Here is a 115,343-nt window from a genome sequence, read left to right as displayed (position 1 = left end):
ATCGGGCGTTGGCATGACGCAGAGGTGACCGATTCAAGACGAAAGATTTCGCCCTTACGTCCTCATGATCTCCGACATACCTTCGCCTTTCGTCTAGCCCAGGAGACCGGTGCAGATGCCTATGAACTGGAACGGCGTCTCGGCCATCGCTCCCAACGATACATCCAGCGTTACACTAACCCGCCGGAGGATATGGCTGCTCAGTATGTTGAGTTGTTTTAAAAGGTGGCTGGTATTACCCTTATTTATGTGGTAAAGTCTTAAATCAATCCAGGTGTGAGGGAGGGGTTTGCGTGTTACTAAGTAAAAAAGCGAAATTCAAGTCATTTTCTAACATAACAAGCCCTAGGCACATTGTCTTTTGCGATTTTGATGAAACGTACTATCCCCACTCCATGAATGGCGATCGACAGCATTACTTACATGAGCTTGAAGATTACATAGAGAAAAAAGCGAATAATGGTGAACTGATGATCGGTTGGGTTACAGGGAGTAGTGTGAAATCCGTATTAGATAAGATGGAAAGAGGGAACTTCCGTTTTTTCCCTCACTTTATCGCCAGTGATCTAGGAACTGAGATCACTTATTTTACCGAAGATCATTTTGGAAAACGAGATTCAGGATGGGATTCCCGCCTAAAAAACGGGAACTTTTCCAAAGGAAAAAGTGATGAGATCATTCAACTTTTACAGGAGAAATACCAGATCTATCTACGTGCCCAAACCCAACTGGGTAGTTCACGTTATAAACGTAACTATTACTATCAAGAGCAAAACGAATCGGTCGATGAAAAAAACTTTTTAGCCATTAAAACAGTCGCTCAACAGTACGGTGTTGCAGTAAATATTAACCGTTGTAATCCGCTTGCAGGAGATCCGGAAGACTGTTTTGATGTTGATTTTATCCCAACAGGTACAGGGAAAGACGAGATTGTACGGTTTATGTTGAATAAATACAAAGTGAAGCCAGAGAATGCTTTTGCATTTGGCGATAGCGGAAACGATTTACGGATGTTAAAAGTAGTAAAACACGGTTATTTGGTTGAGAATGCAACAGAGGAAGCAAAGAATGCTCATGCTAAAATTGCAACAGGCGAGTATTCAATCGGGATTATTAACACGCTAAAATCGATCATTGATAATTGCTTGATATAGAAAGGATGGGTTCTGCGCCAGTACAAGTGGCGCTTATTTATTTTGATTAACTTTACAGAATACGTGTTTTTCGTGGGTTTGTTTACTTTACAGAATTCGCATCACTTATCCGAAAACCAGTCCCTTACATAGGGGTTACCGGACCGAAAAAAGAAAATTGTACTAACGAAGGGAGGGCTTTGATGATCCAAATAAAAAATGACTTAGAGAACCTTGACTGGGATGAGCTTGAATCGGTTTTCCAAGCGGTTGGATGGAAAAAGCATACGAAGGATCGCTTAATCAAAGCTTTTCAAGCAAGTTATTACATTGCTATAGCTTATGATCAGAACAGAGTTGTTGGATGCGGTAGGGTACTGTCCGACGGAGAAATGTACGCTTGTATTTATGATGTTGTGATTCATCCCGAGTACCAAGGTAAAGGCGTTGGCAAAGCGATAATGAGCAACATTCTTTCCAAGTTAGAAAACATCTCTTTCGTCCATTTGACAGCGACTACTGGAAATGAATCTTTTTACGCCAAGCTAGGACTCAAAAAGCATAAAACCGCTATGGCAAGATCTTTAAATCCGCAATACGCCACGGAATACTTGGAAGAAGTGTAACACTCAAACCCGGCTCCTTAGCGTAAAGGGAGCCGGGTTTTTTGTAGACGTCGATCGCCTTAACGTACGATTTTCTTTTTTCGGTCCGGTGACCCCTTATACAACATTTATGCAAACGGGCGTGGACCCCTTCTTTTTCAAGGGTTGGAGGAGATTTTTACTTTTTATGGAATCTACTTTGCCCCTGGTGACAGCTTCGCTGGTATTACCCCTATAAGGCGTAGTGAGAAAACGGCGATTGTCTATGTGTACCCGCTTAGATGGGAAAAGAGGCTTTTGCACCAGTTACTCTGCGGATAGACGGACATACAATACCGTGGCAGGAAAATTATAGCGAGGTGATTATAAATGGAACATGGACCTGTAATGCCCTTTCCGTGGGAGGCACAGTACAGCCTGAACGCATGGCCAGAATACAATGTTTCAATGGAACCACCGAAGATGCCATATCCGCCCATGCAATATCCGAAGATGCCTTACCCGAAGCATAGACACTGCTGTATGGTTGATGCCCACAAGCTGCACAAAGCCTATCGTCGAAGCAAAAAAACCACCAGAACACTGAAAAAATTGTTGCGGCAATGCCATTGTGGCTACCATCCTCATCATGAATCCTCCCGATCGAGATGGGAAAGTTCCTCCTCTAGCAGTGTATATGGCACGGAGGAACAAGACTCATAACAAAAGCGGACGTCCCTTGGGCGTCCTTTTTACATAAAAACCCTCACCCTGCATGCCCAACAAGGTGAGGGAACGAGGTGAATATGGAACCGGCCCTGTGACACGTTATGCTTGTCAGTGATCACTTGACACGAGGCAAACGCACAGACCCATCCTGTCCCCATCCGTGGAAAAGGAGGTAGCGGCGTTTTTGTATGGGATCAATGCTGAATAAAGTGAACCCGTTCAAAATGAATGGGTTCCCGGCTTAGCGTAGGATTTTTTTAAAATGCTGGCGATACCCCTTATTGGTGGATGCTCCTTAAATCTGGACACAAAAACAAGCCCTGTTGCGCCTTCATTTCCTTACCTCCTAAAGCGAACAAATTAATCATCAGGCTTTGAATTACGACATCTTTCATATCTTTCATATCTGTAATATATTCTATAATTTTTTTGTTTTGGGGCTCGATTAATCAATAACCTTCTGAATTCAACTAGAAACCATATACCATATATAATAGCATTAGTAACAAATAACCAAAAGAAAAATTTTATAATTATCTGATTCCACCATTCCTCAGGAAAATCCTCAGGGAAAAAGCCTTTTGGAATCCAGGAGGGTGCATCGCTTCGATTCCCGTACAATGCATAACCGAAAATAAAAGAAATGGTAATAAAACCGATAGTACCCAATCCCGATTCTAAAACATACTGATATCTCTTTTTCTTCATAGTACCTCTCCATAATGATGACTGATTATTTGAACTGGATCTCTTTATGCACCAGTCAGTCCATATAGGGGCAATACGGACATCGCCATCAAGTTAAGAAAAAAGTACCCCCTAATTAGTTATTCGGAAGACAGTCATTATTTGGTGTTTTTCTAAGAGGATCGCTGCCCAGTCTGGCAGCGTAAAGAAGCCCCTAGTGCTATTGCAGTTGATCCCGCAGAAAAAAGAGAATCGTAAGCAATCCTCAGTCTTAAAAAAACCGCCCCTTTTGGGGCGGCAAGGCTGCTGACAAAGGTAGAAAGGAGTGTAAATCACGGTCCTTTTTTGATCGTTACAGTGTCTACGTTTCGGGAGGGGGTGAATTACCCCCTCCGATTTCCGATAAGCGTAACTGTTTCGGAAGCTAGAGAATAAGCTAGTTTGGGATTAAATATGATTTTAACGAATACATCGCCATTCTGCTGAAAGCCGTCCGAAATGGGCGGCTTTCTTCCGTTTGTTTCAACCCCCAGACTCTCTCAATATAAAAAACAAACCCCGTCATTGGCCTGATCTGGACCCATAAAAGTAGACAAGATAAAAAACCCACTAGGACTGTTATAATTGATAGTGGATAGAAATTTTTTTATTCTTACGAATAACAAAGCAGAATGGGAACCTACGTGAGCCCCTGATGGTCGTAATAAGGGAAGGGTGGAAACAGAATCCGCACGAAGGGATTGGTTCATTTGACAAAAGGTCGGGTTGTTTTTTTCGGTGTCACGGCGCTTTTAATTGGTACGTTGGCTTTTGTCGTTTGGACCTTTGCTCAGGGCTCAGGAAAACACGACAGTGCCCCCCTTCACGCAGGAAAATACAACCATGTCCCTCTCAACGAACGGTTAATTCATACCATACCGAAAGATAAACGCGATGACTTCAAAGGCGAGGACGCCAAAGATCTTCAGAAGCTGGATCAATTAACGTACCGAGACAGATTGCTCGTTCCTACCACCTTTTTTAATCCCGACTTTCTTAATGTGACACCGGGGCCAACACAACAGACAACCATTCCATGCGCATTCCCCCATGATCATAGTAGAGAAAAGACGGAAAGAGGTTCATTCCAACCGACCACTTTAATATGAGTTCCTTTCCGATTAGCCTGGACCCTTTTAGGGCTAACAATTTCTGTTGAATTACTCAGAGGGTGGTTAAATCCATAGAGAAAGTCAGAAAGGAGTTATAATAATGAAAAGGAGGATAAAGGCGAATGATCAAGCGCATGGGGATTCCGATGCTCCTTCTTCTGCTCATCACCGGTTGTTCACCGAAAATGGAGTTTTCCTTCGATTGTGAAGATCAAACCATGACGGTTGAGCTTACCAACACATGGACCGCCGACGGACACTGGGAGGTTCATACCTATCCATTGGATCCTCCTCCAAATGATGAAGGGGCATCGGATAAACTAGTATTCAAACAGAGGCACTCAGGGGATGACATCACGGTGGAGGGAATCAAACCGGGTTACACGGTGTCAGTGATATTTGCAGGGTTAACCAATCACGGCTATCAGAAGTTGATTGGAGCAACCCAGTACAAAGCCTGCGGATCGTATACACCAGTGAAATACTATAATCCATAATTCTTCAAAAGGTGGAGATGGAAAGGAAAGCTCCTCTGGCGTTGACCACGGATGAATAAGGGGGAAGATGATGAAATTTCGAGTCAAAGGTGAGTTGCATCGAAGAACATTTCTCATCGGCCAACACGCCCAATCCGGAGCCCAGGTTCAACCCGATTTCCGGCCGGACGACCGTTTGTTTTTCGATGTATTTTTTAGCTTCCTGGATTTTTATTTGTTGCAAACGGTTCGTCATCTCTGTTTCCCCTCTGCTTTCACATCCGGTTCAAAATCCCTTTTACCAGGCGAATGACCGTTTCTTTTATCCGTTACGCCGTTTCCATCACCTCTTCAAGGCTGAAAGATTGGTGTAAAATACCGACGGCCATGTTGAAAATGCACATGCCCAGCACCTCCAAAATTACCGGAAAAAGACCGGAAAAAATCCGGAAAAAGATCATGAAAAACGGGTAAAAAGAGGAATAAGAGGTTTTAAAACAACAAAATAAGCGAAAGGTTGAAAGCATTCGGCTAACGTCGGGTGCTTTTCTCTTTTGCGATAAAAGGAAATGGGGGGGATCGCAACGTTTTCTTAACCAAGTGATCGAAGGAGATTGCCTTGGAAGAATGCGAGCCTTGCCACCGGAAATCTTGGATGCTGTAATCACTGACCCACCTTATTGTAGTGGTGCGCATCAGGAATCGGGGAAAGGGCAAAGAAACCGCATGACGCCAAGTAAATCAAAAAGTCGGTGGTTCGGTGGAGATGTTCTGTCCACAAACGGATTCTTCTGGTTTATGCGGCAATGCGCCCTTGAATGGCACGGATGCTAAAACCAGGTGGTCACGTCATTATTTTCATTGACTGGAGGATGGTGCCTTATCTTTCGGCGGCGATAGAAAGTGCAGACTTTCGTTACAATCACCTGTTGGTATGGGATATAACCTATTTCACGATGGGGTCATGTTTTCGTAATCAACATAAGTTGGTTCTTCACTTTTCGAAGGGGGCAGGAAAGCCTCAACGAAAGGATACCGGGAATGTCCTTTCGTACAAACCGGTACAAGGAGGAAAACACCCCACAGAAAAGCCAGTGGACTAAAGGGTCAACAAAAAAATCCATGAAAGGATGATGAACATTTTTGGATGGAAAAAGCGTCGCAAACAACAAACGTACGCTTCAAGCCAAGATTGGCTAACCAACCCAGCACATCCCTTGTATGTCGCTAATAGCTTCACTTGGTTAGATATAAGCCGTTCCAGCAAGTCTCGATTCAGGGGGTTCTTTTGGCGGCGGTAGTGATTTTGGAGGTGGTGGAGATTGCGGAGGTTTCTAAGCATCCGAAAGGGTACTTTTTCTATTGCCACACAAAACAATGGGGGAAGGAAAGATTGAAACGTTGAAAAACAAATGGATTCCGGTAACAGCGACGGTGACCTTGGGGGTATTATCGGGAAGCTCTTTTGCTTTTGCTGATCCGGGGCTACCGCTGAATAATGACTTGCCTAAACAGGTAGAATCGGCGCCCGTAAAGGCGCAACCCGTTCAAAATGAATTGGAGGTTGGTCTTTCTGTTGGAAGCAAAACACCAAAACAGGAACAACCAAAGCCGGAGCCTCCGACCATGGAGCCACACGATGACCAACTGTCTCCTTCGATGGAAGAACCGGAGGTACAGAAACCTCCCGAAGAACAGAAGAAGAACCCAGCGGAACAACCCAAGCAGGATGTTTCTCAAAAGAAACCTGAACAGCCAACGCCTTTGATCCAAAATCCCGTGAATCAACCAAAAGTAACGCAGATAGTTTCTCATGAGTCAGATAAACAAATGAAGAAGCCGAAAAATGACCAGAAAGAAAAATCTTTACCCAAAAAGCTTCAAGTAAAACCTTCTACAGGAAAGGGTGATCAAAAACAAGAACGCGTACCGAAAACCATCGATGGAGGAAAGATGCCTAAGACAGGTAGCCCAGCACCCTTGGTGGCTCTCCTAGGTCTGGTGATTGCGGCGGCAGGATGGGGAGTGACACGATTGAAGCGCCATGAAAACTAAAACGTTGATTGGTGGCGGATTGATGGTGCTTGGATTGGTTATGACGGGCTGGGGTTGGCATGATTTGCACCAACAACAGTCTTTAGGAAGGGTATATCAGCCACAGGATAAGCCAGAGCGCCCTCTGGTTGTGAAGGTTCCTCCGCCAATGGAAGAGGCCGATGATGTCGTTTACAAGTCAATCCCCAAAAAAGGAGGGATACAATGGATCTGATCAAAGTGAAGTACGAATTTCCAACGCTGATCCGTTCCGGTAATATGATCGTCAACAAAGATGGTCAGGCGTTTGGCTACTACCATGTTCCACAGATCAACTATGACTTTCTCTCCGACGGGGAACGGATTCAACTGAGGGACAAATTAAAGAAGTTCCTTAACGAATGTCCCTATGACATTGGTTTCAAAGCAATTCCGGTTCCTTATTCCCCTTGGGAGTCGATGAATGACGATCCGAAAAAGGTGCCAGGTTGCATGCGGAAGACCTGGAAAACCACCCTGAAGAACGTGGAACGTATGCTGAGGAAGTTGGTTCCCAGTCGCGAAATGCTGGTACTCAAGGTCAATATGGAAAGTGTTAGCGGCAATTTGTTAGAGGAGATTCGGCGAGGGCTTTATGAAGTGGTGCGGGACCCTTCCGTCTTGGTAGATGAGTTTATGGGCGGCGACTATTATCGCTTGCCGTTTACGGAGTGGGAGCGGTTTGAACAGGCGGAGCAGGATGTCTACAACCACTTAACCACCTACTTTCTTGGTGGCATTACCCGGCTGGGAGAGTCGGAAGTGTTATATCTGACGGAGCGATGCGGATGTCGGGGAGTCAGCCCAGAGATTCAGGAAGAGCCGATGGATTTGCTGGTTCGCGATGGGTATGTCCATGTATCTAAAGCCGACGTTGAACGGGGCATGAACGATGTGGACCTTAGTTTCAAAAAGCCGCTGGGTATGGTCCGCTGGGAGAAAGATTTTCCCGAAGAAACCATAAGGGGCTATTTCCAACTTCTGACGGTTTCCTGGTTACCCCCAGGAATCGGCTTTCCCAATAAGGCAGAGGTGTTTCGAAAGGCCAAGGAGCTTCCCTTTCCGGTGGAGATTGACATGGATTTGGAACTGATGCCCAACAACAAAGCGCGTAAGGAACTCAAGAAAAAATGGGATCTGATTACAGGCCAGATCAATCATACTGTGAAGTCCAAAGGGGAAGAGACGGAAGAGCGGGATATTGGTAAAGATGCCGAGCGCAAAGCGGCCAATGAAGCCTTGGACGAGAAGTTGGAAGAGGAGAAAACGCCTCTGTTTAAGATGCGCCTGGTCTTTTGTGTCTGGGGCGATACCCCGAAAGAGGTGAAAAATCGTCGGGGGCAACTCATCTCCAAGATGAAGGAGATCGGATTGCGTTTGGAGATCCCGCGCAACGATCAAAAAAACTTGTATCACGATACCCTGCCCGGAGCAGGGAAGATGGATCGGCATTACATTGTCCGACCGACGGCGGAGTTTGTGGCGAGCTTCATGCCTTTGGCGACAACGGAGGTGGGGGACCCGGCAGGGATTTACCTGGGCACCACGATCATGTTGGGAACCAAGTCCGACAAGAGGAAAATCGAACAGTGGGCGAGAGGGAATACCCCTGTGTTCATGGATGAGTCGCGGGCTAGGGATCACCTTTCCAAAACCTCCTCGTCGCTGATCATGGGCTCCCTTGGGCGCGGAAAGACGATGCTTAAGTGTTATATCGTGTATCGACGGCTGCAACGGGGCGTTCACCAGCTTCTGTTTGAGCCGAAAAACGAACTGTGGTCCATTGCGTATGAGTTATCGGAGTTGGCGGAGATCACCAATATCGTCTCTGTTGGAAACACCATTCGGGATAAAGGGAAGTTTGATCCCTTGCTGGGGATCGAAAAGGCCTCTGCCGACGAGCGAATCCTAAAGGGGCAGTTGGCCGAAAGTATGCTGCTGTATCTTGCCGATGAAAAAGACTCTTCTTGGGCAGGAACAGCCATCGGGTATGCGGTGCATGAAACAATACATTCAGATCGTCACCCGTCGATGATACGGGTGTTGGAACACTTGCGGCGGATCGCCACAGGCGAGCAACAGTACCCGGATCTACTCTTAAATGATCAGGCGCGGGACGACGTAGCGCGCATCCATGCCAGTTTGAAACGAAAAGCCCGCCAGTCCCAAGCCCAGTTGCTGTTTGGGGATGGCGATGAAACCCCGATCGATATCTCCAATCCGCTTACCATTATTCAGATGCAGGACCTTCAAATGCCTAAACCGGGCAGGCCTGATTATCGATTAAATATGACCCTGTTGATTGCCATGACCGAGTTTGCCCGGCGGTTTGTGAACCAGCCGACTCCGTATGCCAAAGGGGTGGTGTTTGAGGAAAATCACCGACTGATGGAAGTGGATGAGGGGGAAATGGCTTACCGGGAGTTTATGCGAACCTGTCGCTCTAAGGATGCCGATGTGATGACCATTATCCACAACGCCAAAGACCTGCGGGGCAAACGGGAAGAGAAGTTGCGGGAAGGTGAAGACGGCGGGGAAGACATTCGCTCCAACTTGGGATACCGATTTTGTTTCTCGGTGGGCGATGAAACGGAGGCGGCTTCTGCTTGCGATATTCTGGGCATTGAACCGAATGAGGACAATATCTCGGAGATTATGAACCTGGATTCCGGTGAATGGATCATGCGCGATCTGGACGACCGGGTGGCGAAAGTAAAGATGGATTTGGAGCAATTGGACCCGCGTCTTTTTAATGCCTTTGACCACCGTCCGGAAGCCAATCGAAGGAGGGAGAAGGAATTTGGACATTTACGGGAGAAAAGAAATACGGTCAGTAAAGGAACACAGGAGGGGGTGATCTAATGAATATCCGATGGATCGGGCTGGCGGGCCTGTGCCTGTCGGTCTTTTTGGTAGCTGCCGCGTGCACTGAATCGGCTTCTGCCCCAGAGAAGCCCAAAGGACCGAAACTGACGCCGGGAGAACAAACGGCGATTGATTTTTATAAGGCAAGGTATGTTGAAGGAGACTCTAAAAAAGTTAAACGTCTTTTGGATAAGAAGGTTGATTGGTTGAAAGCTGTCGGTAAATCACCTAACAAACCTATATCAATTCAACCCTATAAAGGCAAAACACTAACTCACGATCATGGAACCTACATCATTTTAACGCCAAAACAAACGTATATAACAGTGGAAGTAAGTCAAGCAAGCGGTAAGTGGCAAGTCACAGATTTTGATTCAATTGACCAATTTGAAGTTAACCAGGTGACAGACGAAGGTAAATGGAAGAAGGTGAAGCAGCCATGAGGAGATGGTTGCCTCTCCTTCTTTTTTTGTTGGTGTTGGTGCCACATACGGCTTTTGCGGACAGTGCCTTAGACAATATGCTCCCGTCTCACTCTCCGGCAAACGATCCAGATAACGAGTTATACGAACAATTCGACCTGGAATCCTATCGATTTGACGGGTATTACGAAGGAGTAACCAGCCCCATTCAAGAAACCATTAACTTTTTCATCGGTTGGGGCATGGTGATCATTGCTCTGGGCGTCAAAATGGGGATCTACCTGTACCAATTGGCGTTTAAGATTCCGGGGTTTAATACCTTAGCCCGTGCCGTTTCCGATCTGGTGGAGTATCTTGGTGGGAACTTTTTTGAGGCGGTTATGCAAATCGCTTTCAACATCATGGGTGTTTACGTCCTGGTGGAGTTGATCCGCCGCCGATATGCCGATTCCATGAAAGAGGTAGGGAAAAGCATTTTGTTGCTTTCCATCACCTCGTTGTTGTTTACCAACATGTATTCTGTGCTCAAAGGCGTTAATGATTTTAGTTCCAAATCCAGTGACGTGATCGTTTCCGGGGTGAACTCGGTAAAAGGGCAAAAGCAAGAAAAGGACCAATTCTCCGCGGAACCAGGAACGGAGGCGCTAGTAGAGACTAGCAACCACATTTGGACCAACTTCGTCATCATCCCTTGGCAATTGGGGGAGTTTGGGAAAACCATGAAACCCGGCTCTGAAATTAGCCCGAAATCCAAAGACCCTAATGCTCGTATGACATATAAGATGTTGAGTGCGAAAAATGAAAAACAACGCGAAGACATAACAAAAGCCTTGGTGAAAGGGAAAGATTCCAATGATTTTGTGGATGTCTTAAAGGATGTCGCAAATTGGGCAGGATTCAAAATTAAACAAGAGGGTCCACAGTATCCTTCCATGACTGGATGGGGTGGGCTGATGGCTCGAGGAACGATTGCTTTCTTTGCGTTTATCAGCGTGGTTATTTTTACTCCCCTGTTACTGACGCTCTCGCTCTTTACAGCAGGGTATGGGATCGGATTCCTCCTGTTGGGCAGTCTTGCAGCGTTTATTTTCCTCTACGCCCTGTGGCCTCAAGGTGGTATCTGGAGCGTTATCAACTGGTTCAAGCAGTGGATCGGTGCTGGGCTGTACAAGATTGTCGCGGTCTTGCTGTTGTCCCTGTATCTTCTGTTGTCGACCAAGCTGTACACCCTTTTCAGCGGTTGGGGCTGGTTTGGCAGTGTATTGATCCAAATTGCTCTGCTAGCGGTGATCCTTTTGCACCACAAAAAGGTGTTTAAGCTCTTTAAACGCCCTGTTACTCAAGCACAAAACGTGATCCAAAGCTTCCGTCAAATGACACCGAAGCAGATCCAACACCGGATGGAGAAGTGGGGAAGGAAAGCGGAAGGTTACGTGGATCAAGGGGTAGATACCGCGATCCGAAAAGGAAGGGGAGCCTATCACGGAGGCAAAGCCTACATCCAAAAATTCCTCAGTGGTTCCTCGAAGCCAAATCGACCGCTCCGGTATGTAGAGCCGTTCCGCAATCCGGAGTACGATGCCTATCAAACAACGTATGGTGGCCAGATCGATTTCAACCTGCCTTCGACGGCCAGAAGAACTCTGGTAATTCTCGCGCTCTTTCCATCAGCAGCCCTGCCCAGTCGAATAACGGTGGTCAACCCACCTTCGTAGCGAGCCACCTAGTACCGACAGAGGGAACGATCCAAAATGGACGGATCATCAACGGTCAACGCTATAAGGAGAAACGACTTGGAATGACGAAACCAAAGCTGTCGCAAAAAAAGCAGGAAAAGCGGCCCTGCGCTATGGCATGAAGGCGGTGACGAAAATATGAGGCGAAGACAATCCGCTTCCCAGATGACGTTGATTCTGGGGGCGGTTTTTATTTGGTTGTGTTTCTCCGGCTCAATGATGTGGTGGAATTGGGGACAGGAGGAACCGAAAGCGGAGCCTCCTCCCTCCCCCAAGCCTTCCCATAAAGAGGCGAAAAAGCCCTTGCCGGAACCTAACCAACAACCGTTTTCGGGCGAAGCCAAATCATCCGGAGATAAGGCCCGTCAGGTGGCTGATCGCTTTATTCGGGCGTATCTTTCCTATGACGCAAAGCACCCGGAAAAGAAGCTGAAAGAGATGCGCCCTTATCTCTCTTCGTTTATGGCAGAAGGGTGGAAAGCACCGGACCAGCCGTTGGGGATAAAGGAAGCGAAGGTGATAGAGGTTCAAGTAAAAGAAACGACCGAAAACGAAGTGGCCCAAGAAACGGGCCGTTTTTACTGGGAGGTGAAAACGGAGACGGAGACGGTGTTTGACCATGGTGGTAAGGAGAAGAACTGGACTTTGTATGAGGTGGTCGTTGGTCAGGAAGGAGGGAAGTGGGTAGTAGAGGAGGTGACCCCGATTGGCGATGCCGGAGCGGAACCCCTCCAGCTTGGAGGAGCAGAAGCCGAAGAAGAGTAAGTGGAAAAAGGTCATCCTCGTGATGGGCTGTGGTGCCGTTGCGGGGATGTTTTTTATGGGGTTTATGAGTATGGTGTTGTTTCTATCGATGTTTGGGTCTCCAAACTTTCTGCAAAAGCATCAAAAGGCCGACCAGGGTAAAGGCGTCTACTGCCGCCCTGGCGGCAAGCCCATCACCGTAAAAGAGTTGGACCAAAACCTCAAAGGAAAAGGCGTGTTTGAGGGGAAGGCGCAACAGTTTATTGACGCCGGAGAACAAAACGGCGTAGATCCGGTGTTAGTAGCAGCTATCGCTTTACATGAGACAGGAAACGGAAAGTCCAAGGCAGTCAAGCAGAAAAACAACCCGGGCGGGTTGATGGGAAGTGGTGGTTTGATGTCCTTTTCTTCACTGGATGAAGGGATCAACAAAATGGCCTCCAATCTTTATCGCCTATACATCAAAGAAGGACTGACCACACCGGATAAGATCGGACCGAAATACGCACCTGTTGGAGCGGCCAATGATCCCAACGGACTCAATAAACACTGGGTGCCAACGGTGAAAAAATACATCAAGCAGTTAGGTGGCCTGTCTTACAAGTGTGAAACAGCAGGGAGGGCCGGGAAGGTTAACGGCTCTGCTTTTACGGCCTATCCATATAAAAATGCCAGTACCTCTGGGGTGGATGCCTGGGGCTTCTACAATCGGCAGTGTACCTCCTATGTTGCGTGGCGGCTCAATGATGTCGGGATTCCGTTTCACAACCGGATGAAGGGCGGCCATTTTAGCAACGCCACCAACTGGGATGACAACGCGAAAAGGTTGGGAATCCGTATGGACCAAACACCCGAGCCCGGAGCAGTGGCCCAATGGGATGCGGGGGAGTTTCGGCACAGTCGATTTGGACATGTGGCGTATGTTGCGGAGGTATTGAATGAAGGCAAGAAGATTCGGATTGAGGAGTATAACTTTAAGCCCTTTGCCTATTCGGAGCGTACGATTCCGGCAGATAAGGTAAGCCATTATATTCACTTCAAGTGAAGGGGAGATATGCGTGACACAAAAAGGACTGGAAAAGTACGATGAATGGACAATCCTAGGTTGGGTAGCTTTGTCTGGCTTCTTGGGATACTTCGTATGGGAGACTTATATCCAACCTGTGTTGATAGAGTTATCGGATGGCAGCGGAGCCATCGGCGCAAAGGTGTCTCAGGGATGGGACACCTTTCTTTATTGGTCTGAGGTACTCCTGATTCTTTTGGCAGTCGTTGGCGGTATTTTGGCGGTGGTGCTTCCAAGGTATTACCGCCGCCGAGCGAAACGAGAGGTACGATATTTGCGGATTGTCCCACACCGCCGGACTACAGGGTCGGTGAAGAAAATCCTTGCCTTTACGATGGATATGCATAGACGGTATCGCGTCTGGTACAAACGCCTGATCCAAGGCCGGGAGTGGTTCCGGTTGATCATCCATGGAAACATTCAGGCGGGAGAGATTGAGTTTTATTTTGGCTATCCCCAGGACAAGGAAAGCGGCGTGAAAAACTGTTTTCGAGATCACTTCCCCAACGCGGAGTGGTTTACCGTGTCACGGCCTTCAAAAAACAAAGCGGATAATGGTAAGACGGAAGAAACCCTTCCTTTGCCGGATCAAGAAGGGGGAGTAGGTGGCTACTTTCAGATTAATGAAAAGGGAGATCGTGCCGGATTGCCGCTTCGTCCTTCAAGTCCGCGAATGCTCACCAGTATTCTGAACCACTTTGGGCCGGGGACGTGGCTCGATCTACGGTTCAGTCCGACCAAAACCAAAAAGACGTGGAAATTTGGGCGGTTCAAGTGGGTGCGTGATCCCCTGAAGAAACGAGTACAAAAAGGGCTGGAGAATCTAGGCCTTACCGAAGAGGAATTGCTCAGTATCTTTCGCTTGGAAACCAACCATCCGGAGAAAAAACAATCGGATTTGGACCCGATGGAAAAAGCGCGGTATCAGTCGCTTTTCAAACAGCACACCGGAAGGGAGAAGGCTTTTGATGTAGCGCTGTATCTCTGGGTACAAGCACCGAATGACCCGGGAGATACGTTAAGTCAGGCGATCTACGAGGACGTGAAATCCCAAGTCGAAACGGCGATGGAGTTTGACAACTTCATTTATGCTCGGCGCTTACGGTGGCACTTGAAACGTCTTAACCCGGTTCGGGAAATAAATCCCATGCCTCATCCGCTTCTCCCCCGGATGGTGTGGACCCATTCAGAGTTAGGGAACCTGTTGCAATTGCCCAAAGGGCCGACCAAAGAACAGGAGGAACAAGGAGAGCAAAATATCTATGACCGGATTACTCACCTGGTCAAAGGGCAAAAGATGCCGGAGGAGAATGAGTTTCGGGAAGGTGCGGTCATTGGTTATGTGGATCACCCCATCAACAAGCAGCGCGTTATCCAAATCGGGCAAAATATCATTCGGAAAATGGGGTCCGTCGTAGGGGATATTGGGTCCGGAAAGTCGGCACTTCTCTTGATGTTGATGCAATCCCTGTTGGAAGACTGGTGCAAGGATAATACAGAAAACGAAAAAAGAGACAAGAAAAGATTCAAAGTAGGCGGCTTTACAACGTTCGATCCCAAGGGAACGTTGGCGAACACGCTGAAAACCCGTATCCTGAAAGCGAAGAAAGACGGCAAAAACGTGGATTTGAAACGGGTTCACGTGATTGACCTAGAGTCGAGGGATTTCTCCTTTGGGTTGAACCTGTTGCACCGACATCCGTGGCAAAGTCTGGACGAGGTGGTGGAAGACACCCTTACGGTGCTGAAAAGTGCCTACGGTGGCGGCACGGACTCTGTTTTGTTGGATAAATACGGGCGGATTGGGCTACGAGCCTTATTGTTGGATTCCAAACAGAAGCACACGATATTGGCTCTCGGAGAGTTTCTGGACAAGGAAAGCCCCTTGCGAAACCGTCTGGTCAAGCAGTTTAAGGAATCCGACGACACAACCAAGAAAGCCTTGGCGAAGGAGATTGAGCGGGAGAACTACGGTGGCAGGGACACCGAAGTTGTCCGCAACCGTCTGGTTCGTCTGAAGGACAATCAGCTTGCCCGCCGGATGTTCGGCCAGCAGAAAAACAGCTTGAAGGTGCTGGATTGGATCGATAACGGCCATATTGTCATATTCAACTGCCAGAACCTGCCGCCGGATGTCCTGAAAATCACCATGAACTACATTACCCATCAATACTGGCAGTTGGCTCAGCGGCGGCGATTCAAGCAGAAAAACCACCCGCTGATCATCGACGAGGCTCACTATATTCAATTGCCGGTCTTTGCCGACATGATTGAAGTATTACGGGACTTCGGCGTTCCGTTGTTTATGTGCACGCAGCATTACAACCAGTATGAAGATCCGATGATGCTGGCGGCACTCGGCTTGGTGGGAACCAAAGTGGCCTTTAAACAGGAGGACCAAGCCCATGCCCGGATCGCGGGTGAAAAGGCCGGAAACAGCTTTGAAACGCAAGATATCCAGCGGTTGAAGTCCTTCCAGGCTGCGCTGTATGTGGAGGACGGAAAGGGAGAAAAGCGTCCTCTCTTGATTCGGACCGATCCGCCGTACATTTACGGGAAAGACGGGAAACCGACGTACTTTGGCGAGGAAACCGACCGGATTGACCGGGAGAAGAACGAAGCCTTTGCCTGGGCGGATCGGGAATTGGCACGACCGCTACAGGAACGGGATTGTACAAAAGGGGAAGAGGCGGACCAAGAGATTGACCGATACCTGGAGAGCTTGTGGGAGGAAGAAGAGGCTTCCAAATGGGACGATGCGGATACGCAGAAAAGCAAGCCGGAAGACGAAGAGCGGAACGAATGGGAATAAGAGGGGGATCGAGAATGAACTTGATTGAGTGCTTAATGCATCCGTTTTTAAAACGATCCGAGGAGATGCTTGCAAACATCTACAAACTTCGTATGATTGCGGCGCATCAGTTAGCGGAAATCATGGATGTGAGCGAAAACTATATCTTCGAGTTGAAACGGGATCTCAACAAAAAAGGGGAGATGGTGATCTCGCATCAACCCGATCGTAGGCGTCGGGGTCGGCTCCCCTACCCCGACTACTACAAGGTGGGACCCAGGATGTATGAACTGGGGCCTGCCGGAAAAGCGGTCGTGGAGGATATACTGGGATACCCGATCCATTACAAACGGCTTACCGGGGTGCAACGGACGCATTACTATGGGGTGAATGATATCTTGGTACGGACCCTTCGGCGGTTGACCGCTGAGGAGGAGGTGCGCCTGCCCGAAGACAGAAAACAGATGGCACGAATGCAGGTGTTGGAACGCTTGGGCTGGTGGAATCAAGGGGAGACGGCACAGATTCTGTTGGCCTCCTGGCGGCCCAAGTTGGAGAAAAAGTACGGAAAAGGGAAAGAGAAGGAGCGGTTGGAACGCCAAAGTAAACTGGCATACCCTGATGCCCGGATCGAGATCGATGGAAAGGGATTCTGGCTGGAATACGACAATCAGACGGAAACCATCAAAAACAACAAGCGGAGGGATCCCTACAAGAAAATAACAACGATCGAAGACAAGATGGTCCGATACATTGAGACAATGGGACCCATTCAAAACAAAGAACCTATCATATGGGTCACTCCCAGCACCGTTCGCCGTGACAATATCCAAAAGTGCTGGGATAAAATCAAAAAATCAAGCAAAGTTCAGCAGATCCAACTGCAGGCGAAAGACCTGTTCTTTTATCCGGAGATGCACTTTTGTACTCTTGGTGAAGAGCAGCAAATGTTGTGTTAACGAGATGAGGGATGGAAGACAGATCTAGTGCCTTATCAACGTGCGTGCTGGGCGTGAACGATTACGCCTGCCCCCCATGATCGTCTTAGAAGGGCGCAGGGGCAAGGGTTAAACTGAAAAACGGGATATTGGTCCACCCCTAAAGCAATTGCGAAAGAGGCACCTGATTTAGTGATCCTAGCTACAGGAGCCCGCTACAGGTTCCCTCTAAATCTGCTTGCTCTTTGGCTTAGGCCTAGCCAGGGTGTGAACTATCAGTGATCTTGCTGCAAGCAATAGCCTTACTTCACCTTGGCGCCAACCAGAGCAGTCTATAAAGCCTGCGTTGAGGCGAAATGGGTGTTTAGTTAACGAGAACTAGTGACTGAATCACCCCGGGAAACACCCGTGAGGCAATCGCAGCTTTTACGATTTAGTTGTAATTAGGACGTTGGGGTCGGGTATCCCGCATGGGAGAGCTTTTATTTCTGTCCCCGTTTCGGAACCCCATCCTCTCTCAATTCGCCAGCTGGTAATGTATACCTGAGGAAACTTCAGTTCTTGTAGTAATTGATCTTCACTGGCTATATAGGGAGGAGGTCTAGTCGGGAAGACTACAAAATGGGCAGGATCATAAAATGTTTTCTAGGTAAAACCGAGGGGCCTTACCGCTGGTATTTACTGGTTAATAGTTGTGCCGGAACAACGGAAACGCTCTCCCGTAAGTTCAAATTATGATATGATGAAATCGTCTTTATATAGGACTAAGGGAGGGAAATCATGGCTAAACAACTCGATCCCGAAAGCGTTATTCCTCTCTACCATCAACTAAAGGAAATTCTAAAAGAACGAATTGAGTCTGGTGAGTGGAATCCCGGTGACCAGATCCCCTCGGAAAATGAACTTCGGAAACGATACCAGGTGAGCCGTAACACTGTGATCAAAGCATTGGATGACCTTGTTCGGGAAGGGTTGCTTCATCGCAAGCAAGGTCGGGGTACTTTCGTCTCCTTACCGAAAATTGAGCACTCCCTCACAGGGTTTTACAGTTTCAGCAAGGTTCTCAAAGCCCACGGCTTGCAACCAAAAGACGTTATCTTGGCTCTGGAAAAAACCTGTGCCAAACCGAGTATTGCCAAGCATCTGCAGTTAAAGGAACCTTTCGACGTTTGGGCTCTGCAACGTTTACGCTGTGCTCGGGAAGAGCCAATTATCCTAGAGACCTCGTTTATCCCCAGAGAATGGGTCCCGAAAATAGAGCAAAAGACCTTAGAACGATGTTCGTTGTACGATTATTTGGAACGGGAACACGGTATCTTCATCACGCGGGCTAAAGAAATTTTTGAGCCGGTTCTAATCCGAGATTACGAAAGCCAATACCTTCGAGTTCCTACAGGGTATCCTGCTTTGTTATTGGACCGAATTGCCTATGACGGGAAAGATCGACCCATTGAATTCTGCCGTTCCATAATCCGGGGGGATCGCTGCCGTTTTTATACGGAACTTCTGTAACTTCTAACCTTTTCATCAACTTGACCCATCAACCCATCTACGGTATATTTATATTGTAATAAATATTCAAAAAACGGGGGTTATTATGAATCGGCCTGCGACTTACAAGGAAATCCTACGGCAACCGACGACATGGGAAAATACGATCCGGTCTTTGGATGGCGAACGCGAACGCATCAAGGCCTTTTTCGGTGAAACCGCCTTCAGGGAAGTAATTTTTACAGGGTGTGGGACTTCCTATTACCTCTCTATTGTTGCGGCCTATCACTTTCAGGAGCAAACCGGGATTTCCGCCAAGGCAGTACCCGCCTCAGATATAATGCTCCATCCCCAATCTGTGATCACGAAATTACCTACCTTAGTAATCGGTGCATCCCGTTCAGGAGACACCTCGGAACTGGTAAAGGCTCTTCACGAAGTCCAGAAGCGAGGTTTAGCCCGGTGCCTTACCGTGACCGGCAACCCCGAAGGTCGATCGGCCCGACTGGCGGATTGTCCTGTTATCCTTCCACATATACGCGAAAAAAGCGTCGTCATGACTGGGAGTTTTACCAGCATGCTACTCACTCTGCAGATGATCGCTACTTGGATCTCCGAAGATAAAACACACTTGCAGGAATTACACCAGCTGCCCCGGTTAGGTGAAAAAGGACTTCTAGAAGCGGAAAGGCTGGCTCGAAATTTGGGAGAGGATCTCCGTTTTGACCACATAGTTTATCTCGGTTTGGGTGCTTATTTCGGCCTTGCCTGTGAAGGGATGCTAAAGATGAAAGAAATGACCCAAGTCTTTTGCGAAGCCTTTAACCCCCTCGAATTCCGGCACGGCCCTATCTCAGTAATTCGGGAACGGTGCCGGGTCTTTCTCCTAAGTCAGCTATCTACCCGGCTCTACGAGCGGGATTTAGTGAAGGACCTGTCCCGCTACGGAGCCGATGTGGTGGTACTTGGAGAAGAACTGGGTGATTTTTCTGTTGATCACAAACTGGAGTTTCCTCCTGGGTTGAGCGACCGAAGCCGGGCGCTACTCTACATGCCCTTTCTCCAGTTGACCGCTTATTACCGCACCCTTCGGATGGGACTTAACCCGGACCGCCCCCGAAACCTGAACCCGGTGGTCGTATTGAGGGACGACAAGGGGGAATAACCGTGCCACTAACCACGACAAAAGAAATGTTGCTTCAAGCGTACCGAGGCGGGTACGCTGTACCGGCCTTCCCCGCCCACCATCTGGAGATCGTCAAAGCAGTAGTAAATGCGGCGGAAGAGATGGGGTCCCCCGTCATCCTGCAAACAACACCCGCCACAATAGACCATGTAGGGGTGGAATACCTTGCCTCTATGGTTCGTGTCGCTGCGGAACAGGCGACAGTACCGGTCGCCCTCCATTTAGATCATGGTAACTCGTTCGATACCGTGGCCCGTTGCTTGGGTGCAGGATATACGTCGGTCATGATCGACGGATCTCGCCTCCCTTTTGAAGAAAATGTGGCTTTAACAGAAAAGGTAATGGAACTGGCCCACGCCGTGGGTGTTCCGGTGGAGGCGGAGTTGGGAACGATTGGTGGAACGGAAGAGGGAACCAACACCGGGGGGTATACCGATCCCGCTACCGCGGAAACCTTCGTCCGGCGAACCGGGGTGAACTTTTTGGCCCCTGCCTTCGGAACGGCGCACGGTGTGTACCGGGGAGAGATTCGATTGGATCTTAAGCGTCTGGCATCCATATCACAACGTACCGGGATCCCATTGGTCATGCACGGTGCTTCCGGAGTTCCCCAGGAGGATCTCCGCCGGTGTATCCGACGAGGCATTAGTAAAATCAACTTCTCCACGGAATTGAAGAAAGCTTTTGCCGAAGAGCTTCGATCTTTCTTAACCGAACATCCCGGTGAATCGGATCCTAGAAAAATCCTTCGCAGCGCAAGGGAAGCGGTCAAAAAGGTGGCAATGGAAAAAATAGCCTGGATCCGGGAAGATACCTCCCGGATATCGACACGGAATCGTGGAAAGGGGGATCTATCATGATCACCGTTATTACACTGAACCCTGCCGTGGACGTTACCTATTTTCTACCGGGGTTTTCTACCGGTGGAATCCACCGTCCGCGAAAGGTATTCCGTGAACCTGGGGGCAAGGGAAATAACGTAGCCAAAGTGTTGAATCAACTTGGAGCCCCGGTTCGTACTACAGGTTTTATTGGTGGAACCAATGGGGCATGGATCCGACGAAAGTTAGATACGCTTGGTATCGCCCATCACTTTATCCATGTAGCAGGGGAAACCCGGATGTGCCTCAACATAGTAGATGAAAGCACCGGACGACAAACCGAATTGTTAGAACCTGGACCCGCAGTTAACCCTGCAAGCATTAAAAGAAATCCTCGCCAAGTGGGCGTTAGAAAGCCGTTTGTTCATCTTTTCCGGAAGTTTGCCTCTTGGTCTATCTCCGGACACCTATCAGGAGTGTATTCGCATCGTTCAAAGTCGCGGAGCCCAAGCGATGTTGGATACCGGTGGCGAACCCCTGAAATCAGGGCTGAAAGCCCAACCCTTCGTGGTCAAACTTAATATTCAGGAATTTATTTCTGTTACCGGATGCCCTCCAAGGGATGACGAAATCCTTTCCGTTTTACGACAGTGGAACCAGAGAGGGATCAGATTGGCGATCATCACTATGGGAGAGCGGGGGACATGGGCTTCCTTGGAAGGGAAAGCTTACCGTATCAACCCTCCTTCCATCCGAGCGGTTAATCCCGTTGGTTCAGGAGATGCATTCCTAGCGGGACTCGGTGCCGCTATCTATGACGGAACGGATCTTTACGAAGCCTTAACTCAGGCTACCGCCATCGCCTCGTCCAATGCGTTACACGCCCGAGCGGGGGAAATCTCACCCAAACATATCGAACAATAAAAAAAGAGGTTCAATTAAAGGCCTGGGATTCTGGATAGATCAGAATTAACCAGGTTGAAAAAAACAAGAAATAAATTTTCTGTATATTATAAATTTTTAATTCTTATTCTGGATTAAACTCTAGTCATAACGATGAAATCTTCTTCCGTAACTTTTTAGCATGGAACATGAAATATAGTGTTATCAAAAAGGAGGATACGGGATGCTAAATATTTTACTAACTCGCATCGATAATCGGCTTATTCATGGTCAAGTTGCTGTCACTTGGTCTAACCATGTAGGAGCTAATCTGATCGTCGTTGCCAATGATAAAGTTGCAGGGGACGTAGTGCAGCAAAGTTTAATGGATATGGCTGTGTCAGGAGTAGAAACCCGTTATTTCACGATTCAAGAGACCATTGATAAAATTGGTCTGGCTTCCGACGATCAAAAAATCGCCTTAATCGTCAAAACACCGCAAGACATTTTAAAATTAGTAAAAGGAGGCGTTCCGATTCAAAAGGTCAACATTGGAAATATGCATTATTCAGAGGGGAAGGAGCAATTAACCAGTACCGTGTCGGTAGACGAGGATGATAGGGAGACATTTCGAGAATTAAATAAGCTGGGTGTCCACTTGGAAATTCAGCGTGTGCCGAGTGAAAAAGGAGAGAATATCATCGATTTAATATAGAAGGAGAGGGGACATCCGAATGTTAACCGAAGCGCTGTTAATCGCTTTGTGGGCGGGAATCGCAGGAATTGATCAGTTCAATGGCTTGACCCATCTTCACCGACCAATCGTGACAGGGATGGTTGTTGGGCTGATCCTAGGCGATTTTCAAACCGGATTGATTGCTGGGGCTACGTTGGAGTTGGTTTGGATGGGGATGGTACCGTTGGCGGGTGCTCAACCTCCCAATGTAGTGATCGGCGGAGTCATGGGTACTGCTTTCGCGATTTTGCTCGATCAAGATCCAAAAGTGGCTGTCAGCATCGCTGTTCCCTTCGCAGTGGCAGTTCAAGGGGCGATTACTTTGCTCTTTACGGTCTATTCTCCAGTTATGCATAAAATGGACCGATATGCAGAGAAAGCCAATGATCGGGCGACTGATTGGCTCAATTTGTCGGGCATGGGTGTGCTTTTTATTTTCAATATTATTATTGCATTCTTGCCGATTTATTTCGGTGTAGAAACCGCAAAATCTTTGGTGGATAGCTTGCCTTCCTGGCTAATGAACGGATTGTCGGTGGCCGGCGGAATTATGCCGGCAATCGGTTTCGCCATGTTGCTTACTGTAATGCTAAAAAAACAATATGTGGCCTTTTTATTGGCCGGTTTTGCTATCGTTACGTACTCGAACATCAGTTTGTTGGGGCTAGCCATCTTGGCACTAGCCTTTGCCCTGTACGATTACTACAAAGGAGAAACCTCATCGTTGAAGGAGGAGAAGGCAAGTGGCATCTGAAGAGAAATCCGTAAATCAGACTGTCGAAGGTAATCAACCGGACAAAAATATAACGAAAAAAGATCTAATGCGCATGGCCGTTCGCTCCTTCTTTTTGCAGTCGTCGTTCAATTATGAGCGCATGCAAGCCGGTGGTTGGTTGTACAGCCTGATGCCGGCGCTTAAGAAAATTTATCGAAAGCGGGAAGGGTTATCCGACGCGATGAAACGTCACCTGGACTTTTTTAATACACACCCCTTCCTCGTCACACCGATTCTCGGTATTGTCGCTGCGATGGAGGAGTCCAGGGAAAAACCGGATACGATTCGCGGAATTAAGGTCGGGATGATGGGACCGCTTGGAGGAGTCGGGGATGCGGTCGCGTGGCTGACGTTGTTGCCAATCACGGCAGGCATTGGTGCTTCGATTGCGATGGAAGGAAGCCTTGCCGGTCCAATTATCTTTCTGTTGACCTTTAATGCGATTCATTTGGCATTAAGGTTTGGAGGGATTTTTTACGGTTACAATACGGGCGTCAAAGCGCTACAAAAGTTGAAATCAGGAACTCAGGCGATTGCCCGGGCTGCATCCATTGTTGGACTTACAGTCGTGGGTGGAATGATCGCTTCGTATGTCAAATTAAGCACTTCGGCGAAGATACCAATAGGCAAGGATCAATTTGAGATTCAAAAAGAGCTGCTTGACAAGATTATGCCTAATCTCCTTCCTTTAACCTATACATTGCTTATGTACTTCCTATTAAAGAAAGGGTTTTCACCGTTGAAATTGATTGGAGCCACGGTCCTTATTGGTGTGGCCGGAAAGTACATCGGAATTTTGTAAGGTTCAAGGAACTCAAATAGGAGGGACCCCTGTGATTGGAATCGTGATTATCGGACATGGAGCATTCGCATCTGCCTTAAAAAGCTCGGTAGAACTGATTGCAGGGAAACAGCCGAAAATTGCGGATATTTCTTTTGAACCCCATGATTCTACCGAAGACCTGGAGAAAAAATTGAAGGATGTTGTCGCTGGGCTTGAACCGGTGACAGGCATTCTGTTTTTCACCGATCTAGTGGGAGGCACCCCTTTCAAAGTCAGCGCATTGCTTTCAAGGGAGATGGAGCAAACGGGCGTAGTTGCCGGGGCCAATCTACCGATGATCCTGGAGGCACTTTTCGAGCGGGAGCATCTGACAATATCCCGGGCAGTGGAGAAGGCGATTCAAGCAGGAAAAGAGGGGATCAAACCTTTCCCTGATCCGCCGTGTGTACCGATTGTTTAAACGGGTAGGTGAATCTCGATGAGAGTTGGAATGTCCACCCGAATATGGATGTCTCAGCCTGGGGCACCATTATCCGGTTATCGCCCTATTCGGCATGCTACCGCTGAACATCGACCGCTTTATTTTGGGGTTACGGTAATAGAAAACAAAACGGGGGAACTTTTTACCGCTGTATTGATTGACGGTCTTGCTATCGGGAAAAAATGGGCCGAGCGGATCAAAGAGAAGATTCAGGACATTGGTTTCGATTATTGCGATTACCTTACCATCGCCTCAACACATTCTCATTCTTCGACCATTGCCGCTTTTTGCGAGGAAGATGTAATGGCCCAAGTGTTCCCAGATGTAATTGCTGCATCGGATCCAGATGAGGAAACCTGCCGGGTCATCGTGGAATCGATTCAGGAAGCCCAGGAGTCGATGGATGATTTGGTATCGATTCGACTCTATAATCATGCGATTCCAAACGTTGGGGCCAGTCGTCGGGATCAGGGAGTTTTTCCCTGGGTCCCCCTTCAAGTCGCGCAATTTATCCGTGCTAAAAAGCAACCGATTCTTTGGGCGAATTATCCTTGTCATCCTACCGTCCTTAACCGTTACCACACATTGATTAGTCCGGATCTTCATGGAACGGCGGCACAACAATTGATGGAAAAGGGATATCTCGTCGGTGGAATATGGAATGGACCTGCAGCGGATATCAGCACTCGGTATACCCGTAGGGAATCGAGCGTTCGGGAACTAGAATTATTGGCTTCCCGATTAACTGATCAAATTGTGGATGTTTTGGATCATTCCCACTGGGATAGCGAAATCCAGCCTTCCAATATTGTTGCAAGTAAAATGTCTTATTCCCTTCGTCCAAAGGTCCGGCTTGAAGACTCCCCGGATTTGTCGTTGCCAGAGGACATTTCAGAAGGGATTGGATTTATTTCCAGTGTGACCCTTCCTCCCTATGCATTGGATGTGTCTACATGGAAGATTGGCCCGTGGTCAATCCGTTGGGTTCCTGGTGAGCTCCCACTATGCTCGTTCTTGGTGGATAATAGGGAGCGAACGCGTTTTCCTGCGAGCCGATGGATCATTGGATATGCGAATGATTATCCCGGTTATTTGATGCCGGAGGATGACGTTTCTTACGAGTCGGTCATGACATTATATGATACAAGGGATATTCGAAGGCTGATCGCCGATTTGAAAGGGATAAGTTAAGGAGAATTTAAGAAAAGACAATCAACCCCCCAGGCGGTTGACGGGGGATTTTCTATGAAGGGGAGACAAGGGTGCATCCGTATGTAAGTGGTGTGATCCAAAAAATTGAACGGGCAGTCGAAACACAAATGGATAAATTGGAGATAGCGGCACAGCGCTTGGTAAAAGGCGTGGAACAAGGTGGAGTGTTGCATGTATTAGGGTGCGGTCATTCCCATATGATTGCGGAAGAAATCTTCTTTCGAGCTGGCGGATCTTTTTTTGTCAACCCAATATTGGATCCGGGGTTAATGTTGCATAATGGTGTTATTAAAAGCACTCGCCTAGAACGGTTAACAGGATATGTGGAAGCAATATTAGAGGATGTGGATTTTAGGGAAAACGACCTATTTTTTATCGTATCCAATTCCGGGCGCAACGTTGTCCCAATAGATGCAGCCCTTTATGCAAAAGAGCGAAAAGTATATACCCTTTCTATTTCTTCCTTTGCCCATTCTAAATCCGTCTCCTCACGTCATCCAAGCGGTAAAAGGCTTTTTGAGATTACTGATTTGGCTTTAGACAATTGTGGGGAAATTGGCGATGCCCAATTAGAGATTCCAGGTTTAAACGAACGGTATGGCGCCACTTCTTCCGTAGTGGGGATTGTTTTAGTTCAAACGCTGATGAGTATGGCAATTGAAAATATGGTGGAGAAAGGGATCAAGCCTCCCCTCATTCGCAGTGCCAACTTGGACGGAACAGATGACCAAAATCGAAGAAATATGCAAAAGTATCAAAAGCGAATTCCGTTGCTTAGGTAAGGTCTGGTTAGTTCCGGTGAGTGGAAACATCCCAGACCGAACCCTTGCTTCACCTAACATTACATTACAATATAAATTGAGAGTCTGAAAACAGGATTTCGTATGCTATAGCATGCTGAACAAACATGGAAACGGCTTCCGTTTCCCGAGATTTGAGTCTCAACCCGTGAGGTGGGTTGTTGATAGGATCATACGATTTTTCGCGGTGGGTGAATTACTTTCAAGAGCGCGGAGTTTGACGCGGCGGGAGTTGAAAATAGGGTATGGCGTGGATATTAAGGCACTGTGAACCAAAGACACAGCTCCGGGCTGTCATCTTTTGGGGAGTATAAGGAAAAAAAGGCTGTGTCAATGTATATGTAAAGTATTTTAATTAATCCTAAATGATACCCCAAAAAAGGGGCCAAATGAGGCCCCAAGTTTCTTTTGATTCATATGGTACACGATCCTCTTCAATTCGTAACTAATATTACTACCTGTCGGTTCCCGACTTGATACTCCCGTTTCGGGACTCTTTTCTCTCCTTCCGTCGCTCGCTCCCCACGATCAGCTCGTATCAACCGCCGTGCGCGGAACCGTCGAGCCGTACCGAAGGGGTCACCGTACCGATCCGGGTAAATTGTACGGTAAGGTCAAAACACCGGCGAAACCCTTATTTCCGATGCCATTCCCGAACGGGACGAAACCTGTGCGACCCGGACCCGTGCGTTGTTTTTCGTTTAAAAAATGTTGAAGGATCTCCTCCCTTGTTGTCGAAATTTTGTGTCAACGAATGAAAAGGAGGACATCGCATGAAAATCTCCTCGCGTTGGGGTTGGATCGCTGTCACTGCCGTGGTCGCTTCGTCGCTGATTATAACAGGTGCTTATGGAGCCGATGAAGAAGAACCCGTCAAGCAGGAACAAGAGAAAGTCATCCTCGCCATTCATGGCGGTACTCACGGAAACACCTCGGCTCCCGAGAACGCCGACGAATACCGAAAGACGATGGAGAAAGCCCTGCAGTCCGGAAAAAAAGAACTGGATTCCGGGGGAAGCAGCCTGAACGCGGTGGAATCCGCCATCAAAGTGCTGGAGGACTCTCCCCTTTTTAATGCGGGGAAAGGGGCCGTCTTCAATACGGATGCTGGTCACGAACTGGATGCCTCTATCATGAACGGAAAAGACCTGAGTGCCGGATCCGTCGCTGGGGTGAAGAACACGAAGAACCCCATTACCTTGGCTCGTTTGGTCATGGAAAAGTCACCCCATGTCATGCTGGCCGGGGAAGCGGCGGACCGGTTCGGGATGGAACATGGTCTGAAACCGGTCACCCAAGATTATTTCTACACCGAACGCCGATGGAATGAACTCATGGAAGCCAAGAAAAAACAGCAAGTCCAAACCGATCAACACGGAACGGTGGGAGCCATTGCCTTGGACTCAGACGGGAACCTGGCCGCAGGAACCTCTACGGGGGGATTGACGAACAAAGCGGTAGGCCGGGTTGGAGACTCTCCGATTATCGGAGCAGGAACTTACGCGGATAACGAAAGTGTCGCCGTTTCTGCCACGGGCAAAGGTGAAGTCTTCATCCGGGGAACGGCGGCACACGACATCGCCGCGTTGGTCAAGTATCAGAAGACCTCCGTCAAAGAAGCGGCCGATGAAGTTGTCAAGAAGAAGCTGATGAGACTGGGCGGCACCGGTGGAGTTATTGCTATCGACCATCAAGGGAACTTCGCTTCTCCCCATACCTCACCGGGTATGTTCTACGGGTACATGACCAATAAAGGGAACATGGTAATCGTGCTGTCGGCGGAAGATGAGAAATAAGAAGCAAAGAGTGCGGAAGACCGGAGATAAGCGGTCAGTGTTCGGATAGAGTTCCGCTGGCCGCCGACGTGATAATCACCGGCTCCTTAGCTACAGGGGTCGGTGATTTTGTGTCTAAATTGTGTCTAAACGTACAGTTTACCCGAAATGGTACAGTGACCCCTTTGACATAAATTACTTCGCAAAAAAACCACACGATTTTTTCATTTTATTATGATATCTAAAAGGTGATATGAGTGGAAACAGGAACAGGGGAGGTTAAAGCATGAAGCGGTCCATTAATTTACTCGAAGCTGTCGCTTTATATGTTACGGCTATCCTTGGTTCAGGGACTTTGTTTTTATCAGCGAGTACAGCAACGGTTGCGGGTCCAGCCTCTATTTTATCGTGGGCGCTTATGATCCTGTTTAGCTTCCCTTTAGCCTACACATTTGCGGCTTTGTCACGCTCATACCCTGACGTCGGAGGAGCAGCCACTTTTGCTCGCCTTGCTTTTGGTAAACATATAGGTGATCTGGTGGGATGGTTTTATTTTTTGACCGCTGCGGTTGGGCAGATCATTGTTTCTTTTAACAGGTGCTAGTTATATCGGAACAACATTTAATTTGTCAGCAGTTGAAATTGCTAGTATTGCCTGTTTTATTTTGTTCATAGGAGGGCTATCCAACCATTTTGGAGTACAAATCAGTGGAAAATTGTCCTTGGTGCTGGGCACTCTTTTGCTTTTCCTCCTATGTATTGCAGTGTCAGTCACATTGCCATACGTCCGCTGGGATAATTTCAATCCCTTTTCTCCCAAAGGGTGGTATCCGGTAGGAACGGCTGTGATTATGATTTTTTGGTCCTTCTTTGGGTGGGAAGCAATTTGCAGCTTAGCGGACCGATTTAAACATCCGAGAACGGATTTAGTACTCAGTGCGCTTATTAGCGCCGTAGTGACCGGTACTGTATTTCTGCTTCTGAGTTTTATTACCGTTGGAAGCGGAACCTATGGAAATCTGGAAAGTGACTCTTCACCCGTGGGAATCATGATTCACCGTGCGTTAGGTTTCAAAGCACAATTCATTACCGCCATGTTGGCTCTCATTATCTGTACAGGTACAGTCAATGCTTTTGTCGCCAGTCTCGCCCAACTCGGTTATGCATTAAGTCGAGATCATGCGTTTCCTTCTCGGCTTTATTATTTAAATCCTCGTACGGATACACCAACCCGCGTCGTTTGGCTTGTCGTCTTATTTGCTGGTCTAGGGGTTAGCTTGACCACATTAGCAAAGGTTCACTTTACTCAATTACTCTTTATTCCCAATTCCTTGGGCATGGTGGTCTATATCCTCTCGATGGCTGCATCCCTTAAATTAAACAACACAAACTCCAAGCCTTGGATTTGCAGTCTCATTTCCCTCATGGTGCTGGTCCTTTTGATTCCATTTCTAGGCTTACATATGTTAGTTCCAGTAGTGGTGAGCGGTTTGTACTTCTTATATATCACAGCAATAAGACAACAAGAGATGAATCCAAGATGCAATATAAAAAAGGAGGCGGGTGATGAAGATTCAGCGTGAAGTGTTGTGGGAAGCTGTTGTTCAGTGTGACAGATCGTATGATGGATCGTTTTACTATGCAGTTAAGACAACAAAAATCTTCTGCCGTCCCTCATGTAAATCCAAAACGCCTAAGCAGGAAAATGTTGAGTTCTTTTTTGACATAGCGGAGCCCTTCCGAAAAGGGTATCGGCCTTGTAAACGATGCCGTCCTGATTTGAGCCCCACTTATGACCCTCAAAGAGAGTTGATTGCAAAAGTAAAGGAAGTTCTTGAAGATGAATACCATAAACCTTGGACCCTCCATACACTGTCCAAACAGTTTTGGAATCAGCTCCTACCACCTTCAACGGATGTTTAAGAAAACAACAGGGGTAAGTCCGAAACGCTATCTAAACCAAATTCGGATTGAGCAAGCCAAACGTTTATTGTTAAAAGGGGACAAAAACAATACGGAGATTTGTTTGATGGTAGGCTTTAATGACCCTTCCCATTATTACAGTGTTTTTCGCAACATGACAGGCTTTTCTCCATTAGCGTTTAAGCATCGCCATTCATAAAGGGGGGAATGGCTCCGAAAGGAGCCTGCCCTACCCGACCCCATAGATTATCCCGTTATCTCCTCATTAATGAATCGCATATAGCTTCGTTCGGCTGGTTCTCTTCGAACCATTTCGATATCTTGGCGAATTGGTATTTTCCCGCTCATATAAAATATGCGAAGGGCTGTTCCTAACCGAATTTCTTCTTCGGAAAGTTTTTTTCCATATCCCTGGGAGAAGAATGGCCACATTTTAGTTAAGTGATCCGCTGCACGCATATGTAACCGGACAGTACCAATATCGAAGCTTCTAGGTCCCCATCCACATTCGTCAAAATCTAAACAAACCCATCGATCATGAGTAACAAGGATATTACCAAAATGGAAATCCCCGTGTACAAATTGTCGTTTACCTAGACCAAGTTGTTCCAATTGGCCTTTGATATGTTTTGCAGTTTTTATACAACATGCCCGATCTTCTTCCGTTAAAAAGGAAGCACTTATTAACCGTTGAAGGGGCTTTTCTATCAGTGTAACTGTGTCGTATAAAGGTCTAGACCAACCTGGCCAATCTTCGGCTACTTTTTTCTGTACTTGATCGGCAACATCGTGAAGGCGGCGCATCAAAAAACCAAGCTTGCGATAATCTTTGGCTGTTGGGAGATGGAGGGTATTACCTTTAATAAATTGAAATACCGCATATATCTGTTCAACAGAACCTTGTACATCCAGTGTTAGTAGCTCTCCATCTTGATTTTTTAGAATTGATGGGGTTGGGAAATGGGGTCTTAAAGTACTAATCAATGCCAACTCAGCTTTAATTTGAGATGCATCAAAACGATTTCGGCGATACTTTCTTAAAACCCAATTTCCACTTGAAGAGCATACCTTGTAAGTTTTATTTTCTCCCTCCTGTATCAATGTAAAGGACGTTGAATTATCCCAACCGTAACTTTTTCGCAAAAAATGTTGCTCTTCAGCTTCCAAATGTTCTCACCACTTTTTCAGAAATATGGCCAATTATATTCTCGATTTTGACACTTGTTGACATTATTCCTGGTGACAGCTTCGCTGGTATGCCCCTAAAAAGGTTCGTGAAGTGCATAAACCCACCCGTTTTTATGCAACCGGTGAGAACCCATTCGAGATTGAACTCATCCCCTCTGAAACCGTCGTAACCTTAGTCAGGGCAAGGGTTTTTGCCGGTGTTGCATAAAAAATGAATCGGAAACGTAACAGAAAAGATGGTTTGTGAAATGACTAAAAAACCGCCCCAAACCCTTGGTATAGCAGGGGATAGGGCAGTTTTTGCATAATTAAATAGGGGTGCTTTCAAGGAAACAAGCATATTGCAATTGCAGTTTGCACTAATAGATACTTTCAAAGAAAGGACTACATACTTATGAAAAAAGCCGAAAAAATTCATCCTGGAATTGCTGTTATTATCTTTGATGAACAAAAAAGAGTCTTGTTACAAAAACGTGCTGATGTAGGACTTTGGGGAATTCCATCAGGACATGTAGAACCTGGGGAAACTGTTGAAGAAGCTGCTATAAGAGAAGTGAGTGAAGAAACAGGTTTAAATATTCGCATAACAAAATTAATCGGTGTTTACTCGGACCCGAATTCGCAAATTTTCACATACCCAGACGGGCGTGTTATTCACTTTATTACTACATGTTTTCAAGCAGAAATTATAGATGGTGTAATGACATGTGATTCCCCAGAAACTGTTGATTTAAGATTCTTTTCCCGTGAAAATTTACCTTCTAATCTTTTGCCAATGCACCCACGTTGGCTAGATGATGCCCTTACCAATAAAGAAGGAGCATTTATTCGCTGATTCATAGCTACTCGTTTTCCGAGAGGGAAAAACAGAGAGGTAAGGAAATGACAAAAAGTGAAGTTTATCCAACAAGTTAACTTCTCAAAAAAAAGCCCGAATAGTCCACCACAAGCCTTTCCCTTGCGCTTTTTGACGGCCTGCACCTCCATGATCATTCCTGAAACAGCCAAGCCCTCTCCAGAATAGGAGAGGGCTTGGCTGTTCACTGTAAGAAAGAACAGTTGCTATCATTCTTTGAAGGCCATTCATCGTCCTTTTAGAAGATATCCGTAGGGTATTCGTTCTAAGATTTTGGTAATGCCAATCGAAACACTGACTACCACGGCAAATACAAAGAAAAACTGAAGCCAAGATCCCCCCGGAATCCAGCGTTCAGAAAAAGAGCTTGAAAGGTGAAGTACCAAGGGATGAATCAGGTAAAGACCAAGAGAGCGTTTTCCCACGGCCTCTATCCAAGTAAAGTGAAACCGTTGAGCGAGCTGAATGCCAAGGACTAAAATACTCAAGGCATAAACCATGGTTGTCGGGGTGTAAAAACCTCCATGATTAAGATAGGCCATTTGGTAAACCAGAAGCACCCCCGCTGCTGAGGATACGGTGTGAAGTGCGATCAAGGGCAGCCGTCGGAGACGAGAAAACGCATGATGAAAGCGAAGGCCCAGCCATCCTCCTGCACAAAAGTAAAACAGCCAGGGTAATACAGTCCGACGAAGTATCTCTTCCTCCGGTTGAACCGAAAACAGGCCCTTTGTTTCCTCCCAAGTCAAGGCTTGCGTTCCTAAGGTACACCAAAAAGCTACTACAAGAATCACCCACCCTCCCCATTTTCGGAAGAACCACCGAAGGAAGGGGAATAGGAGGTAGAATTGGACCATGACAAAAAGAAAATAGAGATGATAATAGGCTTTTCCGATCAACAAGGCTGTAAACAATCCCGACAAGGAATCCGGTACAGTTTGAGGATCCGTCCATTGAGAATAAATTAAGTACAACAACGACCACAGAAAATACGGAACCATAATATAGACGAGCCGCTTTCGGTAAAAATCCTGTAAGGGAAAAGGGTTCTCTCCTCCGTATCGATAAAAGAGAATCAACCCCGAGATCAAGAAAAAAACGGGCACACAAAAACGACTCAGACCGTTAATGGCGAAAAAGGGAGCCTCATGAATAAAGGGGGCAGTAATATGTATGGCCAGGACAGCAAGGATGGAACATCCTTTAACAAAATCCAATTCCCTGATTCGTGACACAATTCTCACCTCCCCGAGTACGAAGCCCAGTGTATCATGAACTCCCAACCAGTAGATTGGGATTTAAGGAAAGTTAACAAGATCCCAATCGTTCCTTTATCGAATGGCCAGAGGTCTGATCCGCTTGTGTGTTCCTAGTCATGCGATAAACCAAGCACAACAGCGGTGGTAACATGATCATCACCGTGAGAAAACGCAAAATCTGAACAGTGACGACAAATGTAGTGTCCGAATGGAAGCTGACAGAAGCCATCGTTCTAGATTATCAGACATTAACCGCTGAAGTCGACTATTGCCTATTTTTTCTCTTTTAAAGCACCCAGCTCTACACCGGTTCTGACTAGAGGCGCTGCCATATGCCCGAATCCAAACACAAAAGTCAACAAAAGAGGACAGCTTGGCTGTCCTCTCTTCCTAATCCCATCACCTATCATTAAGTTGTGTTTATCTGAAGCCAATATAAAACTGATCCTTATGCAGGATCCGATCATAAGAATACCATGCATTGAGCCAACGTCCGTGGGCGTTGTTAGCATCTCCAGGAATGTAGCGAACTGAGAAGTTCCCATCGCCTTTTCCGGCCCCTTCATAGGTCGAGGCAAACGGGAACTCATCACATTGTTCGCCCTTTTGCCTGGGATCATAAGGAAGCGCTTTCTGTACTTCTATTGAGAGTCATACCGAACCGGATTATACTCCTTATACAATCGAGTGAGCGGGACGGATTGTCCCGGGATCGTTTTTCCTGGCCTGGGTGGAAAGGTGTTTGCGGGATCCGTCATCGCCTGCTTATGTTGCTCAAAAGCCGGATCCATGATGTCAAAGTACGAGTCGTTTTCTTGGTAGTAGAAAACGGGCTTGACGTCGGCGAAGATCGCCCCTGCTTTGGGCCAAAAACGAGGACTGTACACAATTAGGTAATCGGCGGAGTCTGCCCGTACCTTCTGTTTTTCACCATCCCCTGATCTTTCAGGGAATACACCAGGGGGATTCACCGTAATCCTGGGCCAAATGTCCATATAACTGACTTGATCTATATTTTCGACGGTTTTGGGTGGCGGATTGGAATTAAAGGCTTCGTCTCCCCGAGGATTTTCTCGCCATTCGGATACCGTTCGGGTATCGGGACCCTTATCCCCGATGCAATCGGGGTTGCCTGAGGTTCCCTTACATTGGAGATCGACGGAGATATCGGCGCCCTCCCACCAACCGGTGTTTGGAATGCCGTTATACCCATATTTGATATCATTGATCTGATACTCGTAGGATACCTGTCTCGATCCATTGGAACCATGGCCTATTATGGTTAACCGAAACATCAGAGGGCCTTAGAGCGGTAACAAAGGTGCCACGGTAAAATATTCAGTTTGACAGGAAGCATAGTGGTTTTTAATCCATATAAAGTCGTCTTTTCCTTGTGAACGTTCAATACACTCGTCGAACGTAATGTTTTCAAAAACCTTATCAAAGGGAGGTGGACTCCATTTCTCCCCTGGAGCTTGTGTTGATGGATTCATCTTGACGGGATAGGTTTGCTTACTCTGCGCAGCTTCCCTTTCCATCTCTTTCAAGTTTTTTTGCTGCGGCGTATGCTGTTGTGCTGATATGAGACCCAGCTCTTTCGGAGACTTCCCTTGTTGAAGTTGTTTCCACACTTCATCTGCTTTTTTCGAATCACTGGTCGGAAGAATGTACATGTTCACTTGATTCGACGGCTTTGTCGATGTGGCTTTCTCGGTTGGCTGAGAATTGTCTCCCAGTACAACACTGGGGCTAATCACGGCAGTTATCAATAGAACGATGGCTAGGACTACTTGTTGACAAGCCGACTTTTTCCTCACGATAAATACCTCCTTTTAGTAAATCAACTTGTATTTATAGATTAGAACCTAAAACTACTTTTAAATTTCTATATTTTTTAATAAAAATTGCTTGAACCTTACTAAATAACCCCAACCAAACTTCTGGAAACGTAACAGGGAAGTCCGCGGCCGCTCCCACTGCATCTCCTTGAAGTCCCGGGTGTTCTCCCCCAGAAAGACCCCATCCCGGCGGCTGGATCTCCAGCCCCCGGCTCCTACTTAAGCATCACCTTCAGTTGGCCTCCCGATCGGGGTAGATCCACGGGTCATCGCTGGTATTACCCCTAAATCTGTGTTGATTCATTTGGGCGTACTCTGTTGAGACGCTAGTGCATCATCAATTCCGCACGGTTTTGTCAACACCCCAAGTAAACTACTTTTTGGGAGAGCGCTTGGTTCATCATTCAAAAGAAGGCCATCAATTGATGGCCTCCTTTTTATCAGGATTATATCTCCTATGGGTTAACTCGTACGTTGAAAGGATCTTCATTCAAGATGCGATCATAGGCATACCATGCACCCAGCCAGGTACCACCAGCTTGGTTAGAATCCTTATTGATGTAACGAACAGAATACTTACCTTCGCCGCCCGTAGCTGAACCTTGCCACGTAGAGGCAAAGGGAAACTCGTCACACTCGCTGTTGGCTGGTTTCGGTATTACACCTTCGTTAGACAACTTCTTACACCAATATTGGGATTTTCTCCGGTTTTTGCGAATTGATGATTTATCCTTTAACCTTGTTAGGGGTAAGCTATATTTTCCTCCTGGGATGATCTTCCCTTCCCCAGGATATGGGTAGGTTTTCTCCGGGTGTTCTAGGGCATCTTTGATATGTTGTGCTTGTTCTTGCATAACGCTTGGATCACTAAGAGAGAAATGAATAATGGGTCGGACATTACTGAAAATGCCGGCATTGTAGAATGTTTGATTGGGGTCAATCACCTTCATGTAGTCAGCGGAATCCCAACGGACCTTCTGTTTTGGAGAATCCAGTGTTCGCGTAGGAAATTGGGGTGGATCCATGACTTGGTGGGTGAAAAACTCCATGTACCCAATCCGTTCGGGATTATCATCGGTCTTTGGTGGCGGTGTAGAATACAAGGTTTTTCTGCCAAAGTTGTTGATTCTCCACTGGGCGATCGTTCTTTCGATTTTTGAGGTTGATTCCGACTCTTTACAATCCTCGGGCTGAATCAAGGGATTGCAATCGATATCCACCGTCAGTTTTGATGCGTTGAGAAACGGGTGAGTGGTATAGATATCATCGATGTAGTAGTCAAAGTTCACTTCCCGCTCCTGTTTGTCTTTGTCTTGGGAGTTCGTCCCGTACCCAATCTCAGTCACCCGATACTGGACTCCGTAGGTAATTGGAAACGGATAAGGGAAGCGATACCTTTGCCATCCGTAGCTTACGATTTTGCTTCGGCACCAAGCAAAATGGTTCTTAATCCATCCTTCATCTTTACCGCTTGCCTCGATGTTATCTAAACATTCTTCCTTACTGATGTAGTCATATTGAAATCGTGGTGGTGTCCATTTTTTGTTGATTTTTATAGGTGGATCTAATTTTACATCATAGGTCTGTTGAGCTTTGGCATCTTCTTTTTGAACTTCACTAAGGGACCTTAATGGTGACGTGCCTGTCTTTCCTGAAGTTAAACCCAGTTCTACCGGGGTTTTCCCTTGCTCTAACTGTTTTTGCAGTGAAGCTGCTTTTTTCGCATCTCCAGGAAGCTCAACAAACCAGCTGTATCCCTCTTTTGCTGATCCACTATCTGCCTGGATTGTGCCTGGAGACGCTACCAAGCTAATTAACAACGCTAGAGACATGACGATCGCTAATCCTCGCCATTGTTTTACCATTACAAAATACCTCCTTTATTATTTTTTGAATCATATGTATTTTTACGCCACTCATTTGGAAATACCTGTTTATATTCAAAAAATATCTCATAGTTTGTCACTTTAGACAGAAATAAAGGAATTTCGTTGGCTACAACTTACGAAGGAATCGATGTAGGGGAGGGGAGGTTCTACGTCTCCGAAGGCTAACTGTATGGCAACGGTAGTCATTTCCGGGTCCTTGAAGGAATTACGTAGGACCGAATCAAATTACTTTAACAAGTGTTGGTGCACTTCACTCTATCGCATTTTACAATGGAAGCAAACAGACGAGGAGGGAAGTGCCGATGTGGAAAAAGAAATTGGGCGAATTGGCCAAAGACATTCTGAAGGATACGAAAAAGCGGGAAATGATACTAAAAGAAGGAAAAAAGATACTGGGTAAGGCTAAGAAACGGTTACAGAAATAAATTATGCAGGTTGGGAAATTAGCTCTTTTTCCGTTAGGAACGGATCTTTACCGATTCCTTTTTTTTGTGATTTGAATGGTATAAAGGTGTACGATGAACAACGAAAGGAATGATTGGATGAAAAGGGTTTGTGTTTTGATTTTTGCATTGGTTGCTCTGGCAGGGTGTTCGTTCAATCAGGATATGCCCGTTAAGGCACCAGCTATAGATTCCACGAACCGAACAGAAGTGAAGTTACTTGAACATATTGACGGTGACACCACCAAATTCAATGTGGATGGCAAGGAAGAGACGGTACGGTATCTCCTGTATGATACCCCGGAGACTCGACATCCTGACCTGGGAAAGCAGCCGTTGGGCCCGGAAGCTAGTGATTACGTAAAAAAGCTATTAACAGAAGCGGATAAGATTGAACTGGAGTTCGATGTGGAGAAACGGGATAAATATGACCGGATGTTGGCCTATGTTTATGTAGACGGTAAAAGCGTTCAAGAGGAAGTGTTAAAAAAGGGGCTTGCCCGGGTGGGTTACATATATGAGAGCCGCAGACACTTAGACGATTTCCGGAAAGCCGAAGATATAGCCCAAGAAAAAAAGATCGGGGTATGGGAATGCCCGGGGTATGTAACGGATGACGGATTTAACCCCGATAAGTGGTGCAAGGACGGGAACAAGCCGGACGAAGGAAATAAGGGGAAGTTCATCGCTAGCAAGGATAGCAAAGTATATCATGAAGTGGGGTGCCCTGGTGCAAAAATGATCAAACCAGAGAACGCTGTGTATTTTAAATCCGAGCAAGTAGCCAAAGACAGCGGACGGCGTATGTGCCATTCTGATGGGTGCCCATTGAATTAGCACTAGAAGCCGAAAGGCAAAGGCTTGCTTTTAATCCCTTCATACTTCAGCGCTTAGCGAGTGTGGTGGGAGACAAAGGGCCACTTACGAATACTTTGAGTTTGTCTTGAGGCCGAGAGGCACTTGGCAATTCATCATGTATGGTCCCAATGGTGTTGATTATAGATACAAGAGCGTCTCTGTTGAGATCGTGAAACCTGAGCTGATTTTCGTTTTCCAGCATTATGGGACGTATGATAGGCTCGTCGGTAACTGATCTCCGCTGGCTGGACGAAGTACCCGCGGATCGCCCTGTGATGATTGTCGCCGAGGGATTGATGATGTACCTTACGGAAAAAGACGTCAAGGCGCTCCTCCATCGATTGACTGATCATTTCTCCAACGGCCAAATAGCGTTTGATGCGTTCAACCGACTAGGTATGAGGTTGGGGAAGTTAAGCCCTATCATCAAGGCGACGGGCGCGTCGTTTGGCGGAGTCGATGATCCTCGAGAGATTGAGAAGTGGAATCCACGATTAAAGTTGGTCACGGAATTGACTCCCCTCGAAATGCCAGGAATCGCCAAACTACCATGGAAGTACCGTGTGCTATCCCTTATGCTAAATCTTAACCGCAGTCTGAGGAGGCTAAATCGGCTACTGCGCTATCAGTTCTAGTGGTTGGAAGCCCGCAGACGTGAAACGTAAACGACCAATTGGAGAACCTTGTGGGAAAAACGACTTTCTAACAGACAACAAAGAGCCACTCCCTTTTTTGGCGAAGGTGGCTCTTGTTCTTTAAAAAAACCAAAAAGAGACGAGACGGGTTAAATATCCTTTTTTACCATTTTTGCTTGGTAGCTCGTAGTAAACCAAGTTGCCCAAAGTGCAAAACCAGTGATGAGGTAGTTTGGAAAGTGAATTTTGAGGAAGTTTATTGGGATGAGTATTAAGCCCTGAATGAAAATAACAAATTTTAAGTTAGTAATTACCCTTTATGCTTGCTTTTTGGGTAACAAAGAAGAGCTGATAAACAAACAAAAAACGAAAGTAACCTAATTAAAGGTCTTAAAAGGTAAAAAGGGGTAAATCAAAAGAGTTTGAGCGTTATTCCTCTTTATATTAAAGGGTACAAAAAAAGATTAAACGGGAAATAAGAATTAAAAAAGGTATTTTACATTTTCATAAAAGGGGAGAGGAATAACATGCTTCGTACTGTGGCCTTTGAAGCAGCCAACAGTTACGTCAAAGTGGTGTCGGATCTAGGGGAATGGACCTATCTCAATACCTTGTCGAAGCCGCCGCGTGAGAACGGCCCCAAAACGCTATTAAAACGAGATACAAAGACGGTTTATCAAATTGATGGGCGTTCCTATGTGGTTGGCAAATCCCGAACCTCGTATGAGTCTTCCTCTTCTAAAGGGAAAGATCGATATGAGACCGATCAATATATGGTGGAATCGTTGATTGCGATTTCTCACGGAGTGCAAGACGGTGACCAGGTTCATGCGGTGACGGGTCTGCCAGGGTCGCATTATACACAGGAATTAAAAGAATATCTGAAGCAACGTTTCATCGGAACTCATACCGTTACAGTGAACGGTCATGATATCACCTTTGAAATTGTCAAGATGGATGTGATTTTGCAACCGCTGGGAGCCTACATATATCTGTTAAGGGACAAAAACGGGATGATTCGACCCCATGCGAAGGAATTGGTAAGCCAACGTGTGTTGAGCTTTGATATTGGTTGGGGATCTAGTGACTATGCCATCATTGAGGAGAATGACTTACAGGATTGGGGAGAAACCTCTTTTAGTATGAAGGACGCCTTCCAAGACATTTATTTGCAACTACAGTCTGCTTATCCTTCCCGTCCCATCGCTACGTCGAATATTGGGTTGTTCGATCTGGAAACCCAATTGCGTCAGAACGAAGGCTTTTTCAAATACTCTGGAGAAACCTATGATGTCCGACAGATTCAAAATGAAGTCTTAAACGACTATGCGGGTCGAATGATGACCAGTTTAGGGCAGAAACACCGCCTTCAAGACTTTGATATGGTGATCTTCACAGGTGGAGGCGTGGAAGCACTGAAGGCGTATATCAAACACAATCTGACAACCTCTAACGCCATGCCGATGAAAGGTGCCCAATTGGCTACTGCACGGGGATTGTACGTATTCGGCAAATACTTTGCCGCGTGAGGTGATATAAAAGTGCCGAGGAAAAAAGGAGCGGGATCAACGGAAACACCTTTTAATCTGAACGTGAAGCTGGATCGGGAAGAGGATGCGGATATTATCCAAGGATTAAAGAAACGGGGAAACTCCGCATTAACCAAAAATGCCATACGATTTTATTTACAGTTGATTGAAACTGCTGAGAAAAATGCTTTGGAAAGAGTACACCAAGCGCCTGCTGTGGTGTCTACTCAACCACAAACAACCAATGCGGCACCGCCCCAGCAAACAACGCAACCGGACTCTTCTCAAGAGGTACAAGCGAGTGGCGATGAGTTGTTTGGCTCATGGGAATAGAAAAGCTCCCTCAAATCTGAGGGAGCTTTTTGTGGTGGGTCCCCGTCCAAGAATTGGTATGGTAAAATAGACCATGGTAGTAGCCAAGGGCGGGTGGCCACACCGACCCTCCATGAGAGGGGGTGAGGCTTATGGAGCTTCTTAGCCTGATTGTCAAGGTAGCTAGTGTAATTGTTCAAGCATTGGCTGTCTATGTAACGTATCGGGCATTCAAAAAGAAGTAACCCGCCCCTGTGGCAAAGGTCTGCGGGTTACTTCCCTGTGAACTGTGGCCGCTCGTCTGCGGCAGCTACCCGGCGGTAGGGGTTCCTCCCTGCCGCCGTTACTATTTCTATCCATAGGATATCATGGATATGCGTTTTCAGTCTAGTTTTGAGGCCCTTATACGATCTGGATTACTTCAATTTGTTTAGTGTTTTGTGTTGTACTTCTATATACGGGATGCCGTATATGATAAATAGCTTACATGAGATAGCTTGGGGTTGTAGTTCCGAAGACGAAGCCAAGTAGGTAAGACCCTACTTGGCTGTTTCATTTTAATCCTATAAGACTATTAATCTAACATTATTTAATCAGTTATACTAAATTCGTTATCAGAAAGGAGGTATTTTTGTTGAATTTTAAACGGTTTTTTGTTCTGCTCTTTTTTTTTGTATTATGTGGTTGTGCTCCGATGCAAGCGGCTGTAGATTGCCCTGATGCGCCTGAGATTAACCCACCAGAGTTGCACCCACCGGAACTGAAGCCACCCGAGTTAAATCCACCGGAGCTAAATCCACCGGAGCTAAATCCACCAGAATTAAACCCACCGGAATTAAACCCGCCGGAGTTAAATCCGCCAGAGTTAAATCCCCCGACCTCGGATTTACCCATTGCTATGATGCAAAATCCGCTAGCGACAATTTCTTTTATCTTGGATGATTGTATTGGTGGGGAGCAAACTGAACAGAAAGATTTTCCGGAACCCAAAGAATTGCCTAAACCAAAACCTTTACCTGATCCCAAAGAGTTACCTGATCCCAAAGAGTTTCCAGAACCTAAGGAGTTCCCAGAACCCAAACCTTTCCCTCAACCAAAAGGGTTGATGTACCAAGATATATACCATCAGCAAGGATATTTAGTACATACCGCGGCCAATGTGGTTGCGGAAGTCTCCAGTCCTTCAAGCGACCAACAGGCAATAGCTTCGGAAGATCCTTGCACTAAAGGGTTATCTCTTTTGGATTTGTTCTCATTGATAATGGCCATTTTCATGTTGCTGTTGTCCATCGTTTTGATTTTCCTCCTTCCTGTGATCGGATGGTCAATGGCCATCGGCATGGCCTTCGGCGGTCTCACAGGCGCCTTGGATGGTGCCCCTCCTGTAGACATTGCAACGGATGCCATTTACGGCGGTATAGCGGGCCTAATCAGTTTAGGAGTATTTGCCACTACAGCTCGTGTCTTGGGAATTTTTGCATCTTCTTCCTCCTGGTTAGGCCGATGGTTCCCAAGGTTTACAGCTGGATCCACCGGTGGAGCTAGCGATGAGGCTTCCTTCCAATGGCTACGTAAAGGTGAGGTCAACTGGAAGCAGGTTTTGTTTGTAGGAGCTTTAGCAGGCCTTCTCAGTTTTGGCTTTGGGAACTTTACCGACCACGGCAAGAAGCTGGTTTCTTTACTACCAAAAGGTATTCAAGAAATTGGTCAGCACGCTGTCGTTAGCGCAGATGGGCCGAGCGGTAAATTTGTCTCCTTTATCAAGGGCGGGGCTACGAAGCAATACCCAAAGGTAGTTATTGACGAAAGAGCGGGACAGACATTTACAAAAGAAGTTAACGGTGAGATTCGCTGGAGATATATAAATTGGAAAGGAAAAGAAAGAACACTGTATAACGGAAAGTATGCTGGTCAATTTTACCGAGCAGAAGTAAATGGAGAAACCATACGTGTTCCGTTTGATGATAACGGTTTTCCGAAATTTGAGCAGTGGAAAGCCATTGATCTAAAATTGGATAAGGAGCTTTGGTTTGCAAAAGACAAAGAGCAGTTTGTAGTCCTAAACAAAGATGTATATTTGCAAATGACAAAAGACGAGGATCTTATAAGAAAAATAGATGAAGGTTTCTTAGAGGTTATCCAAAAAGGGGTTGGTGATAAAAATTACCCTGGATATAGAAAACTAGGGAGGTTCTTGAAAGAAAATCCTGATTTACAAAGATACATTAAGCCAGAGGAACGAGATCTACTTGAAAAAGGACTCGGCAGTGAGGAGCTGTATAATCGGATAATATCCGATGAACAAATTTTAGATAAGTTCCGTAAAGCAAACTATAAATGGATTCAATCAGGGGAAGACCCAGTTGGGTATACTTGGCATCACCATCAAGACCGAGGAAAAATGTTATTAGTTAAGTCTCGAGTTCATGGCTATGTAAAGCATGTAGGAGGAAGGGAAATCTGGGGCGGAGGAAATGAAAGGCGAAATTAATGTGTAGGAGGAGTTTTTATTGGTACCAGAAACAGTAAAGGCCAATATTGAAAGAGTGTTGGTAGAAAATAAAGAAGAGGTAGTCAAAAAACTGAAGAATTTGTTCGAATATCCTCTTCATCCGGACACGAGAATTCTCCTTTTTGAGGTGCAAGGAGATAGTGGTATTTTTGGTATTCAAATTAGTCAGTTTAAGTATTTAGATGAAGAAATTCAGTATAACGCAAAAGGTGAGTTTATTGGATCTGCTATAGTTGATTTCGGGTTTGATTTCTTTGAGTACATTCCAAGGTATGTATATAAACAGGATATCGATACAGAAATAGAGTTTAGCAAATATGCAGAAGAACGAATGTACGAGTGGCTTGCCGACTGTTTTGAAGAGGCGGGGGGCAAAAAGTTTCCGATTAAATGCTGTGTACATTTTCATGATACAGGTGAAGGTTTTGATCTACATGATCGACAATGGAAGGATTTAGAGGATTTCGAGAATCATTAAGTTGTTTGCAAAAAGAAACCGGGAAGAAAAAACTTCCCGGTTTCTTTTTTGTTAGTAAGGTACTTACTCACAGGACCAATCATGGCTATCCGTATCCAAAACATATGGATCTCCGGAGTCGGCAGCGCTTCTTGTTGGTGGAGAAGTCTGAGCAGTCCCCATCTGATCCATTCTGATCATATACTACGACTTTAAATTTGAGTACCGTCTAGGTAGCTCTCCTACCACATTATCAAATCTAGCACCGGAACCACAATTTTCAGATGGTGTAACGAATATCGGTCCATAGCTTTAAGGTACAGACGGAAAAGTGCCCCATCGCAATGGCTCTCGAATGAAGTCTCCTGTCTAGAGGGACTTAGTTAAAATTCAATTGAAATTTAGAAATATATATATAAATCCGTTTACTTACTTGTTATGATAAATAAAAAGCCCATTGACTTTTGGAGGGTTATAATGAGGTTATTAGATCGTCTTACAGGGATGGATAAAGCAAAAAAAGAGATTGAAACACTAAAACAACAACTTCAAGAAGCTCAAAAAACACAGAGGGAATTAGTAAGGGAAAAGGAAGAGGTATTAGAGCAACTACAACAGCTTGTTCATTCTGACAGTAATGAAAAAGAGGTGCTCCTAAAGCAGCTTCGATCTACTTTACGTACTTACGAAAAGCAAATAGAAAAAATCAAGGTCTATGAAGATCGGTTTGGCAAGCTCGAGCCTAAAAAGGATCTCAGTAGCTCTATAAGCGAGTATGATAGGGACGCAAGTTTTTTTGAACGTTTGGAACTTATTAAAGGAAATCCTTTTAACGCCAATCAAATAGAAGCCATTCGTTATAGAATGGACAGGCATCTACGAATCATCGCTGGAGCAGGAAGTGGGAAGACAGAAACAATTTGTGCTAAAGCAGTTTATCTAGCCACGATAGAGCGGGTAGATGAAAACCGTATCGGTATGATCACCTTTACCCGCAAAGCGGCTGAAGAAATGGAGCAACGAGTGCACCAATTCCTCGGTACGGACAAGTGCCAAATCTCCATAGGAACTTTTCACAGTACATTCATTCGGTTGTTTAACGAATTAAAAAACCGTTTCCCTGCCGTTCGGAACATCGGCATTCAGGGGGGCAATCCGGATGAGGGGGAAAGTCAATATCGAAAACTGCTTCGAGAACTGATATCCAAATATAAGCTCCATCAATTCAATGACTATGGAGATAAAGATATTTTTGAACGGATTTCCTTCTGGACAAATATGGGTTATTCGCCGGAAAAGATGCGGGAAGCCATCGCCACGCACTTTGATTCGTTAGAATCCCATCCTACAGAACCCATTAGTGATCGGTTCTACGCCATGATGACAGAGATGCATCGTATCCGGCAAGAAAATAACATCACCATCTACGATGATTATCTAGTTAATTTACATAAAGCGTTAAGAAAGTATCCTGAAGCAAGAGAGTTTATCCAAGGCAAGTTTCAATACCTTTTTATAGATGAGTTTCAAGATACCAATCCACTACAGATGGAGATTGTGAAACTTATTACGCCACCAGAGTTAAACGGAGCAGCTAAGTTGATTATCGTAGGTGATGACGATCAGAGCATTTACGCTTTCCGAGGTTCTGATCCTACATATATTAAGGAGTTTGATCAAACATATCCTACTCATACTGTAGAACTAATGATTAATTATCGGTCCATCCGGAAGATCGTTAACGCTGGTAATCGTATTATTGCCCAAAATGCTCATGATCGGGTACAAAAATCCATGGAGCCCTTCCATAAAAATAAAGGTGATGCATTAACGGTTGTCTTGCCAGATAGCATCAAGGAAGCACATTGGATATTAGATCAGTGTGAGAAGCTAGGAGCTAAAACCCCATTTGTTCAGGGGGAAACCAGGGAAAGCCCTAACTATACTGTTAGTGTTGTCATATACCGCTCTAGTGGTCAGCTACAAAGCCTCCTACAAGCCTTGAACCAAAGAGATATTCCCTATGTCATTGAAGCAGAAGACATGTTAGGTAGCTTCAACTTAAAGGGTTTTAAATTTACCTTTGAAGCCTGGATTAGCTTATTAGAGAAAAAGGAAGATCCTTCATTTTCCTGGCAGAAGATCTTTAAACAAGCTAGCTACGATTACTTCCTATCAGGAGATAAATTAAGAGCTTTTCAAAGTGAGATGGAATCACTAAAGGAGGATGAGTGGTGTGAAGCTTTTGTTCAATTTGTAAAGGAGAATAAAAAGCGTTTTAATGCCATTGAACCTTTAGAAAAGTACATTAAGCTTTTACGACGAGCATCACAGGGTAAAAAAGTGGCCATGAGCAATTTAGCTAAATGGTACGTTCAATTCCCAAAAGTTAAGAAGGAATTAGTCCCAGAGGAAATCAGCTGGATTCAATCTGATTGTGAGGCACGTAATACTTGGCCTGAGTTATATCAATATTATCTACAGCTGGTCGAGAAGAAAAAGACGATGGCACAACGGATGAAGCAATACAATAAGGGAGAGATTAATGCTTTATATCTTCTTACTATTCACAAAAGCAAAGGACTGGCTTTTGACAACGTGTTTGTTATTGGGGCTTACGATGGAGGGATTCCCCATAAACAAGCTGTAGCGAAGAAAGATGTTAATTTACAGGTGTGTAGAGAAAAAGCAGAACCTCCGACTACAATTGAAGAAGAGCGCCGCTTAATGTATGTAGCAGTGACTAGAGCAAGGAAAAACGTCTATGTAACATTACCAGATACAATGCAGGGGAAACCATCTCCACGATCAGAATTTATTAAGGAGCTAAAACTAAAACTATTGAAAGTGGATTAAGAGCAAACACTAAAAGAAATAAGGGAGAGGGACTATGGACAAGGAGAAAAATCGCCTAAGATATTTTTTGCGTAGCTTTCAGGACCAACAGGGAAGTCAGATGCCAAATAAAGATGATGGAATACATATCCCAGTACAGGAATTTTTGAGGGGGGAACTATCCGAAGATACCTTGTTACTCCTTGAAGAGAAGATGAAGGACCTGGAGGGAGAAAAAGAACTCCATATCTGTCCGGTCTTCCTGCGTAATTCCAAAGAGAATATCTTAGCCCCTCTTTTTCTTCCCGCTCGATTAGACGAAAGAAGGTTATTGCCTAACCTTCGTCGACCACCGTATATTATTCGTGAACATCTGGAACCGACAACCGGTAATCACCTAGTATTGGGGAGTTTAGAGGATTACGAAAAGTTTCTGGAACAACATCCGTATACAGTAGAAGGGAATTGGAAGCTAGCCATTCATTATGCGGAGAAGCTTTTCAAACATGTTACTGGTCAGCAATATCAAAGGTTTATGGTGGAGAATTATCGCCAAAGTGAGGAGGTCTGGGTGGTTCCCAAACAGGGAAGTGGTCCTCATAGGGAATTGATAGAACTCTATGAGAGTTTATTGTCTTCGGAAAATATGCCGACCCTATTAAAAAACTATCTATCGCTTGAGGCAGAGAAAAAAGATGATTTGCTAAAATCATCATTTACGCATTCGGATCGCCATGTGGGACAAATGAATGACAAATATCCCCTTTCATCTGGGCAAAGGAAAGCACTCCATCACTTTTTTTCATTAAATCAAGGTGAAATGTTGGCGGTAAACGGTCCACCCGGAACCGGCAAAACGAGTTTAATTCAAAATGTTATCGCTTCGTTATGGGTAGAAGCAGCGGCAAAAGAGTCAAATCATCCGCCTGTTATGGTTGTAACTTCGACTAACAACAAAGCGATCACTAATGTGATTGAAAGCTTTGGGAAGATTGGAGAAAAAGTATCTAAGAAGGGTACAGTTTGGGCAAAAAAAACTGAACGTCTTAAGGGAAGGTGGATTCCTGGTTTACAAAGTTATGCTCTTTACTTTCCATCCAATACCCAGCTGATGAAGTTGAATCGCCAAGAGAGAGAACAATACCAGATTGTCAGTGAAAAAGGCGAGAACTTTATGGAAGGCCTCGAAGCTGCTGGTCGTCTTCCCGAACTAGAGGCTCATTTTTTAAAGGAGTTTTCTGCGTATCAGGGACACACGGTGAATAGTGTCGAAGAAGCGGTCAAACTCCTGAATAAGGAGCTTAATGAAGTTTGTAGTGCGATTCATGAAGGACTTCTCATATCTTTCAAACACCAAGACCACCAGGATTTGTTGAAACAAGAATTTAATAATTCCATCGAGGATCTTCAAAGCAAAGTGACAAAGTGGAAGGAACAGGCTGTTAAAGCAAGGGAATTAAAAAGCGTTTTTTCAGATCTGAAGACGAAGTGGAATGAGTATCAAAATCGGGAACCTCTCTGGTGGAAATGGCTTATTTTCCTTCCCGGAATGAACAACAGGATCTTACGAAGAAACGAATCCTTTGCCCTCCAACATAGTGAGTGGATTCAGGTCACCTCCTATTCTGCGGATGAGGTTACTGCCGCTATCGACCGGAGCCTTCAAAAACACACTAAGGAAGAATGTATAGCAGTAGAAAAGCATCGTGAACTGAAGGACTTAAGTAAGGAGATCCATGAGACAGAAAGGCGACTTCATCAATGGAACGATCAATACCAAATTCGAGCGGACAAGATTCTTTCTGAACTCGATACCAGCCTACGTTTCCTAGCTTTTCAGCTGGCCACCCATTACTGGGAGGGACGATGGCTTTTGGAGATGAAAAAGCCCCTTCACAAAAGCAAGTCGCCATCTAATCTAAAAAAACAATGGCATCGTTACGCGAAGTTAACTCCATGCATGGTGTCCACCGTTTACAAGATTCCTAAGTGGTTCTGTGGTTACAAACCTAAAGAACGCGGAAAAGGAACTGATCCAGATTATCTGACAGAATTTATCGACCTCCTAATTATCGATGAAGCGGGACAAGTTTCACCAGAGTTGGCGGCACCCAGCTTTGCGCTTGCAAAAAATGCTCTTGTGATTGGTGACGTGATGCAAATTGAACCAGTTTCTAATATTACTAGAGCGGTAGATCGAGGGAATCTATTCGGGTGTAATGTTGTCAATGATGAGGAAACGGTCGTCGAAATGGAGGATAAGGGTATGACAGTTACTACAGGAAGCGTTATGAAGATTGCACAACGCAGGAGTAAGTATCAGGTAGTTGAAAATTTTGGAGGGATGTTCCTGGCGGAACACTACCGATGTTTACGAGAAATCATTAATTATTGCAACGTATTGGCCTACGATGGAGAATTAGAACCGTCGAGAGATAGTGCGTGCAAATACAATTTTCTCCCTGCTCTTGGTTATGCTCATATTGAGGGTACAGTTGAAAAGGCAAGCCGGAGCGGTAAGTTTAACATCTTAGAGGCAGAAGCAATTGCTCGTTGGGTCAAGGAAAACGCTAAACAGATTGAACATACCTCAGAAAAGAAAATCGGCGAATCATTGGGTATTGTTACTCCTTTCCGCTATCAGGCAGCATTGATTCGACAGTTCCTAAAGGAACTGGGATTTAGGAATATTACTGTTGGTACTGTCCATGCTCTTCAAGGGGCAGAAAGGGATATTATTTTGTTCTCTCCAGTGGAAGGAGGTGCTAATCCTTTTTATGATAATAATCTAAACTTGCTAAACGTGGCTGTTTCCCGTGCCAAAGACAGTTTCCTTATTTTCGGAAATATGAATACTTTCGGTACCGTACCTGGGAAGCCGTCTAATATTCTCAGAAGTTTTGTCTATAAAAAGGAAAACGAAATTCACATCTTCTCAAGGGAAAGCGGATTGTTAGAGAAAGTAGAGAAACGACTTAAGAGAAAGTTTGATCTTACGGAAAGAAATGATCGAACAATCATTCAGCATATCGTTAATATCCAAAAGAATGAGGGGCAAATCTTTCTAACTAGTAAAGAGGTCAGTGCGACCATGTATAAGGAGGAAAAACAAATGAATGATAATCGAGTCCAATACTCGGGGAATATAAATATTAGTGGGGGTCAAAACAACCTAGGTAGTGGAAATCAATATAACCAGAGTAGTGCTAACCTAGAGGAAATGGAAAAATTAAAAGCTAAGCTTAATCAACTGCTACTTGAGCTAAAGAAAACTAATGAACTGCATAAGGCAGAACAACAAGCTGCCTTGGATGATCTTGAAGATGTTATTGATCGCTTGGAGACTGGCGATATAAAAGAGGGAACGCTTAGAAGGCTGAATAGGAAATTAAAAGAGTTAGACGGACTGGTATTAGCGGGTTCAGGGCTTAGTCAGTCGATCGCTTCCGTAATGGGGATATTAGATTTGGTTATGAAATAAACCCACCTTTATTTTTGCCTAAGTGAGTCCGAAATAAGGAAGGCTCTTTATATGGTTAAATGGTTTATTAATCTTAGAGAGACTTCACTCATGATGAAGGGGTCGGTTTCAACCCTACATCATCCATTGAGAACCATCCAGCCTATCATCTGGATGGTTTCTTGTAAAAGGGGGTTTTATACAGGATGCTTAACCCGGTAGAAGGCATTCATCACGTGCTGCGGGTTTACCGCATACCTATAATGCTGATCGGAACCAGCTGAGGGAGCATTGACATGCTCCATTTTGTTCTTATTACATTTCAGCTTTCTAAAATTGGACGGAAAAACAGCGGAAAAATAGCGGAAAGATTCCGCTTTGAGTGGGAATAATAAATAATAAGTGGGATTTGGGTGAGATATTAGTTCGGTTTAAGACATTCGGCTAATTGCCGAGTGTCTTTTTTATTAAGGTTGACTTACAGGAGGGATCATAGATGAAAGTGGAACGGTTTTATTTGCTTTCCGAAGAAGAAACAAAACAACGTATACGTGAATCTTTGGCGCATCATATCAACCTTTGTTATGGCAGAGCAATTGTAGTTGAACGTCAGAAGGGAGCAAATAAAAGGGCAAATAGACCCCTCGGAAAATCCGAGGGGTCTATTTGCTTTATTTCAGTCACAAGCGTTTTCGTCACCGTTCCGATACATTCCATGAAGATTTCTGGGGCCTGCGACTTCAAAAAAAGAAATGCACTTCGTACTCGGTAACCCCGTAAAATATTTTTAAGAGTGGATAAGGGGTTTAATATAACCTGTATTAATAAGTTTAACTTCGACATCTATAGTTTCATATACCTTAATACTGGGGTTCTTATCAAAGTAATATTGTTCCCCCTCTTTAAAGATGGGGATAGTAATGAGTTTATCTTTATCCCCGGCAATGACTACTCGTGTTTCTCGGACCTTTTTGTCTTTTACAGACGTAATCATAAAGTATTCTTGTTGAACAGCAGCTTGAAGGGTACCAATACCGTATGGAAGGCGAAAAGGGATGACTGTTGTGAAATATAGAAAAAACAAGGATATACCAATTATTGTTAATCGGCGGGCTATATTTTTTCTCCCTCGATTAATTTTGTTTTACGCCATAGATGCCACATGTAAGGTGCTAGAAGTAAAAAAATAAATAATTTGAGACCCATCCAGTAGCTTGTTCTAAAAACATTTCTTTTTTAACAAATCTATCTGCGAACATGTATGCGGTTAAAAAACCGAAAAAGGTTATAAACATCCAAAAAAATAAGACTCCATATTTATTGAACGACCGAATAGTAGACCAAAAAGAATTACTGGTAATAATGAGGTAAGAGCCACCATAATAATGACAGTTACAGTATCATATAAATTCGGTTCAGCATATAACCCTGCACCGAAAAATTCCAAATAACCTTTGCTATATTGATAACAAACATTATAGATAAATGCAGTAATAAGAGTTATCCAAAATAAATGTTCTTTAAGAGTGAGGCTTCTTAATTGTTCCAACCACTTATGCAAATATGTTGACCAATTAAACTTGCGAGTTGTTCTTTTTCTTTGACATTATTCCGAGTTTTAATATGTTTTCTCCTCTTCCCCATTTGTACCTCCTGTGATTGGATTAATTTAAGTATAGCAAGATAGAATATTTATTTCCATTGTAAAATCACATCCTTTTTCTGATTTCAGAATATATAAGGTTAAATTACAGATAGTTACAGATATGAGGTTCAAATAGGGACCTTCTTCCCTTTCGCTGCGTGGACACCTCTCGGATACCATACCCGTACCGACAACTTGGGAGGCGATTAGGATACCATTGCAGTATCCCCAAGGCATTGAGGAAGCTGGCAAACATTAGTCGCCGACTTTGAGTATGGCAAGATATGCTTCCAATTTCTCCATATGCTCTGAAGAGGGTTTTACCAACCCATCTTGCCAAAGTCTCACGCTTTTCTCATTAACGCCCAAAGTTTCGGCCATCTCATGATGGGTCATACCGTAATATAGGCGGGCCTTCTTCAGTCGTTGGCCGAAGGAATACTCAGGAAGGGTCTCGAAACAACCTAGGTAGGCAATGGAAACATCCAAGGCTTGAGACAAAAGGCGCAGGGTACTTAGCTTGGGCTTCGTTTGACAGTTCTCCAGTTTGCTGAGAGCAACATGGCTGATCCCGATGAGGTTGGCTAAATCCTTGATAAGCATACCCTTGGAAAGACGTGCTTCTTGGATGCGAGCAGCAGGGGTACTGGGTTGGTTGTTTGATTTCATGCGGCTGTTCGGCACCGCTTGAGCTAATGTGAAACCTAGATTGTTCACTGCATGGTTGTCCCTGTGGCTACTTTGGTTATGAGGAAGATAGGGACTGCACCTGTACGCCCCACCAAATACAAAGGTATCGGTCTCGTATCTCCGGCCCCTTACTGGATCGGATCGATATCCATGTGGAGGTTCCCCGTGTGGATTACAAAACCTTATCTGCCCATTCGGTCAATGAAAGCTCCCGATCGGTCCGGGAGCGGGTGAACGTGGCCCGCCGGATTCAGGAAGCACGATTTGCCGGCACGGACATTTGGAACAATGCTTCCATGTCCTCTTTGATGATTCGGAAATATTGTGAGCTGGACAAAGATTCCCGGGATTTGCTGAAGCAATCCTTTGATACCCTGGGCTTGTCCGCCCGAGCCCACGACCGGATCTTGAAGCTCTCCCGCACCATTGCCGATTTGGCAGGAGAGAAACGGATCCAGCTCGCCCATGTCGCAGAGGCGATCCAGTACCGGACTTTGGACCGGAAGTGGTGGGGGTAGTGAGGGATGAGTGAATGATCGATTTGTTTTAAACAACATATGTTACAATATGTTTTAAGATCGTTTTCCTATCGAGGTTGTGAGAACCAGCTAAAATGGTCAACGACCCTTGGGATTCTCAGAAGAGCTGAGCTATGCGCGTGTTACGAGTTTTACGGGTACTACGTGCCGTTTCCATCATTCCGTCTCTTCGTCGCTTGGTAGAAGCCTTGCTCATTACTATCCCGCAGTTGGGGGATATCCTTATTTGTGGGCTTTTTTAGTATGCGGTTTCTAAGTTGTTAGTTCATAATATGTACTCTCTGGTGTATTATGATAGTAGTGTACGTTATGTACATATTTCTCTTGGGAGGTCATAATGATTTGGATAGTGCCTTAAGTATTATCCTGAACCTACTATTAGTTATTTTCCTGGTTTTGCTGAACGGCTTCTTTGTTGCGGCAGAGTTTGCCATCGTCAAAGTCAGAGCCACTCGCCTGGCTCAACTGGGGGACAAAAAAGCTAAGATAGCACGTAAAGTCGTTTCCGACCTCGACCCGTACCTGTCAGCCACCCAATTGGGCATTACCTTGGCTTCCTTGGGATTGGGTTGGGTCGGAGAACCGGCTATCGCTCATATGTTGGAGCCTGTATTCGCTTACTTCGGTATCCCCGAAGTGATGGTTCATACCATCTCCTTCATTATTGCCTTTGTGGTTATTACTTTCCTCCACATCGTACTCGGGGAAATGGCTCCCAAATCCCTGGCGATTCGCCAGGCGGAAGGCACTACACTTTGGACTGCCGCTCCATTGTACGCGTTTTACCATGTTTTTAAGCCTTTTATTGTGTTGCTGAATGGATCGGCCAACCTCGTCTTGAAATGGTTCGGCATCAGTGAAACGGACCATCAGCAAGCCCATACAGAAGAAGAAATACGCATGCTCATATCCCAAAGCCATAAAAGCGGTATCATTGACCAGACTGAACTCGCTTTGTTTGATAATGTATTCGAGTTTTCCGAGCGCATGGCACGGGAAGTGATGGTTCCTCGTGTCCACATGGTAAGCCTTTATATAGACAACAGCTTCGAAGAAAACTGGGAAATTATTAAGAACGCCCGTCATACACGCTTCCCGCTGTGCGGGGAGGATAAGGACGATATTATCGGGGTCGTCCATATTCGGGATGTATACAACTGTTTGCTGGATGAGAAGAAACCCTCGATGCAGAAATTGGCTCGCCCCGTGATCTCCGTTCCCGAAACAATGGAAATTAAAGACGTTATGCGTAACCTGCAAAAAAACCGATCGGAAATGGCGATTGTGGTGGATGAATACGGGGGAACTGCCGGGTTGATTACGACTGAAGATATCGTCGAGGAGGTATTTGGGGAAATTCAGGACGAGTTTGATAATGAACAGCCGCATATCCAACGAATAGACAGTGACGAAGCGATTATCAGTCCGAGGCTCTTAATAGATGAAGTCAACGATTATTTCCAGTTAAACATTGAAGATCCGGATAATGATACCATTGGCGGCTGGGTGTTTTCGCAATTGGAAAAAGTACCCGAAGTTCATGATCAAGTGACTTATGATGGTTGGACCTTTATAGTCAAAGAAGTTGACCAACGGCGAATTACCCGTTTGTTAATTACACGAGACAAGGAAACACAAGAAATAGCATCAACTGAAACGAACATCGAAGAAAAGCGGTTTCTGTAACGGAGCCGCTTTTCTTCTATCATTTACACGTCTTCTTCTTCAAATGCTTCCTCTACTTCGTCTAACGCTTCATCCATCACTTCAGCCGCTACCATGCCGCCGATCATACCCGCTGCAAAGCCCCCGACTGTTCCAGCCACGCCGGAAAAACCAGAGTAGAGGGTAACACTGAGCCGTTAATTATAAATGAAGCCAGGACAAGTTTCTACAAATCTAGTTGCTACTAGCTTTGGACTTGCACTCCATCGTATTTTACAATGGGAGTAAATAGGAAAGGAGGGGAATTGTCGGTGTGGAAAAAGAAATTGAGCGAATTGGCCAAAGACATTATGAAGGATAAAAAAAAGCGAGACATGATACTAAAAGAAGGAAAAAAGGTATTGGATAAGGCTAAGAAACGGTTACAGAAATAATTATGCAGGGTTAGGAAGTAGACTCTTCTTCCGTTGGGAACGGATTTTAATCAACCCACCTTGCCAGAGCTCGCGCTCTTCTCATGAACGCCCAAAGTGTCGGCCATCTCATGATGGGTCATACCTTGATATAGGCGAGCCTTCTTCAGTCGCTGGCCGAAGGAATACTCAGGAAGGGATTCAAAACAACCTAGGTAGGCCATAGAACATCCAAGACTTGAGACAAAAGGCGCAGGGTACTCAGTTTGGGCTTCGTTTGACAGTTCTCCAGTTTGCTGAGAGCAACGTGGCTGTCGACCAATTCCTTGATAAGCATCTCCCTGGCAAGACGTGCTCCTTTGATGCCGGTAAGCAGGGGCACTGGATTGGTTGTTTGATTTCATGGGGCTGTTCGGCACCATTTGAGCTAATGTGAAACCTAGGCTGTTCTCGGCATGGTGTCCCTGGGGCTACTTTGGTTATGAGGAAGACAGGACCTGCACCTGTACGCCCCACCAAATACAAAGGTATCGGTCTTTGGAGTACCGAATATCCACGGAACTAAATACTTACACACTTGCGCTCATGTAATGTCTTTGGATGAACGTTCATTAAAAAAGGGAATCCTCCCTTTATAACGCTGGATCAGCCGTTGGTTATGTTCTGAGGCGCCTTCCAGGTTTCCGCTTTGAAAGACAGGGGGCGTTAATCCCTTTTTCGCAAGGATGCCAATGGTTTCAGCGAAGATCCCGTTTAAAACGGCGGCCCCGAGGACGGTGGAAGCGGGGCCGAAGGAGACGGGATTGTCGTTCAGGGGCAAGTTCAACAGTGTGTCCACTGGAGGAACGTGGTTGTCGATGGCCAGGTCGACTGTCTGATGGAGAGTTTTCCCGCTCCAGTGCTTGGACGGTTGGCTTTTAGCATAGGCGAAGGAGGTAATCCCGATCACAAAGGCACCCTTTTCCTGGGCCATTAGGGCGACGTCGATTGGGACGGGGTTTCGCCCCGAAGTGGAGACGACGATCACGGTATCTTCCGGCCGGATATCCTGTTGGTCCATGAAGGTTACCGCGTAATCTTCCCGCCGTTCCAGTTCGGGAGCAGCGAAGGGCTCCGTTGTGGAGCATCAATTCTTCAACAAAGATGGGGCGGATCGTTGCTAATCTTCCTGCCCGGTAAAAGGCTTCCTGCGCCAGCAGATGGGAGTGGCCGCTTCCGAATACGTGGATAATTCCGTTTTCCTGAATGCAACGTGAGATTCGTCCCGCAGCGGCCCGGATGTTTGAGCCATTGGCACACCGTCCGCCAGGCGGATTCGCCGGATTTGATATACGGGGTCGTGTCTTTTGATGGAGAGCTGTGTGGCGATGGCATCGTCGGAAGGGATGATCTCGAATTGGAGCAGTTTGCTGTCGGGCTTCAATCCCCTTGCCTTCATGTCTTCGGTGAAGCTGGTCAGCTCGGAGAGCTTCTGCTCGAATTTCCGTTCAGAGACAAAGGTACCCTTTCCTTTTTGACGGATGAGATAGCCGTCGCTTACCAGGTTATTGATCGCCTGACGGACCGTCATCCGGCTGATCCCGTACTTCTCTGAGTATTCCCGTTCCGAGGGGAGGCAGTCACCCGGTTTTAACTCTCCTTTTTCAATCTGGCTTTTGATGTGTTCTTCCAGTTGATAATAGATCGGTACAGGTGAGCTTTTATCAATCATCTCTTTCTCCTTTCATGAAGGGACCAGCACGCGGGAAAGGGCTTTTTTGTCGGCTACGAAAGTGACATGCGGGTGGTTTTTAAGAGCGGAAGCGGGAAAGGATTCGTCGATTTCGCCGTAAAGCAGCCTTTCGATTGCCCAGTCTTTATCTTCGCCCGATGCCAGGAGGAGGATCTCTCTGCTACTCAGGATGGTGGCGATCCCCATGGTGATGGCGCTGGTGGGAACTTCGTCAAAATCCCGAAAATAGCGTGCGTTGGCCTGGCGTGTGGACGGAGTCAACTTCACCACATGAGTTTTGGATGAGAAGGAGGTGGCCGGTTCGTTAAAACCGATGTGACCGTTGCGGCCGATCCCCAGCACTTGCAGGTCTACTCCCCCCAAACCGCCGATCAGGGCATCGTACCGCTTGCACTCTTTCTGCAGGTCATCGGCCAGTCCGTTCGGCACGTGGGTCCGGGCCGGGTCGATGTCAATGTGGCGGAACAGGTGTTGGTTCATGTAGAAGCGGTAGCTGTTCGGATGATCACCGCCGAGACCGACGTATTCATCCAGGTTGACCGTCGTGACATGGCTGTATTAGGTTCCGTTTTGCCGATGGTCGGCAACCAACCGTTCATAGGTTCCTTTTGGGGTACCCCCCGTAGCCAAGCCGAGGGTGACCCGGTTGGCACTGCGCACTTTACGGATGATGATCTCCGCTGCGATCCGGCTCATATCTTCATAGTTTTCTGCTTTGATCAATTGCACGGTTACATTCCTCCCTCGAAAGCCCTCCTTAAGCGGTTTCAGGACCTCCAAACATTGTATTTCCTAATGTTGAAGGCAAGGATGTCCATTACCTCTGATAAGCCAGCTTACCCCGGCAGAAGGTGGCCGCAATGTCCAGGTTTTCATCCAGCAGGACGAGGTCGGCGTCTTTTCCTAAAGAGATGCTGCCCTTGCGGTCAAACACTTTTAATTGCCGAGCCGGGTTGACGGCGGTCATGTGAATGATGTCCTCCAGGGAGCAGCCGGTAAAGGCGATGACATTTTTGATAGCGTCTCCCATTTTCAGAATGCTGCCGGCTAAAGTGCCGTCAGGGAGAGTGGCCGTCGTCCCGTCCATATGGACGTCCTGTCCGCCCAGATCGTAAACCCCCCGCCTGAGGCATTTGGCACGGATGGCGTCGGTGATGAGGAGGAGCCGATCCCTTGTTTTCATGCGGTAGGCGAGAAGTACCATCTCCGGACGACAGTGGATGCCGTCGGCGATGATTTCGGCATACAGTTCATCCCGCAGCAACACTGCCCCAGCCAGGCCCGGCTCCCGATGGTGGGGCCCCCTCATCCCGTTGTACAGGTGGGTAACATGGGTGACTCCGGCCTCGATGGCCTCATCCACTTGATGGTAAGTGGCGTCGGAATGGCCGATCGAGGCGACGACCCCGTTTTGAGTCAGATGGCGGACCAAATCGAGTCCGCCTTCCTGTTCAGGGTCCAGCGTGACCAGTTTGATCTGTCCCTGCGCAGACTTCTGCCATTTTTGAAAAAGGGGCCAGCTCCTTTGTCGTCGCCTATTTGTTGGGTATCCACCACGGGTTCGGCTTTTCGGCGGGAGCGATCGATTTCTTCCTCAACTTGGGGATCGCCCAACGTCCGTGGCTTCTGTTCGGCATCGGTCTGATTTACGGTCTCGTCTATTTCCTGCTCTTCTACTTCCTTATTAAAAAGCTGAACCTGAAAACGCCGGGACGGGAAGATGAAGAGGAGGTGGAGCCGGCAGACGAAGGGGAGCCGGCAGCTGCGTCCGGCAATCGGTATGACCGGATGGCAGCGGGCTACCTGCGGGGGTTGGGCGGTGGTGATAACATCGACTCCCTCGACAACTGCACTACCCGTCTCCATCTAAAGCTGAAGGATATGTCCAAAGTGGACGAAGCCGCCCTGAAAAGAAGTGGTGCGAAAGGTCTTTTAAAACTAGCGGTACTAACCTGCAGGTGGTCGTTGGCACAGACGTCGAATTTGTAGCCGAAGCGATACGCCAGCAGATAGAGCGGGGGGAAGGGACTTCTGAGTCGGCCGACTAGGAACCTCGTGGAAAATCTGCGGACACGGAAAAGTATTCTCTCTTGAAGTCCGACGACTTCATCCTGCCTATGGAAGTCCAATTACTGAAGTGCCTGACGAAGTCTTTGCCGGCAAGATGATGGGGGACGGATTCGGGATCGAACCGGCGGCCGGTGCTGTCGTTTCCCTGGTGGACGGTAAAGTGGTCAATCTGTTTCCGACGAAGCATGCGATCGGAGTAGAATCCGCCTATGGGTGTGAGATCCTCATTCAAATCGGGCTAGATACGGTCAAGCTGAACGGGAGGGGGTTTGAAGCTCTCGTTTCGGAAGGAGATTCGATTTGTCAGGGACAGCCTCTGCCCAAGGTCGATCTCGACTATGTGCGGGTTCATGCCCCCTCCATCGTTACGCCGGTCGTCTTTACGAACCTGCCGGAGGAAAAGGTGGTTCATCTCCGTAAGCAGGGGAGCCTGAAACAGGGGACGAGCGGTATCGTCACCATCGAACATGCAGATGGGTACTGACAAAGGTTTAGGTGTTGGGATATCTGATAGAAATCGATAAAAGCGGTTGAGTCTTGTCCTTGGGCTCAACCGCTTTTATGTTTAGGCTGGGGGAAATAGCAATTATCGGCTCTAGCAAAGGTGTACCGGTCTGGGGTCTCCACAGTTGTGTCTCCGCCCGCATGGACAATGGATCAAAACGTATACTAAACGGAAGAAAGGAAATCCAGGAAACAAACGACCATAGAAAAGCGACTGTTCGTCAATACAGTTTTGTTGTTCTTTTATCATATACGGGGAGTACTTCGCTCGTTATGAAGGGGTCGGGGGTTGAACCCCTCCATCAGCATCCTGAGAAACCATCCCATATCAGCTGGTATCATCCCCTCATGGTAGACAGTGAAAAAAGGCCATTTGATAAGATGACTTAAGACCGTTCTGTCGGAGGGGATTTTCTTATGGCTAAAAAGGGGCAAACGTTCAACCGATACACGCCGCAGGTTAAAATGGAAACGGTACGCCTGCACATGGTGGAAGGCCTGTCACTACGTTCCATCCGTGAACGCTTGGGCATCCGGAGTGACGTCCAGATCTGTGAGTGGGTCAAACGCTACCAATAAGGGGAATCGCAAAAGGTTAACTGAACAAAATGATCTGTAAATAGCTATTTTCATGGGTATATATTGAACAAATTGCCTCTTTACAGGTAAATACGCTTACTATATTATTCTTAATAATCAACATATTAGCCTAGCATTATTTATCAGAAAAATCAGTATGGGGTGTTTTGAATGAAGGTTGCCATCTGCCAGATAACACCGAAGACGAATGATAAAAAAAGTAATCAGGAGAAAATGAAAGCCTTTACTTTAAACGCTGTAGAACAGGGAGCCAAACTGGTTGTGTTTCCGGAGCTTGCATTAACAGGTTATAACTGTGGTGATCATTTTTTTGAAGTTGCTGAAACGATCCCGGGTCCAGCCACCGACTTTTTTGCGTCGGTTGCGGCAGAACATGACGTTTATATCATTTGGGGGATGCCGGAGAAAAGCATTGAAGGGATTAATTATAATTCGGCGGCATTCGTCGGGCCGGAGGGTTACATCGGCAAGTGGCGGAAGCATACCCTTCCGGGACACGCAACCGATGAGTCGGGACCGGGTGCTTTTCCCGACAGGAGATATTTCAAGGCGGGCGAGGATCTGCCGATATTTCGAACACCTATCGGTAACATCGGCATTTTGGTCTGTTATGACATGTTTTTTCCCGAACTGGCCCGTGCTTTAACGTTGAAGGGGGCGGATATCCTCGTCGGGATCTCCGGTTCGCCCCGGTTTGAGAAATCGATTTTTGAACCGATTGTCCAGGTACGGGCGATGGAAAATACGGTTTGGTTTGTTTATGCCAATTTGGTCGGCAAAGAAGGGGAGACGGAGTACTGGGGCGGGGGGTGCATTGTCGGTCCGGGGGAAAAGGAGACCAAGGTACCCGGCAGCCCGGTTATATGCAAGGCGCCGTATGAAGGAGAGAGCGTCACCATCGGTGAGATCCAGGTGGATAAAATCAGGGAGATCCGTCCCTACTTTCCTGTCTTGAGGGATTTGACGACGACCATGTACGAGCAGTTGGCCGAAATTCACCGCAGATTGACGTAAAAGAAGGGAGGCTATCTATGAGTAGGTGGAAAGAATGGTTTGAGGGACCACAGGACATCACAAAAGCCGAATCCGTTGAGGACTATGCGATCGGTCGTGTTCCGGCACGTTATCGGTGGCCGATTCCTTTTTGCCAAACCGGATGTGACCTATAAAGGGACGGCAACCATCATGATCGGGATGCTGGTACCGATGACGGCTGTCATCATTCTGGGGGCGATGTTGGCTTACACGTTACTTCCGCATTTGACTGGCAACAATAGTTACGCGATGGCTTCCGACCCAGGATTTGTCTTTCCGTTCGTCATGGGATTCCTCGGAATGGTATTTGCCGTTGTGACCCAGATCCGGATCAATGTGATGAACCTTTACTCCGGCTCGCTTGCCCTCTCTAATACAATGGACATCGCATTCCGTTTCCGTCCGGGACGCCAATGGTGGATGTTGTTGATTTGGATTTTGGGTGTGGTTTTCTACGCAGCGAACGTGCTTCAATACATGGGTACATTTCTCGCGATCACGGGGATCCTAACGAATACATGGGTTTTTATCATCCTGGCTGATTACTATATCTGTCGTAAGGTGATGCGACTGGCCCCGACCGATTTTGTTGAATTCCGTCAGGAATACCTTCGTTCCTGGAATCCCGCAGGGATGATCTCGTTATCCCTTGCCGTTTTGATTGGTGCGCTGGGTGTGTTTCATGTATATCCGATCTACTATGCATCCTTTCTGTCCATGATCATTGGCCCTGTTGTGAATGTCATCCTTACGGCGGTGAGCAAAGGTCGTTTCTACTTTAGAGAGTTTCCGAATGATGCCCGGACAAACTGGATCCCGCCTTCTTCGTATCAAGGGCCGAAGCCACCTAAACCGCTTAAGTGTAGCATTTGGTGAAGTGAGTGAATCCACTATGCAATTGACTTATGAAATAGCTCAAAAGATGGTGGAAAGAACCATTCCAATCCTTCAGTGCAACATCAACATCATGGACCAAAACGGTGTCATCATCGGTACAGGGGAGACGGAGCGTTTAAACACCGTCCATAAAGGGGCTCGAAAAGTCATCGCTACTGGGAAAAGTGTGGAAGTCACCCCTCGTGATAGTGAAGAGTGGCCCGGAGTCAAGCCGGGCGTCAACTTGCCAATTGTATGGAACGACCAAATCATCGGTGTTGTTGGTATTACGGGTGATCCGGCAGAAATACGCCCCTTTGGGGAGATTGTCAAAATGGCTGTCGAAATGATGGTGCAGCAGACGGTATTACAACAACAAGTCCATTTGGAAAGTCAAGCACGTCAGCATTTAATCCAGGATTTGATCTCAGGCAAGTTTGGTAGAAGCATGGATATGTTTGTTGCCCGCGGATGGAACTTGCAAATAGATTTAACACGTTCCCGAATTGCAATGGTAGTCGATATCAGAAATTTTTCCAACCACACGTATACCGATTTGAAGAAATTTAACGACCAATTAGCGGGTGAACTCCAGGTTCAACAGACAAAAACAAAAATAATGAAGAAGATTGAGGAGGTTGTGGGCGATCCGCTCGTGCACTTGGTATCCTTTGCAGGTGGGGGGCATTTCGTGGTCCTTTACGCTTTGGATAGAGATCAACCTACAAAACGCCAAAAGGCGGTGTTAAACCGTCTGGGACAACGAATCGAGCAAGTCATTTCAAGCCAATTTGGCCTGAATGTCCAAATCGGAGTCGGTAACTGTTACAACGAGTTGGCTGAGATTTCCTCATCCTATCGCGAAGCGGTTCGAGCTGTTAAGGTTGGTCGTCGTTATCTGCCAAAACGATTGATTTACCATTATGACGAACTGGGCTTGGGGCTGCTCATCGACAGCATCGATCCTAAGCTGCGAAAAGAGTATACAAAACGGAATCTTCAACCACTTTTCAATGCTGATAGAAAAACGTTTGGGAAACTGTGGAAAACCATGCAGGTATACATGGATAAAGGTTTAAATGTAACTCAGGCTGCGAATGCATTGCAAATCCGCCGAAATACATTGCTGGCTCGGCTCGAAAAAATTGCGCATTTGACCGGCTTAAACCCTCGAAATATCGATGACTTGTTTCTTTTAAAATTGTCCATGCTGCTACACCAGTACGAAGAGGACGAATTTTCATCTAGCGGAGGGTAGTAAATGCGAATACTCATTGCCCCAGATTCTTTTAAAGGAAGTATGACTAGCTTATCTGCAGGGAAGAGCATGGCGGCAGGCATCCGCTCCGTAATACCCAATGCCTGGATTGAACAGGTGTCTTTGGCAGATGGCGGAGAAGGCACGGTGGATGCTTTACTTGCCGCTTGTGGGGGAGAAAAAGTTTTTCATCAGGTCACCGGTCCCATGGGTGATCCTGTTGATGGATACTACGGTGTACTGCCAGATGGCAGAATTGTGATGGAAGTAGCAGCATGCTCCGGGTTAACTCAAGTCGATCAGAAACAACGGAATCCGTGGATCGCATCCACCCGGGGGTTGGGGGAGATGCTGCGCCACGCGCTGGGGCGTGGCCCTAAAGAAGTGATTATCGGCCTGGGGGGAAGCGCGACAGTCGACGGGGGAATCGGCTTTTTACAAGCGATTGGGGTCAAAGTACTGGATCGTGACAACCGCGACGTACTTCCTGGGGGGCAAGGATTGGCAAAAGTAGAAACGATGGATCCTTCGTCGATCGACCCAAGGCTAAAGGAAGTAAACGTGACGGTTGCAAGTGATGTGGACAACCCGTTGATCGGAGAGGAAGGGGGCGTTCGTGTTTTTGCCCCGCAAAAGGGGGCGGGACCTGAACTTCTTCCCTTGTTGGAAGAGGGGATGGAACACTACGCGAAAAAGCTGTCTACCTTCCGGCAAAAAATTGAACAACAAGCTGGAGGTGGTTCAGCAGGTGGTCTTGGGGCCGCGCTTCTTACTTTTTGTAATGCAAAGTTAGAGTCAGGATTTGATCTGATCAGTCGGATTATCGGGTTGGAAGAAAAGATTGCCCGCTCTGATTTGGTGTTGACGGGAGAAGGGAAGATGGATAGCCAGACCCTTCATGGTAAAGCTCCCGGTGGTGTAGCATGTTTGGCTCAAAAGCATGGTGTTCCGACGATTGCATTTACCGGCGCGATCGGATCGGGAGTTGAGCTATTGCAGCAGAAGGGAATTGCCGCCGTTTATTCAATCGTAAACGCTCCAATGTCTGAACAGGAAGCTCTCCTACGCGGTGAGGAGTTGCTTGAACAAGCGGTACGAAGTTTTTTTCAAGGGGTGATGGCTACACAAATAGGAGTCCCCGCCAACTAAACTCGGATTACTTTTCTGGCGATTTGAAAGCGATTCAACACGGCGGCTCCATTACCTACCGCGTTGCGGAGGAGCGTCGCCATTACGGGGTGGTGATCATCGGGATCTATCGGAAGAGACTTTAACGAGCGGCATCCGAATTCTGGGACAAATTGGAGTATCGACTGGGAGAGCATTCTTCTCTCAATGGGGCGGTAGCTCGGTCATGGAAAAGTTTTTTACGCTCCAGCTGGTCGGAAGGAGAGAGAATGGTGATGAAAAAAGCGATGCTGGTTTTCGTCTCCTTGCTGTTGGCAGTACTGCAAGCGGCGTGTTCGTATGAAGCCTCCAAACCGGCGGATTCATCGACCATCAAAGTGGCTTACCGTTATAGTGGACCCAATACCGGGACGGAAAAGTGGCTGAAAAAAGTAAAACAGACCTTTGAGGAGCGCCATCCCGGCAAAAAGGTGGAGATCATCCCCATCCAGGCGTCGGAAGGCACCTTTTTCGCCAAACTGGCGCTGATGATGAAGTCGGCGGATACGGCCCCTGATGTCGTGGCGGAAGATACGTTTATGATCAACGCGGACGCTGCCGCCGGTTACATCGAACCGTTGACTGAGAGAGTAAAAGGCTGGGATGACTGGGACAACTTCAACGACCGGGTCAAAAAAGGCGTGACCACCCAGGACGGCTCGATCTACGGCGTCCCTTTCAGCACGGATACGCGAGGTATCTGGTATAACAAAAACATTTTCAAAAAAGCGGGGTTGCCGGTTCCATGGCAGCCTGAAAATTGGAACGACATCTTGACGGCAGCACGGACAATCAAGGAAAAAGTCCCTGGAGTGACACCGTTCTGGTCTTTTACAGGAAGGGCCACCGGGGAGGCCACCGCGATGCAAACCTTTGAAATGCTCCTGTACGGAACCGACGATCCGCTGTATGACGAAAAACGGGATAAGTGGGTGGTGAAAAGCCCCGGTATCCTCCACGCCCTTCGCTTTATCGACCATATCTATTCTAACGGGCTGGGGCCACCATTGTCCCAAGTTTTAAACGGCACAGCCGGCAACACCCTGGCAGAGCAATCGATGCCGGAAGAAAAAGTGGCGATGGCGCTCCATGGAAGCTTTTTGTCGGGTTCCTGGGTCGAAGGCGGACCCGCTCCTTGGCCGGAAGGCACCAAAGTTTACGGGTTTGCCCCGATGCCCACCGAACGGGGACAAGACCCGGGGAAAATCTCGCTCTCCGGCGGATGGGCGCTCTCCATCTCTGCCAAGTCGAAACACAAGGATCTGGCCTGGGAGTTCATCAAGCTGGCCACAAACAAAGAAAACAACAAGTACTATGTCCTCAATGAAGGCGACTTGACCCCCCGCGATGATGTGGCGGAGGATCCCGAATACCAGAATGCGCCGGGAAGAAATTTTCAACAGTCTACAGAGTTTTTGGAATTCACCGACTTCCGTCCCGGCAACGAGGATTATCCGGCGGTTTCCACCAAAATTCAAATTGCCGTGGAGTCCGTCGCCACCGGCAAAGCCAGCCCCGAGCAAGCCATGGAGCAATACGCACAGAGTGTCGAAGCCTTGGTGGGGCCGGAGAACGTCATGAAAAAGGAGTAGGTTAGGAGGAGGGGAATGATGGCGATCGAGCTTGTACACGAGAAAAGTTCGCAAAGGAACTTGTCGAATGCCGGTTCGTTAGAAAAAAAAGGAAAACGCGAACACGTGCGGTCCATTCTGTTTCTATTGCCTTCATGGATTTTGCTCTTGCTATTTTTCTTTGCCCCTATCCTGTTGACAATTTTATTTTCCTTTACCAACATGTCGCTGACAGGCAGTGCGGCGAGGGATATGGACTTTGTCGGGTTTAAGAACTTCGTGACGATGTTTTCCGACCCGAGTTTCCGCATCAGCGTGTTGAACACAATGGTCTTTCTTATCTTTTCGGCGATCCTGGGTCAGCAGGTACTGGGGTTTACCCTGGCCTCACTCATGAGGGAGCGCTCCCGGTCATTTCGGAGAATTATCGGCACGGTGGTCATGGCGGGATGGGTAACCCCGGAGGTAGTCGTGGCGTTTGTATGGTTTGCCTTCTTCAGTGATCAGGGTACGGCCAATGTGGTGCTTGAGAGCGTCGGTTTAAAGCCGGTTGCGTGGTTGTACCAGTTCCCGATGGTAAGTGTTGTGATTGCTAACATTTGGCACGGAACGGCGTTTTCCATGCTCGTCTACCAGGCGGCCCTCGACGATGTTCCCAAAGAGGTGGAAGAAGCAGCGAAGATTGATGGCGCCACCGGTTGGCAGCGGCTGTGGCATGTGACGCTGCCGATCATCCGCGGATCGATCTCGACCAATATGGTGTTGATCACGCTACAGACTTTGGGGCTGTTCACCCTAATCTATGCACTGACTGGCGGCGGGCCGGGGACGGAGACCGAAACCCTGCCGATCTTTATGTACAACCAAGCCTTTATCAACTACCAGTTGGGATACGGGACCGCAATCTCCCTCGTCCTTTTGGTGATTGGTATGATCGCCAGCCTGACCTATATCCGTCTGCTGAAGCTTAAGACATAAGAGTAGGCCGTTGCCTTGGGTACCGGTCCTCCCTAATATCCTAAAGGAGGGATTTCATGAGCAGAAAAGGCGGGCTTCGCTTGAACCGCAGTACCTTCAACCGGGTCGTTCCCTACGTTATCCTCAGTTTGATCGGCGTGATGTTCCTGATGCCGTTACTATGGGTTCTCTTTGCGGCAGTGGACCCGCAAGCACAGCTGTCGTTGAAAGTGCCTCGTGGGGTTACACTGGATAACTTTCAAGCCATCCTGACGGATCCTGCGACCCAGATGTCCTTTGTCAACGGACTGTTCCTCTCCGTGGGCCAGTCCGTGCTGGTGGTCATCGTGGCCGGGCTGGCCGCCTATCCGTTATCGAGGTACCAACTGAATTATAAGAAACCCTTTATGTATACCATTCTTTTTGCGACAGCCCTGCCTATCACGGCGGTGATGGTCCCGGTATACCAGCTGTTCATCTTGTTGAATTTTGTAGATTCCCTCGTGATGACCATGCTTTTTCTTACCGCCTCATCACTTCCCTATGCAATTTGGATCATGAAGAACTTTATGGACTCCGTTCCTGTGGAACTGGAGGAAGCGGCATGGGTTGACGGCGCATCGGTCTGGAGGGGCTTAAGATCCGTAATCATCCCCCTCATGCTTCCGGGTGTCTTTACAGTGAGCATTTTCACCTTTACATCCAGTTGGGGGAATTTTTTCGTCCCTTTTATTTTGATCCAGAGCCCAGACAAGCTGCCAGCATCGGTAACGATCTATCAGTTTTTCGGACAATACGGTCTCGTGGAATATGGAAAGTTGGCTGCTTTCTCAATCCTCTACGCGATCCCGGCCGTTATAATGTATATCATTGGACAGCGGTATATGTCCCAGGGCTTTAATTTTGGAGGAGCAACCAAAGGATAAAACCTTTTTTCATGGATTGGAAAGGTTCTGTGTTTTGGACAACGGATAAATGGGGGGCCCGAAGAATATTCTTTAGTTTCTTTGTCAACCCACCTTGCCACAGTTTCACATTTTCTCATGAACGCCCAAAGTTTCGGTCATCTTATGATGGGTTATACCGTGAAATAGGCGGGCCTTCTTCAATCGTTGAGCTACAACTTTTTTCGATTTATTATTAAAATAAGTCAGAAAAATGGAGGGAGTGCTATGGTTCGATCAAGCAAATGGTTCATCGTCTTTACCGCGGTTATGCTGATGGTGGCTTCTCTAACGTTACCCACGGTTCAGGCTGCACCGGAGACTCCTTATTACGGAAAGGATTATTCCCAGCCGGAGCAGGTGCTCAAACTTTACCCAGATCCTGAAGAGCGTTTTGAGACACCGGCCTTCAACTCCGGCGAGGAGCGCTTCACCAGCCAGGAGGAGATGCTCTCCTTCTTACATAAATTAGATGAACGAAGCCCTTGGACGGTGATGAAGACGGTTGGACGCTCTCAGGAAGGACGAGAGATCCCGGTCCTTTTTTATAAAAGAGGGACCGGTAAGGGTAAACCTACTGTCTGGCTGCAGGGACAAATCCACGGTAACGAGCCGGCTGCTGGGGAAGCGGTCCTGGTGATGGCTGAAAGATTAGCCGGGAATTACGGCAAGAAGCTGCTGGAGGATATCAATGTGGTGGTGGTCCCCCGGGTAAATCCCGACGGCTCCTACGCCTTCCAGCGCTACATGGCGAACGACCTTGACGGTAACCGGGACCACCTGAAGTTCGACACTCCGGAAGTACGAGCGATCCATTCCCTCTTCAACCAGGTACAGCCGGAGGTGGCGATCGATGCCCACGAGTACGGTCTGAGCCCCGAACTGCTAAAGGACTTTGGGAAGGAGGGATCCCTCACATACCATGATCTCTTGATCCTCTCTGGCAAAAATCTAAATATCCCTGAAGAGATTCGCACCTTCGCCGATAACACGATGGTGGTAAGAGCCAAAGAGGCACTGACGAAAAAGGGGTTCTCCAGCAGTGACTATTACACGATGGCCAAAAAAGACGGGCAACTGGAGGTAACTGAAGGCGGACCGGAGCCTCGCATCGGACGCAATAGTTTCGCTTTGAAGCCCTCCCTCTCCTTTCTCGTGGAGACCCGGGGCATTGGAATCGGACGGGAAAACTTTCTCCGTCGTGTAGCGGCCCAAGTGACTACTCATCAGAGTCTGCTGGAAAGCGTGGCTTTTTATGCGGATGAGATCCGCAGCTTGGTCGGCGGCGCCCGGGAAGAAATCGTCACCAAAGGACGGACCGCCGGGGATGACGACAAAGTGATTATCCAAAGCAAGGCGAAGGTGATTCCCAACAGCATCCTGCCGGTTGTAGATATCGCTGAAGCAGAAGTGAAAAATATCCCTGTTCGCTACTTCAGCCACACCGACGGTAAAGCTGTCCTTACGCGGGAACGACCCACCGCCTACTTTCTGAAGCCGGATCAGAGGGACGCTGTGACTCGGTTGAAAAACGCCGGTGTTAAAGTGAAACAGTTAGAAAGGGAAACTATCCTGCCGGTGGAAAGCTATATCGTCACTTCAAAAGAGACTGCGGACCAACCTTATGAAGGTCATCCCCAGCATAGGGTAATAACGAAAAACGTTGGAAAAACCGTCACCTTGCCGAAGGGGAGCTGGATCATTCCCATGAATCAACCGACGGCAAATTTGGCCGCCCTCGCTCTGGAACCCGAATCCACCGACAGCTATGTCACCTTTGGTTTTATTTCCACAGAAGAGGGGGACGAGCTGCCGATCTACCGGTACATGGAGGAAAGGGATTGGAAGTAAGCCAAGCTTTCTTTGAAATGAACCTATTGGGGTCACCGTACTACCCAAGAATCCCACGGCGACCGAAGGAAGTGCCTGTGGTGCTTCAGCCGTGTGGAGTCTCCAAGCAGATATGGAGTACAGATGCTTCAGTTACCCCAAGGTATCTTTGGACACACCTAAGAAGAATTCGACAAAAGGAAAATCGAACAGGGTGAAAGGAGAACCCAATGAGGAGGTTGCAGGATGAACCAACCGATTGAGATTTCCAGGATCCGCATCCATCAGGACGAAGGACCCAACCGCCGTGCTTATATCGCCGGTTTTGAGAAACCCCTACTGTTTGGTGTCCACGGCGGCGTGAAGGATTTTTACGGCGTGGAGCCCGCCGAGGAGCGGCCGTCCACGCTGGACCACATCGTGGCCGCTGCCGGCGGGTGACTGACGGGGACCCTGTCCGGCGCGCTGGAAGCGCGCCACATTCCCGCCAAGGGAGGCCAATTGACTGCCGAATTCAAGGGAACCATCGAAGCTCCCGAGAAAGTGCTGAAGATCACTCGCATCGATTGCCACTACTATCTCACTATCCCCAAAGGAAAGAGAGAAGCCGCCGAGCGGGCTCTGAAGACCTTTGAACGGGGTTGCCCCGTCGCCCAGACGCTCAAAGGATGCGTCGAGTTCAACCACGAATGGACGATTAGAGAACAAAAAAGCTGAAATCCCGCAAATGGAAAGGCCGTCACCTTTTTCCCCGGAGGAAGATGTACGGCCTTTTGGGGTGTGGGGCAGGTCATGCCCCTTTCAGGGGCCGTTCCCCATATTATTCGAATGGACAGGACTTTTTCTCGTCTGGGTTAATATTCGGTTAATGGAAGGGATCGTCAGTTTAGAGTTAATGACCAAAATGGAGCGGGATGGGGTTCCCACCATTGTCAAAAAAGATCGCCTGAGAGAAGGCCAAATAAACAAACCTTAGACCTTTAAAAGTCCAGTGAAGCTCACGGCTTCAGCCGTGGGAGACGTCACAAGAGGGTTTTGAGCTCCATGTTCCTTGTAATACAAGTTTCATGTAATATAGTCGGAGACGCTGAAAGTCTTGTTCTGTGAGCTCATAACGCCCCACACTATTTATTTTAGGAGAAATATCGAGATAATTAGATAGCAACAAGCGGACAGTCCGATAATAAGGTTCAGACGGCGGGCAGCTTCGTGTAAAGACATGGTTACTTCTTGTCCTTTTTCCAATGAAGGAAACCTCCCGTCAATTTTTTACCCAATTTTTCGTCAACCACCCATTCCGATTCCTTCTATTCGACCAAAAATTCCATTTTAAGACAAAAAGAGACTCCATTTCAATTCCTTTACTGGCAAGGGGAGGAGGGATTGCGTTTTTTTTTATATTAAACAGTCCAAAGCCTTGATATCCATTCATGATTTGGTTTTAGAATATTCGAAAAGGGTATATGAGTAAAGCTCGACTGGATTATAACTCGTAACGAATGGCCTTGCAGAGGATAAGGAGTTTGAGGAATGGGTTCGTTTGGCCGCGAAGCATCCTGAGTATTAACACCGAGAAGAAAGGATGATAAGCATGTATGGCGCAATCATGGAAGGGATCAGGTTTCTAGTGGATGTCCTTGAGGTGTCAGCGGTCCTTATGGTAATGGGGATGGTTTCACTGTTCACTTTGGTCTTTTACTTGGAACATGGCAAAAAGAAATTACGATAAGGGCTCCGATCCCCTAAAACAATTTTCAAGGGGCTTTTTGCTTCGGTCCACCATGGAAAGGGGGGAGGGGCATCCCCTAACCTGACGGATATGTATTTCGACGGACTGGGTGTGTCCAGCCGTACGTACATAGGGATGTATCAGGCAAGGAAAGGATCGCGCTCCTTCAACAATTCAAGTAATCGTCGCTTTTTGCCATTGTTTTTTGCCTAACCTCACGGTAACCTGTACATGTTGCGTGTCACAACTTCGATTGGTCATCTTTTCTCTTAACGCCTAGCCGTCTCAACAGCCGATAAAAGGTTTCAGGTCGTTGCATATCTTTTTAGCGTTTGGTTGGATCGTTGTACATGAAAGGGATTCCGTGTGTTTAACAACAATGAAAACTCTATTATTGAATTTGGGAGCGTGATTTTTTGGCGTTAGATCACCATAAGAAGGAAAGCTGGCAGAAAATTATCGCACTTTACGGGAAACCCAGTGTGAAGCGGAGCATTTGGCAAATTATCAACACCTGTGTACCTTTCTTTCTGCTCTGGTACGCTGCGTATTGGAGCCTTGCGGTTTCCTATTGGCTTACCCTAGTGCTGACTTGTCTGGCAGCCGGCTTGTTGATCCGGATTTTCATAATCTTTCACGACTGTTGTCACGGTTCCTTCTTTCCTAACCGGACGGCAAACGAGGTATTAGGAACGCTTACTGGAATTTTAACCTGCTGCCCGTTCTATCAGTGGCGGCACAATCATTCAGTTCATCACGCTACCAGCGGGAACCTGGACCGGGGCGGCACGGGAGACATTTGGACATTGACGGTGGAGGAATATCTGGCATTACCGCCGCTGAAACGACTCGCTTACCGCATGTACCGAAACCCTCTGATTATGTTCGGACTGGGACCTTCCTATATTTTCCTCATTGATTATCGATTTAACAGGAAGGGAGCCAAGATGAAGGAACGGCTGAATACCTACTTGACCAACCTAGGTATAGCTGCTATCGCCGGGTTGCTTTGTTGGACAATCGGCTGGAAAGCGTTCCTATTGGTCCAGGGGCCTATCTTTCTCATTTCGGGTTTAGCCGGCGTCTGGCTCTTCTATGTCCAGCACCAGTTTGAGGGGACCTACTTCGAGAAAGACGAGAAGTGGGATTATGTGGATGCTGCTCTGCGCGGAAGCTCCTTTTATAAATTACCAAAGGTGCTGCATTGGTTCACGGGAAACATTGGCTTCCACCATATTCATCATCTGAGCCCCCGGGTGCCGAACTATTATCTCAAGCTGGCCCATGAAGAGAATACGATATTCCAGGATGTAGTGCCTGTAACGCTTCTGTCCAGCCTTAAATCACTTAAATTCCGCATATGGGACGAGCATCGCAAGAAACTGATGGGGTTCGGGTATATCAAGCGATACTTGAAAGCCCAGAAAGAGAAAGAGCGATAACTTGTAATTCCGGTTAGCATACTTTTGGATTACTCTCTTCACCGTTCCGAGTCAGAACGAACTCTCTTGACAACCGACCTCTTTGCGGACTCTCAGTTGTCAATCCAATGGGTGTTGTTTTGGGGATCAGCGGTTTCGGTTCGGGATTTGCCAGCGAGACGAACGTCCAACAGGCATGGTGCAGACCTCTGGCAAAGAAGTGAGGGACCCTGCAACAGGCCCGTGGGTGAGGCTTGTGAAGTCACGCAAAAACCGCCTTAAACCCTGGATAGAAAAGTGAGCTTACCCCTGTCAAGTAGCCAAATAAAAAGAAGCCGCCATGTGACGGTCAAGCCGTTTCAGCCCGGTAATCCACCGGGCTGAGATGGTTTAATCGGGATTGAAATCGTTGATTATTGTAAAAAACAGCCTGCCGAACCTCTTCGTCCGTGTTGAACGAGTGGAGATTAAGGAATTCAGATTTTAGTGTCCAAAACACGCGTTATCCAGACAATTTCCTTTCCTCGACATCAGCTGCTGTTTTCCTTTATAGATTTTATGGATTCTCTCTCAGGATTGTCGTATACTTTTGTTTAAAGTTAAAATAATAGAAAATTCATTATCCCCAAGAGGTGTTCTATGGAATCATTTTCAATTCAGTCTGCACAAGCCGCAGAATTAAGCAAAGCTTTAGAGGACCTGACAGAGAAGTTGATATCTACAGAAAATCTAGTTCGGTATCGAAACTCTAGATACGCAAAAGGGTCTTACTATAGCATATTATTTAAACCGAAAAACGAAGCAGCTGGTATGACGACAAAAGACGAAGCAGTCGTCAAAGAAGCATCTCCCGAATCTGAAATTATATATCCAGAAGAAAGGATTCGTGCTAAAAGATTCAAAAGAGAATTGAGTTATGAAGAAAAGGTATACATTGAGGAATTGGATCTTAACCAATTAAAACGAGATGTTGCTGAATTACAAAAAATGAAACAAGAGATCCAAGGTGATTTGGCAAAAGGTGTTATTAGAAAGGACTCTTTGATAAGGTTAAATGAAAAGCTGTTATTCCTAGATAAAAATTACGGTCAGATCGCTGCAGTGGCAGTTACTTTAGCTGCAGTCATTAGCGGTATAAAGGATTTTATCGATCTCATTCAGGTGCTTTAGGGATCGTTTAACGGATGGTTGTTTTAAAAACCCCCTTGGCTGACATGGCTCAACCAAGGAGGTTTTCCTTTTTTATAAATAGCGAGCGGAAAAACCAGCCCTTAATGGTTGGAATGAAAGCAAGCGTCGGACAAGGGAGGGTGTAAACCATCTCGTAAGTCCGACAAGTTTTTGGTATCTTTAAGAAACGAACGGAAACTCGTTAAACTACTCGTACCTTAAGAACCGAATCATATAGGGTTGGCAGGAGGAATCAGTCCTGTTGTAAAATGATTCCTGTCGAGTAGCCGATGGAGGCTCAGCAGTAAATAGGGTTTTTTAATAATTTGAGTAGATATAGGGATCTTTCAAAGGTTTAATCTTTTTTACGGAGGAGCTCTTTACCATCGGGACCCGGCTATTTTCCACTTCAGTAAAACCCAGAGTCCCTTCTACTTCAATCCAGGTACCTTCTCTCCACTGATCAGGCTGGGGCACTTTGGCGAAAAAAACCGTGACACTGGCATCAGCGGCACAGCAGGTCATGGCATAACGACCGACGAGGAAAAGATCCTTGGGCATATTGTCTGTCCGATAGACAAAACCGGTAGTCCGGATTTTCTTTCCATTCAAGTGTTCTTCGTGCATTTGAATGGTGGTGAGACGATCGAGATAGTTTTGGCTGTTCAGGGTAATGACCGTTGCTGCCCTTAACTCCTGCTGGATCTTGTTATAGTAGGGGTTGGGGTCGGAGGGGGCAGATTTTGCAGTCTCTTCTGTCAATACCTCTTCCGCATCCGGTTGGTTTTCATCGTCGGCTGAAGGGGGAGATCCTTTCTTGCGTGCCCCCGTCTCTTCCTTGGTCAACACCCGTTGCTGGGATTGCATCGCTTCAGGGGTCAGGTATTGGATTCCTTTTTTGGCGGCTATGGAAGCATCCAGTGCGCTGGGAGGGGTCAGCAAAAACGCCCAGGCGTCCTGCAACCTGTGTAAAACATTTCATTCGTTTCTGCGTGGTGTGAGATTTCTATTGTTGCCGGCGCACTCCAGAACATCACCGCCTAAATGATGCTTCTCCCCGTTCGAGATTAAAAAATGCCTGGTATGTCCCCAGGTGATTCCTTCATAGGATGGTATCGCCGCCAGCCTGTCGTTGCTTTTTGTATCCTATTTGGCTAACGAAATGAGGCTGATAACCAAAGGATGCCTTAAAGGAGGTAGAAGCTTTGAAAGCCGTCGTCGCTGGCCGTGAGGATACTCTTAGAAAAATTGCCGAACAATACGGCGTTCCCATTGACATGCTTCTTTCCCGTCATTCAGAAATCCCTCATCCGGATCAACCCATCCCCGGAAAAATCATTTACATTCCATCTCTTTCCGTTTCTCCCGATACCGACATTCCGATGTGTCCAACCAGCTCTACAACCGGAACTCCATGTTTACACAGACCATGCTCCAACGGCTGTGGGACAACGGGATCCCCGAAGCAATGGAGTTTCCGATGGCCACCGATATGCAACCTATACAATTTGGGGAGATCCATTCCAATGTATTTTTCAGTTCCATCGATTTTATCGCCAGAGCCCTCAATGTGAAAGCCTTTGATTTGGCCGTAAATGCCCGTGCGGTAAAAGTTCTGGTTCAGGACGGGAAATGCGCCGGTATTCGGGTGATGTCCCCGGAGAAAAAATCATATGATCTAAAGGCAAACCATGTGATTGTATCGGCGAGTACCCTGGAAACTCCGCGTCTGCTGTTAAACTCGGGAATAAAAGGAAAGGCGATCGGCCACTACCTTAAAATCAACACTTTTGTGGAGGCCCACGGCACTGTCGGTCGAAGTTCATTTCCGGAAGTATTGGGTACACTGGGTATTCTCATTCCACAAACAAACGAGAGACCTTATCAAATCCAATTTTACGGACCGCTGGAATATTTTTATTATCAAGCGTCGACTAAAATTTTACAAAATGAGCTGTTTGTTCGGATCCTGGGATTCGGGGTGATTGAATCCAATGATGAGAACCGTATTTCTTTGGATCCTTCGCGGCTGGATGAATTTGGAGTGCCGAGATTGGACATCCGGTTCAATTATAGTGAAAAAGATAAGCGGATTATTCGAGAAATGGCGGCGGGGGTGGAAAGAGCTGCTTCGATCATGGGGCTTCGTCTGATTTCTCCCAAACAAGGAGAACCGCCCATATGTCTGCGAGAAACGGGAATCGACTACCATGAACAAGGGACGTGCCGGATGGGAAACGATCCGGAAACCTCCGCCACCAACAAGTATGGACAGGTTCACGGGATCAAGGGCCTTTATGTCGCTGACAACAGCGTCATTCCCTCGACCGGTGCCGCCAATCCGACCTTAACCACTGGTTGCTTTGGCCATTCGGACCGCCGATTATATTGATAATAAGTATGTTCTAGGTGATCCAGCAAAAAAAACTGCGGATTGACTGGGCTGTATGAACAGTAAACCGAATGAAAAATTACAAAACAACATTGCTGAATAGTCCTCCTTCCTATTCTATCGTAGACTCGGACAATTAGGAATAAAAGCGATAGATAACCAAATAATAAAGGGCACTAAAACCCGTTATGGAGGACATGTGAAGATGAAAATGTTGGCAATTTACGTGTTTCTCTTTGTTTCTGCTATTTCCGTCACGATCTTGATGGATCTTGTCCTCGGCATGGACTTGTCCGTCGTATTGGCCAAGTTGAAACACACCACTAGAGTCATGGAACCGGTGGAAAAACTCATTCTGTGGGGGCTCGTGGGGATGCTAATCGTCGACCCGGTTCTTGCCTGGATCCGATCAAGACAATCTAACCAGTCCCCGCAGCGCCCTTGCGATGACGGAACAGGGAAACCGCCAACAAAATGAGCGGGATCCCCGTTTGGAACGGAAGGTGGAGATAAATGGGGACTATCGCTAATCCTTCTTTGAAATGTTCCACAAAATCATCTGCGATGATGATGGACAGAAAGAGGATGGTCATTCCCATAGGGTACACCAAACGGTTTTTATGTACTTTGGTCAAATCCGCCAAGCCGATTAACGCTGCGTAAAAAAAGATCGCGATCTTAAAAAAACCCACGATGATCAAGATCAACACGGCGATGACATCCAAGTTCTGGAAAATTTCCGCGATGTTCACCTTGCCAATCATGGTCAGCAGGGGAAAGGTGGATCGGTCGGCAATGTCGGCTCCCAATACGGCCGTCGTGATGATAGAGGTCACACATAAGATGGCGCCGCTGAAAACCATCCCCGATAAACCGACCTTCACCCTCGACTTGGGCCGGTTTAGATATGGAAACAACATCATGAATACGATCATTTCCCCGAAAGGAAAGGTGAACGTCTGCAGAGCAGTCTTTAAGACGGGTGTCCATCCTTCTTCCAATACGGGACGCAATTGCGCCAGATCAACAAGGCCGGAGAACAATAGCAGTAGCGCTCCGAAAGCAGACACCAGCAGATACGCGAGCAGGAACATTTCCCCTAGTCTTCCCAACACTTCGACCCCCAGATAGAGGACATAGATGATTACCAGGATCATCAGGGTCATAATCACCAAGAACGGCGTCTGATCTAAGGTGGAGAGGAAGGAGAGGATGCCGAAATCCAAAAGGATCCTCGCCCCGACATACATGAAATAGACGACATACAGATAGCCCAGTAGCGTACCGACCGGCTTGCCGAGAACCTTTTGAGCAATACCCGTGATGGGAAGATCCGGATAACGCCGAAACAGGGCGCTGTAAAAGAGAAACAGCAGGACGCCTCCGGCCAGGCCGACCAAGATGGTCAACCAGGCGTCTTGTTTGGCCGCCGTCCCCATGCCGATCACCAGAGTACTACCCAATTCGAACAATACGATCAGGGAAAAGAACTGCAAGAAATCGAGTTTCGCTTTTTCCACGGATGTTTCACCCCTTTTGAATGGTCATGGGTTGTTTGATTCGGTTCGTATGCCGGATTAAAGCCTTTACTTCAACATCCACATCGGTGTTGGCGAACTGACGGTCCCAGTCCTTTTTGATTTTCTTCCAGGTTTTCGGATCGGCCCGGCGAATAACCTCTCCGAACCCGAAGATGTCGCTTCGTTGCTTTTGTGCCGTGTTCACAGTTGCTTCCACTTCCTTTTTGATGACTTTTTCCATCTGTTTTTCCAAGCGGGTGATTTCTTCCGGATTATTCAAATCGATGGGGCAATGAACCTCCTCCATTTGAGCTTCTGGTTCGATCGTGATCCGGATCTTCGGTTTTCCCCTTTCGGGTTCCGCTTGAACACGGGTTTTCGAACGAAAAACCTCGACAACATTTGTCTTTTTCTCTTTGCGGCAAGTGAGATTGATGGCGGTGCCTCGGATTTTGTCCCGGATCCACAACAAGCCGCGGGCTTCGCTACCTTTTATCCAGTGGGTCAGCCGATCCCCCTTGAACATGGCGACCCCACTGATGATGGGATAGGTTGGCGTTTTCGTATTCGTCACATTGTCTATCTTGCTCCCTTCCTCCGGTTTTCCGACCACGAAGACCCCGCTGATGGCCGGGTCCCGTCCCTCGCTTGCCAGCGCCTTAACCACCTCTTGGATATCGACCTCGATGTTTTCTCCCCACCGTTCTTCCGTCCTCTCCATGCTCTTCGTCAAACTGAGTGCCGGAATTTTGGTGACGGGGGTGAGCGTGTTGAGAACGGTCTCCGCTTTCCCTTTGGCGATGAGCATGATTGTGTTAAGACGCAATTCGTTGTCCCGTTGGAAGATATCCAACGGATCTCCGATCCCCTCCCTTGCCATTGCTTCCCCGATCACCAACAGGCGCGTGTGGGCAACAAACATTCTCCGCGATATTTTCCGCGAGGCTTTACGGGCCGCTTCCAAGAACGTCGGTCCCGTCCCGGAAAACGTGCGTACCGCAACGGCCTGACCGCTTCCCCCTGATTGTTGTGGGGCCACACCTGAGGGATTGACTTCTTGGAAGGTGACCCGGTACAACCCTGGCCTCACCTTGTCTACGCTCAGGGCGATGATAACCGCCAGTTCTTCCAATTCTATCCGATTCCAGCAACCCGTGGTCAATAGGACCAGGGTTAGAACGATTGGGATCAGCCGTTTACTTTTCATTTCCTTCACCTTCCGTTGGCTTATCCGGCGGGGAAGGACGCAAATCCTTCTCCATGCGGGTCATGTTTTTTTGACTAATCAACCGGGGGCGCGTGATTAAGGACCACCACGGGAAACGGAACACGGTATCTTTTTGGTCCGAAAAGACAAACGGTGCAAGGGGAGATAAATAGGGAACGCCAAAGGAACGCAAGCTGCTTAAGTGCGCCAGCACTACGATCAAGAGCAATGCGATGCCGAACAGACCGAAGGAAGCCCCCACCAACATGAACAGAAATCGCAACAAGCGAGCGGTTATCGCCAAATTATAGGAGGGTGCCGAAAAGCTGGCGATTGCCGTAATCGCCACGACGATGACCATCGCCGGGGAGACCAAACCGGCCCGAACCGCCGCCTCTCCCAATACAATCGCCCCGACAATGGAAACGGCCTGTCCTACGGGTCGAGGCAAGCGAATCCCCGCTTCCCGCAATATTTCAAACATGAGTTCCATGATCAAGGCTTCCACAAAAGCGGGAAAAGGAATTCCCTCCCGTTGGGCCACCAAGGTAATCAAGAAGGTGGTTGGAATCATGGCATGATGAAACGTAGTCGCCGCGATATAGAGGGAAGGGGTCAACAAAGAAAGCAGAAACGCCCCATACCTTACGAACCGCAAAAAACCAGATATCCAGTAATTTTGATAGTAGTCCTCCGTTGTTTGGAAGAATTGATTCAGCAAAGCCGGGACCACCAAAGCGAAGGGGGTTCCGTCTACCAGGATCGCGACGCGGCCTTCCAACAGATTGCCGGCGATCACATCCGGCCGTTCCGTCATATACAAGGTGGGAAAAAGAGAAAATGCCGAATCCCGGATCATCTCTTCAATGTAACCGGATTCCAAAATACTGTCGATCTGAATCCTTTCCAGGCGATTTTTTACTTCCCGTACGATTTTCTCGTCGACAATCCCTTTGATATACATAAGCGAAACGTCTGTCTGAGTCACTTTGCCGATCCGCATCGTTTCCAACCAGAGATTGGGGCTTTTGACCCGGCGCCGGACCAGGGCAGTGTTGGTACGGATGGATTCAGTGAAGCTGTCCCGGGGACCCCGGATGACAACTTGGGAGGTCGGCTCGTCGATCGGCCTTTTTTCGCCTCCCTTTGTCCCGCAACTGATGGCTTCGTCCCACCCATCCATCAGGATGACGGTTTCGCCGCACAGGATGGACAGGATCAAACCGTTCCAATCCCTGGTTATCTTCACTTCGCCCACTGCCAGCCCGTTTTCTTGGACCCGATCGAAAGCGGTTTTGCGGGAAATCGTTTGCCGGTCATCTCTGGATTCCAGCATTAAGGACTTCATAATGAAATCGCCGACCATGTTGTTATCGACAAGACCGTCGATGTACACTGCCGCAAACCGGATTTTCCGCTCGCCGTCCCATTCGAATTCCCGGACGACGAGATCCGTACTGTGACCGAGTTCTTCGCGGATTTTGTTCAGGTTTTTTTGCAAGTCGTGGAACAGCGGGCTGGATTCTTCATGGAAGACTTGACCTCGTTGATCCTTTCCCTTCTTCTTTTTTCGACGCTTTTGGCGTTCAAAAGGCCGCACTTTGCCCCCTCCCCATGCAAAGGATTCGAGCTTATCTTCTGCTCGAAGCCGGTTCTTTAAACATTCATCTCACAACTGTCTATAAGGGGAGGATCAAAACATGCGGGGCATGTCATACGTACAAAAGTGTGAACAGGAATGTATAAAGCTGAGGGTAGACAAGGGGAGAGGGGCCTGTGAATATTCCAAAGGGTGACCAAACACTTTGAGAGGCAAAAAGGAAGGTGCTTAAGGAGATGGATAAGTGATCGGGAGGTGAATGCCGACGGGTCGGCAACCGGAAAAAACGATCAAGGGAAATATGGGACGAATGGGAGGCCGAATCTATCCCCCGTTTGCCCCTAAAGGGGGCGAGTGATTGTGATCTTGCTCCGGAGGAATGAGGGTTTGGTTTACTTACTCCAAAAGACTTTGAAAAATGGGTGGATTGTGATATTATATCCAAAGAACAAAAACGTTTTTGGTTGAAAGCGTTATCGTTTCTTCAAAACCTATTGCACAGGGAAAGGTTGGTAGTAGTAACGAAGACCTTCTCTCAACTTTTTTCGCCCGTTGTGAAGACGGCTTTCGTAATCAGATAGCGCTGGAAGCGTTGGAACAGTCCGGGTTAACCTTTCCAAAGTGGGATCCTCACAGATGGATACATCAGTTGACGAGATTTCCGAAAACGTTTTTGAATTATTCTTTTAAAAAGGTGAACGTACATGTCCTCCATTAAGGAAATTGCCAAAAAAGCCGGTGTATCGGTGTCCACAGTATCTCGGGCGTTAAATAATTATACGGACGTGAATCAAAACACACGTAAAAAAATCATCCAAATTGCCCAAGAGCTCAATTATTTCCCCAGTGCAGTAGCCAGAAGTCTCGTCACGAAACGCTCTTATACGATTGGTCTGTTTTTTGGCGACCAGGTAAATTCCGGTTTTGACCATCCATTCTTCCTGGAAGTCTTATCCGCAGTGAGAAAAGTGGCGGGTGATGCAGGATACGACCTGCTGATTTTCACCAACCTCCACAAGAAAAAAGCGACCTATACAACGCTTTGTCGAGAGCGAGGTGTGGACGGTCTTTTCCTCATTCTGACCGGCGACGGAAAAAGAAAAAACGAACAGTTGATTGAGCTGCAGGAAAGCGGCATCCCGTGTGTCGCCATCGATTTACCTTTGGACGGCGAACGTTGTTCCTATGTGGAGTCGAATAATTTTTTGGGAGCGAAAAAAGCCGTCTCCTACCTGATCAAACTTGGACATCGAAAAATCGCTTTAATCGGCGGGGATGAAGTCGGGAAAGTGAGTTTTGACCGCCTCAATGGTTACCGGGCGGCGTTAATCGAAGCCGGCCTGGAATACGATCCGCAACTGGTCCGCTACGGTTGCTATTCCGCGGATCAGGCGAAGGAAGCGACCGAAGCCCTTGTTTCAGAGAATCGCGATGTGACGGCCATATTGGCGGTGAGTGATGTGATGGCGATCGGCGCGATCCAGCGGCTTACCGAGCTCGGGTGGTCTGTTCCGGATGATATTTCCGTTGTCGGGTTTGACGATATCCGTGAAGCTTCAACGAACAAGCCTTCCCTCACGACGGTCCGCCAATGTAAATACGAAATGGGCAGTGAAGCGATCCGGTTGCTGATGAAAACGATTGAAGATGTTTCCTATCGGCCGTCTCCCGTCGTCATTCCCTGCGAATTGATCGTACGGGATTCCACCGCTCCACCTCGGTTTCAAAAATGATGAGCCAGTTCATCCAAACCTATCGAATTCAAATGAAATCTACTTCAAAAAAATGAGATACGGGTGATATGATGATCGACCTCAACAGAATTCACGGGATAAAAGAAAGCGTCGAAGAAAAATTGAACCGGATATATGGAAGTGAGAAAGGTCCAAAGATCACAGAACGGGTCATCCGGCTGATGGAAAAATACAAGGACGTGAAGGGGCCGACGAAACAGTGGGTCGATCAGCAGGATGTGATGCTTATTACTTACGGAGATTCCATTCGGGAACAAGGAAAGGCCCCTCTACAAACGTTGCATGGGTTTTTAAAGGAGTATGCCTCCGATATTCTCAATGCGGTTCATATTCTTCCGTTTTATCCTTATTCTTCAGATGACGGATTTTCCGTCATTGACTATACCCAAGTAAATTCCGAATTGGGGGACTGGGGGGATATTCAAAGGTTTTCCGCCGATTTCGACCTGATGTTCGACGGTGTGATCAACCATATCTCCCAACAAAGTGAATGGTTTCAGCGATATCGGAAAGGGGACCCCGAATTTAGTAGCTTTTTTATCGAAGCGGACCCGGACGAAGATTATAGCATGGTTACTCGTCCCCGGGCGCGGCCTCTTTTGACCCCTTTCGATACGAAGCAGGGACGGAAGTATTTATGGACCACCTTCAGCGAAGATCAGATCGATTTAAATTATCAAAACGAACATGTCTTTTTAGCCGTTCTGGAGGTGTTGCTCTTTTACGTGAAACAAGGAATGCGCTTTCTGCGCTTGGATGCCGTAGGCTACCTGTGGAAGGAATGGGGGAGTCCATGTATCCACTTACCCCAGACCCACCTACTCGTCCAAGTCATTCGGGAGATCTTGGAGACGGTGGCGCCGGGGACGATCATCATTACGGAAACCAATGTGCCACATCAAGAAAATATTCGTTATTTCGGCAACGGACACAACGAGGCCCACATGATCTACCAATTTCCGCTGCCGCCTCTGACGCTGTACACCTTCCACAAAGGCGATGCGAAGCACTTGTCCTCCTGGGCCGCTTCCTTGGAACCGACAACAGATGATACGACCTATTTCAATTTCTTGGCTTCCCATGACGGCATCGGGGTCCGGCCGGTGGAGAGCATACTGACGGAGGAAGAAGTGCGGGAAATGGCCGATAAAGTACGGGAACACGGAGGTTTCGTTTCCTATAAGGACAACGGGGATGGCACGCAAAGCCCTTATGAATTAAACATTAATTACCTGGATGCATTGTCCCATCCAGACGATCCCGTGGATCTAAAAGTGAAACGCTTTATGGCGGCTCAGGCCATTCTTCTTTCGGTGGTGGGTGTACCCGGCGTTTACATCCACAGCCTGCTCGGGTCGAGGAACGACCTCAAAGGTGTCGAAAAATCGGGAAGATTCCGTTCCATTAACCGCGAAAAGCTGGACCGTAAAGAATTGGAGAGGGAACTGCGCGACGAAACTTCTCTACGTCATCAGGTTTTCGTTCGGTATAAAGAACTGTTGAACATCCGGAGAAGGGAAAAAGCCTTCCATCCCAACGCCATGCAGAATGTTCTGTTTTTAGACGACCGGGTTTTCTCCATTGTTCGTACCTCGACGGACCGGTCGGAACAAATCCTTGTCTGCATCAATGTAGCCAATCAGCCGATATCGATCCGCATTCCCGATCTGCCGGCGGAATACGAATGGAAAAACCTCTTTACAGGGGAACCGGTGTCAACACGCTACGGGAACCGGGAAGTTTCCTTGGCTCCCTATCAGGTGCTGTGGATCAAGGGGAAACGGATAGGATATGGGTCCCATTCATGGCCTTCCCTGTGAAATCCTAACTTCTGGGATTCGTTGAAGCAGATCCATGGACGGATATATTTTTTAGGTGTTTTCAAAAACGTTTTTGGAAGAAAAGGGGTGTTATCCATGAAAAGAGCGGGCTTGCTCACACTCAGCGTGGCTTTCCTCTTTTCGACGCTGACAACAGGGTGTATGGCCGGGAATGAAAGCGGTAACAAGGTGGAGATCCAGTACTGGCACACCCAAACCGAAGAAGACCGGGTCAAGCAGATCGACCGGTTGATCACCGATTTTGAAAAAAAGCATCCCCATATCGACGTCAAACAAGTCCAAACGCCGGAAGGCGATTTTCCGGCCAAAATTTCCGCATCTCTCGCAGCCAACCACATGCCTGCCATCATTGAGGGAAGCGTGGCCCAGATCCAGCAACTGAGCAACGAAGATGTGTGGGATACCCAAATCAATAAAGAAATCATCGAGGGCATCGGCAAAAATGATTTCTACGACGGCGCTCTCAACATGGTAAAAACGCCCGACGGCAAAGGTTATTACGGCGTGCCTCTCCACGGATGGGTTCAGGGAATTTGGTACCGCAAGGACTTATTTAAGGAAAAGGGGCTTCAACCGCCGACCACGTGGGAGAACATCTTAAAAGCGGCCAAAGCTTTCCATAACCCCGGCAAAAACCGATACGGCATCGTCACGGGGACGAAAAAAGACGATTTTACGGAACAGACCTTCAGCCAGTTCGCCTTATCCAACGGGGCTTATGTCTTTGATAAGAAAGGAAACGTTCATTTCAACAACCGCCGGATGGTGGAAGCGTTGGCGTATTATAAAAAACTTGTCCGTTATACTCCGCCCGGATCGGAAACATGGCGGGACGCCCGAGACCTGTACCTAAACGAACGTACACCGATGATGATGTATTCCAGCTATATCATGACAGACCTGGTCAACGAATCAAAAAACGGGGAACTGGCGAAAAAAACCGCATTGGCGACGCCGATTCGGCATACCAACAAGGCTACTTTCGGCATCGTGACAGCCCTGAGCGTCGTCTCCATCGTGAGCGACGAAGAAAAGCAAGCGGCAAAAGAGTTTATCCAGTACTTGATGAAAAAGGAGACGAATATCAAATATATGCACATGGCGCCGGGTGGAAATAATCCCGCCAGAAAGTCAGTCGCGAAGGATCCGCAGTATTTGGACAACCAGGTGCTTCGCTCCTTCGGGGGACGTGCATCGCAGATCGCGGCGGGGATGGAGGATTTGAAACAGTTCGGGTTCCGCGACGGCAAGTTAAACCCGCACATGGGGGACATCTCGGCCCAATTCATCATTGGGGAAGCAGTCAGCGAAATGATCGAAAACAATTGGTCCCCCGAATACACGGCAAAATGGGCAGAGAAGGAGATCAAAAAGGTTGTCGAGAGCAGCGAAAGGTGAACGGCTTGTCGTAATTGTTGCGAGTAATGGTCAATAGCCTGAACCAAATCAGTCCAAAAGGAGTTTTCCATCATGAGACATAAGGCGCAAGCGGGAAAATCTGCGTTGAAAGCGAATGAAGCGCGGCTGGGATACCTGCTGATCGCCCCCACCGTCCTTCTCATCGCTGTTGTCATCATTTATCCCGTTTTTTATAACCTTTGGTTGAGTTTTCACCAGGTTACCCTCAACCCGTTTAAATCCGATATCTTCATCGGATTCGGCAACTATACCAACATCCTGACCGACCCCGAGTTTTGGGATTCGTTCCGGCTATCCGTCATCTATACGGCGGCGACCGTGGTCGGGGCCACCATCGCGGGGCTGGGGGTGGCCTTGCTCCTAAACCGGAAGTTTAAGGGACGGGGTCTTGTCCGGGGGGTGATGCTGCTGCCTTACGTCGCCCCGATCATCTCCCTGGTCTTCGTCTGGCAATACCTGTTTCACCCCGAATACGGGATGGTCAATTATGTTCTGGTCGATCTGTTGGGCGTGCTCCCCCGCAAGGTGGACTGGGTTGATTCGCCGCAATATGCCTTGTGGATGGTGATATTCTTTGATATCTGGCATTTGTTCCCCTTTGCCTTTTTGATGATCCTAGCTAAATTGCAATCCATTCCAGATTCCCTCTATGAAGCGGCTGAAGTAGATGGGGCCGGCACCTGGAAAAAGTTTTGGCACATCACATTGCCCGAACTCCAGTTTATCCTAGGTTCCCTCGTCATCCTGCGCTGGATCTGGAACTTCAATAAGTTTGATGAGATCTACCTGCTGACCACCCAGGTCAACGTGGTACCCGTCTATGCTTATGAAACGGCTTTTCGTTCCTTTCAGCACGGGTTGGCCGCCTCCATCACGGCTACTTTGTTCGTCTTCAGTATGATCCTGGTGCTATTTACCATAAAGAAGGTGTTAAAATGGTAACCCGCAGCCCTTTTGTCAACCGCATCATCTTTTACTCTCTGTTGACGATGACGGTGGTCACGACCGTTTTCCCCTTCCTCGTGATGCTCAGTTCTTCATTCAAAACATCGGAGGATCAACTAACCATTCCACCGCAATTGATCCCCCAGCATATCACCTGGGAACATTTCAGAGATGTGTTGGACCCGGATGTATTCCCTTTTCTCCTCTATTTCAAAAATAGTTTGACCGTCTCCCTGATCACGGCCGGGCTGTCCATTCTTATCGGAACGCTGGGTGCGTACAGCTTTGCCCGGTTGCAATACAAGGGCCGCTCGGTCATTCAAAAGATGGTCTTGATCATCTACATGTTCTCGGGGGTGTTGCTCGTCGTCCCCCTGTTTCAGATGGTGGCCAAGGTTGATCTTTACGATACCAAAATATCTCTGATCGTAACGTATCTGGTTTTAACCTTGCCGGTCTCCCTGTATATGCTGGGAAACTACTTTCGAACGATACCTGAGGCGCTGGAGGAAGCCGCTTTACTCGACGGATTAAACCGATTTCAGGTGATTTACAAGGTAGTACTGCCTCTGTCGACCCCGGCGATCGTCACAGTGTTTATCTACGTGTTCATGATCGCCTGGAACGAGTATATGTTCGCTTCTGTCTTTATCACTTCGGAAGAAAACATGACCTTACCTCTGGGGTTGAGTAAATTGTTCTTCACCAAGCATTACATCTGGGGCCGGATGATGGCCGCTTCTCTGTTGACAGCTCTCCCGATCGTTGCCTTGTTCATGTTGCTTGAGAAGTATATTGCCGGCGGGTTGACGGTTGGTGGAGTGAAGGAGTAAAAACGCAAAGTGCCGGGGACGGATGGCACTGGGACCCAAATGCCCGTTTGACGAAAAAACAGCGGATGGGTCATTTCGTTCCCTCATCGCGGCTTAAACGATGATCTCCGGGTTGCCCCGGCTTATCATGAATGTTGGAGGGATTTTGATGTTGAAGCAACTCGTGGCCGTTGCACCACATGAGGCGGCAATCCTAGAGTATGAAGATCATCCGGTTGGACAAAACCAGATCAAAGTCAAGGTGGAGTATGCCGCTCCGAAACATGGATCGGAACTGGCCGAATTTCGTGGGGTAAGTCCGCATACAACCGAAAAGTACGATCCGGAGTGGCGTACATTTTTGAAGAGACAAGAGAATGACACATACGAGATCCATTTCGGCAAATGGAACCTGGGGAATCAATGGGTAGGTACAGTCATTGAGGTGGGCTCAGAGGTGACGGAATACGTCATTGGCGAGCGCGTATGCGGGTACGGAGGAATCCGTGAGACCCATATCGTCGACGCCGTCGACAATCCCCGTCTGCGAAAGGTTCCCGACTCGATGTCGTGGAAAAACGCCCTTTGTTTCGACCCGGCCCAGTTTGCCTTGGGTGGGGTACGCGACAGCGGGTTGCGGGCGGGAGACCGCGTTGCCGTGATCGGGCTGGGGGCGATCGGGCAGATTGCCGCCCAAATGGCTAAGGTTGCGGGTGCCGATTACGTGGCGGTCGTCGACCCGATCCAACGGAGAAGAGAAGCAGCGTTACGCATCGGTGCCGACGAGGCTTTCGATCCGTTGCAGCAGGATGTGGGGCTGGAATTGAAAAAACGGACGGGAAAGCTGGGCGTCGACGTCGTTATCGAAACAAGTGCCAATGAACAGGCCCTGCAGCAGTCGCTCCGCGGACTCGCCTACGGGGGCACCATCGCCTACGTAGGCTGGGCTCGGGCCTTCAAGGGCGGATTGGATTTGGGACGCGAAGCCCACTTCAACTACGGCAAGGTGATCTTTTCGCGGGCGTGCAGCGAACCCAACCCGGATTACCCTCGCTGGGACCGACACAGAATCGAGGACGTCGCTTGGGATTGGTTGAAGACCCACCGGATCGACTGCGAGCACATCATTGATCTGGTCATTCCTTTTGCGGAGTCGGCACAGGGATACTGCGAGTACGTGGACCGTCACCCCGAAAAAAGCATTAAGTTAGGAATCGCATTTTGTTAATCAGTACATGGGGGACAAAGATAAAATCTAGTCAATTTTTAGGGTTAACGGGGGAGAATAAATGAAACTTGCGGTACAGGACAATTCCTTCTTCGGAAACCGCTTTGAGGAAAAACTAACCCGGATCCGATCCTTAGGGTTTGAGGGATTAGAGGTAAACGGAGAGGATTTGATCGAGCGGTTTGACGAAATCAAACGAGCCGTACGATTTACCGGAGTTCCCATATCCTCGGTCTGCGGTGGATACCGTGGCTGGATCGGGGACTTTAACCAAGAGAGAAGAAAACAAGCGATCCATGATATCAGCGAAATCATGACACGAGCGGGGGAGATCGGTGCGACAGGAGTTGTCGTCCCTGCCGCCTATGGGATGTTCTCCAAACGGCTACCACCTTTTACACCCCCGCGGAGCGAAGAAGAGGATAAGGAAGTATTGTTGGAATCTCTCACAAAAATTGAACAAAGCGCGCAACAGGCGGGTACCCTTCTCCTGTTGGAACCGCTGAACCGGTATGAAGATCACATGCTGAACCGTTTGTCCGACGCCGCCGCGTTGATTGCAGAAGGCGGATTTTCGGCGGTGAAAATTATTGCGGACTTTTTCCACATGAATATCGAAGAGTCGAATATTCCAGAGAGTATTCATAGAGCAAAAGACCTGATTTACCATGTCCATCTGGCCGACAGCCACCGCTATCAACCCGGTACGGCTCACCTTGATTTCGTTTCCGGGATTCGCGCCTTAAAAGAAATCGGATTCGATAGGTATATGGCACTCGAGTGTCGGATCATTGGAGATCCGGCAGATGCCTATCCGCAAACTGTACACTATCTGAGATCCTGTATAGATCAGGCATAGGACCGGAAAGTTAAACGATTTAAGGGACCATCCCGAAATCGGGACATAACGTATGCTTGATAATTAGCCACTCATGGGGGTGGCTTTATTTTTCAAATTGCTTGATCCGGACAAAAATACAATGATAGTATTTCGATAAACGAAACTATTTGATAGGGAGTCCTGCCGATGGCAATACCGACTCGTATGCGTTCTTTTTTTATGATTGCGTTTTTGGTATTGGTTTGGGGGCTGTGTTGGCCTGTTTACAAGGCCTCACTAGACTTTACGCCGCCTATTTTGTTTGCAGGGATGCGAACGTTACTAGGAGGTTTGGGTCTGGCGATCATTGCGATTCCCAGATACCGCCGTATTCGTTTTCGGAGGAATTGGCATATCTATTTTATTGCCGCTTTTCTGAATTCCATCGTGTTTTTCGGGGGGCAGACCGTCGGGCTCACCTATCTTCCGGCTGGCTTGTTTTCTGTGATCGTGTACCTTCAACCGGTCCTTGTGGGGATTTTTGCCTGGCTGTGGTTAGGGGAGGCTCTCACATCCGTTAAACTGCTGGGGCTGTTATTGGGGTTCTTGGGTGTATTGGCCGCCGGTCTGAACGGGTTCCTTGGAAATGCTTCAGTGATAGGGGTTGTGCTGGCCCTGATCACTGCCGCCGGTTGGGCATTGGGAACGGTCTATTTTAAAAAAATAGGAGACCGAGTGGATTCCCTGTGGTTAATTGCCTTCCAATGTCTCCTTGGCGGTGCCGCCATGACCATCGCGGGCTTCACCGTGGAAAACCCCGCGGAAATCGTGTGGAACAACGGGATTTATTGGTCCGGACTCGTATTTGGGGCAGCCTTTGGGATCTCGTCGGCATGGATCGTTTATTTTACATTGGTTCAGGCCGGGGAAGCCAGTCAGGTGGCGTCGTTTACATTTCTCGTACCGATGATTTCCGTTTTGGTAAGCGTGGTCTTCCTTGGAGAATCGTTTACCCTGGATTTATTAATGGGTATGTTCTTCATTGTTCTCAGTATCTATTTGGTCAACCGAAATCTCAAGCGAAGTCCCTTTCCAGATGCAGTTCCCGGTGATCTGATGGAAAAGAAGGGGAGTAACTGAATCCCTCATAACAGGAAAGGGCCCCATACGACATTTTGGTTAAGTGCATTGCTCCCTGGCTTATTTTGGCGGAAGGATCGGAAGAGGTGCTCGTTCCGACTCCGACAATAAAGAAAGAATTGGAACGGAACATTCCGGTGGGGCGGCTCGGAATGCCGGAAGACTTGCTTTACCTCGGCACGGAGGCTTCCTCCTATGCGACAGGGGAAACGATCAAGGTTTTGGGTGAAGGAACGGGTCGAATCTAGGGAGAATCAATCCATTGACGAATTTTTGCTGTGGGGGGAGAAAAAACATGGCACGATTAAAAGGAAGGGTTGCTTTGGTCACTGGTGCCAGCCGGGGAATCGGCAAAGGGATCGCCCAGCGTTTTGCCCAAGAGGGAGCAAAAATATGCTTGGCAGACGTGAGCGAGGACCCATTGCGGGCAGCGGAGAAGGAATTAAAGGAACAGGAATTGGAAGTTATCGCTATAAAAACCGACGTGACCGATCGAAATCAAGTGGAGAACACCGTAAACGAGATCGTACAAAAATGGGGACGCTTGGACATTCTCGTCAACAATGCCGGCATTATTCGCGACAACTTGTTGTTCAAAATGACGGACGATGATTGGAACCACGTGTTGAACGTCCATTTGACGGGTTCCTTTTTGTGCAGCCGTGCCGTACAAAAACACATGGTGGAGCAAAACTACGGGCGTATCATTAACCTGTCCTCCACATCGGCGCTCGGTAACCGCGGACAAGCCAATTATTCGGCGGCGAAAGCCGGTTTACAGGGTTTTACAAAGACGTTGGCGATCGAGCTGGGGAAATTCGGGATTACTTGTAATGCGATTGCTCCGGGATTCATTGAAACGGACATGACCAAGGCGACGGCAGCCAGAATCGGAGTGGATTTTGAAGCGTTCGTCGAAGCAGCCCGGCAACAGATTCCCGTAGGTCGCACCGGAAAGCCGGAAGATATTGCTCATGCGGCATTGTTCTTTGCTTCGGAGGAATCGTCGTTTGTCAACGGACAAGTTCTATATGTCGCCGGCGGGCCGAAGGCGTAGCTATCGGCGTCCCGTTCAATAAGGGTCCAAAATCCAACCATGGCGGGGTGGGCATATGTGGTCGAATTTGATTGGGAGCCGTTCAAACGGGGAAGTGAATGTGGTGGAATCGGGGGCGGTCCGGAAGTTCGCCGAAGCGATCGGCGATTTCCATTACATGAAAGAGAATCCGTACGGTAAACGGGTGGCTCCGCCTACGTTTCCCATTACCTTTCGTTATGGCTCTATCGAAGGGCTTGAGTTGCCGGAAAGCGGTCTGATTCATGGTGATCAGCGTTTTGAATACAACCGGCCGCTGTTTGTTGGCGAAGAGGTGTTTTGTACCCTCGTATTGAAGGATGCCTTTGAGAAAGAGGGAAAAAGTGGGCCGCTGTATTTCCTCATCTTTGAACGAATCGGGGAGGATCGAGAGGGGAAGCGGATTTTTATCGCCAGCTCGACCGTCATTGTGACGGAAGCGGTCCGAAAGGAGATGAACGCATGACTCGTCAGCTGCCCGTTCAATGGGAAATAGGGGAGGCGTTGGAGCCCATCACTTTCCCGCCGGTGACGCGTTTGGAACTCATCCGATACGCGGGGGCATCGGGCGACTTCAATCCCATTCACACGATCGACGAAGCGGCGGAAAAGGCGGGCTTGCCGGGGGTCATCGCCCACGGCATGCTCACCATGGCGAAACTCTCACGATGGTTCTCCCCCTATCTGGAATACGGTTTTGTGCAAAACTTTTATACACGGTTTACTGGCATGGTGTTTGTCGGCGATGTCATCACGATTGGCGGCAAAGTAGTAGGTAAAGAAGAAAGAGACTCGGCCATTGCTTACAAGTTTGACGTGTTTGCCCGCAATCAAAAGGAAGAGAATGTTGCCCTGGGGAAACTTACGTTTTTGGTTTCATCGGAGGCAGAGGAGGTGAATTACGGTGAAAGACAAAGTAGTGATCGTCACAGGCGGTAGTAGTGGCATGGGAAAAGCGATGGCCAAAACATTTGCAGCGGAAGGGGCACGGGTAGTCATTACAGGGAGATCGGCGGAACGGTTGGAAGCAGCAAAAGAAGAGATCGAACAGTTTGATGGGCAGGTTTTGGATGTGCAGATGGATGTGCGCGATCCGGAAAAAGTTCAGTATACGGTAAATGAGACGAAAAGGGTTTTTGGCCGGATGGATCACCTCGTCAACAATGCGGCGGGCAATTTTATCTGTCCGGCGGAAGACCTGTCCATCAATGGGTGGAATGCGGTTGTCAACATTGTTCTTAACGGGACGTGGTATTGTTCCCAGGCGGTTGGCAGAGAATGGATCAAGAATGGACAGAAGGGCCGGATCATTAACATCCTCGCAACATACGCATGGGGAGCCGGTGTGGGAGTCATTCACTCGGCGTGCGCCAAAGCAGGCGTGTTGGCGATGACAAGAACGCTGGCTGTCGAATGGGGGACAAAGTACGGAATCAGGGTCAACGCGATTGCACCGGGGCCTGTTTCGGACACGGGCGGTCAGGAGCGGTTGTTTCAATCGGAAGAAGCTTATCGACGAACGGTGGAGACCGTTCCGATCGGCCGTCTGGGACAACCTAAGGAAATCGCCCATGCAGCGAAATTTCTCCTCTCCCCGGAAGCGGATTATATCAACGGAGAATGTTTAACGGTGGACGGCGGGCAGTGGTTGAACGGCCGGAAATCCTTTATCTAGAATGTGACACCCATGGAGCTTCTGATAGAGTGCTTAGCTGAAATAGGGGGAAAAACCGCCGGGAAAGCCTTGACGAAAGTATATTTAAACTGGAACAGCCAGCGGAATCCATTCGAGGAGAAATAGAATCCATCAAATGTTCCCCGTCGGAAAAAGGGAGAAAACCATAATCCTTCCACCTGGAATGGAAGAAATTTCAGGATGAGGACAGATGCCTATTGAAAACACCGAGAAGGGTGTTTTTCCTTTATCGGCGAAGTCATATTCGGAAGAGGAGGTTCCATGCAGTTGGATTGGAAACGACTCTGGGAGGACACTCCCTGTGCGATGGTCATCGTTGACCCAACGGGCAAGATTCAACATGTCAGCCGAGCCATGAAACAACTATGGCACCGTACAACAGAGAAGGAATTCCCGGATACTTGGCAGGAATGGAAGGAATCCATCCTGGAACGGACATCGGAAAATGTCTGGATTACCCGAAAAGGGGAAGCATACCGGTGTCATTCCGAACAGCTTGAGTGTCTTGAAGGCGGGGAGATATATCGGCTGGAACCTTATTTTCAGGGATCGATCGGTACAAATGAGCTGGATGAGATCATAGAGAATTCGTATGACTGCATATATATTACCGATCATCACGGCATTACCCTTCACACCAATTCGGCTATTGAACGGCTGACTGGAATCCCGAAAGAATACTATATCGGAAAAGATGTCCGCTATCTGGAGCGAAGGGGGATTTTGAAAAAGTCCGTTACGCTGGAAATCCTGAAGAGTCGGAAGCCAGTCACCACTATTCAGGCGAACAAGCAGGGAAATCTCAATGTGATTACAGGTAGCCCGGTGTTTAACAAAAAAGGAGAAATCGTCCGGGTAATTACCAATATCCGGGATGTTTCGGAGTTGAATCGACTGAAGGATGAGCTGGATGAAACCCGGATGTTGTCTGCCCGTTACAAACGGGAGTTATCGCAGTTGCGTAAGTTCCACTTACAAGATGATCCCTCCATCATCATGAGTGATCTGGCCATGAAACAGGCTTATCATATGGCCCGGCGGGTCGCCGGAACGGATACGACCGTCCTGTTGCTGGGAGAGTCGGGTGTGGGTAAGGAAGTATTCGCCCGGGCGATTCATAGACAGAGTCCCCGGTTTGAGACGGGCTCTTTCATCACGGTCAACTGTGGCGCGATTCCCGCCGAGTTGATTGAATCGGAGCTATTCGGGTATGAACCGGGAGCCTTTACCGGGGCCAAAAAGGAAGGCAAACCCGGGATGTTTGAATTGGCGGAAAACGGGACGCTGTTTTTGGATGAAATCGGGGAGCTTCCATTACCGTTACAGGTTAAACTGTTGCGGGTCCTACAGGAGAAAACGCTGCGCCGGGTGGGAGGGATCGAGGCGATTCCCTTTAATGCACGGATTATTGCCGCCACCAATCGGGATCTGAAGGCCATGGTGGAAAAGGGTGAGTTCCGGGAAGATCTTTTCTATCGGATCAGTGTCATTCCCATCGAAATTCCCCCGCTCCGGCGAAGAAAAAACGACATCAAGCCGTTGTTAGTTCATTTCCTCGAAAAATTCAACCGGAAGCATCGGAAGTCTTGTTATTTCGTACCGACGGTTTATGAAAAACTCCGGGAGTATCACTGGCCTGGGAATGTACGGGAATTGGCCAATATGGTGGAGCGGTTGGTGATTACCAGCCCCGATGACGCTATCGTTCCCGATTTCATCCCGGAAACCCGCGACCTGAGAGAAAAAGAGCCGGTACCGGCGGAAAACGGTGAAAACACGTTGGAGATCAACGGAGATTCCTATTCGTTAACAAATGAGACCTGCTCGTTTCCATCGTTACCCGAGTTTTCCTCCTGGATGGAAAAAAGGATTCTCTCTCAGGCTTATCAACGATACCGCAGTTCCTACCGGGTCGCTGAACAACTGAGAATCAGTCAATCCAGTGCCATTCGCAAAGCATATAAATACGGCATCAAGGAGAAGTCTTAATGTTTAAGTCGATTCCGATTCATCATGCGGAATCGACTTATTTTTTGTGACTTAGATTTGCATTATCTGACGGCTGTTCCCGGATTTTCTAATTGGCATGTTCTTTGCTTTTCTTTCTCGTGACTAACCGAGGAGGTGAATAGCCTTGGAAGAGGCATGGATTACGGGAGCGGTCCGCACTCCTGTCGGCCGATATGGCGGCAGTTTATCGTCGGTACGGCCGGATGATCTGGCTGCTGTTGCTATCAAAGGCGTGATGGAGCGGAGCGGAATACCCGGAGAGATTGTGGAAGATGTATATTTCGGCAATGCCAACCAGGCAGGGGAAGACAATCGGAATGTGGCACGGATGGCCTCGCTGTTGGCGGAATTGCCTGTCACTGTCGGAGGTGTAACTGTCAACCGCCTGTGTGGATCGGGATTGGAAGCGGTGAACCAGGCGCATCGGGCCATCCGTCTGGGAGAGGGGGAGGTTATGATTGCCGGCGGTGTCGAGAGCATGTCCCGTGCTCCCTTGGTGATGCCTAAACCGGAACGGGCATTTCCGCGGGGAAATGGAACCGTTTACGATACCACCATCGGCTGGCGGTTCATCAATTCCCGGCTGGCAGAGATGTACCCCCCCTACTCCATGGGAGAAACGGCGGAGAATGTAGCGGAACAATACGGGATCTCCAGAGAAGACCAAGACCGATTCGCCTTAAGGAGTCAAAAACGGACAGCGGATGCGATCCAATCGGGCAGGTTTCAGGAAGAAATGGTTCCCGTTCCCGTCCGGACAAATAAAGGAGTCCTGTGGGTGGAAAAGGATGAACATCCCCGTCCAGATACCACCCTGGAGAAATTGCAGCAATTACGTCCTGCTTTTAAAGAGGGTGGAACCGTGACGGCCGGCAATGCTTCCGGCATCAATGACGGAGCGTCCGCCTTGCTTCTCATGACGCCGGAGAAAGCAAAGGAGTATGGTTTGCCGCCCTTGGGCCGCATTGTTTCAAGTGCCATTGCCGGCGTCGATCCCTCGGTCATGGGTATCGGCCCCGTTCCGGCAGTTCGGAAAGCCTTGAAACGGGCCGGATTAACGATGGATCACATTGATTTGGTGGAACTGAATGAGGCCTTTGCCGCCCAAGCCCTGGCTTGCGCCCGCGAGCTGGAGATTCCGGAAGAAAAGCTGAATGTCAACGGAGGGTCGATCGCTATGGGTCACCCGCTGGGCAGTACAGGAGCCCGGTTGTTGACGTCCCTCTTGTTTGAAATGAAGCGAAGAGACGTTCGCTATGGTTTAGTAACGATGTGTATCGGAGTGGGACAAGGAATAGCGACTATCGTCGAACGAATGGAGGAAGGGATCTGATGCGGCAGGTGGATCACATCGGTATTGTCGGTGCAGGGGTTATGGGAGTAGGGATTGCTTATCAGGCGGCCGTTCAGGGATATGATGTTCGACTGTTTGATGTCAGTGACTCTGCATTGGAGAAGGCTATTCAACAAATTGCTTCCCTTGTAAAACGTCAGATTGAAAAAGAACGTTTAACCCACGCAGACGGGCAGGCCGCCCTGACCCGAATTCAAACCGTGAAATCCCTTGATGAACTGGCTTCTTGTGATTTTATCATTGAAGCGATTGTGGAAGACATCGGGGCCAAGCAATCCCTTTTCCGTAAACTGGATGCCATCAGCCCCGAAAATGTGGTTCTGGCCACGAACACCTCTGCCAAGAGCATTACGGAAATTGCTTCCGCGGCTTCCCGACCGGAACGGGTCATCGGAATGCATTTCTTTAACCCGGTTCATCGCATGAAACTGGTAGAGGTGGTTCGAGGGTTGCAAACCACTGACTGGGTGGTGGAACAGACCGTAAAGCTCGGGCGGGAAATGGGAAAAGAGACGGTTCGCATCCAGGAGCGTCCCGGCTTTGCTACCAGCCGGATCAGTGCATTGGTCGGCAATGAAGCGTTCTATATGTTGATGGAAGGCGTGGGTTCACCGGAAGATATCGATCAAGCGGTCAAATTGGGGTTGAACTATCCCATGGGGCCTTTTGAATTGGGGGATCTCGTGGGATGGGATACCCGTCTCAAGGTATTGCAATATTTGCATGAGACGCTTGGTGAGAAGTTTCGCCCCTGTCCCCTTCTCGTACAGTATGTTAAATCCGGACGGCTGGGGAGAAAGACGGGTCAAGGGGTTTACCGGTATGACGAACAGGGCCGGCGAGTAAAAGAACAGCAGGAATTCTCCATAGGGCGGTGAACGGGATGACAGTAACGGAAACGGAAATCCGGCAATTGCGTGCGGTGGTTCGAGATTTTGTCCGGGAAGTCGTCGAACCGGAGGCCCAGACCATCGAGGAGGAAGACCGCATTCCTGAAGGGATCGTGCAACAGGCGAAAGAGTTGGGGCTTTTTGGACTATCCATCCCGGTAGAATATGGGGGCCTGGGGCTGAACATGACCGGGAAGTGCATGCTGCTCGAGGAACTGGGCAAGACGCACAATGGTTTTACCAGCTTGATCGGGGCCCATACGGGAATCGGAAGTGTAGGAATTGTCGAGATGGGAAACGAGGAGCAAAAGCAACGGTTTCTGCCCCGGATGGCCGCGGGGGAATGGATCGGGGCGTTTGCTCTCTCCGAGCCGGAGGCGGGTTCCAATGCGTCCAATTTGCGCACCCGTGCGGAACGGAAAGGGGATCGTTACATTCTCAATGGCATGAAGCATTTCATTACCAACGGCCCGGAAGCAGATGTGATCACAGTGATGGCGAGCACCGATCCTGACAAGGGGGCCAAGGGGATCTCCTCTTTCCTCGTGGAGAGATCGGCTCCGGGAATGAGTCGCGGACCCTCCGACGTGAAAATGGGCCTCCGTGGTTCTCATACCTGTCAGTTGTTCTTCGAAGATTGTGAAGTGCCGGTAGATAACCGTCTCGGGGAAGAAGGAGAAGGATATGTCAACGCGCTGAAAATCCTGGCGAACGGACGGGCATCCCTAGCCGCCCGATGCTTGGGATCCTGTGAGAAACTGCTGGAGCTTTCCATGGAGTACGCCATGCAGCGGAAGCAGTTTGGCCGCCCGATTTTTGAAAACCAGGCGATTCAGCATATGCTGGCGGATACGTCCTTGGAAGTTGAGACCCTCCGCAGTTTCCTGTATCGGGTCACTTCGCTGGTGGATCAGGGAAAGAAAGTGATCAAGGAATCGGCAGCCGTCAAACTGTATGCTTCCGAGGTCTATAACCGTATCGCCGACCGGGCAGTACAGATTTTTGGCGGTATGGGCTACATGAAAGAGTTCCCGGTAGAACGGTTTTACCGGGATGCCCGGATCACCCGGATTTACGAGGGGACCTCGGAAATCCAACGGAACATCATCGCCGCCCAGTTAAAACGTGAATATGTCCGTTAAGGAGGGGGGCACCTGTGCCTGCGATTCGGAAGACGGCGGAGGAGGCAATGGAATACATCCGGTCCGGGAACACACTCATGGTGGGCGGCTTCGGGTTGTCCGGGGTACCCCTGAAGCTCGTGGATGCCTTGGTGAAAACGGACCTGACGGACTTTACAGTCATCAGCAACAACATCGGAACCCCCGGCCAGGGGCTGGGGAAATTGCTGAATACGGGCCGTATCAAGAAAGCCGTGGGCACCTATTTCACCACCAATCCGGATGTCGGGACCGCTTATCAGCAGGGGAAAATCGAAGTGGAGCTGCTTCCCCAGGGGACCTTTTGCGAGGCCCTTCGCGCGGGGGGAAGCGGAATCCCCGCCTTTTACACACCAACGGCGGCCGGAACGGAGCTGGCGGCAGGAAAGGAACAGAGGGTGTTTGACGGCCAGTCCTATGTACTGGAGAAAGCCCTGAAGGCGGATGTTTCCCTGATCAAGGCCCACAAGGCGGATGACCTGGGGAATCTGGTCTATTACAAAACCGCGCGCAACTTCAATCCCCTGATGGCCATGGCTTCCGACCTGACGATTGTAGAAGTGGATGAAATCGTTCCAAAGGGGACACTCGATCCGGAAGCCGTTATAACTCCCCATCTGTTCGTCGATATCCTGGTAACGGGGTGAGTGACATGTATACTCAAGAGGTACGGCATTCCATCGCCCGACGGGCAGCACAAGAACTTCGCGACGGTGATATCGTCAATCTGGGAATCGGCATTCCCACCCTGGTCAACAACTATATCCCCTCCGATTTCAACATCCATCTGCATACGGAGAACGGGATGCTGGAGGTGGGACCCAGTCCTTCCCCGGACTCGGTGGATCCCAACCTGATTAACGCCAGTAGGCAACCGATTTCCGAGTTGCCCGGTGCATCTTACTTCGACAGTGGGATGTCCTTCTCCATCATGCGGGGCGGTCATCTCGATGCCACGGTGATTGGTGCGTTACAGGTGAGTCAGGCAGGGGATTTGGCCAGTTGGGCCGTTCCCGGCAGAACGGTGCTTGGGGTGGGAGGCGCTATGGACTTGGTGGTGGGAGCGAAACGGGTGATCGTGGCGACCACCCACTTGACCAAAGATGGGAATCCGAAGATTCTCCCCTCCTGTACGTATCCCCTCACGGCGAAACAAGAGGTGGATGTCTTGGTGACGGAACATGCGGTTTTCCATTTCAGCGAAGGACAGATGACTTTGGTGGAAATCGGGGAACATCTTACCCTGGAAGAGTTAAAGGCGATTACTCCCGCCGGATTTGGGGTTCATCCCGGGTTAACGGTGGCGAAGCGAAAGGAGGCCATCCATTGAAGCGGTCGAAGTTCGTTTCGATCAGTCTGCTTCTACTTATTGTCTCCTTGTTTGTAAACGCTTGCAGCCCGTCGGATCCGCGGGCAGATTCCCACAAAGTTCGAGTGGGAGTGGCTTTCCCAACTTCAGGCAACCTGGCTAAGATCGGCCAATCCTGTGCCAACGGGACACAGATCGCTGCAGATATGGCCAACGCCCGGGGGAAGGGGCCTAAAATCGAACTGGCTAAAGTGGATGTGCCCACGGCGGTCACCGGTGTTCATGAGGTGAACCGACTGATCCTGAAAGAGAAGTTGCAACTGATTGTCGGCACTTATGCAAGTCCCATCAGCCTGGCTGCCAGCGGGATTACCGAACGGAACCATGCGGTGTTGTGGGAGGTGGCAGCTACCGATCCCCGACTCACCCGCCGCGGGCTTAAGTATGTGTTTCGACCCAACCCGGATGCCACCATGTATGGACCCGCGACAATCCAATTTCTTGAAGAAGTGGTAGCACCCGAACTGGGATTAAAAAACGGAGAAATGAAAATGGCGCTGATTCATGAAGACGGGGACTATGGCGAAGGAGTCGCGGCATCTACTAAAAAGGCGGCCAAAAAGGCCGGCATTCCCATTGTGGAAGAAGTCCGGTACAACGCAAAAGCCACGAATGACATGTCTTCGGCGATTCTCCGTCTGAAAAATGCCAAACCCGATATTATCAACATGGTGCAGTATAACACCGATGCCCAGTTGTTCTGGAAACAGGCTGAACAAATGGATCTGAACGCTAAAGTCTTCATCGGAAACGGCGCGGGTCAGAGTTCGGACAACTTCGGACAAACCTTCGGCGATGCGGCCAACGGGGTCCTGGATACCAGTAGCGCCATATCAATCAACCCTCGGGCACTCTCCCCCGAGATGCGCAAGATCGAAGAAGAATTCCAAAAACGGTATAAGAAAAAATTCGGTGTGGAACCTGACCTGATTGCCAGGCTGGCGTTCTCCTCGGCGTATATCCTCTTTCACGATGTCATCCCCAAAGCAGGAGGGACTGATCCCGATCAAATCCGGAAAGCCGCTCTTTCCCTGGACAAACCAATCGGTTCCACCCTGGTCGGTTGGGGAGTCAAGTTTGACGAATCCGGTCAGAACACCCGGGCAGCCATGTCGGTAATGCAGTGGCAGGGGGGAGAATTAGCGGTGGTTTACCCCGAGAAGTTTAAAAAGCGCGAGCCGGCGATGATTCCTCTGCCTAAGTGGTCGGAACGGAAATAAAGAGAGGAGGGTTTGATCGTGATCTTCCTGCAATTGTTGATCTCCGGAATTCTGATCGGCGGGGTGTATGCCCTGATCAGTCTGGGACTGACCTTGATCTTTGGGGTGATGCGCATTGTCAACTTCGTTCACGGTGACATGCTCATGGTGGCGATGTACTTGTCTTACTGGCTCTTCACCCTGTATTCCGTGGAACTTTACACGGGGCTCTTTCTCGTCATCCCCGTATTGGCCGCATTGGGGGCCTTGATCTATTGGGGCGTGATCCGCTTTGCTATCCGACGCTCCCATGAAGCATCCATTCTGGCCACCATTGGAATTTCCATCGTCATTCAAAACGCTGCACTGTTACTTTGGTCCAGCGATTACCGTTCCGTCCACAATGAGTGGGCCACCCATTCTCTGCAGTGGGGAGACCTGCGAATATCGGCCCCCCTCCTGATCGCATTCATCGGAGCCCTTCTCGTTACCGGCTTGGTATTTGCTTTTCTGCACTACACCTATCTCGGAAAGGCCATTCGGGCGGCATCCATGGACCGGTTTGCCGCCATCCTGATGGGCGTGAATCCGCAACGGATTTTTACGGTTTCCTTCGCCATCGGAACGGCTCTGGTGGGAGTAGCCGGTGCCCTGCTGTCTTCCGTGTATGCGGTCCATCCGACTCTGGGGACGCAATTTCTGTTGATTTCCTTTGTGGTGGTGGTCCTGGGTGGACTAGGAAGTCTTCGCGGAGCCATCCTCGGAGGGCTGTTGATCGGAGTGGTAGAGACAGTAAGCGCCTATTTTATAGGGGCTTCCATGAAGCAATTGGTGTATCTGCTGCTCTTTCTCGTGATCCTGATCGTGAAACCGGCGGGGTTGTTCGGTAAGCGGATTCCCGAGGTGAACCAATGATGAATGTGATGACGGAAGTCAAAAAGCAACGTAACTTTGCCTATCCATCCGCTCGGGGTTATGGCGCAGCGGCTCTCTTGCTGACGCTACTACCTTTTTTGCTGCAAAACCAACTCTATTATCTGGACACTCTCATTCTGGCACTTCTCTGGGCATCCGCGGCAGGGGCCTGGAATCTGGCCGGGGGATACGGGGGATTGCTTTCCCTCGGACATGCCGCCTTTTTTGGCATCGGGGCTTATACCTCTTCGCTCCTCTTTGTGAAGCTGAATGTTTCCCCGTGGTTGGGGATGGTGGCCGGAGCAGTTTTGGCGGGGTTGATGGGCTGGTTCATCGGGATGATTACCTTACGGATGAAGGGACCTTTCTTCGGATTGGCTACGATCGCCATTTCCGAGGTACTGATGATCACTGCCGTCAACTGGACGGAGCTAACCCAGGGGTCGCAGGGAGTCAATATTCCCTATAAGCCGGGATTCGTCAACATGGCCTTCGATTCTAAGATCCCTTATTACTTCATTGCTTTAGCCATCTGCCTCGTTCCTTATCTGCTGGCCCGATGGTTGAAGGAATCCAAATTTGGCTACGAGTTGATGGCGGTTCGGGACAATGAAGCGGCGGCCCAGGCTCTCGGCATCCACACGGTTCGGGTCAAGGTGGTCATCATCGCGGTCAGCAGCTCCATCACGGCCATGGCCGGGGCTTTCTACGCCCAGTATGTGACCGTCATCGAACCGTATCATGAGTTCTCATTCAGCGTCTCCATTCAAATGGTGTTAATGGCGATGATCGGCGGATTGGGCACGGCTTCGGGGCCTATTTTCGGCAGCCTAGTAGTGACCGGACTGGATACGTTTTTGCGCGATGTCTTTCAAGGTGCGCAGGGGGGCATTCAGGCCATGATGTACGGTTCCCTGCTGGTGTTGGTCGTCCTGTTTGTGCCGGAGGGGCTGATTCCGTGGTTCACCCGTCGGTTCCGTTCCGGAAAGGGGGAGAAGTAAGTGGCTCCATTGCTGACAGTCGAACATCTGACGAAACGGTTTGGCGGGCTGACGGCGGTGAATGACGTTTCCTTTACCGTCGAAGAAGGCGACTTTCTGGGCATTATTGGGCCGAACGGGGCGGGAAAGACGACATTGTTCAACCTCATTACCGGTTTTCTCCCGCCGGATGCCGGTGAGGTGAGATTTAAAGATCAGCCCATCACCGGATGGAAGGCGTACAAAATCAGCAGGCTGGGGATGACCCGGACTTTCCAGATCACCAAACCTTTCGGACATCTGGATGTTAAGGAAAATGTAGTGGTCGCGGCTTTGCAGACTTCTTCCACATTACGGGAAGCAAGGGAACGTGCGGAGGGCGTTCTCCGGTTCGTAGGGCTGGAGTCTTACCGTGACCGGTCTATTACCCATCTTCCAATGGGTTTGAAAAAGAAATTGGAGCTGGCCAAAGCGCTGGCCACTCGTCCCTCTCTGTTGTTTCTGGACGAGGTGATGGGGGGACTTGCTTCCGATGAGGTTCAGGACATGATGGAAGTGCTTCGAAAGGTACGGGAATCCGGTGTCACCCTGATTATGATCGAGCATGTGCTGCAGGCCATCACGCAACTGTCCGAACGGTTGCTGGTTCTCCATCACGGTGCCAAGTTGGCTCATGGTTCGACCAGGGAGGTCATCCGGGATCCGGAAGTGGTAGAGGCTTACCTCGGGGAGGTGGATCCCGATGCTGTCCATTGAGAATTGGTACGGTCGTTACGGGGATTTGACGGTCTTGCATGACCTTAAACTTACCGTTTCCAGCGGTTCCATTGTCAGTGTGGTAGGCGCCAACGGCGCAGGCAAGTCCTCTTTAATGAAGTCTGTGATGGGGGTGGAGATTCAGACGCAAGGCAAAATGGAATTTGAGGGGGAGGACATCGGTCACTGGTCTACTCAGCGACGGGTGGAGGAAGCGGGGATCTCCCTGGTTCCGGAAGGGCGACGACTCTTTCCGGAGATGACGGTACGGGAAAACCTGGAGATGGGTTGTTATACCCCCCGTGCGCGGAAACTCCGGGACCGTGGGTTTGACTTCGTCTACTCTCTGCTGCCGAAGCTGAGGGAGCGGGAGAAACAACCGGCCGGTTCATTGAGCGGCGGGGAGCAACAGATGGTGGCCCTGGGGCGTTCTTTGATGTCCCAGCCCCGGTTGCTGCTGTTGGATGAGCCGTTCCTGGGCTTGGCTCCGATCATGGTGCGGCAGGTCTCCCGGTTTATTCAGGAGCTGAAAGAGATGGGGCTTACGATTCTGATGGTGGAACAAAACGCTACTTCCTCGCTTCAACAGTCGGACTGGGGTTATGTGCTGGTCAGCGGGAGAATCGTTTTTGAGGGAAAAGGGGACGGTCTTCTTCACAGTCAGGATTTGCGCAATGTTTATCTGGGTGTTTGACAAGGGGGAAAATCATGCAGACGTTAAAAACGATCCAAGCGGACATTCGGGAAGGGCTGGGGTTTATCACGATAGATCGCCCGGAAGTGCGTAATGCTTTGAACGGAGAGGTCCTGCAGGAGATTCGTAGGGTGTTGGACCAGTGGCGGGAACGGGAAGAGGTTCGGCTCGTCGTTTTCACGGGGGCGGGGGAGAAGTCTTTTGCCGCCGGGGCGGATATCCGACAGTTACAGGAGCGAACCATCCATGATGGACTGGCTTCCGTGATGCAACGCCTCTGCGATGAAATCGAACAGTATCCCAAACCCACCATCGCTGCCGTCAACGGCTATGCCTTGGGAGGGGGATGCGAGTTGGCGATGGCCTGTGACATCCGGATTGCCCAGGAAAATGCCAAATTCGGCTTGCCGGAATTGAATCTCTCCATTATTCCGGGAGCGGGGGGAACGCAACGGTTGGCCCGATTGGTGGGCAAGGGTTTGGCCCTGGATTTGATTCTCACGGGAAGCATGATCGATGCGGAAAAAGCGGAGCGCATCGGTTTGGTCTCCGAGGTGGTGGCAATGGAGAGATTGATGGAGGCGGTGGAAGCAAAAGCGCAAGCGATCTTGTCCAAGGGGCCGTTGGCGGTACGTTTGGCCAAACTGGCGGTGCGAACCGGGCTGGAGACCGACCAGCAAACGGGGTTGATAGTGGAGAAGCTGGCCCAGTGCCTGTTATATACGACAGAGGATAAACGGGAAGGAATCGCAGCATTTTTGGAGAAACGGAAGCCCCAATTTAAAGGATGGTAGGTGATACCTGTGGGCGATGGAAAGATGAACGGGGAGGAATTCAATAAACTCATCCAATATTTCCGGAAGGTTCCCTTTTGGAGCCACATCCGGTGTCAGATTGATGAGGTAGAAGAAGGGACAGCTCAGTTGCATATTACGCTGGAGAACTTCCACCTGAATGGAAATGCGACGGCCCATGGCGGTGTTCTTTCTACTTTGATGGACAACGCCATGGGACTGGCTGTTCGCTCCGTTTCTGGTTGGAAAACGGCTACCACCCAGATGAACGTGTATTTTCTGGCCCCTGCTGCGGAGGGGAAAATGTGGTGCCGGGGGGAAGTGATTCACCAAACCCGTCGTACGGTGACTGCCCGGGCAACCGTAACAGATGACCGGGGAGAGCTGATCGCTACAGGCACCGGGTCGTTTCGGGTCTTCCGGCAACCCGATACTTCTCCCAACTGATAACAAAACAAGGAGGGATTCGGATGCTCGACTTTTCACTCTCGGAAGATCAACAAGCGGTAAAAAAAATGGTTCGCAAGTTTGTGGACCGGGAAATCATGCCCCATATTGAAAAGTGGGATGCGGAACAGCATTTTGAAACCGGTATTATTGAGAAAATGGCCGACCTGGGGTTGATGGGGGTGTGCATACCCGAAGAATACGGCGGTCAGGGGATGGACTACAATACGCTGGCCATCGTCTGTGCCGAACTGGAAAGGGGAGACACCGCCTTCCGCACAGCCGTCTCCGTCCATACGGCGTTGAACAGCATGACCTTGCTTCAATGGGGTGATGAATTTCAAAAGGAGAAATATCTCACCCCCCAGGCACAGGGCCGGAAAGTGGGGGCTTACGGGCTGACGGAACCCAACGCCGGTTCCGATGTGGCCGCCATCCAGACACGGGCAGTTAAGGACGGGGATTCGTATATCCTGAACGGCAGCAAAACCTGGATTTCTTTGTGCGATGTTGCGGACCACATCCTGGTCTTCGCCAAGACGTCGCCGGATGATGGGCACCGGGGGATTTCCTGTTTCATCGTGGAACGGGAATATCCGGGGGTCACCACCCGCGGATTCAAAAATAAGCTGGGGATCCGTGCGGGAAATACGGGTGAAATTTTTCTGGAAAATGTGCGGGTTCCAAAGGTTAATCTCGTCGGGGAAGAAGGGGAAGGATTTAAAATTGCCATGTCCGCCTTGGACAACGGACGTTTCAGTGTGGCCGCCGGGGCGGTCGGCCTGATCGATGCCTGCATCGAAGCCTGTGTCAAGTATGCCAATGAACGGGAAACCTTCGGAAGGCCCATCGGCAGACACCAACTGGTTCAGCAGATGATCGCCAAGATGGTGGCGGGATTTGAGACCTCTCAGCTGCTGGTTTACCGGGTGGGTTGGATGAAAAACCGGGGATTGCGGAACACCCGGGAGACCTCCCTCGCCAAATGGTACGCCTGTGACGCCGCCTTCAATGCCGCCGTGGATGCCGTCCAGATTCACGGGGCCAACGGCTACTCCCACGAGTTTTCGGTGGAACGCTACATGAGAAATGCCAAAGCTCCCGTTATCTATGAAGGGACAAGGGAAATCCATCAGGTGATGCAAGGAGAATACGCCCTGGGCTATCGAAAAGATAAAGAATTGCGAAAGAAGCTCCCTGAGTGGCCTTTTGAGAAGGAGGAAGTGTTGTCTTAGTCGGGGTAAGTCCGGTGGGGAGAAATTCTTCTAAGAAAATCAATATTTTAGCATGCAACAAGAAAAAAGGAGCCGAATGGGCGGCTCGAAAATGGGGAAAGAACCTTCTTCCCCTACATCATAGCGGATACGGGTTTTCGCATATCCCCCGTCTCTTTGAATTGGTGGTGCCAACTTAGCGCTTCATCCAAAAGATGAGGCGTATTGCCTCCTTGAACGCATGCTCTTTCAAAATAGTCACGAAGAGCATCTTTGTAGAGAGGATGGGCAAGGTTTTCGATAATCGTTTTTGCCCGTTCCCGAGGAGATAGCCCGCGCAAATCGGCAATCCCTTGTTCGGTCACAAGGATATCAACGTCGTGTTCCGTATGGTCCACATGGGAAACAAAAGGAACAACACTGGAGATCCTTCCGTTTTTGGCCGTTGATTTCGTCACAAAGATAGTTAAACCGGCGTTGCGGGCAAAGTCTCCCGAACCTCCAATCCCGTTCATGACATGGGTTCCTCGTACGTGAGTGGAATTCACGTTCCCATATATATCGACCTCCAGGGCTCCGTTTATGGCAATGACCCCAAGCCGCCGGATTACTTCGGGATGGTTTGAAATCTCTTGGGGACGGAGCAAGAGTTGCTTTCGGTATCGGGGAAGGGAGGACAAGACGTGATCTCTCATGCTCTCGGAAAGGGTGAACGAACAGCCGGAGGCAAATGAGACCTTGCCGGAATCAAATAGTTGAAACACTGCATCCTGCATGACTTCCGTATAAATTTCAAGCTGGTTGAATGGAGACTTTTCCAATCCGCTGAAAACCGCGTTGGCGACGGAACCCACACCGCTTTGCAATGGGGCCAGTTTGGCGGATAAACGGCCCTGCTTGACCTCATGTGACAGCAACTCTAAAATATATTCGGCCATTTGTTGTGTTTCCTCGTCCGGAGCAACAATTTTCGAAGGCGAATCGGGATCATCCGTCATGACGATACCGACGATTTTATTCGGATCACAAGGGATATAGGGTGTCCCGATCCGGTCAGCAACATGTGTTATCCCGATCGGGGTACGGAACGGCCGATTTTCCGGGATATAGATATCGTGGATGCCGATAAGGGATTCGGGCATGGAAAGATTGATTTCTACAATCACTTGTTTTGCTTTTTGTACGAATACGGGGGAATTTCCCACGGAGGTTGTTGGGATAATTCCTCCGTTCTCTGTAATCGCCACTGCTTCGATGATTGCCAAGTCGATATGCTCGTTCCGGAACCATTCCGCGCTGTGGCTGAGGTGTTGCTCGATATAGCGGATCTCTCCACAGTTGATCCCTTGCCTGGTATCCGGGTCGCTTTGATAGGGAGAACGGCGATCAACGACATGTTGGGTGCTCAGCCATGAATCCGCATCTCCTAAGGAAGCCCCCGAGTAAAGGTGAATTTGGCGTGAGTTTTCGGTTTTTCGTATGTTGTCAACCAAGGCACGGGGAATCGCTTTTACATCTCCGGAACGAGTGAATCCGCTTACACCAATCGTCATACCATCTTGGATGAATGTTTGCGCTTCGTCTGCTGTAAGGACACGTGACCTTAGTAAATGATTCCGAATGCGCTGTTGCATGATGTCCCCTCCGGTTTTTCATTGTCGTTTGTCTATAGGCACAACCGCGATTGGTTGGACCAACATACTTCGCCCGGGGCCGGGTCAATCGGTTGTCAGCCAGTTGCTCCATCACGTGAGCTGTCCGGCTTGCTATATGGCTAACGGCAAATAGAGGTGTAAACAACTCCCGCTGGATACCTAGATAAAAGCAGAGTAAAAATCGACATTGGGTTTCAGCCCTTTTGTTTGAAGAACCAACTGTCCATTCGTTCCGAAATGGGATGCCTTTTTGGATCTCCGTTCATCTTGGCTAACTGGTACGTCATGTTCCGCAAATGCTTCGCGCTGGATCACCGTCTTTTTAGACACGATGTCCAAAACCCATGATTTCTCTTGGTTGTCCGAGGGCGATAGTAAAGGCAAGTGAAGCTGGATGGAATCGCTTTCATGAAAAATACTAATATACAAAAAATATAAATGTCCATAAATAGGGACAGATCCTCATATAGGTGGATGAAATAGAAATAGTTCGGATGAATACGCCCAAAGGGGTGCCATTGATACAGTTGGAAAAGACGTTCATCGCGTCATTTTTGTAGATCACCTTATTGCTACCATCTATAAAACAAAATCAAGCCATCAAGGTGTTCCCGGTACTGCTAGGGAGCTTTTTCTACTGCGCGTGAACCAGCTGTAATCGTGGCGAAACCGGGGCATATGTATGAAACGGGAAGGTAAGAGTGATCGATAGGTCGGGGAATGTCACAGCACTTTCGAAAGAGAGCTTATCAAACGTTAGAGATCGCGAAACATGATAATACAATTTTGCCGCATTGAAAGCGGAAACAAATTACAGGTGACGCCCTATTTAAAGGGATGTTACACTGAAGACACATCCCAATCATCTATTTTTGCAGGATTGGCAGGTGTCCGATATGATCCAACCCTTGACACCGCGGCAGCAATCTATCGGCCTGCATTTGTTGCATCAGAGGGATTTTGAGACTGTGGGTTCTCTTGCTTCCCGGTTTCGCGTCAGTTCCCGTACGATCCGCTATGATCTGAACCGTCTGGAAGACTGGTTTCGGAAGCAGGGACTGGAACTGGATCGGCGCCCCCGACGCGGGGTAATTCTGCGTGGTACGGAGTCCGGGCGAAGTCTTGCAAAGAAACAGCTCAACGCTCCCAGCCCGCGGATCGTCCCGCTTACCCGGGAAGAACGCATCCGGTTCATCATTGCCTCTCTGCTGCAACACCCGGAAAGGGTAACCTTGGATGAATGGGTTCGGGAATTGGACGTATCTCGGGGTACTCTGCTGAAAGACCTCAAAATAGCGGAAAAAAGGCTGGCTGCCCACGGAGTGGTTGTGGAACGAATCCCCGGCTTCGGTATCCGTCTCCGGGCGGAAGAATTCCACTGGCGCCAAGCGGCGGCTTCCCTCTTGACGGATTCGTGGGCTTCCGGTGAACTTCGGCTGTTTTTGCGTCGGATCAGGGAGGGAACCGGAGGTACTTCCGATCGCGATCCTTTTGGAGAGTGGCTGCCCCAGAAGATGACCCGCAAAATTGAAAGCGCTCTCTTTCGCTGGGGAAGTCCGTTGATCCAGGAACTCTCCGACCGGGCGCTTCAGGGATTGGTCGTTCATATTGGACTGGCGATTATCCGTCTGCGGAAGCACAAAGATCTGGTGATGTCGGAAGGGGAATTGGCCGACCTGAAGGGTTTGCCCGAGTTTTTGGAGGCCAAACGTCTTTCCGACCTTCTGGAAGAGAAGTTTCAAGTGACGATCCCCGAAGAGGAAACGGGTTATCTGACTCTTCACCTGCTGGGAGCGCAACGATCTCGGGTATCTTTACCGAAGGATGGGGAGAAGGATCAACCGATTGGCCGTTATGTTGATGCGATTATTCATATAGTGGAAGAAACGTTACAACTGCCATTGAAAACCGACCAAGAACTGCGGGAGGGACTGCTGGCCCATCTGCAACCAGCTCTTGTCCGGCTCCGATACGGCTTTTTCATCAAGAACCCCATCGTCAAGGAGATCCGTTCCCGCTATCCACAGATTTATGCCGCTTCACAAAAAGCCGCTTTTTGGTTGGAAAGGGAAACCGGTTATTCTGTTCCGCCGGAGGAGATCGGATATATCACCATGCACATGGGGGCTGCGGTGATGCGCTTGAAGGAAAAGGAGCCGATGGTTCGACGGGTCCTGCTGGTCTGTGCTTCCGGCGTAGGAACAGCCAAGCTGCTGGAATCCTTCCTTCGCAGGGAACTTCCCGGGGTATCTTGGGCAGGCGTCACGTCCGCCGCCCGTGCCAGGGAAGTAGCGGAGCAAACCCGGGCCGACTTCGTGGTCAGCACGGTTCCGATGGAGCCATCCTCCTTGGACCTTCCGGTGTTCACGATTAAACCCGTCCCTAACCGGGAGGAGATCGAACGTTTGCGGAAAGCACTTCTTTTGGACCATCCGCAAGTTGCTTCCCCCTCAATCTCCCGTTTGATGGAATTGATTGAAGCCTATGCGGACATCCATGACAGAGCCGGTTTGGAACAAACGCTTCAAGGCTGGGCAACCGGACATCTCAGCCGGCCTCCGGCCCACCATTCATCAGAAAGGACGAGGTACGACCCAATGTTGGATCAATTATTGAGAAAGGAACACATCCTGGTTGGGCATTCCTGTACCGACTGGCGGGAAGTTGTCCGTACCGGATCGGCCCCGTTGCTGAAACAGGGCATGATCGAATCCTCCTATGTAGAACAAATCGAGCGGAATCTGGTGGAGCATGGTGCATACATGGTGATCGCCCCGGGGATTGCGCTTCTCCATGCCCGTCCCGAGGACGGTGTGAACGCCGTTTGCATGAGTTTGGTGACATTGAAAAATCCGGTTTGTTTCGGTCATGAACAGAATGATCCTGTTGACGTAGCCATTACCTTTGCCGCGTTGGACAACAACATGCATTTAGCCGCTCTGTCCCAGTTGATGGAACTTCTCTCGGATGAAGCCAGCATGAAGAAGCTGCGGGAGGCACAAACAGTGGAACAAGTTACGCAGATAATCCAACCCTTTGTTTCTTAAAGGAGGTATATACCTTTATGAAAAAGATTCTCGTCGTTTGTAGCAACGGATTGGGAAGCAGCCTGATGCTGAAATCCAACATTCAAAAGGTACTTCAGGAAAAAGGCATCGACGCCGACGTAGAGCACTGCGATCTGGGATCGGCCAGTTCTCTGGCTTCCCAAGCGGATCTCGTGGTGACATCACAAGCGCTGGCACATGAATTGAACCATCTGGCTGTACCTGTGGCCACCATTGTAAACTTTATCAGCCGGAAAGAGATTGAAGAGAAAGTCTTGAGCTACTTTTAAAACTCCTGTTGAAGGAGGCTGCAAAGATGAAAGGTATCCTTGGTTTCATCGTTCATGAGATTTTGAGCCAACCAGCCATTATCGCCGGGCTGATCGCTTTTATCGGATTGGCCCTGTTGAAAAAACCGATCCGGACCATCTTATCCGGCACCTTGAAAACGATTATCGGTTTTCTGATCCTCGGCGTGGGGGCCGATGTGATTGTACAATCGTTAAATCCGTTGGGAACGATCCTGCATCAGGGGTTTGGAGTGAAGGGGCTGATTCCCAATAACGAAGCGATTGTAGGGGTGGCTGTCAAAACCTTGGGCCAGCAAACGGCCATCATTATGAGTCTGGGCTTTGTATTCAACCTGTTGTTTGCGCGATTTACTCCGTTCAAATATGTTTTTCTGACGGGACACCACACTTTCTTCATGGCATGTTTGCTGTCCGCTGTTTTGACGGCGACGGATATCCAGGGGGCGCCTGCCATTCTGATCGGTTCCGTGATCCTCGGCTTTCTGATGGTCGCTCTTCCCGCTCTGGCCCAACCCTTTGTCCGTCGAATTACGGGGGATGACAGTTTAGCCATCGGGCATTTCGGGACCTTTGGATATATCTCGGCGGGATTCGTAGGGAAATGGCTAGGCAACCCCGAGAAGACCACGGAAGAGATAAAACTGCCGCAAGGACTAAGTTTCCTTCGGGATACGACCGTATCGACTGCCCTTACCATGGTCGTGCTTTATGTAATCGTTACGCTGGCTGCCGGTCCGGCCGCCGCTGCAAGTGTTGCCAAAGATCAAAATTACGTCATGTTCGCCATCATGAAAGGTCTGTTGTTTGCCGCGGGTCTCTATGTCATCTTGGCAGGGGTTCGCATGATGCTGGCGGAAATTGTGCCCGCTTTTCAAGGGATCGCGGAGAAGCTGGTGCCGGAAGCCAAGCCGGCCCTGGATTGCCCAGTTATGTTCAACTTTGCTCCGACAGCAGTCATTCTCGGATTTCTGGCCAGTTTCCTCGGCGGGTTGATCGGACTGGGAATCCTATCCGTTATCGGTCTGCCGGTCATCATCCCCGGCCTTGTTCCCCATTTCTTTACCGGTGCGACCGCCGGGGTCTTCGGCAACGCAACGGGTGGAAGGAGAGGTGCTTTTTTCGGGGCGCTGGTGAACGGTCTCTTAATCAGTTTTCTGCCTGCGCTGTTGGTGCCCATTTTGGGAGATCTGGGTTTTGAGAACACTACCTTTGGTGATACGGATTTCAGCGTTGTCGGGATCATTCTGGGGTATATTCTTCGGTTGTTCTAAGCGTTTGGAACGAGCTTTTTGAAAGCGCTAAAAAAGCCGCTTATTGCGGCTTTTCCTCTTTATAAGCATAATAACCAAAACCTTCTTTTACAATATCCTTCCGTTCCTGCACCAATTTGTGCAGTATCGTATGGATATTGTTGTAATTCACTCCTCGCTCATCCAGCTTAAGGCTGATTTTTTTGGCTTTCAGCGGCTCTCCTTCCTCGCGCAGGATTTCCACAATGGCGGGGATGACTTCGCCTTGAACATCGGCTCGTTTCCGTCGTTTTCGTTCCGGCTGCTCTTCCGAAGTTTCCGTTTCTTTCTTTTCGACGGGTGCCATTGTAGTTTCTTGTACCTCCGGCTGATCCATGTCCAACTCACGTAGACGATTCATCAGCGTCTGATACTCTTCCTGCAGCAAGCGCCGTTCATGGATGATTTGTTCCATCCGAAGCTTAATAGCATCTCGTTCTGTAAACATCTTTGCACCCCTGTTCTATCCTAATCTATCTTTAGTCTATCATGTTTCTTATAAACGGACATAATAAAATACTTTCCATATTTAGATGAAAAGATAATACGAATGAACTTTTACCCGAAGGAAAATTAGAATTTGGGATTATTATTTGATGATGGATAGTTTTGCTGAAAGAGATGGAAATGAAGTCGATCATTCCGTTTGCGAGGACTCGAGTAGAGACAATAGCAGATTCCTTGGGATAAAAAAACGAAGTAGATCATTCGTTAAGTCCACGCTTCATCCGCCGTCGGCTCGTTGGATGAAGGGGAGAATCTATTCAGCTGTGCAGCGGTTCATCCCAGCAAAAAAAGGCCCGTTTGTAAAAACAGGCCTTTTGTCATATACAGGAGTGCTAGACCATGGTCTGAACAGGTGTAGAAAGAGTATCGCAAAAACTGCGGAACCTTTGCAAAGCCAGTCCCTGGTCGAGAGCGCCCCTCGCCTGGGTGATTCCTTCCTGAAGGGACTTGACCCGGTCTACCGCCCATAAGCGAAGTCCTGCGTTAAGAATGACCATGTTTCGGTAAGCGGGATGAGCATTGCCTTCCAATACTTCCTCGGTTCTCTGGGCTTGGAGTACTCCCGTCCACTCTTCTTGGGGCGGTTCCCCGTCCAGGCTCCACTCTCCCGGATCGATAATATGCTCCTCCCAGTGACCCTTTTTGAGCAGTGCGACCCGGGAGCGCCGCTGCACGGGAATGTCTTCGGAACCGTCCACCCCCTGGACAATCAGCCCGTGCTGGATATCGAGGCGAGTTAAAAGTTCCATCCCTTTTTTGAATGCCGTCTGGTGGAAGACGCCGATGGCCATTCCGGATGCGTCGGAAAAGCGGAGCATTTTTTCCGACGTATTCAAGACGGTGCGAAGCCCCAGCTCTTCCCGAAAAGGACGAAGCTTTTTCAAGGAAGGGCACCATTGTTCTGAAGGAACGAAGAGAACACCCGCCTTTTCGTATCCGGTCAGGCTGGCCTCTCGGGGCAGATTTCGGGCGGGGATCTTCAGTGCTTCTAGAGCTTCCGTCAGCGTCACTCCTCTTTTGGGCGGCAGAGAAGGAGTGGAGTGAAGGGTGACAGGCAAACCGCAGGCTGCAAGGACAAAAGCGGCAGGCAGTGTGGCCAGGAAAGATTTTTTTCGGCCGTCGTTGGGACCTGCACAATCCAGTCCGCCGTTGATC

104 protein-coding genes and 9 pseudogenes (2 of these 113 cut by a window edge) are annotated in these 115,343 nt (G+C 48.4%); 91 read left to right on the top strand and 22 right to left on the bottom strand.

Annotated features, from left to right (window positions below; translation table 11 throughout):
- The 3 genes from IEW70_RS08475 to IEW70_RS08465 form a co-directional block, all read left to right on the top strand.
- A protein-coding gene (locus tag IEW70_RS08475) for a tyrosine-type recombinase/integrase (RefSeq protein WP_188647486.1) crosses the window boundary here: on the top strand, positions 1–222 show its 3' end. The gene continues 873 nt to the left of window position 1, outside the view; 222 of the gene's 1,095 nt are visible here — the last part of the coding sequence; its start codon lies off the left edge, out of view; the stop codon is at positions 220–222.
- A 71-nt stretch (positions 223–293) separates the two neighbouring features.
- Positions 294–1,154: an HAD-IIB family hydrolase gene (locus IEW70_RS08470; RefSeq protein WP_188647485.1), complete on the top strand. Its 861-nt coding sequence runs from the start codon at positions 294–296 to the stop codon at positions 1,152–1,154.
- A gap of 182 nt (positions 1,155–1,336) precedes the next feature.
- Positions 1,337–1,759, top strand: coding sequence for a GNAT family N-acetyltransferase (locus IEW70_RS08465; RefSeq protein WP_188647484.1), 423 nt, complete (start codon positions 1,337–1,339; stop codon positions 1,757–1,759).
- A 1,047-nt stretch (positions 1,760–2,806) separates the two neighbouring features.
- Here IEW70_RS08465 and IEW70_RS08460 read toward each other — a convergent pair.
- On the bottom strand, positions 2,807–3,154 hold the full coding sequence (locus IEW70_RS08460; RefSeq protein WP_188647483.1) for a hypothetical protein: 348 nt from the start codon (positions 3,152–3,154) through the stop codon (positions 2,807–2,809).
- 728 nt (positions 3,155–3,882) lie between these two features.
- Between IEW70_RS08460 and IEW70_RS08455 the strand changes: the two genes are divergently transcribed.
- Positions 3,883–4,281, top strand: coding sequence for a hypothetical protein (locus tag IEW70_RS08455; RefSeq protein WP_188647482.1), 399 nt, complete (start codon positions 3,883–3,885; stop codon positions 4,279–4,281).
- Between the two features lie 125 nt (positions 4,282–4,406).
- Positions 4,407–4,781 (top strand): hypothetical protein, encoded by a 375-nt coding sequence (locus IEW70_RS08450; RefSeq protein WP_188647481.1) that lies wholly within the window; start codon positions 4,407–4,409, stop codon positions 4,779–4,781.
- Between the two features lie 4 nt (positions 4,782–4,785).
- On the opposite strand, the gene IEW70_RS17865 is transcribed toward IEW70_RS08450, so the two are convergent.
- On the bottom strand, positions 4,786–5,016 hold the full coding sequence (locus IEW70_RS17865; protein WP_229751895.1) for a hypothetical protein: 231 nt from the start codon (positions 5,014–5,016) through the stop codon (positions 4,786–4,788).
- 73 nt (positions 5,017–5,089) lie between these two features.
- Positions 5,090–5,428, bottom strand: a complete 339-nt coding sequence (locus IEW70_RS08440; protein WP_188647480.1) for a hypothetical protein — start codon at positions 5,426–5,428, stop codon at positions 5,090–5,092.
- A gap of 733 nt (positions 5,429–6,161) precedes the next feature.
- On the opposite strand from IEW70_RS08440, the gene IEW70_RS08435 reads away from it, so the two are divergent.
- From IEW70_RS08435 to IEW70_RS18505, 24 genes and pseudogenes are all read left to right on the top strand, one after another.
- The gene (locus IEW70_RS08435; protein WP_188647479.1) at positions 6,162–6,815 is read left to right on the top strand and encodes an LPXTG cell wall anchor domain-containing protein; all 654 of its coding nucleotides are present in this window, start codon (positions 6,162–6,164) and stop codon (positions 6,813–6,815) included.
- 204 nt (positions 6,816–7,019) lie between these two features.
- Positions 7,020–9,695, top strand: coding sequence for an ATP-binding protein (locus IEW70_RS08430; RefSeq protein ID WP_188647478.1), 2,676 nt, complete (start codon positions 7,020–7,022; stop codon positions 9,693–9,695).
- The gene (locus tag IEW70_RS08425; protein ID WP_188647477.1) at positions 9,695–10,141 is read left to right on the top strand and encodes a hypothetical protein; all 447 of its coding nucleotides are present in this window, start codon (positions 9,695–9,697) and stop codon (positions 10,139–10,141) included. The genes IEW70_RS08430 and IEW70_RS08425 overlap by 1 nt, the downstream gene beginning before the upstream one ends.
- The gene (locus IEW70_RS08420; protein ID WP_188647476.1) at positions 10,138–11,835 is read left to right on the top strand and encodes a hypothetical protein; all 1,698 of its coding nucleotides are present in this window, start codon (positions 10,138–10,140) and stop codon (positions 11,833–11,835) included. Before IEW70_RS08425 ends, IEW70_RS08420 begins: the two co-directional genes overlap by 4 nt.
- Before the next feature lie 159 nt (positions 11,836–11,994).
- Complete coding sequence (locus IEW70_RS08415) at positions 11,995–12,621, top strand: hypothetical protein (protein ID WP_188647475.1); 627 nt, start codon at positions 11,995–11,997, stop codon at positions 12,619–12,621.
- On the top strand, positions 12,569–13,645 hold the full coding sequence (locus tag IEW70_RS08410) for a CHAP domain-containing protein (RefSeq protein WP_229751904.1): 1,077 nt from the start codon (positions 12,569–12,571) through the stop codon (positions 13,643–13,645). Before IEW70_RS08415 ends, IEW70_RS08410 begins: the two co-directional genes overlap by 53 nt.
- A gap of 13 nt (positions 13,646–13,658) precedes the next feature.
- Positions 13,659–16,478: a type IV secretory system conjugative DNA transfer family protein gene (locus tag IEW70_RS08405; RefSeq protein ID WP_188647473.1), complete on the top strand. Its 2,820-nt coding sequence runs from the start codon at positions 13,659–13,661 to the stop codon at positions 16,476–16,478.
- Between the two features lie 14 nt (positions 16,479–16,492).
- Positions 16,493–17,416, top strand: coding sequence for a replication-relaxation family protein (locus IEW70_RS08400; protein ID WP_188647472.1), 924 nt, complete (start codon positions 16,493–16,495; stop codon positions 17,414–17,416).
- Between the two features lie 759 nt (positions 17,417–18,175).
- On the top strand, positions 18,176–18,907 hold the full coding sequence (locus IEW70_RS08395) for a GntR family transcriptional regulator (RefSeq protein WP_188647471.1): 732 nt from the start codon (positions 18,176–18,178) through the stop codon (positions 18,905–18,907).
- A gap of 85 nt (positions 18,908–18,992) precedes the next feature.
- On the top strand, positions 18,993–20,051 hold the full coding sequence (locus IEW70_RS08390; RefSeq protein ID WP_188647470.1) for an SIS domain-containing protein: 1,059 nt from the start codon (positions 18,993–18,995) through the stop codon (positions 20,049–20,051).
- Between the two features lie 2 nt (positions 20,052–20,053).
- Positions 20,054–20,932, top strand: coding sequence for a class II fructose-bisphosphate aldolase (locus IEW70_RS08385; RefSeq protein ID WP_188647469.1), 879 nt, complete (start codon positions 20,054–20,056; stop codon positions 20,930–20,932).
- A pseudogene (locus IEW70_RS18130) lies at positions 20,929–21,255 on the top strand (1-phosphofructokinase family hexose kinase); the annotation flags it as partial. The gene IEW70_RS08385 and the pseudogene IEW70_RS18130, both read left to right, overlap by 4 nt.
- 58 nt (positions 21,256–21,313) lie before the next feature.
- Complete coding sequence (locus tag IEW70_RS18125) at positions 21,314–21,817, top strand: 1-phosphofructokinase family hexose kinase (protein ID WP_308423148.1); 504 nt, start codon at positions 21,314–21,316, stop codon at positions 21,815–21,817.
- Between the two features lie 202 nt (positions 21,818–22,019).
- Complete coding sequence (agaV, locus tag IEW70_RS08370; protein WP_188647467.1) at positions 22,020–22,490, top strand: PTS N-acetylgalactosamine transporter subunit IIB; 471 nt, start codon at positions 22,020–22,022, stop codon at positions 22,488–22,490.
- A gap of 19 nt (positions 22,491–22,509) precedes the next feature.
- Entirely contained in the window at positions 22,510–23,265 is a 756-nt protein-coding gene (agaW, locus tag IEW70_RS08365; RefSeq protein ID WP_188647466.1) for a PTS N-acetylgalactosamine transporter subunit IIC, read from the top strand.
- Positions 23,255–24,088: a PTS system mannose/fructose/sorbose family transporter subunit IID gene (locus tag IEW70_RS08360; protein ID WP_229751894.1), complete on the top strand. Its 834-nt coding sequence runs from the start codon at positions 23,255–23,257 to the stop codon at positions 24,086–24,088. The genes agaW and IEW70_RS08360 overlap by 11 nt, the downstream gene beginning before the upstream one ends.
- A gap of 31 nt (positions 24,089–24,119) precedes the next feature.
- The gene (gene agaF, locus IEW70_RS08355; protein ID WP_188647465.1) at positions 24,120–24,530 is read left to right on the top strand and encodes a PTS galactosamine/N-acetylgalactosamine transporter subunit IIA; all 411 of its coding nucleotides are present in this window, start codon (positions 24,120–24,122) and stop codon (positions 24,528–24,530) included.
- A gap of 18 nt (positions 24,531–24,548) precedes the next feature.
- Entirely contained in the window at positions 24,549–25,742 is a 1,194-nt protein-coding gene (locus tag IEW70_RS08350) for a hypothetical protein (RefSeq protein WP_188647464.1), read from the top strand.
- 71 nt (positions 25,743–25,813) lie between these two features.
- Complete coding sequence (locus IEW70_RS08345) at positions 25,814–26,545, top strand: sugar isomerase domain-containing protein (protein WP_188647463.1); 732 nt, start codon at positions 25,814–25,816, stop codon at positions 26,543–26,545.
- A gap of 791 nt (positions 26,546–27,336) precedes the next feature.
- A complete protein-coding gene (locus IEW70_RS08340; protein WP_188647462.1) occupies positions 27,337–28,359 on the top strand; it encodes an isoaspartyl peptidase/L-asparaginase family protein in 1,023 nt (340 codons plus the stop codon).
- Positions 28,360–28,624: 265 nt separating this feature from the next.
- Entirely contained in the window at positions 28,625–28,942 is a 318-nt protein-coding gene (locus IEW70_RS18120; protein ID WP_268234842.1) for an amino acid permease, read from the top strand.
- Positions 28,920–29,921 (top strand): APC family permease, encoded by a 1,002-nt coding sequence (locus IEW70_RS08335; RefSeq protein ID WP_268234841.1) that lies wholly within the window; start codon positions 28,920–28,922, stop codon positions 29,919–29,921. Before IEW70_RS18120 ends, IEW70_RS08335 begins: the two co-directional genes overlap by 23 nt.
- Positions 29,905–30,261: an Ada metal-binding domain-containing protein gene (locus IEW70_RS08330; RefSeq protein ID WP_188647461.1), complete on the top strand. Its 357-nt coding sequence runs from the start codon at positions 29,905–29,907 to the stop codon at positions 30,259–30,261. Before IEW70_RS08335 ends, IEW70_RS08330 begins: the two co-directional genes overlap by 17 nt.
- A complete protein-coding gene (locus tag IEW70_RS18505) occupies positions 30,179–30,460 on the top strand; it encodes a helix-turn-helix transcriptional regulator (protein WP_373285944.1) in 282 nt (93 codons plus the stop codon). The genes IEW70_RS08330 and IEW70_RS18505 overlap by 83 nt, the downstream gene beginning before the upstream one ends.
- 47 nt (positions 30,461–30,507) lie before the next feature.
- Here the strand turns inward: IEW70_RS18505 and IEW70_RS08320 are convergent, their stop codons facing one another.
- A complete protein-coding gene (locus IEW70_RS08320; RefSeq protein WP_188647459.1) occupies positions 30,508–31,428 on the bottom strand; it encodes a phosphotransferase enzyme family protein in 921 nt (306 codons plus the stop codon).
- A gap of 415 nt (positions 31,429–31,843) precedes the next feature.
- On the opposite strand from IEW70_RS08320, the gene IEW70_RS08315 reads away from it, so the two are divergent.
- Positions 31,844–32,284: an NUDIX domain-containing protein gene (locus IEW70_RS08315; RefSeq protein WP_188647458.1), complete on the top strand. Its 441-nt coding sequence runs from the start codon at positions 31,844–31,846 to the stop codon at positions 32,282–32,284.
- A 248-nt stretch (positions 32,285–32,532) separates the two neighbouring features.
- On the opposite strand, the gene IEW70_RS08310 is transcribed toward IEW70_RS08315, so the two are convergent.
- The 5 genes from IEW70_RS08310 to IEW70_RS08290 all read right to left on the bottom strand — a co-directional run bounded on the left by IEW70_RS08310 (position 32,533) and on the right by IEW70_RS08290 (position 37,267).
- Positions 32,533–33,540 carry an acyltransferase gene (locus IEW70_RS08310; protein ID WP_188647457.1) on the bottom strand — a complete coding sequence of 336 codons (1,008 nt, stop codon included), beginning with the start codon at positions 33,538–33,540 and terminating at the stop codon, positions 32,533–32,535.
- A gap of 444 nt (positions 33,541–33,984) precedes the next feature.
- On the bottom strand, positions 33,985–34,209 hold the full coding sequence (locus IEW70_RS18500; protein WP_188647605.1) for a NucA/NucB deoxyribonuclease domain-containing protein: 225 nt from the start codon (positions 34,207–34,209) through the stop codon (positions 33,985–33,987).
- Positions 34,206–34,859: a hypothetical protein gene (locus tag IEW70_RS08300; protein ID WP_188647456.1), complete on the bottom strand. Its 654-nt coding sequence runs from the start codon at positions 34,857–34,859 to the stop codon at positions 34,206–34,208. The genes IEW70_RS18500 and IEW70_RS08300 overlap by 4 nt, the downstream gene beginning before the upstream one ends.
- A 9-nt stretch (positions 34,860–34,868) precedes the next feature.
- Positions 34,869–35,381: a hypothetical protein gene (locus IEW70_RS08295; protein WP_188647455.1), complete on the bottom strand. Its 513-nt coding sequence runs from the start codon at positions 35,379–35,381 to the stop codon at positions 34,869–34,871.
- Between the two features lie 476 nt (positions 35,382–35,857).
- Positions 35,858–37,267, bottom strand: a complete 1,410-nt coding sequence (locus IEW70_RS08290; protein ID WP_188647454.1) for a NucA/NucB deoxyribonuclease domain-containing protein — start codon at positions 37,265–37,267, stop codon at positions 35,858–35,860.
- A gap of 326 nt (positions 37,268–37,593) precedes the next feature.
- Between IEW70_RS08290 and IEW70_RS18115 the strand changes: the two genes are divergently transcribed.
- The 9 genes from IEW70_RS18115 (at position 37,594) to IEW70_RS08250 (ending at position 51,104) form a co-directional block, all read left to right on the top strand.
- On the top strand, positions 37,594–37,716 hold the full coding sequence (locus tag IEW70_RS18115) for a hypothetical protein (protein ID WP_268234840.1): 123 nt from the start codon (positions 37,594–37,596) through the stop codon (positions 37,714–37,716).
- 135 nt (positions 37,717–37,851) lie between these two features.
- The gene (locus tag IEW70_RS08285; protein ID WP_188647453.1) at positions 37,852–38,571 is read left to right on the top strand and encodes a thermonuclease family protein; all 720 of its coding nucleotides are present in this window, start codon (positions 37,852–37,854) and stop codon (positions 38,569–38,571) included.
- Between the two features lie 1,183 nt (positions 38,572–39,754).
- Positions 39,755–40,756 carry a ParM/StbA family protein gene (locus IEW70_RS08280; protein WP_188647452.1) on the top strand — a complete coding sequence of 334 codons (1,002 nt, stop codon included), beginning with the start codon at positions 39,755–39,757 and terminating at the stop codon, positions 40,754–40,756.
- 12 nt (positions 40,757–40,768) lie between these two features.
- Positions 40,769–41,089, top strand: coding sequence for a hypothetical protein (locus tag IEW70_RS08275; RefSeq protein WP_188647451.1), 321 nt, complete (start codon positions 40,769–40,771; stop codon positions 41,087–41,089).
- Between the two features lie 613 nt (positions 41,090–41,702).
- The gene (locus IEW70_RS08270; protein ID WP_188647450.1) at positions 41,703–43,559 is read left to right on the top strand and encodes an HNH endonuclease; all 1,857 of its coding nucleotides are present in this window, start codon (positions 41,703–41,705) and stop codon (positions 43,557–43,559) included.
- Positions 43,560–43,578: 19 nt separating this feature from the next.
- Positions 43,579–44,058 (top strand): hypothetical protein, encoded by a 480-nt coding sequence (locus tag IEW70_RS08265; RefSeq protein ID WP_188647449.1) that lies wholly within the window; start codon positions 43,579–43,581, stop codon positions 44,056–44,058.
- Positions 44,059–44,514: 456 nt separating this feature from the next.
- Positions 44,515–46,893 (top strand): UvrD-helicase domain-containing protein, encoded by a 2,379-nt coding sequence (locus tag IEW70_RS08260; protein ID WP_188647448.1) that lies wholly within the window; start codon positions 44,515–44,517, stop codon positions 46,891–46,893.
- Positions 46,894–46,927: 34 nt separating this feature from the next.
- Positions 46,928–50,353: an AAA domain-containing protein gene (locus tag IEW70_RS08255; protein ID WP_188647447.1), complete on the top strand. Its 3,426-nt coding sequence runs from the start codon at positions 46,928–46,930 to the stop codon at positions 50,351–50,353.
- 475 nt (positions 50,354–50,828) lie between these two features.
- Positions 50,829–51,104 (top strand): hypothetical protein, encoded by a 276-nt coding sequence (locus IEW70_RS08250; protein ID WP_188647446.1) that lies wholly within the window; start codon positions 50,829–50,831, stop codon positions 51,102–51,104.
- Positions 51,105–52,232: 1,128 nt separating this feature from the next.
- Here IEW70_RS08250 and IEW70_RS08245 read toward each other — a convergent pair.
- Complete coding sequence (locus IEW70_RS08245) at positions 52,233–52,694, bottom strand: helix-turn-helix domain-containing protein (RefSeq protein ID WP_188647445.1); 462 nt, start codon at positions 52,692–52,694, stop codon at positions 52,233–52,235.
- Here IEW70_RS08245 and IEW70_RS17855 point away from each other — a divergent pair.
- The 5 genes and pseudogenes from IEW70_RS17855 to IEW70_RS18110 all read left to right on the top strand — a co-directional run.
- A pseudogene (locus IEW70_RS17855) lies at positions 52,694–52,789 on the top strand (ATP-binding protein); the annotation flags it as partial. The gene IEW70_RS08245 and the pseudogene IEW70_RS17855 sit on opposite strands and share 1 nt — an antisense overlap.
- Before the next feature lie 45 nt (positions 52,790–52,834).
- Positions 52,835–53,185: a magnesium chelatase subunit ChlI family protein gene (locus tag IEW70_RS08240; RefSeq protein ID WP_229751893.1), complete on the top strand. Its 351-nt coding sequence runs from the start codon at positions 52,835–52,837 to the stop codon at positions 53,183–53,185.
- Positions 53,186–53,319: 134 nt separating this feature from the next.
- A pseudogene (locus IEW70_RS08235) lies at positions 53,320–53,433 on the top strand (ion transporter); the annotation flags it as partial.
- Positions 53,434–53,548: 115 nt separating this feature from the next.
- Entirely contained in the window at positions 53,549–54,892 is a 1,344-nt protein-coding gene (locus IEW70_RS08230; RefSeq protein ID WP_188647443.1) for a hemolysin family protein, read from the top strand.
- 290 nt (positions 54,893–55,182) lie between these two features.
- Positions 55,183–55,305 (top strand): hypothetical protein, encoded by a 123-nt coding sequence (locus IEW70_RS18110; RefSeq protein WP_268234839.1) that lies wholly within the window; start codon positions 55,183–55,185, stop codon positions 55,303–55,305.
- A gap of 562 nt (positions 55,306–55,867) precedes the next feature.
- Here the strand turns inward: IEW70_RS18110 and IEW70_RS08225 are convergent.
- The 4 pseudogenes from IEW70_RS08225 to nagA form a co-directional block, all read right to left on the bottom strand.
- Positions 55,868–56,513 (bottom strand): annotated as a pseudogene (locus IEW70_RS08225) (sugar isomerase domain-containing protein).
- A gap of 56 nt (positions 56,514–56,569) precedes the next feature.
- Positions 56,570–56,995: pseudogene (locus IEW70_RS08220) on the bottom strand (GntR family transcriptional regulator); the annotation flags it as partial.
- A 12-nt stretch (positions 56,996–57,007) separates the two neighbouring features.
- Positions 57,008–57,745, bottom strand: a pseudogene (gene nagB / locus IEW70_RS08215) (glucosamine-6-phosphate deaminase).
- 88 nt (positions 57,746–57,833) lie between these two features.
- Positions 57,834–58,529, bottom strand: a pseudogene (nagA, locus tag IEW70_RS08210) (N-acetylglucosamine-6-phosphate deacetylase); the annotation flags it as partial.
- Positions 58,530–58,537: 8 nt separating this feature from the next.
- Between nagA and IEW70_RS08205 the strand changes: the two are divergent.
- From IEW70_RS08205 to desA, 14 genes and pseudogenes are all read left to right on the top strand, one after another.
- A pseudogene (locus IEW70_RS08205) lies at positions 58,538–59,064 on the top strand (glucose PTS transporter subunit EIIB); the annotation flags it as partial.
- Positions 59,065–59,141: 77 nt separating this feature from the next.
- A pseudogene (locus IEW70_RS08200) lies at positions 59,142–59,570 on the top strand (PTS sugar transporter subunit IIA); the annotation flags it as partial.
- 437 nt (positions 59,571–60,007) lie between these two features.
- Positions 60,008–60,169, top strand: coding sequence for a hypothetical protein (locus IEW70_RS08195; RefSeq protein ID WP_188647442.1), 162 nt, complete (start codon positions 60,008–60,010; stop codon positions 60,167–60,169).
- 171 nt (positions 60,170–60,340) lie between these two features.
- The gene (locus IEW70_RS08190; RefSeq protein ID WP_188647441.1) at positions 60,341–61,204 is read left to right on the top strand and encodes a carbon-nitrogen hydrolase family protein; all 864 of its coding nucleotides are present in this window, start codon (positions 60,341–60,343) and stop codon (positions 61,202–61,204) included.
- Positions 61,205–61,288: 84 nt separating this feature from the next.
- Positions 61,289–62,101: a purine-cytosine permease family protein gene (locus tag IEW70_RS08185; RefSeq protein ID WP_188647440.1), complete on the top strand. Its 813-nt coding sequence runs from the start codon at positions 61,289–61,291 to the stop codon at positions 62,099–62,101.
- 16 nt (positions 62,102–62,117) lie between these two features.
- Positions 62,118–63,359, top strand: a complete 1,242-nt coding sequence (locus tag IEW70_RS08180; RefSeq protein WP_188647439.1) for a CdaR family transcriptional regulator — start codon at positions 62,118–62,120, stop codon at positions 63,357–63,359.
- A gap of 3 nt (positions 63,360–63,362) precedes the next feature.
- Positions 63,363–64,508, top strand: a complete 1,146-nt coding sequence (locus tag IEW70_RS08175; RefSeq protein ID WP_188647438.1) for a glycerate kinase family protein — start codon at positions 63,363–63,365, stop codon at positions 64,506–64,508.
- 254 nt (positions 64,509–64,762) lie between these two features.
- Positions 64,763–66,118 (top strand): extracellular solute-binding protein, encoded by a 1,356-nt coding sequence (locus IEW70_RS08170; protein WP_188647437.1) that lies wholly within the window; start codon positions 64,763–64,765, stop codon positions 66,116–66,118.
- A gap of 18 nt (positions 66,119–66,136) precedes the next feature.
- Positions 66,137–67,075, top strand: a complete 939-nt coding sequence (locus tag IEW70_RS08165; RefSeq protein WP_188647436.1) for a carbohydrate ABC transporter permease — start codon at positions 66,137–66,139, stop codon at positions 67,073–67,075.
- Positions 67,076–67,131: 56 nt separating this feature from the next.
- Positions 67,132–67,980 carry a carbohydrate ABC transporter permease gene (locus tag IEW70_RS08160; RefSeq protein ID WP_188647435.1) on the top strand — a complete coding sequence of 283 codons (849 nt, stop codon included), beginning with the start codon at positions 67,132–67,134 and terminating at the stop codon, positions 67,978–67,980.
- 246 nt (positions 67,981–68,226) lie between these two features.
- On the top strand, positions 68,227–69,849 hold the full coding sequence (locus tag IEW70_RS08155; protein WP_188647434.1) for a M14 family metallopeptidase: 1,623 nt from the start codon (positions 68,227–68,229) through the stop codon (positions 69,847–69,849).
- A 225-nt stretch (positions 69,850–70,074) separates the two neighbouring features.
- Positions 70,075–70,269, top strand: coding sequence for a hypothetical protein (locus tag IEW70_RS08150; RefSeq protein ID WP_188646524.1), 195 nt, complete (start codon positions 70,075–70,077; stop codon positions 70,267–70,269).
- Positions 70,270–70,545 carry an OsmC family protein gene (locus IEW70_RS08145; RefSeq protein WP_188647602.1) on the top strand — a complete coding sequence of 92 codons (276 nt, stop codon included), beginning with the start codon at positions 70,270–70,272 and terminating at the stop codon, positions 70,543–70,545.
- 1,428 nt (positions 70,546–71,973) lie between these two features.
- Entirely contained in the window at positions 71,974–72,999 is a 1,026-nt protein-coding gene (gene desA / locus IEW70_RS08140; RefSeq protein ID WP_188647433.1) for a Delta(5) desaturase DesA, read from the top strand.
- Between the two features lie 328 nt (positions 73,000–73,327).
- Here the strand turns inward: desA and IEW70_RS18495 are convergent, their stop codons facing one another.
- Positions 73,328–73,477 (bottom strand): IS3 family transposase, encoded by a 150-nt coding sequence (locus tag IEW70_RS18495; protein ID WP_188647432.1) that lies wholly within the window; start codon positions 73,475–73,477, stop codon positions 73,328–73,330.
- 140 nt (positions 73,478–73,617) lie between these two features.
- Here IEW70_RS18495 and IEW70_RS08130 point away from each other — a divergent pair, with 140 nt between their 5' ends.
- Complete coding sequence (locus tag IEW70_RS08130; RefSeq protein WP_188647431.1) at positions 73,618–74,148, top strand: hypothetical protein; 531 nt, start codon at positions 73,618–73,620, stop codon at positions 74,146–74,148.
- A 318-nt stretch (positions 74,149–74,466) separates the two neighbouring features.
- Here the strand turns inward: IEW70_RS08130 and IEW70_RS08125 are convergent, their stop codons facing one another.
- A complete protein-coding gene (locus IEW70_RS08125) occupies positions 74,467–75,090 on the bottom strand; it encodes a TIGR03943 family putative permease subunit (RefSeq protein WP_188647430.1) in 624 nt (207 codons plus the stop codon).
- A 472-nt stretch (positions 75,091–75,562) separates the two neighbouring features.
- Between IEW70_RS08125 and IEW70_RS08120 the strand changes: the two genes are divergently transcribed.
- A complete protein-coding gene (locus tag IEW70_RS08120) occupies positions 75,563–76,540 on the top strand; it encodes a GMC oxidoreductase (RefSeq protein WP_188647429.1) in 978 nt (325 codons plus the stop codon).
- A gap of 205 nt (positions 76,541–76,745) precedes the next feature.
- Positions 76,746–77,018, top strand: coding sequence for a YczF family membrane protein (locus IEW70_RS08115; protein WP_188647428.1), 273 nt, complete (start codon positions 76,746–76,748; stop codon positions 77,016–77,018).
- On the opposite strand, the gene IEW70_RS08110 is transcribed toward IEW70_RS08115, so the two are convergent.
- The 3 genes from IEW70_RS08110 to IEW70_RS08100 are packed head-to-tail and all read right to left on the bottom strand — an operon-like array spanning position 76,960 to position 80,867.
- Complete coding sequence (locus IEW70_RS08110; protein ID WP_188647427.1) at positions 76,960–78,060, bottom strand: GerAB/ArcD/ProY family transporter; 1,101 nt, start codon at positions 78,058–78,060, stop codon at positions 76,960–76,962. The genes IEW70_RS08115 and IEW70_RS08110 overlap by 59 nt on opposite strands.
- 7 nt (positions 78,061–78,067) lie before the next feature.
- Positions 78,068–79,267: a Ger(x)C family spore germination protein gene (locus tag IEW70_RS08105; protein ID WP_188647426.1), complete on the bottom strand. Its 1,200-nt coding sequence runs from the start codon at positions 79,265–79,267 to the stop codon at positions 78,068–78,070.
- A complete protein-coding gene (locus tag IEW70_RS08100) occupies positions 79,257–80,867 on the bottom strand; it encodes a spore germination protein (protein ID WP_188647425.1) in 1,611 nt (536 codons plus the stop codon). The genes IEW70_RS08105 and IEW70_RS08100 overlap by 11 nt, the downstream gene beginning before the upstream one ends.
- A 704-nt stretch (positions 80,868–81,571) precedes the next feature.
- Between IEW70_RS08100 and IEW70_RS08095 the strand changes: the two genes are divergently transcribed.
- From IEW70_RS08095 to IEW70_RS07965, 27 genes are all read left to right on the top strand, one after another.
- Complete coding sequence (locus IEW70_RS08095) at positions 81,572–82,600, top strand: LacI family DNA-binding transcriptional regulator (protein ID WP_188647424.1); 1,029 nt, start codon at positions 81,572–81,574, stop codon at positions 82,598–82,600.
- A gap of 68 nt (positions 82,601–82,668) precedes the next feature.
- Positions 82,669–84,441 (top strand): alpha-amylase family glycosyl hydrolase, encoded by a 1,773-nt coding sequence (locus IEW70_RS08090; protein WP_229751891.1) that lies wholly within the window; start codon positions 82,669–82,671, stop codon positions 84,439–84,441.
- A gap of 96 nt (positions 84,442–84,537) precedes the next feature.
- Positions 84,538–85,860 carry an ABC transporter substrate-binding protein gene (locus IEW70_RS08085; protein ID WP_188647423.1) on the top strand — a complete coding sequence of 441 codons (1,323 nt, stop codon included), beginning with the start codon at positions 84,538–84,540 and terminating at the stop codon, positions 85,858–85,860.
- Positions 85,861–85,932: 72 nt separating this feature from the next.
- The gene (locus tag IEW70_RS08080; RefSeq protein WP_188647422.1) at positions 85,933–86,823 is read left to right on the top strand and encodes a carbohydrate ABC transporter permease; all 891 of its coding nucleotides are present in this window, start codon (positions 85,933–85,935) and stop codon (positions 86,821–86,823) included.
- Positions 86,817–87,659: a carbohydrate ABC transporter permease gene (locus tag IEW70_RS08075; protein WP_188647421.1), complete on the top strand. Its 843-nt coding sequence runs from the start codon at positions 86,817–86,819 to the stop codon at positions 87,657–87,659. The genes IEW70_RS08080 and IEW70_RS08075 overlap by 7 nt, the downstream gene beginning before the upstream one ends.
- A 151-nt stretch (positions 87,660–87,810) precedes the next feature.
- Entirely contained in the window at positions 87,811–88,866 is a 1,056-nt protein-coding gene (locus IEW70_RS08070) for a zinc-dependent alcohol dehydrogenase (protein WP_188647600.1), read from the top strand.
- Positions 88,867–88,927: 61 nt separating this feature from the next.
- Positions 88,928–89,725 (top strand): sugar phosphate isomerase/epimerase family protein, encoded by a 798-nt coding sequence (locus IEW70_RS08065; RefSeq protein WP_188647420.1) that lies wholly within the window; start codon positions 88,928–88,930, stop codon positions 89,723–89,725.
- 168 nt (positions 89,726–89,893) lie between these two features.
- Positions 89,894–90,826, top strand: coding sequence for a DMT family transporter (locus IEW70_RS08060; protein ID WP_188647419.1), 933 nt, complete (start codon positions 89,894–89,896; stop codon positions 90,824–90,826).
- A gap of 35 nt (positions 90,827–90,861) precedes the next feature.
- Positions 90,862–91,074, top strand: coding sequence for a Rossmann-fold NAD(P)-binding domain-containing protein (locus IEW70_RS08055; protein WP_188647418.1), 213 nt, complete (start codon positions 90,862–90,864; stop codon positions 91,072–91,074).
- A gap of 47 nt (positions 91,075–91,121) precedes the next feature.
- On the top strand, positions 91,122–91,883 hold the full coding sequence (fabG, locus tag IEW70_RS08050) for a 3-oxoacyl-ACP reductase FabG (RefSeq protein ID WP_188647417.1): 762 nt from the start codon (positions 91,122–91,124) through the stop codon (positions 91,881–91,883).
- A 55-nt stretch (positions 91,884–91,938) separates the two neighbouring features.
- Entirely contained in the window at positions 91,939–92,367 is a 429-nt protein-coding gene (locus IEW70_RS08045) for an FAS1-like dehydratase domain-containing protein (protein WP_188647416.1), read from the top strand.
- Entirely contained in the window at positions 92,364–92,840 is a 477-nt protein-coding gene (locus IEW70_RS08040) for a MaoC/PaaZ C-terminal domain-containing protein (protein WP_188647415.1), read from the top strand. The genes IEW70_RS08045 and IEW70_RS08040 overlap by 4 nt, the downstream gene beginning before the upstream one ends.
- Positions 92,806–93,576 carry a 2,4-dienoyl-CoA reductase gene (gene fadH / locus IEW70_RS08035; protein WP_188647414.1) on the top strand — a complete coding sequence of 257 codons (771 nt, stop codon included), beginning with the start codon at positions 92,806–92,808 and terminating at the stop codon, positions 93,574–93,576. The genes IEW70_RS08040 and fadH overlap by 35 nt, the downstream gene beginning before the upstream one ends.
- A 282-nt stretch (positions 93,577–93,858) precedes the next feature.
- On the top strand, positions 93,859–95,586 hold the full coding sequence (locus IEW70_RS08030; RefSeq protein WP_188647413.1) for a sigma-54 interaction domain-containing protein: 1,728 nt from the start codon (positions 93,859–93,861) through the stop codon (positions 95,584–95,586).
- A gap of 145 nt (positions 95,587–95,731) precedes the next feature.
- Positions 95,732–96,940: a thiolase family protein gene (locus IEW70_RS08025; RefSeq protein ID WP_188647412.1), complete on the top strand. Its 1,209-nt coding sequence runs from the start codon at positions 95,732–95,734 to the stop codon at positions 96,938–96,940.
- A complete protein-coding gene (locus IEW70_RS08020; protein ID WP_188647411.1) occupies positions 96,940–97,839 on the top strand; it encodes a 3-hydroxyacyl-CoA dehydrogenase family protein in 900 nt (299 codons plus the stop codon). The genes IEW70_RS08025 and IEW70_RS08020 overlap by 1 nt, the downstream gene beginning before the upstream one ends.
- A 5-nt stretch (positions 97,840–97,844) precedes the next feature.
- Positions 97,845–98,993: an acyl-CoA dehydrogenase family protein gene (locus tag IEW70_RS08015; RefSeq protein ID WP_188647410.1), complete on the top strand. Its 1,149-nt coding sequence runs from the start codon at positions 97,845–97,847 to the stop codon at positions 98,991–98,993.
- Between the two features lie 14 nt (positions 98,994–99,007).
- The gene (locus tag IEW70_RS08010) at positions 99,008–99,658 is read left to right on the top strand and encodes a CoA transferase subunit A (protein WP_229751890.1); all 651 of its coding nucleotides are present in this window, start codon (positions 99,008–99,010) and stop codon (positions 99,656–99,658) included.
- Positions 99,659–99,663: 5 nt separating this feature from the next.
- Positions 99,664–100,341, top strand: coding sequence for a 3-oxoacid CoA-transferase subunit B (locus IEW70_RS08005; protein ID WP_188647409.1), 678 nt, complete (start codon positions 99,664–99,666; stop codon positions 100,339–100,341).
- Positions 100,338–101,600, top strand: a complete 1,263-nt coding sequence (locus IEW70_RS08000) for an ABC transporter substrate-binding protein (RefSeq protein ID WP_188647408.1) — start codon at positions 100,338–100,340, stop codon at positions 101,598–101,600. Before IEW70_RS08005 ends, IEW70_RS08000 begins: the two co-directional genes overlap by 4 nt.
- Positions 101,601–101,618: 18 nt before the next feature.
- A complete protein-coding gene (locus tag IEW70_RS07995) occupies positions 101,619–102,494 on the top strand; it encodes a branched-chain amino acid ABC transporter permease (RefSeq protein ID WP_229751889.1) in 876 nt (291 codons plus the stop codon).
- Positions 102,494–103,495, top strand: a complete 1,002-nt coding sequence (locus tag IEW70_RS07990) for a branched-chain amino acid ABC transporter permease (protein ID WP_188647407.1) — start codon at positions 102,494–102,496, stop codon at positions 103,493–103,495. The genes IEW70_RS07995 and IEW70_RS07990 overlap by 1 nt, the downstream gene beginning before the upstream one ends.
- Positions 103,496–104,230: an ABC transporter ATP-binding protein gene (locus tag IEW70_RS07985; protein WP_188647406.1), complete on the top strand. Its 735-nt coding sequence runs from the start codon at positions 103,496–103,498 to the stop codon at positions 104,228–104,230.
- Positions 104,217–104,924, top strand: a complete 708-nt coding sequence (locus tag IEW70_RS07980; protein ID WP_188647405.1) for an ABC transporter ATP-binding protein — start codon at positions 104,217–104,219, stop codon at positions 104,922–104,924. The genes IEW70_RS07985 and IEW70_RS07980 overlap by 14 nt, the downstream gene beginning before the upstream one ends.
- Before the next feature lie 14 nt (positions 104,925–104,938).
- A complete protein-coding gene (locus IEW70_RS07975; RefSeq protein WP_188647404.1) occupies positions 104,939–105,718 on the top strand; it encodes an enoyl-CoA hydratase/isomerase family protein in 780 nt (259 codons plus the stop codon).
- 9 nt (positions 105,719–105,727) lie between these two features.
- A complete protein-coding gene (locus tag IEW70_RS07970) occupies positions 105,728–106,165 on the top strand; it encodes a PaaI family thioesterase (RefSeq protein ID WP_229751888.1) in 438 nt (145 codons plus the stop codon).
- A 23-nt stretch (positions 106,166–106,188) separates the two neighbouring features.
- Complete coding sequence (locus IEW70_RS07965; protein WP_188647403.1) at positions 106,189–107,400, top strand: acyl-CoA dehydrogenase family protein; 1,212 nt, start codon at positions 106,189–106,191, stop codon at positions 107,398–107,400.
- Positions 107,401–107,513: 113 nt separating this feature from the next.
- On the opposite strand, the gene scpC is transcribed toward IEW70_RS07965, so the two are convergent.
- Positions 107,514–109,013: a succinyl-CoA:acetate CoA-transferase ScpC gene (gene scpC, locus IEW70_RS07960; protein ID WP_188647402.1), complete on the bottom strand. Its 1,500-nt coding sequence runs from the start codon at positions 109,011–109,013 to the stop codon at positions 107,514–107,516.
- A 917-nt stretch (positions 109,014–109,930) separates the two neighbouring features.
- Between scpC and IEW70_RS07950 the strand changes: the two genes are divergently transcribed.
- Genes IEW70_RS07950 through ulaA form a run of 3 tightly spaced genes read left to right on the top strand, consistent with a single transcriptional unit; the run spans position 109,931 to position 113,663 of the window.
- A complete protein-coding gene (locus IEW70_RS07950; protein WP_188647401.1) occupies positions 109,931–112,081 on the top strand; it encodes a BglG family transcription antiterminator in 2,151 nt (716 codons plus the stop codon).
- Between the two features lie 17 nt (positions 112,082–112,098).
- Positions 112,099–112,371 (top strand): PTS sugar transporter subunit IIB, encoded by a 273-nt coding sequence (locus IEW70_RS07945; RefSeq protein WP_188647400.1) that lies wholly within the window; start codon positions 112,099–112,101, stop codon positions 112,369–112,371.
- A gap of 35 nt (positions 112,372–112,406) precedes the next feature.
- Positions 112,407–113,663 carry a PTS ascorbate transporter subunit IIC gene (gene ulaA, locus IEW70_RS07940; RefSeq protein ID WP_188647596.1) on the top strand — a complete coding sequence of 419 codons (1,257 nt, stop codon included), beginning with the start codon at positions 112,407–112,409 and terminating at the stop codon, positions 113,661–113,663.
- Between the two features lie 40 nt (positions 113,664–113,703).
- On the opposite strand, the gene IEW70_RS07935 is transcribed toward ulaA, so the two are convergent.
- Both IEW70_RS07935 and IEW70_RS07930 read right to left on the bottom strand, forming a co-directional pair.
- Positions 113,704–114,129, bottom strand: a complete 426-nt coding sequence (locus IEW70_RS07935) for a Rok-like winged helix domain-containing protein (RefSeq protein ID WP_188647399.1) — start codon at positions 114,127–114,129, stop codon at positions 113,704–113,706.
- Between the two features lie 391 nt (positions 114,130–114,520).
- Positions 114,521–115,343, bottom strand: partial view of an anthranilate phosphoribosyltransferase gene (locus IEW70_RS07930; protein ID WP_188647398.1) — the 3' portion only. It continues 215 nt past the right edge of the window; the window shows 823 of its 1,038 coding nt (coding positions 216–1,038); the start codon falls outside the window, past its right edge — the gene reads right to left on this strand; its stop codon occupies positions 114,521–114,523.

The sequence above is a fragment of the Marinithermofilum abyssi genome, from assembly GCF_014641195.1.
GTDB classification, from domain to species: Bacteria; Bacillota; Bacilli; order Thermoactinomycetales; family DSM-45169; genus Marinithermofilum; species Marinithermofilum abyssi.
The sequence above is the reverse complement of the archived record's forward strand: the minus strand, read 5'-3'. Positions and strand labels throughout refer to the sequence as shown.

Coding starts and splice junctions, on each gene's coding strand:
- IEW70_RS18120 (WP_268234842.1), top strand. CDS start 28,625: ATGAAGCGGTCCATTAATTTACTCGAAGCTGTCGCTTTATATGTTACG.
- IEW70_RS07950 (WP_188647401.1), top strand. CDS start 109,931: ATGATCCAACCCTTGACACCGCGGCAGCAATCTATCGGCCTGCATTTG.
- IEW70_RS08040 (WP_188647415.1), top strand. CDS start 92,364: ATGACTCGTCAGCTGCCCGTTCAATGGGAAATAGGGGAGGCGTTGGAG.
- IEW70_RS08465 (WP_188647484.1), top strand. CDS start 1,337: ATGATCCAAATAAAAAATGACTTAGAGAACCTTGACTGGGATGAGCTT.
- IEW70_RS08105 (WP_188647426.1), bottom strand. CDS start 79,267: ATGAAAAGTAAACGGCTGATCCCAATCGTTCTAACCCTGGTCCTATTG.
- IEW70_RS08410 (WP_229751904.1), top strand. CDS start 12,569: ATGCCGGAGCGGAACCCCTCCAGCTTGGAGGAGCAGAAGCCGAAGAAG.
- fabG (WP_188647417.1), top strand. CDS start 91,122: ATGGCACGATTAAAAGGAAGGGTTGCTTTGGTCACTGGTGCCAGCCGG.
- IEW70_RS08165 (WP_188647436.1), top strand. CDS start 66,137: ATGGCGATCGAGCTTGTACACGAGAAAAGTTCGCAAAGGAACTTGTCG.
- IEW70_RS08155 (WP_188647434.1), top strand. CDS start 68,227: ATGGTTCGATCAAGCAAATGGTTCATCGTCTTTACCGCGGTTATGCTG.
- IEW70_RS08300 (WP_188647456.1), bottom strand. CDS start 34,859: ATGTTTCGGTTAACCATAATAGGCCATGGTTCCAATGGATCGAGACAG.
- IEW70_RS08400 (WP_188647472.1), top strand. CDS start 16,493: ATGAACTTGATTGAGTGCTTAATGCATCCGTTTTTAAAACGATCCGAG.
- IEW70_RS08085 (WP_188647423.1), top strand. CDS start 84,538: ATGAAAAGAGCGGGCTTGCTCACACTCAGCGTGGCTTTCCTCTTTTCG.
- IEW70_RS08075 (WP_188647421.1), top strand. CDS start 86,817: ATGGTAACCCGCAGCCCTTTTGTCAACCGCATCATCTTTTACTCTCTG.
- IEW70_RS08460 (WP_188647483.1), bottom strand. CDS start 3,154: ATGAAGAAAAAGAGATATCAGTATGTTTTAGAATCGGGATTGGGTACT.
- IEW70_RS08425 (WP_188647477.1), top strand. CDS start 9,695: ATGAATATCCGATGGATCGGGCTGGCGGGCCTGTGCCTGTCGGTCTTT.
- IEW70_RS18505 (WP_373285944.1), top strand. CDS start 30,179: ATGAATACCATAAACCTTGGACCCTCCATACACTGTCCAAACAGTTTT.
- IEW70_RS07975 (WP_188647404.1), top strand. CDS start 104,939: ATGCAGACGTTAAAAACGATCCAAGCGGACATTCGGGAAGGGCTGGGG.
- IEW70_RS08170 (WP_188647437.1), top strand. CDS start 64,763: ATGAAAAAAGCGATGCTGGTTTTCGTCTCCTTGCTGTTGGCAGTACTG.
- IEW70_RS08120 (WP_188647429.1), top strand. CDS start 75,563: ATGTTTACACAGACCATGCTCCAACGGCTGTGGGACAACGGGATCCCC.
- IEW70_RS08160 (WP_188647435.1), top strand. CDS start 67,132: ATGAGCAGAAAAGGCGGGCTTCGCTTGAACCGCAGTACCTTCAACCGG.
- IEW70_RS07965 (WP_188647403.1), top strand. CDS start 106,189: ATGCTCGACTTTTCACTCTCGGAAGATCAACAAGCGGTAAAAAAAATG.
- IEW70_RS08430 (WP_188647478.1), top strand. CDS start 7,020: ATGGATCTGATCAAAGTGAAGTACGAATTTCCAACGCTGATCCGTTCC.
- IEW70_RS08095 (WP_188647424.1), top strand. CDS start 81,572: ATGTCCTCCATTAAGGAAATTGCCAAAAAAGCCGGTGTATCGGTGTCC.
- IEW70_RS08045 (WP_188647416.1), top strand. CDS start 91,939: ATGTGGTCGAATTTGATTGGGAGCCGTTCAAACGGGGAAGTGAATGTG.
- IEW70_RS08030 (WP_188647413.1), top strand. CDS start 93,859: ATGCAGTTGGATTGGAAACGACTCTGGGAGGACACTCCCTGTGCGATG.
- IEW70_RS08190 (WP_188647441.1), top strand. CDS start 60,341: ATGAAGGTTGCCATCTGCCAGATAACACCGAAGACGAATGATAAAAAA.
- IEW70_RS08185 (WP_188647440.1), top strand. CDS start 61,289: ATGCGATCGGTCGTGTTCCGGCACGTTATCGGTGGCCGATTCCTTTTT.
- IEW70_RS08180 (WP_188647439.1), top strand. CDS start 62,118: ATGCAATTGACTTATGAAATAGCTCAAAAGATGGTGGAAAGAACCATT.
- IEW70_RS08340 (WP_188647462.1), top strand. CDS start 27,337: ATGAAAATCTCCTCGCGTTGGGGTTGGATCGCTGTCACTGCCGTGGTC.
- IEW70_RS08280 (WP_188647452.1), top strand. CDS start 39,755: ATGCTTCGTACTGTGGCCTTTGAAGCAGCCAACAGTTACGTCAAAGTG.
- IEW70_RS08195 (WP_188647442.1), top strand. CDS start 60,008: ATGGCTAAAAAGGGGCAAACGTTCAACCGATACACGCCGCAGGTTAAA.
- IEW70_RS08175 (WP_188647438.1), top strand. CDS start 63,363: ATGCGAATACTCATTGCCCCAGATTCTTTTAAAGGAAGTATGACTAGC.
- IEW70_RS07935 (WP_188647399.1), bottom strand. CDS start 114,129: ATGTTTACAGAACGAGATGCTATTAAGCTTCGGATGGAACAAATCATC.
- IEW70_RS08255 (WP_188647447.1), top strand. CDS start 46,928: ATGGACAAGGAGAAAAATCGCCTAAGATATTTTTTGCGTAGCTTTCAG.
- IEW70_RS08420 (WP_188647476.1), top strand. CDS start 10,138: ATGAGGAGATGGTTGCCTCTCCTTCTTTTTTTGTTGGTGTTGGTGCCA.
- IEW70_RS08080 (WP_188647422.1), top strand. CDS start 85,933: ATGAGACATAAGGCGCAAGCGGGAAAATCTGCGTTGAAAGCGAATGAA.
- agaV (WP_188647467.1), top strand. CDS start 22,020: ATGCTAAATATTTTACTAACTCGCATCGATAATCGGCTTATTCATGGT.
- IEW70_RS08250 (WP_188647446.1), top strand. CDS start 50,829: ATGAAAGTGGAACGGTTTTATTTGCTTTCCGAAGAAGAAACAAAACAA.
- IEW70_RS17865 (WP_229751895.1), bottom strand. CDS start 5,016: ATGACGAACCGTTTGCAACAAATAAAAATCCAGGAAGCTAAAAAATAC.
- IEW70_RS08330 (WP_188647461.1), top strand. CDS start 29,905: ATGAAGATTCAGCGTGAAGTGTTGTGGGAAGCTGTTGTTCAGTGTGAC.
- IEW70_RS08005 (WP_188647409.1), top strand. CDS start 99,664: ATGTATACTCAAGAGGTACGGCATTCCATCGCCCGACGGGCAGCACAA.
- IEW70_RS08090 (WP_229751891.1), top strand. CDS start 82,669: ATGATGATCGACCTCAACAGAATTCACGGGATAAAAGAAAGCGTCGAA.
- IEW70_RS08450 (WP_188647481.1), top strand. CDS start 4,407: ATGATCAAGCGCATGGGGATTCCGATGCTCCTTCTTCTGCTCATCACC.
- IEW70_RS08350 (WP_188647464.1), top strand. CDS start 24,549: ATGAGAGTTGGAATGTCCACCCGAATATGGATGTCTCAGCCTGGGGCA.
- agaW (WP_188647466.1), top strand. CDS start 22,510: ATGTTAACCGAAGCGCTGTTAATCGCTTTGTGGGCGGGAATCGCAGGA.
- IEW70_RS07980 (WP_188647405.1), top strand. CDS start 104,217: ATGCTGTCCATTGAGAATTGGTACGGTCGTTACGGGGATTTGACGGTC.
- IEW70_RS08115 (WP_188647428.1), top strand. CDS start 76,746: ATGAAAATGTTGGCAATTTACGTGTTTCTCTTTGTTTCTGCTATTTCC.
- IEW70_RS08150 (WP_188646524.1), top strand. CDS start 70,075: ATGAACCAACCGATTGAGATTTCCAGGATCCGCATCCATCAGGACGAA.
- IEW70_RS08390 (WP_188647470.1), top strand. CDS start 18,993: ATGAATCGGCCTGCGACTTACAAGGAAATCCTACGGCAACCGACGACA.
- IEW70_RS08260 (WP_188647448.1), top strand. CDS start 44,515: ATGAGGTTATTAGATCGTCTTACAGGGATGGATAAAGCAAAAAAAGAG.
- IEW70_RS08065 (WP_188647420.1), top strand. CDS start 88,928: ATGAAACTTGCGGTACAGGACAATTCCTTCTTCGGAAACCGCTTTGAG.
- IEW70_RS08290 (WP_188647454.1), bottom strand. CDS start 37,267: ATGGTAAAACAATGGCGAGGATTAGCGATCGTCATGTCTCTAGCGTTG.
- IEW70_RS08060 (WP_188647419.1), top strand. CDS start 89,894: ATGGCAATACCGACTCGTATGCGTTCTTTTTTTATGATTGCGTTTTTG.
- IEW70_RS08020 (WP_188647411.1), top strand. CDS start 96,940: ATGCGGCAGGTGGATCACATCGGTATTGTCGGTGCAGGGGTTATGGGA.
- IEW70_RS08395 (WP_188647471.1), top strand. CDS start 18,176: ATGGCTAAACAACTCGATCCCGAAAGCGTTATTCCTCTCTACCATCAA.
- IEW70_RS08315 (WP_188647458.1), top strand. CDS start 31,844: ATGAAAAAAGCCGAAAAAATTCATCCTGGAATTGCTGTTATTATCTTT.
- IEW70_RS18115 (WP_268234840.1), top strand. CDS start 37,594: ATGTGGAAAAAGAAATTGGGCGAATTGGCCAAAGACATTCTGAAGGAT.
- scpC (WP_188647402.1), bottom strand. CDS start 109,013: ATGCAACAGCGCATTCGGAATCATTTACTAAGGTCACGTGTCCTTACA.
- IEW70_RS08130 (WP_188647431.1), top strand. CDS start 73,618: ATGGAATCATTTTCAATTCAGTCTGCACAAGCCGCAGAATTAAGCAAA.
- IEW70_RS08015 (WP_188647410.1), top strand. CDS start 97,845: ATGACAGTAACGGAAACGGAAATCCGGCAATTGCGTGCGGTGGTTCGA.
- IEW70_RS08415 (WP_188647475.1), top strand. CDS start 11,995: ATGAGGCGAAGACAATCCGCTTCCCAGATGACGTTGATTCTGGGGGCG.
- IEW70_RS07990 (WP_188647407.1), top strand. CDS start 102,494: ATGAATGTGATGACGGAAGTCAAAAAGCAACGTAACTTTGCCTATCCA.
- IEW70_RS07945 (WP_188647400.1), top strand. CDS start 112,099: ATGAAAAAGATTCTCGTCGTTTGTAGCAACGGATTGGGAAGCAGCCTG.